Here is a 113748-nt window from a genome sequence, read left to right as displayed (position 1 = left end):
CGCCGACGACCTCACCGTGCGGATCAACGACGCGATCCTGCTCGACGACGTCAGCTTCGCCCTGACCGAGGGCAGCCTGCTGGCCGTCATCGGGCCCTCCGGCTGCGGCAAGTCGACCCTCGTCAAGGCCGTCGCCGGGCTGCGCCCCGCCAGCCAGGGCACGGTGCGTTACGACGGCCGCGACCTCTACGCCGACTATGCCGAGCTGCGCTACCGCATCGGCATGGTCCCGCAGGACGACGTGCTGCACCGCCAGCTCACCGTGCGCCGGGCACTGCGCTTCGCCGCCGCGCTGCGCTTCGCCGACGACGTGCCGCGCACGGAGCGCCGGGTCCGCGTCGCCGAGGTGCTGCGCACGCTCAACCTCACCGAGCGCGCCAAGATGCGCATCGACAAGCTGTCCGGCGGCCAGCGCAAGCGGGTCTCGGTCGCCCTGGAGCTGCTCACCGAGCCGTCGCTGCTGTTCCTCGACGAGCCGACCTCCGGGCTGGACCCCGCCCTGGACAAGGAGGTCATGGAGGAGCTGCGCGAGCTCGCCGACAAGGGCCGCACCGTGGCCGTCGTGACCCACAACGTGATGCACCTCGACCTGTGCGACCGGGTCCTCGTCCTCACCGTCGGCGGGCGGATGGGCTACTTCGGCCCGCCCGGCGAGCTGCTGTCCTTCTTCGGCGCCGAGGACTACGCCGAGGTGTTCCGCGAGGTGACCACCAACGCGGAGCACTGGCACCGGGCGTACCGCAGCTCGGAGCTGTACACGCGGTATGTGACGGCGCAGATCGCCGAGGCGCCGCTGCCGAAGCCGGCCGCGGTGGAGCGGGTCACGGTCCCGATGCCGCGCGACCCGGCCGCCCCCGCCCCCGCGGCTCCGGCGACCACGGTGCTGCCGGCGGGCGGTGCGGCGGTGCCGGAGTCCGACACCGCCGAGCAGTCGATGCCGGCGCGTCCGGCCGCGGCGGCCACACCGGCCTCCGCCGGCGCAGCGGCCCCGGCAGGCGCAGCGGCACCCGGCCCCGAGGGCGACGGCGGCGGCAGGCCGGCGCGTGCCGTCGGGCGGGCGCGGGTCAAGCTGGGCGGGGCGTCGCTGCGCAGCCGGGCGCTGCACCCGGCGGCGCCGATCCGGCAGTTCCTCACCCTGTGCCTGCGCATGTTCTGGGTCATCGGCGCCGACCGGGGGCTGGCCCTGTTCACCGTCGGCCTGCCGCTCGCCCTCGCCCTGCTCACCCGCACCGTCCCCGGCGAGAACGGCCTGGCGCCGGGACTGACGAAGTACAGCCTGGAGGCCCAGCGGCTGCTCGTCGTGCTCGCCGTCGGCGCCGCGTTCCTCGGCACCGCCGCCGCGATCCGCGAGATCGTCAACGAGGCCACCATCTACAAGCGCGAGCGCGCCGTCGGCCTGTCCGCCGGCGCCTACCTGGCCTCGAAGGTCTTCGTCTTCTCGATCATCATCCTGGCGCAGACGGCCCTGTTCACCTGGCTGGCCCTGCTGGGCAAGAACCCGCCGAAGAACCCCCTGATCTTCCAGGAGCACTGGCTGATCGAGATCAGCATCCCGGTGGCCCTGGTCGCCCTTGCCTCGATGGCCTTCGGCCTGCTCGTCAGCGCCCTGGCCAAGACCACCGAGCAGACCACCCCCGTCCTCGTCGTGGTCGTGATGGCCCAGCTCGTCCTGTCCGGCGGCCTGTTCGAGCTGGAGGGCCAGAAGGTCCTGCAGCAGATCGCCTGGCTCTTCCCGACCCGCTGGGGGCTGGCCGCCGGCGCCTCCACCGTCGACCTGCAGGCGATGATCCCGTTCAAGGACACCCTCTGGGAGCACACCACCGGCGCCTGGTGGCGCTCCGTGCTCATCCTGGTGCTGCAGATCGCCGTCCTGATCGGCCTCGCCCGCCTGGCCCTGCGCCGCCTGGAGCCGGGCCGCCAGTAACACCCCGCACGCACGGGACTTCCCGGCCGGCCCCCTCGGCCGGACTCTCAGCCCCGACGCCGCCCGGCTGGCTGTTCGGGTGGGTTGTTCGGGTGGGTTGTTCGGGTGGCGTGGCCGCCTGCGGTGTTCGCAGTGGCGTGGCTCGCTTGGGGTGTTCGGGTCGGGGCGGCGGGCCGGGGCGGCGGGTCGGGGCGGCGGGCCGGTCCCGCCCGGGCTGGGTTCTTCGGACTGGTCCCGTCCGGACCGGGTTTGTTCGGGGTGGCGTCCCGCGGCGCGGCTCGGCACGCCGACGGCTTACACGACATGCACTCCTGCTGTGACCACGAACGTTCACGGGGTCGTGGCCACAACGGCGCTGTTCTCCTTCGCGGTCGCCAGCTGCGACCTGCGCCCGTCCACGGGGTACGTGCCATGGTGGTAGCGGACCGGCAACCACCCACCGCCACCGCCACGGCGATCGCACCGACTCGTCACCCGCCGTACGGCGCTTCGCCGCCGCGAACCACGCATCGGCAGGCCGGCGTGGCACCCGCCGTTCCGCCGCCCGGTCCACCATGGCGCTCCAGGTCGCCGCCCGGTCCACCGTGGTGATCGAAGTCGCGTCGTGGCCGTCCAGGCGACCACGACACGACTTCGATCAACCGGGCAAGATCACACGTGAGCCGGCGGTCCCCGACATCCGTGCTGGTCGGCCCGGGGTGATCGGCGGGCGTGGGGGCGGCAGTAGCGTGGAGGTCATGTCTGATGCGATCCGCGCCGAAACGGTGTACGTCGGGGACGAGAAGATCCAGGCGTACCAGGCCCGGCCGCTGGACGCATGGCGGGACGGCGCGCTGCTTCCCGGGGTGGTCGTGATCCACCACCTGCCGGGGTACGACGACGCGACGAAGGAGATGGTGCGCCGGTTCGCGGTCAACGGCTACCTCGCGATCTGCCCGAACCTGTTCTGGCGGGAGGCGCCGGGCGCGTCCCCCGACGACGCGTCGGCGTTCGTGCGAGGGCAGGGTGGCATCCCCGACGAGCAGATCATCGGTGACGTGCGGATCGCCGCGGACGCGTTGCGGGCGCTGGACGGGCACAACGGCAAGGTGGGGGTCATCGGGTACTGCTCCGGCGGGCGGCAGGCGCTGCTCGTGGCGACCGCGCTGCCGCTGGACGCGGCCGTCGACTGTTACGGAGCCTTCGCGCTGGAGCCGCCGCCGGCGGCGAGCGGGCTGAAGATGACCTCGATCAAGGACCGGCTCGGTGATCTGGGGTGCCCGGTGCTGGGGCTGTTCGGCGACGACGACAAGAACCCGGCGCCCGCCGAGGTGGACCGGCTGGCGGCCATCCTCGCCGAGCACGGCAAGCAGTTCGAGCGGCACAGTTACGAGGGCGCCGGGCACGGCTTCTTCGCCACCGACCGGCCCGGGTACCGGCCCCAGGCGGCCGTCGACGGGTGGCGGCGCGTTTTCGCGTTCTTCGACCGGCACCTCGGCGGCAAGCGACTGGAGGTCTGAGCATGTGCACGTACGACACCGAGACCGTCGACATCGAGGGCAGCGCCAAGGGCCCGGCCGGCTGGTTCGCGGTGACCCGGGCCGCGGTCTACGTCGACCACCCGCATCACGCACCGTTCGGGCACACCCTGAACATCGACTTCGCCGACCCGGCGCAGGGGCCGGCGGCGCGGGTCGCGGTCGAGCTGACCGAGGAGGCGGCGCGGGCGCTCATGGCCGCGATCGAGGCCGCCCTGGACAATGCCCCGGCAGGCCTGGCCAGCGCGAGCGCCGCGGTGTAAGCATCGAGGGATGGGCGCATATCGCGACACGTACGAGCGCAGCCTCACCGACCCGGACCGGTTCTGGCGGGACGCCGCCGCCGCGGTCGACTGGACGCGCATGCCGATGCGGGTGCTGGACGGCGACCGCCCGCCGTTCTACCGCTGGTTCCCCGACGCGGAGCTCAACACCTGCCACAACGCCGTGGACCGGCACGTCGCCGCCGGGCGCGGGGAGGACACCGCGCTCATCTACGACAGCCCGGTGACGGGGACGCTGCGCACGTACACCTTCCGGCGGCTGCGTGACGAGGTCGCCCGGTGCGCGGGGGCGCTGCGCCGGCTCGGCGTCGAGCGGGGCGACCGGGTCGTCGTCTACATGGCGATGGTGCCGGAGGCGGTCATCACGATGCTCGCGTGCGCCAGGCTCGGCGCCGTGCACTCCGTCGTGTTCGGCGGCTTCGGGCCCAAGGAACTCGCCGCCCGCATCGACGACGCCCGGCCGAAGGTGGTCGTGGCGACGTCGTGCGGGATCGAGGGCAGCCGCGTCGTGGCGTACAAGCCGCTGCTGGACGCCGCGCTCGCCGAGGCCGCGCACCGGCCCGCGCACCGGGTGATCCTGCAGCGCGAGCAGGCACCCGGCGAGCTCAAGCCCGGCGACCTGACCTGGGACGACGCGCTGGACGGCGCTGCGGATGCCGCCTGTGTACCGGTGGCGGCCACCGACCCGCTGTACATCCTGTACACGTCCGGCACGACGGGCCGGCCGAAGGGCGTCGTGCGTGACAACGGTGGTCACGCGGTCGCACTGACCTGGTCCATGGCCAACGTGTACGCGACCGGGGCCGGCGACGTGTTCTGGGCGGCGTCCGACGTCGGGTGGGTCGTCGGCCACTCGTACATCGTCTACGGGCCGCTGCTGGCCGGCGCCACCACCGTGTTGTACGAGGGCAAGCCCGTCGGCACTCCGGACGCCGGGGCGTTCTTCCGGGTGGTCGAGCAGCACGGGGTGACCGCGCTGTTCACGGCGCCGACCGCGATCCGCGCGATCCGCAAGGAGGACCCGGAGGGCCGGCTCGCCGCGCGGTACGACACGCACACGCTCAGGACGCTGTTCCTCGCCGGTGAGCGGCTCGACCCGCAGACGTACGAGTGGGCCGGGCAGACCCTCGGTGTGCCGGTCGTGGACCACTGGTGGCAGACCGAGACCGGCTGGCCCGTCGCGGCGAACCTGCGCGGCCTGGAGCCGATGCCGACGAAGGCGGGCTCGCCGTCGGTGCCGGTGCCCGGGTTCGACGTGCGGGTCCTGCTGCCCGACGGCACGCCCGCCCCGCCCGGCGTCGACGGCGCGATCGTCATCGCCCTGCCGCTGCCGCCCGGCTGCCTGCCGACCCTGTGGCAGGACGACGAGCGGTTCGTCGCGTCGTACCTGTCGGCGTTCCCCGGCACGTACCTGACGGGTGACGGCGGACGGTTCGACGAGGACGGCTACCTGTACGTGATGGGCCGCACCGACGACGTCATCAACGTCGCCGGGCACCGGCTGTCCACGGGCGCCATGGAGGAGGTGCTCGCCGCCCACCCGGCCGTCGCCGAGTGCGCCGTGATCGGCGTCGACGACGAGCTCAAGGGGCAGGTGCCGCGCGGGTTCGTGGTGCTGAAGGCGGGTGTGGACACCGCCCCTGACGTCGTGGAGCAGGAGCTCGTCGCGCTGGTGCGGCAGCGCATCGGCGCCGTCGCGGCGCTGCGCACGGTACGGGTCGTGCCGGCGCTGCCGAAGACCCGCTCCGGCAAGATCCTGCGCGGCACCATGCGCGGCATCGCCGGCGGCGGCGACCCGGCGGTCCCGTCCACGATCGAGGACGCCTCGGTCCTGGACACCCTGCGACCGATCCTGCGGGCGGAGCCCTGACCGGCGCCGACCACGCTGTCAGCGAACACGCTCACAGCGAACCGGGGGTCCTTTTCCGGGGTGCGGCCAATACGGTCGGACAAAGCCCCGGAAAGGACGCCGCTCATGGACGACACGCAGATCCCCTTCGACAGCGCCGTCTTCGACCGACTGCTCGCCAAGCGCATCATCGTGCTCGGCAGCGAGGTCAACGACGAGAGCGCCAACCGCATCTGCGCGCAGCTGATCCTGCTCGCCGCCGAGGACCACGAGAAGGAAATCAGCTTCTGGATCAACTCCCCGGGCGGCGTCATCAGCGCCGGCCTGGCCATCTACGACACGATGCGGTTCGTGCCCAACGACGTGTCGACGGTCGTGATGGGCATGGCCGCGTCCATGGGGCAGTTCCTGCTCAGCGCCGGCACCCCCGGCAAGCGTTACGCCCTGCCGCACTCCCGGGTGATGATGCACCAGCCGTCCGGCGGCATCGGCGGCACCGCGTCGGACATCGCGATCCAGGCCGAGCAGATGCTGTTCACGAAGCAGACCATGCAGCGGCTCATCGCCGAGCACACCGGCCAGACGTATGAGCAGATCGAGGCCGACTCCGACCGGGACCGCTGGTTCACCGCGCAGGAGGCCGTCGACTACGGGTTCGTCGACCGGGTCGTCGCCGGCGCCGAGCAGCTGGCCGTCTCCTGACGCTTCCGCAAGCCTGAGCGCGCGTTAGGCTGCCGGGCGTGAGCATCGAACGTGAGGTCGCGCCCGAGCGGGTCGGTTTCGACGGCAAGCGCCTGGCCGGCCTGGACGCACACTTCGCCCGTTACGTCGAGGACGGCCGGCTCGCCGGCTGGCAGCTCGTCGTCAGCCGCGACGGCCGGGTCGCGCACGCCTCGACCTGCGGCATGCGCGACCTGGAGGCCGGTCTGCCGGTCGAGCCCGACACCCTGTGGCGGATCTACTCGATGACGAAGCCGGTGACCTCGGTCGCGGCGATGATGCTCTGGGAGGAGGGCCGGTTCGAGCTGACCGACCCGATCAGCCGGTGGCTGCCCGAGTTCGCCGCGCCGCAGGTGTACGACCGCGGCTCCGCCGGACAGCCGTTCACCGTGCCGGCGGCCGAGCCGATCAGGGTGTGGCACCTGCTCACGCACACATCGGGCCTCACGTACGGGTTCCTGCAGACCTCCGTCGTGGACGCGCTGTACCGCAAGGCCGGCTACGACATCTACCCGAAGGCGGGCGCCGACCTGGCCCAGGCGTGCCGTGACTGGGCGGCGCTGCCGCTGCTCTTCCAGCCCGGCCGCGGCTGGGGCTACGGGGTGTCCACCGACGTCCTCGGCCGGCTCGTCGAGGTGGTGTCCGGGCAGACGCTCGGCGAGTTCTTCCGCACCAGGATCTTCGAGCCGCTCGGCATGAGCGACACCCGCTGGTGGGTCGACCCGGCCGGCGACGAGGCGAAGCGGCTCGCCGCCCTCTACGTGCCGAGCCCCGCGGGCGGCGCGGCGACCCGGTTCGACCCGATCGGGCAGCACGCGCTGCAGGAGCCCGGGCTGCAGTCCGGCGGCGGCGGGCTCATCTCCACCGCCGCGGACTACCACCGGTTCACGGCGATGCTGCTGCGCGGCGGCACCACCGGCGACAGCGCGGGGGAGCGGCTGCTGAGCAGCCGGACGGTGCGCTTCATGACCCGCAACCACCTGCCCGGCGGCGTCGACCTGGACCGGCTGCAGACCGGCGGGTTCGCCGAGACCACGTTCGAGGGGGTCGGCTTCGGGCTCGGCTTCGCCGTGGTCCGCGACCCGGTGCCGGCCCGCACGCCGAGCACGCCCGGCACGTACTACTGGGGCGGCGCGGCCAGCACCGCCTTCTGGGTCGACCCCGCCGAGCGGCTCACCGTCGCGTTCTACACGCAGCTGCTGCCGTCCAGCACCCACCCGATCCGCCCGCAGCTGCGCCAGCTGATCTACTCGGCGCTGACCGACTGAACCCGCCGCCGGCCCGAGGCCGCCGGCCCGAGCCCGCCGGCTGATGCCTGTCCAGCGAGCCCGCCAGCCGGGCCCGTCAGCGGCTGAGCCGGGCTGCCGGCCTCACCCGCGCGCGGCCCCAGCGGTCACCGGCCCCGCCGACCGGACCACCATGAGATCGAAGTCGCGGCCCGCCGACGGCGGCCACGGCCCTGCTCACGCGACCCTGTGGTGATCGAAGTCGCGTCCCGGCCGTCCGGATGACCACCGCACGACTTCGATCAAGCGGGCAAGATTGCCGGTCGAGCCCGTTGCCGGTCGAGCCCGTTGCCGGTCGAGCCCGTTGCCGGCCGAGCCCGTTGCCGGCCGAGCCCGTTGCCGGTCGAGCCCGTTGCCGGTCGAGCCCGTTGCCGGTCGAGCCCGGCCGCGACGGCTCAGCGGCTCAGCGGCCGAAGGCCAAATTCCCGCCGCCGGTCACCACGTGCACCTTGTGCAGCGAGGCGGCCTCGGACTTCACGGTGCCGGACTGCTGGCCGCCGTCGAGCTCCACGTCGAGGGCGTAGCCGTCCGCGGTGAGCTTCAGCTGCACGTCGCCGCCGCCGCTGTCCAAGTCGATGCGGTCCGGGGCCTGCGTCACGGCGAGCTCGACGGTGCCGCCGCCGGTGCGGGCGGTCAGCTCCGGCGGGGCGAGGCCGTCGCCCTTCAGGGCGCCGCCGTCGGAGGACACGTCGATGATGCCGGTCAGCCCCGACAGCGTGATCGCGCCGCCGGCACTGTCCAGGCGCACGCTCAGCGTCGACGGGATCTCCACCGTGTACGCGATCGAGCAGTCGCCGCTCGCGCAGCCGGTCGAGGCCAGCAGCAGCTCGCCGCCCTCGACGCTCTGCTTGCGGCCCGGCTTGTCGGCCTTGAACGTGGAGACCTCGGTCACCTTGATCGTGGTGGTGGTGCCGGCCTTCAGGGTGATCGCGCCGCCGGCACTGTCGATGTCGACGACGCTGACGTCGTCCTTGACCTCGAACGTGTTGGTGGCGGTCTGTTCCGCGCCGGGCTTGCCGCCGGTGCCCGCGCCCGGCGAGGGGGTCGAGCCGCCGCAGCCGGCGAGGGCCGGCGGTGCCGCGAGGGCCAGCAGGGCGGCGAGCGTCATGATCCGCGGTGACTTCACGCAGGCCAGCTTCGCACGCCCCGCCGGTCACCCTCGGCGAGGGTGGTCACGGCGCTGTTTGCGCTGGTGGGGTGCGGGTACACAGTGCCTGTCAAGACCCGCCAGTGAGGAGACCCGATGTCCACTGACGCCATTGTCGTGCTGAAGGAAGACCACAAGAACGTCAAGCGGCTGTTCAAGGAGTTCCAGGCGGCCGAGGACGGCCCGGCGGCGAAGAAGGCGCGGATCGTCAAGCAGATCCTGTCGGAGCTGACCGTGCACACGTACCTCGAGAACGAGGTCATGTACCCGGAGGTCCGCCGCCTCCTGCCGGACCTCGACGACGACATCCTCGAGTCGTACGAGGAGCACCACGTCGCCGACGTGCTGTGCATGGAACTGGCCACGATGACCCCGGACGACGAGCACTTCGACGCGAAGGTCACCGTCCTCATCGAGAGTGTCACGCACCACATCGACGAGGAGGAGCAGGAGTGGTTCCCGAAGGTCCGCGAGAGCCTCGGTCGTAACCAGCTGCAGGAGATCGGCGCGCGGATGCAGCAGCTGCGTCCCGATGCCCCGACGACCCCCAGCGAGCCGAAGGCGCTGAAGAAGGCGCTCGACGCGATGCGTGCCTGAGACCCGCCGGCACACTCGGATGCCGTGCGGGCACCAATGGGCCGGGCGGGGTCGTCCGACCGAAGGAGACGCCGGGGGCGGGGTGTGCCGGTACCGTCGGAACCGATGAACGCCGTGGTGCTTGCTTTGCACGGGTTGCTCGTGGAAGGGACCGTCGAGACCGTCGAACCGGTCCTCGCCGGCTGTCTCGTCGCGGCGCAGCCGCGCCTGATCCTGGACGTCTCCCAGGTGACGGTGTGCGACACCGCCGGCGCGGCCCTGCTCGTGCGGGTCGCCGAACTGGCCTGGCAGCGGGGCGGGGAGCTGCGGCTCGCCGCCCCGTCGCCCGCCATCCGCTCGTGGGCGCAGGTCGCCGCCGGGATGGACGGCATCGCCGCCTTCGCCACCGTCGAGGGCGCGGTCGAGGCCGACCCGCGGGACCTGCTCACCGGCGCGGGCGCGGCAGGGCAGGGCGCGCCCGCGCCGGCGGCGGCGTGCGTCGAGGAGCCCGTTCACCCGCAGCGCCGCCGCCCGCGCTGGCGGGTCAACCCTTCGGCCCGCGGACGATCACGCCGAGGTCCCGCATCACCGCGTCGGTGAGGCCCGGCAGCTGCGCCGGCTCGATCGTCACGCCGCGCAGGCTGCTCACGCCGCTGACCTCCGACAGCTGGTTGCCGCGCAGGTCGGCGCCGCGCAGGTCGCAGCTCTCGAAGGACATCTGCCGCAGCCGGCACCCGGACATCGCCGCGTGCGGCAGGACACAGTCGCGGAAGACGGTGTTGACCAGGACACACCCGACGAATCCGGTCGGGCCGGTCGTGGTGATGTCGTCGAGGGCCGCGGCATCCAGCCGGCACCCCTCGAACAGCACGTCGCCGAGGCGGGATTCGGCCAGGTGGGCCCAGGTGAGCTTGCAGTTGACGAAGTGGACCCGCTCGAAGGTCAGCCCGGTCAGCCGGGCCGCGGTGAAGTCGACCTTCTCGAAGCGGCAGCCGGTGACCGTCACGTCCTCCCACACGACCCCGTTGAGGTCGAGGTTCTCCAGGTGGGAGCGGCGCAGCCGGGCGTCGATGAGCGTGGTGCGGATGGCGCGGCCGGTCTGCACATGCGCGTCGTTGAGGTTGCCGCCCCACGGCGCGCTGACCGGCTCGAGCTCCCCGGAGTCGATGAGAGGGAGATCGATGTCGAGTTCGTGCACGGTGCGCAGTGCCACGCTCCTCACCGTACACACGTAGGCTGATGCCCTATGAACGATGCGGCAGTCGGGCAGCGGCGAGTCGACGGGCGCACGCTGCGGGCCGAGCGGACCCGGCGGGCCATCGTCGACGCCCACCTGGCGCTGCTGGAGGAGGGCGACCTCAAACCGACGGCGGAGCGGATCGCCGAGCGCGCCGGGGTCTCGCTGCGCGCGCTGTGGACCAACTTCAAGGACATGGAGCGGCTCTTCGCCGCCGCCGGCGCCAGGCTGATGGAGCGCCAGCTCGCCGAGCACCGTCCCGTGCCGCCCGAGCTGCCCCTGCCGCAGCGCATCGAGGTGTACTGCGAGCAGCGGGCCCGACTGCTCGAGCTGATCGCGCCGGCGGCGCGGGCGGCCCGGCTGCGGGAGCCGTTCTCGGCGGCGCTGCGGCACAACCGGACCTGGTACGTCACGAACGCCCGCGAGGAGCTGGAGAGGCTCTTCGCCACCGAGCTGACCCGCACCGGCGGCGACCGCGAGGCGACGCTGCACGCGCTGACCGTGGCCACCACGTTCGCCGCCTGGTCGATGCTGCGCGACGAGCTGCACCTGGACGTCGCGGCGGCCACCGCGGTGCTGCGCCGGACCGTGACCGCGATGCTACCCGGGGAAACGCCCGGGGGCGGCACGGGGGCGGATGCATAAATTTCGCTTAGATCGTCGTGAAATCGGCGTCGTCCATCGGGTGCGCCGGGTGCCCGGCTCATAGGCTTCGGTGCGGTTTGAGTCATCTGCGCCTCAGGAGGCAACCGGTGTCCGCGTACGGCCCGTACGACGCGTATCACGAAGAGCCTGGCACCGAGGGGCACGAGCCCCGGCACCGCCGCGGCAACCGGCTCGCCGTGGTCGTCGGGGTCGGCGTCGCCGCCCTGCTCGTCGTCGGCGCGACCGCGGTCGGCGGGGTCGTGCTGCTCGGCCACGACGGCACGACCGGCGACGCGGCCCGCACGTCCGTCGCGGGCGACACCACCGGCGACCCGTCCGGCGCCGGCCCGTCCGGCAGCGACCCGGCCGGCGGCATCGCGGGCGCCGTCACCTCGGCGTCCCCGACCGAGGCCGCCCCGAGCAGCACCGCGCCGGCGAAGACGCAGACCACGCCGCCGGCGAAGCCGAAGACCACCGCCCCGGCCGGCAACCTGTCCTACGAGGAGCAGGTCCTCGCGATCACCAACGTGGAGCGGGCCAAGGCCGGCTGCAAGCCCCTGGCCTACAACGCGAAGCTCGCCACGGCGGCCCGCAAGCACTCGCAGGACATGGCCACCAACGACTACTTCTCGCACACCTCGCAGGACGGCACGAGCTTCGCCACCCGCATCACCAACGCCGGCTACAAGTGGTCCGGCGCGGCGGAGAACATCGCCAAGGGCCAGCGCACCCCGGCCGACGTGATGAAGGCCTGGATGAACAGTTCCGGGCACCGGGCCAACATCCTCAACTGCGGGCTGAAGGACCTCGGCGTCGGCCTCGCGTACCAGGGCAAGACCCCGATCTGGACGCAGGACTTCGGCAGCCCCCGGTGACCGGTCGGCGGCGGCCGTCGATCGGCAGGCGTTGATCGTTACTGCCCGGTAGTTGGAAAAAGACCGTCCAGTGGTTGCGCTTCGGCGCGCCGTTCGGCATCGTGCACATCGGTCAGTGCTTATGGTGCCCGGGCGGATTACTCAATTCCCTTCGCGCGGGTGCGTTCCATTACGCAACTCGAACCTGTCTCCCGGCGCCCGGCCGCACGTCGCGCGGGCCGCGCACTCGAGCAAGGGACCACCAACGTGATCGCTGCCTCCCTGCGCCGGCGGGCCCGGGTGGCCGCCGCGTCCGCCGCGGCGGTGCTGCTCGGCATCGGCACCGCCCTCGCCGGCGCGTCCCCGGCCACCGCGGCCGGGGTCGGCTACGTCCGGCTCGCGCACCTGTCTCCGGACACCCCGGCCGTCGACGTGTACCTGAGCGCCGTGAACGGCTCGATGGCGACGCAGAAGTTCGACGCGGTCGGCTACGGCGTGGTGTCCAAGTACCTGCCGCTGGCGCCCGGCACCTACGCGGTGGCGATGCGGCTGCCCGGCGCGGCCGCCGACAGCCCGCCCGTGTTGAGCACCCAGGCGACGGTCGTGGAGGGCAAGGCGTACACGGTCGCCGGCGTCGGCAAGTTCACCGACCTGGGCCTGCGGGTCATCCCCGACGACCTGGCGCTGCCCGACCAGAGCAAGGCCAAGGTCCGCGTGGTGCAGGCGTCGGTGAAGCAGCCGGTTCTCGACGTATCGATCGCCGGCGGCGCGAAGGTCGCGGGCAACGTCGAGTTCGCCACCACCACCGACTACCAGCTGGTCGACCCCGGCAAGTGGACGCTGCGGCTGAGCGCGCCGAGCGGCACCACCGCCGCGACCACGGTCACCGCGTCGCTGAAGGCCGGCAGCGTGTACTCGCTGATCGTGCTGGACGGCCGCAGCGGGCTCACCGCGCAGCTGCGCACCGACGCGACCGGCAACGGCGTGCCGGCCGGCGGGGTCGACACCGGTGGCGGCGGCACCGCCGGGCACCTCGCGGGCAGCCGCCTCGGCGGCTGGCAGGGGGCGGCGCTCGTCGCCGGGCCGCTGGCGCTGCTCGCCGCGGGTGGCGCGCTGCTGCTGCGCCGCCGCCGCGGTGCCCGTGGCGGTGTTCACGGCCGTGTTCGCGGTGGGGTCACGGCCCAGCAGTCGTAGCGGTCCGGTGCCCGGGCGCGTCTCGTAGGCTGGCCACATGGTGAGGTCCGCCGGGCGAGTCGTCAGGCACCGCGCGGTCCGCCTGAGCCCCGGCCGGCGGCGGACCCTGACGCTGATCGCCTGCGTGCTCGCCCTCGCCGCGCCGGTCTACGCCGGTGCGGCGGCGCTGGTCGGCCGCCAGCTCGACATCGACGCCGGCAGGTCCACCTGGATCGTGCCGCACCGCATCGAGCTGGCGCCGGATGACGGTCCCGGGGCCGGGGACGCGCCGCCGACCCGGCTGCGGATCGCGTCGCTGGGCGTCGACACCGGCCTGGAGCAGCTCGTCGTCGACGGCACCGGGCAGCTGCAGAGTCCGAAGGCGTACGAGGAGGCCGGCTGGTTCGCCGCCGGCACCGCACCCGGCGACCCGGGCCCGGCGGTGCTGGCCGGGCACGTCGACTCGCGCACCGGGCCGGCCGTGTTCTACAAGCTGCACGAGCTGAAGGCCGGCGACCGGGTCGAGGTGCAGCGCGGCGGGGCGTGGCTCACCTTCACGGTGACGGCCCGCGAGCACTACGCGAAGGCGAGGTTTCCCAGCGACCGGGTCTACGGCCCGACGCCGCTGCCGGAGCTGCGCCTGATCACCTGCGGCGGGGACTTCGACGCCGCCCGCCACTCCTACCGCGACAACGTGGTGGTCTACGCGGTGCTTGCCAACGTTTAGGGTCGGTGTGCCAGGTCGCCTCGCGGCGATAGGCGCATCACGGCTCCAGCCGAACGGTATTCCGTGAAGGCAGTGTGGTGAGGCCCGGGGACACACAGCACACCGACTCACTGAACAGTAGCGCGCCCGGCACGGGCCGTCCCGTGATCTGGATCTCCGAATTTCCGCGTTTCAGCGCTTGCGCACGCCGCGCAGGAACAGCACCGCCCCGATCACCGCGGCGACCGGGCCGATGACCGCCCAGATCGTGCTGCCGCTCATCGAACTGCCGCCGAGCACATCCAGCCCCTGCAGCGTCCAGACCACGCCGGAGAGGATGAGCAGCGCACCGACGACGATCAGGACCCATCTCATGGCGTTCACGGTAGTGCCGCCGCCGCGGCCCGCCTAGAGGAGCGCCGATGCCTTCCACAACCGGCGCGCCGGGCCCTCGACCAGGCCGAGCTCCTGCAGGTAGGAGGTGACCCGCTCGGCGGACCAGCGCAGCGTCTCCCGGAACGCCGGGTTGGCCCAGGCCGCGGCCCGGGCACGGGCGGGGTCGAGCCCGACCGCCGCGTAGGCCCCCGGGTGGATCAGCGAGTGGGTGACCGTCCAGGCGGCCCGGCCGATCATGAGCCGCGAGTACGCCAGGGAGACCCGCCCCGCCAAGCCGCGCCGGCTCGCCGCGACCTGCCGGGCGAGCTCGTCGCGGGCGAATCGGATGTGCCGGGCCTCCTCCACGACGTGGATCCGCGACACCATCCGGACCAGGGGCTGCAGGCTGTCGTCGGCCATCGCCTCGCGCTGCAGGGCGTCGAGGATCTCCTCGGCGATGAGCGCGGCGGCGAACGTCTGCACCCCGCCGGCGGTCGCGCCGAGGTAGCGGCCGAGGGCGCGTTCCACGGGCGCCGGCCGGTACGCGGGCGTGCCGAACGCCTCGATCATCCGGGCGAACATGATGGAGTGCCGGCACTCGTCGCCGACCTCGGTCAGCGCGTACTGCACGTGGCCGGTGCGCGGGTCCTGGTCGCTGACGTGGCGCAGCAGCAGCCGCATGAGCAGCATCTCGAACCAGATGCCGACGCTGGCGATGCTGGCCACCTCGTGCCTGGACAGCTCGATGCGCTGCCGCTCGTCCAGGCCGTCCCACAGGGGTGTGCCGTACAGCGACAACCGGTGCGCGGGGGCGAACATGCGCTGCGGGTCCAGCGGCGCCCGCCAGTCGATGTCGACGTCGGGGTCGTAGGAGTTGCCCGCAGAGATCTTCAGCAGCCGCGCGGCGGTGGCTTCGCGCTCGTCGGTTGTCGGCATCGCTGCTCCTTGACGGCTCCGGCGGGGCTTGGTACTCATCAGTACCATGCCTGAGGAACCACGGCCGGTCAAGGCCGAGCTGCTTGTCGACGGCGCCGCGCACGCCGTGGAACTGCACCTGAGCGGCCACTTCCAGCCGCTGGACGGGCGCTACCACTGGGGCGGGCGGATGAGCGGCGACCCGGCGGTGCCGGCGCTGGTGCGCGCGGGCCGCCGGGACGTGTTGCTGCGGTGCGGGCCGGCCGATCCGGTGCCGGCCCGGCTGCTGGAGATCGACCCGTGGGGCAACGTCCGTTTCGGTGGCACCGGCGCCCCGCCGGACGGCGTCGTGTAGCGGGGCGCCACGCGCGGGAAACGTCGGGCGCCACCCGCCGGCCGGGCCCTCGGCAGCTGGCGGGCTGCTCGCGGAGGGTGGTCGTCGGTGTGGCGCCCGGTATGACGCGGTCCCGGTGGTGCGGTTCGCGATCAGCGGCCGGCGAGGAGCCGGTTGACCGCGTTGTCGACGTCCAGGTGGTCGGTCTCGTGCCCGCGCGGCACGACGCTGTACGTGCGGCGCAGGAAGCGCACCAGCACGCTGCGCGGCACCTCGAACAGTGCGTTGCCGTCCGGGGACGACAGGGCCAGGGCGACGAAGTCGCCGCGCGGGCCGTTCCAGGGCCAGACCCGCACGTCGCCGATGCCGGCCGGCTCGTCCAGGCCGGTGAACAGCAGCTCACGCGCGAACGACCAGCTGACCGGCTCGCCCCCCGCCGACTCGGCGTGGAACAGCACGTGCACCGCGTACGGGTCGTTCGGGTCGTATCGCAAGCTGGCTCGCACCGGCAATGCAGTCGCGTCGGGCGCGACGAGTCGTAGGGATGTCTCGACCTCGACGGTCGATGGTCGGATAGCGCTCATGTCGTACTCCCCCCGGCACCGCTGCGGAGCATGCCGTGCCCCGCCTCTCTTATGTTGAGGCGATTCCCAGTGTTACGCGTAGTGATTCTACGATCTCACTCTGTAGTGTTTCTGGGCCCGATTTGCCGTCAACCGAACAACGTGCGCGTGATGTCCGGTTTTCAGGGCGTGACCGGGGTCCTTGACGTGACGTGTGGGCCGTACGTCAATTCATTCGGGTAACGTCCAGTGGTTCGTGGGAGTGACGGGTTATCCAGTGACGGGAACGGAAATTGCGCGACAGTGAGGCGGACGGGTCGGGCGTTACGCCTGATTCCGGACCGCTTGGGTCCCCTCGGGGTGACTTCCGGCGTGTCGCTGCGCCGGAGAGCCACCGGACGGCGGGTAAAGGAGCCGCCGACGGTGCCGCCGGCAGCCTTGACGCCGCCCCCGATGATGCCGCCGGCAGTCCTGACGCCGCCCCCGATGACGCCGCCCGTAGTCCTGACGGCGCCCCGGACGACAGTCCCGCCGCCGGCACCGCGCGCCGGGTGATCCGCCGGGTCGCCGACCGGCTGATGGGCTGGCGCGAGCGGCTCTACGCGACCCGGATCGGTCGCGCCGGCGTGAAGATCGTGGTGGCGCTGGTGGGGACGCTGGTGATCGCCGTCGGCGTGGTGCTGCTGCCGCTGCCCGGGCCCGGCTGGGTCATCATCCTGGGCGGCCTGGCGATCCTGGCCATGGAGTTCCACTGGGCGCGGCGGCTGCTGACCTTCACCCGCCGGCAGTTGCTGCGCTGGACCCGCCTGGTGCGCGACGGCTCCTGGCTGGTGCGGATCGTCTCCGTCGGCGGTCTGCTGCTTGTCGTCGGTGCGGCGTTGCTGCTCTCGCTGCGGATGCTCGCCTGACTTCACGACAGCGATCATGCTGCGGCGGGGGATGAGCCAAGGACATCCGTGCCGGGTGACTCGGCGACGGCGCCGCGACCGGTTGCCGCGGCATGCCGGCGATCGGTTCCTGCCTTAACCGATTGTGCGCGTTTCATCGTGTCTGCGTTTCGTGCGGCGCCGATTCCGCGCCGGGTGCGCGACAACGGTACGGTGGGAGTAATCTCGCCCGGTACCGGGGCGTAACATCCCGTTGAGTATCTTGTTCGTGTCCGAATGATGGCGGCACGCTCGTGTCGTGATGCGGTGCGCCGCGTCAGTGATGCGAAGACATTGGCAGCACCTGAGGAAAGGCCACTCATGGCAAAACGCGTCATCCACGAGCTGATCGACGACATCGACGGCAAGCCCGCCGCCGAGAGCATCGTGTTCGCACTCGACGGCGTGCAGTACGAGATCGACCTGTCCGAGGCGAACGCCGCGAAGCTGCGCGACGCCGTCGCCCCGTTCGTCGCCGCCGCGACGAAGATCGGGCGTGGTGGCGTGGTCAGCACCGTGCGCGGTCGCGACGTGCGCGGCCGGGGCGTCACCCGCGGTGACCGTGACCAGAACCGTGCCATTCGGGAATGGGCGCAGGCCAAGGGGATCGACGTTTCCGACCGGGGCCGGATCAAGCAGGACGTGGTCGACCGCTACCACGCCGAGGCCGGCCGCTAAACAGGGACGTCCCGCACCGAAATACCACGAGTTGAGAAACCGGTCGATGCGGTGAAGCATTCCGGTGAAAACGCGATCGAGCCGCTGCCCGGGTGGGCAGCGGCTCGATCACAATAGCGACGCTCCGGCTAAGGCGTGCCCCGCGGCGGCCCCAACGTGGTGCCGGCATGCACCGTGCACGGCAGCAACCGCTGCACCGCGGGCCCGGCACCGCCTTCGATGGCGGCGGTCAGTTGCTCGACCGCCTGCCAGCCCATCTCCCGGCGCGGGATCCGCAGCCTGGTGAGCGCCTCGTCCAGCGGCCCGGTGCCGCTGGGCTCACCGAGCGCCACCACCGACAGGTCCCCGGGCACCGACCATCCCCGCGCGCGGGCCGCCGCGACCAGGGCGGCCGCGTCGGCGTGCTCCTCGAGGAACACCGCCGTGAGCCGCTCCCGCTCGATCGCCGCCGGCCACCCGTCCGCCGGCGGCGGCAGGTGCAGGCGGCAACCCTCATCGTCGCCGGCGGTGCCGTCGTCGCCCTCGCCGGCGTCGCCGGTGGGCCGGAAGCCGCGGAGCCGGTCGGCGTGCGACTCGGCGGGGCCGCCGGTGCCGAGGTAGCCGATCCGGGTGTGCCCGAGCTCCCGGGCCCGCTCGACCAGCGCCGCGACCGCCGCCGGGTAGTCGGCGCCCACGTACGGCACCGGGCCGCCCGCGTCGTCGCGCCGCCCGACGGACACGAACGCGTGCCCCTCCCCGACGAGCCGGACCAGGTCGTCGCGGTCGACCCGCCGGCCGAGCAGGATGGTGCCGTCGGCGATGCCGATCCGGCTGTCGGCGTGGAAGATCCGCCGCCGGCCCGCCCCGCCCTCGCCGGCCAGCTGCGAGCTCGACGTGAACAGCAGCAGGTCGCAGCCGAGCTGCTCGGCCCGCTGCTCGATGCCGACGAGGAACGGATGGTAGAAGTCGGCCGCGGTGCTGGGGAACACCGGCTCGTACGTGAACACGCCCAGGATCCGGTTGCGCCCGGACACCAGCCGCCGGGCGACCGGGTCGGCGACGTAGCCGGTGGCGCGGATCGCGTCGAGGACCCGCTGCCGGGTCTCGGGCGCGATCCGCACGTCGTCACCGGTGCGGTTGTTGAGCACCAGCGACACGGTCGCCTGGCTGACCCCCGTCATCCGGGCGATGTCCCGCTGGGTAACCCGCCTGCTCATGCCGGCCCTCTCCGCTGCGTTCTGGTCCGCTCACGGTCGAAGGTGTATCACCCTTTGAGCCCGGTGTGCGCGAGGCCTTCGACGAACTGGCGCTGGGCGATCACGAACACGACGAGCACCGGCAGCGCCGTCAGCGACGCGGCGGACAGCTGCACGTCCCACATGGGGCCGCCGTACGCGTCCACGTACTGGGTCAGCGCCTGCGGCAGCGTGAACTTCTCCTTGCTCGACAGGTACACCACCGGCTCCAGGAACAGGTTCCAGCTGTTGAGGAACGTGAAGATGCCGACCGCCCCGAGCGCCGGGCGGGCCAGGGGCAGCGCGATGCGCCGGAACGTGGCGAACCGGCCGAGCCCGTCGACGCGGGCCGCCTCCTCCAGCTCCTTCGGCAGGGTCACGAAGAACTGCCGCATGATGAACGTGGCCAGCACGCTGGGCGCGCCGAAGATCGGCACCAGGATCAGCGGCCAGTGCGTGTCGATCATGCCGAAGCGGTTGAACAGCTGGAACAGCGGCACGATCGTCACCTCGCTCGGGATGAGCAGGCCGGTGAGCACGACCACGAACAGCACGTTCTGCCCGGGGAAGCGGATCCTGGCGAACGCGTAGCCGGCCAGGGACGCCACCGCCATCGTGCCCGCGGTGACGATCGCGGCGATGTACAGGCTGTTCCAGTACTGCTCCGCGAACGGCTGCAGCCGGAACACCTCCCGGTAGGCGCCGAAGTGCCATTCCGAGGGCAACAGGCGGGGCGGGTAGGCGAAGATCTCGCTCGTCGGCTTGAACGACGACGTCACCATCCACCAGGTCGGGAACACGAACGGCACGCACAGCACCGACAGCAGCCCGTAGACGAGCACCTTCGCCCTACTGCTCATGGACGACCCACTTCCGGCGCAGCCGCCACTGCACGAGCGTGAGGGCGAGCACGATGACGAACAGCAGGATGGCCAGCGTCGAGCCGTAGCCGAAGTGATGGAACTGGAACGCCTGCTGGTAGAGGTAGTAGACGAGCACGGTGGTGGACGTGCCGGGGCCGCCCTGGGTGAGCACCGCGATCTGCGCGAAGACCTGCAGCGAGCCGACCACGGTGATGATCGACGTGAGCAGGATGGTGGGGCTGATCATCGGTACGGTGATGCGCCGGAACCTGGTCCACGCCGACGCGCCGTCCAGCTGCGCGGCCTCGTACAGCTCGCCGGGCACGCCCTGCAGCGCGGCGAGGAACAGCACCATGTTGAGCCCGACGTTCTTGAACACCTGCACCGCGATCACCGACACCATCGCGGTGGGGCCGGTTCGCAGCCAGTTCGGCCCCTCGACGCCGACGGCCTGCAGCAGCCCGTTGACGCCGCCGTTGGACTGCAGCAGGAATCCCCACACGATCGTCCACGCGACCAGCGACACCACGACGGGGGAGAAGAACAGCGTCCGGTACACGGCCAGCCCGCGCAGCCGCTGGTTGAGCAGCACCGCGAGCAGCAGGGCCAGGCTCAGGTTGAACACCACCAGGCCGACGGAGAAGATGCCGGTCGCGCGCAGCACCGACGGCAGCGACGGGTCGGACAGCAGCACCTCGTAGTTGCCGGCGCCGACGAACTCGAAGCTGCCGGCCAGGACGTTCCACTCGTGCAGGCTGTACCAGAGCACCAGGCACAGCGGTGCGAAGACGAAGACGGCCGACCCGGCCAGCTGGGGGGCGACGAACAGCCACCCCGCCAGCCGGTCGGCGGTCCTGGACCGGAGCCTCACTGCTTCGCCAGTTGCGGGGCGATCTTGGCGCACACGCCGGACAGCACCGCCTTGACGTCGGCCTGCGGCTGCCACAGCGGGTCGAGGCCGGCGCGGACGGTCTGGGAGAGCTCGGCGAACCCGGCGTGGCTGGGGCCGACCGTGCCCTTGGCGATGCCGTCGACGACGACCTTCTGCAGCTGCTCGGGCTTGAGCAGCGGGTTGGTCTTGGCGAGGGTCTCCGCGGTCTGCTGCGAGGTGCGCGGCGGCGGGAAGTACGCGGCGAGCTTCGCCGAGTTCGCGGGGCTGGTCATGAACGCGAGGAACTCCTGCGCCGCGGCCGCGTGCTTACCCTTCTTGAACACGCCGATGCCGGCCTGGCCGAACACCGCGTAGGAGCCGACCCTGCCCTGCGGCAGCGGCACCAGGTCCCAGCCGAACTGGTTCTTCAGCAGCGACGCCCGGCTGATCTGGGTGATCGTCATCGCCGCGTCGCCGGCGAAGAAGTCGGCGCTGACGCCGGGGCCGGGCAGCGCCTTGTCGGTGAAGATCGCCTTGTGCAGGGTCGTCATCGCCTCGACCATCTCGGATTTGTCGAACCCGCAGGTCTTGCCGTCGGTGCTCCACGCCTGCGCGCCCCAGCCGCCCCAGAAGCTGGCCAGGTTCTGCCACGCCTTGTAGTCGAAGTCGCGGACCACGAGGCCGGCCTTGCCGGTGGCGGCATTGACGGCGGCGGCGGTCTGCAGCGCGGTGTCCCACGTCCAGTTCCCGGCCGCGATGAGCTCCGCCGGGGTGGGCCTGCCGGCCTTCTTCACCAGGTCATTGTTGACGAACACGCCGAACGGCGAGGTCGAGAACGGGTACGCGTACAGCTTGCCCTGGCTCTGCCAGAGCTTCATCGGGCTCGCGCCGAGGTCCTCGAACTGGTAGCCCGGCGTCTTCTTCAACGTGTCGTCGAGCGGGACGAGCGCGCCGGAGGAGACGAAGTCCGGCGCGGAGTTCTCCAGGATCCACGCGAGGTCGGGCTGGTTGCCGCCGGCGATCTGGGTGGTCAGCGCCGTGGTGTACGTGTCGAACGGCAGCGAGTCGAACTTGATCTCGGTCACGTCCGGGTGCGCCGCCCTGTACTCGGCGGCGATCTCGTTGAACAGCTTGAGGTGCGCCTCGTTGGCGGTCCAGATGGTCATCCGCAGCGAGACCGGGCCGGTGTCCTTCGGGGTGTCGTCCGCGCCGCACGCCGTGAGGCCGAGCAGCGCCGCGGTCGCGACGGCGAACGCTGTCTTCATTCGCATGGGGGTTCTCCTGATGGGGGTGTCAGTAGGCGGTGACGTCGGGCCAGGCGAGCTCGACGCCGTCGGAGGTCAGGCGGGACTGGAAGTCGGCGAGCCGGGCGGGGTCGGCCCGCACGGCGCGGGGCGTGGTGCCCCGGTCGAGGCAGAACGCGGCGAGGGCGCCGGCGGCCTCGCCGATGTTCCACTCGACGGGGTGCAGCCGGTAGCAGCCGTTGGTGATGTGGGTGGTGCCGAGGTTCTTCGCCGCCGGCAGGAGGTTCTCGACCCGGCGGGGCAGCAGCGCGCCGAGCGGGATCTGGAACGGGCTGGACGGCACGTCGATGTACGTGTCGCCGCCCGTGGACGGGTGCAGGTCGATGCGGTACATGCCGACGCCGACCGAGTCGGGGTAGTTGACGCTGCCCTTGTCGCCGCGCACCGCGTGGGACAGGTCCTGCTCCACGACGGTGTAGTCGGCGAGGATGCGCCGCGACTCGCGGATGTAGGGCGCCTGGGCGAGCCCGTCGGCCGAGCCCGTCACGTCGCCGCGCAGCCGCAGGCCGGGGAAGCCGGTGCCGCCGTCGGGGCGGGGCGCCTCCGTCTGCAGCCAGTACAGCACCGATTTGGACAGCTCCCGGGCCCGCGCCAGGTGGTCCTCGGCGTCGGGCACGTCGATGACCGGCGCCTCGAAGTAGTCGATCATCGGCCAGTTGACCAGGGTGATGTCGCTGGCATACGCGCCGGGCGTGAACAGCTTGCGGGCCGCGATGCGCCGGAACGTCCACAGGTTCGCGTCGCCCGGGTCGAGCCGCTGGTCGGCGACGACGCCGAGCGGGTCGTCGTCGGGGTTCGGGGTGAAGCTGCGCTCGGCGATCTCCAGCGTCCGCGGGTGCGGGGAGCGCCACGACAGCAGCGGCCCGCCCCAGAACGGCGGCGTGTACGCGCGCCAGAACCCGTACGCGCCGGGCCGGTCGATCGTGTGGTCGCCGTCGACGTGGTCGATCGCGAAGCACACCGAGACCGCCTGCATGTTCGCCGGCTGCGCCACCGCGGGCGCGCTCGGCTCGCCGGTGTCGTCCTGCGACTCGAAGCCCGTCACGTACTCGGTGCCGGTCAGCGGCAGCAGTTCGCCGGTCTCGGTCGCGTCCAGCACGTACCGCGCGGTGACGGTGGTGCGCTCGCCGCTGTCGCGGTGCCGCCCGGTGACCGCCGTGACCCGGTCGCCGTCGGTGTCGGCGCCGGTGGCCTTCCACGGCTGCAGCACCGTGAGGCGCCCGCCGCCGCGGTACGGCTGCAGCATCGCCTCCAGGACGGCCCGGGCGACGGCGGGCTCGTGGCACAGCCGGCTGACGCCGCCGGCGCCCGGGTTGAGGTGCGTCCAGCGCCGCGCCGCGTCGGTGAGCGGGTAGTAGCGCCGGTAGTAGTGCCGGATGCCGTCGCGCAGCGCCCGGTAGCTCGCGGTCACGCCGAACTGCTCGACCCAGCTGTGCTCGTCCGGCGGCACGGCCTGGCTGGTGAGCTGGCCCCCGAGCCAGTCGTACTCCTCGGTGAGCACGACCGACCGGCCGGCCCGCAGCGCCGCGAGGGCCGCCGCCACGCCGCCGAGTCCGCCGCCCACGACGAGGACGTCCGCCGCCAATTCCTTCACGTGCGCTCCTTGCTGCTTGCGGTTCTCAGGGTTTCACCGGGGACGAGCTCACAGGCGAGCAACGTCTGCTGTGCCGGTCCGCCACCGACGATCTCGGTGAGGTGGTCGACCGCCCGCCAGCCCATCTCGCGGCGCGGGGTGCGGAACCGGGTCACGTCGAACGGCGCGGGTGTGGCGCCGGCCCTGGTCGGCTCGCCGAGCACCACGACCGACACGTCGCCGGGCACGTCGCGGCCGTGCGCGCGCAGGACCGCTACGAGGTCGGCCGCGTCCGCGGGCTCCTCCAGGAACAGTGCGGTGACGCCGGCCGCGAGCAGCCGCGGCACCGCGCCGTCGAGGGCGCCGTCGCGGCGGGGCTCGTGGGTCGCGGACACCCCGGCGGCCAGGCACGCGCCGGCGAAGCCACGCAGCCGGTCCAGGTGCGACTCGGCGGGGCCGCCGGTGCCGACGTACGCGAGGCGGCGGTGGCCCAGCTCGACCGCCGCGGCGACCAGGGCGGCGGTCGCCGCGCCGTAGTCGGCGCCGACGTAGGGCACGTCGGGGGCGTCGCGGCGCCCGACGCTGACGAAGGGGTGGTGCTCGGCGACCAGCCGGGCCAGCTCGTCGCGGCCGATCGAGCGGCCGAGCACGATGCAGCCGTCGGCGAGGCGCATGCGGTGCGGGCCGGAGGTGAACAGCAGCAGGTCGCAGCCGAGCTGCTCGGCCCGCTGCTCGATGCCGACGAGGAAGGGGTGGTAGAAGTCGGCGGTCGCGCTGGGGAACACCGGCTCGTACGTGAACACGCCGAGGATCCGGTTGCTGCGGTCGGCGAGGCGCCGGCCGACCACGTCGGCGACGTAACCGGTGGCCCGGATCGCGTCGAGCACCCGCTGCCGGGTCTCCTGGGCGATGCGCACCGCGCCGCTGCCGTTGAGCACGAGCGAGACGGTCGCCTGGCTGACGCCGGTCATCCGCGCGATGTCGCGCTGCGTGACCCGACGTCCCATGACCGTACCTCTCCCTCGGCAAGCGCTGGAATCCAGCGCTAATGCGTATCAGCAAGCTCTGGGCACGAATCGTGCGCCGGATCTCGCCGGTCCGTCAAGCCGTGGGAGAGGTTTCGTTACCCGTTCGCGTCAGTGACTAATACGCATTAGTCCACCGTTTCATGATCGGTAGTGGGTGATCAGCCGGGCCAGGCCGATCGGCAGGTCCCGGACGCGGATGCCGGTCGCGTGGAACACGGCGTTGGCGACCGCGGCGGCCGTGCCGACGATGCCGATCTCGCCGATGCCCTTCACGCCCATCGGGTTGAGGTGCGGGTCGTGCTCGTCGAGCCACTCGACCTCGACCCGCGGCACGTCGGCGTTGACCGCCACGTGGTAGGCGGCCAGGTCGGCGGTCACGAAGTCGCCGGTGCGCGAGTCGAGCACCGACTGCTCCAGCAGCGCCCCCGACAGCCCCATCGTCATCCCGCCGATCAGCTGCGAGCGGGCCGTCGTCGGGTTCACGATCCGCCCGGCGGCGAACACGCCCAGCAGCCGGTCCACCCGGATCTCGCCGGTCACCGCCGACACGCGGACCTGGCAGAACTGGGCCCCGTACGCGTGCCGGGCGAACTCCGGCCGGTCGCGGATCTCCAGCGTCGTGTCGGCGCGCACGGCGACCCCGCCGGCCGGCACGCTGCCGCCGTGCTCCCGGTCGATGCGCTCGCGCAGCAGCCTGCACGCCTTCGTCACCGCCCAGCCCCACGACGCGGTCCCCATCGAGCCGCCCGCGACCGGCGCCGGGCCGATCGCCGAGTCGCCGACGGTGATCTCCACCTCGCACAGCGGCACGTCCAGGGCGTCCGCGGCGATCTGGCGCAGCACCGTGCGGGCGCCCGTGCCGATGTCGGCGGCGTTGACCTCCACGTCGAAGCGCTGGTCGGCGGTCGCCCGCGCCAGGGCCGTCGACGGCCACGTGAGCGCCGGGTACGTCGAGGCCGCCACGCCCGTGCCGATGAGCCACTCCCCGTCGCGGCGCACCGCGGGCCGCGGGTCGCGCCCGGCCCAGCCGAAGCGTTGCGCCCCCTGCTCCAGGCACTGCACCAGGTGCCGGCTGGAGAACGGGACATGCTCCTCCGGGTGCACCGGCGGCTCGTTGTCGATGCGCAGCCGCACCGGGTCCCAGTTGCCGGCGGCCGCCAGCTCGTCGATCGCGGACTCCAGGGCGAACGCCCCCGGGCACTCCCCGGGCGCCCGCATCCACCCCGGCGTCGGCACGTCCAGCGCCACCACCCGGTGCGTCGTGAGCCGGTGCGGGGCGGCGTACATGTGCCGGGACAGCACCGCGGTCTGCTCGACGAACTCGCTCAGCTGCGAGGTCTGGCTGACCGCGTCGTGCCCGATGGCCAGCAGCCGGCCGTCCGTGGACGCGCCCAGCCGGACCCGCTGGATCGTCGGCGTGCGGTAGCCGGCCAGCGCGAAGAGCTGCTGCCGGGTCAGCGCCAGCTTCACCGGCCGGCCGACCAGCCGCGCCGCCATCGCCGCCAGGACCGTGTTGGCCCTGGGCCCGCCCTTGCCGCCGAACCCGCCGCCGATGTGCTCGTTGACCACCCGCACCGACTGCGGCGGCAGCTCGAACAGCCCCGCCAGCGCCTCGTGCACCGCCGTGGAGGCCTGCGTCGCGTCGAAGACCGTGAGGCAGCCGCGCTCCCAGAACGCGGTCGCGGCGTGCGGCTCCATCGCGCAGTGGTGCTCCGGCGGCGTGCGGTACGTCGCGTCGACGCGGACCGTCGCGGCGGCCAGGCCGGCGTCGACGTCGCCGACCGCGGAGCGGGCCGGGTAGCCGGCGTTGACCTGCACCGGCTGGTACAGCGCGGGGTGGTCCAGCCGCAGGACCGTGTCCGCGATCGTGCCGTCCTCGCGGACCCGCACGAGCGCGGCGCCGGCCCGGGCCGCCTCCGGCGACGTGGCCACGACCACCGCGACGACCTGCCCCCGGTACGCGATCCGCGGCGACTGCAGCACCAGCAGCTCCGGGTCGCCGACCGGCTCCAGGTGCGGCGCGTTGCCGTGCCACAGCACCGCGAGGACCCCCTCCTCGGCGAGCGCCCGGGACGTGTCGACGTCCACGACGACCCCGCGGGCCACCGTCGACTGGACCACCCACGCGTACGCCGCGCCCGGCACCGGGTGGTCGACCGCGTACGGCGCCCGCCCGGTCACCTTGTCCCACGCCTCGACCCGCGGGCCGGCCACCCCGATGCTCCGCGACGCCTCCGTCCGCGGCGCTGCCTGCCGGGTCTGTGTGCTCGTCACCAGCTCGCCTCCGTCATCCCCCGCAGGACGCCGACCGTCAGGTTGCGGATCAGCGGCAGCTTGTACTCGTTGTCCCGCAACGGCCTCGCCGCGCCGAGCTCCTCGTCCGCGGCCCGTTCGAAGCTGTCGACCGTCGCCGGCGCGCCGCGCAGCGCCCGCTCCGCCGCGTACGCCCGCCACGGCCGGTGCGCGACCGCCCCGTACGCGAGCCGCACGTCGCGCACCGTGCCGTCGGCCACGTCGAGCGCGGCGGCGACCGAGCCGGCCGCGAACGCGAACGACGAGCGGTCCCGCACCTTGCGGTAGGTCGAGGTGCGCGCGATCGGCGACGGCGGCAGCACCACGGCGGTGATCAGCGCGCCCGGCGGCAGGTTCGTGTCCAGGTCGGGCCGGTCGCCGGGCAGCCGGAACAGCTCGTGCACGCTCATCTGCGCCGTCCCGTCCGGGGTCAGCAGCTCCACCCGCGCGTCGAGCAGCACGAGCGCGACCGCCAGGTCCGACGGGTTGGTCGCGACGCACGGCGCCGGGCCGCCACCCGGTGTCTGCGTGCCGAAGACGGCCAGGTCCCGGTGCTCGCCGTCGCGGGCGTCGCAGCCGTCGCCCGGCTGCCGCTTGTTGCACGCCTTCGTCACGTCGACGAAGTACCGGCAGCGGGTGCGCTGCAGCAGGTTCCCGCCGATCGTGGCCCGGTTGCGCAGCTGCGCCGACGCCCCCGACAGCAGCGCGAGCGCCACCGCCGGGAACCTGGTCCGCAGCACCGGGTCGGTGGCGAGGTCGCTGTTCGCGGTGAGCGCCCCGACCCGCATCCCGCCGTCCGGCAGCGGCTCGATCTGCCGCAGCGGCAGCCCGGTCACGTCGACGAGCAGGTCGGGGGCGGTGACGCCGAGCTTCATCAGGTCCACGAGGTTGGTCCCGCCGGCCAGGAACGCCGCGCCCGCGTGCGCGACGGTGGAGACCGCCGTGCCCGCCGCGTCGGGCCGCTGGTACGCGAACGGCTTCACCGCGCCCCCACCCCCTGCGCCGCGACGTCCTCGATCGCGGCGACGATGTTCACGTACGCGCCGCAGCGGCACAGGTTGCCCGACATCCGCTCGCGGATCTCGGGCTCGTCGAGGGTGGCGCCCTCGGCGGCGGCCTCCTCCAGCATGCCGACGGCCGAGCAGATCTGCCCCGGTGTGCAGAAGCCGCACTGCAGCGCGTCGTGCGCGACGAACGCCTCCTGCACCGGGTGCAGCGCCGGGCGCTCCTGCGGCGCCGCCAGCTGTGTCGAGGTGCGGCTGCTGAGCCCCTCCACCGTGGTGACCGCCGCGTCCTGGCAGGTGACCGCGAGGATCAGGCAGCTGTTCACCCGCCGGCCGTCGAGCAGGACGGTGCAAGCACCGCACTGGCCGTGATCGCAGCCGCGTTTCGTGCCCGGCAGCGACAGCTGCTCGCGGAGCATGTCGAGCAGGGTCGTGCGGTTGTCGACGCGCAGTTCGTTGGTGCGTCCGTTGACGCACAAGGTGATGTCGCTGGTGAGCTGTCGTTCCACCCGGCCGTCCTGCCCACGGCCGCCCCGGCCATGCGTGCCCGGCGCCGCCCACCCCGCGAAGTCACCCGGACTGTGGGACCGTGGTGCGGTGGACGGGGCAGCGCAGGCGGGTGCGGTCACCGCGGACGGCTGCCCGGTGCAGCTGTACGCGCTGCTGCCCGCGACCGGCGAGCCCGCGGTGATCCACGCGGCGGTGCCGCCCGGCGCGCACATCCTCGACCTCGGCTGCGGCGCCGGCCGGCTGACCCACCCGCTGACCGGCCTCGGCCACCCCGTCACCGCCGTCGACAACTCCGCGGAGATGCTCGCCCACGTGCGCGGCGCCACCACTGTCCTGGCCGACATCGAGGCCCTCGACCTGGATCGGCGGTTTCCGGTGGTACTGCTGGCGAGCCACCTCGTCAACACCCCCGACGACCGGGTGCGGGGCCGGCTGCTGGCCGCCTGCCGCCGGCACCTCGCGGCCGACGGGCGGGTCCTGATCCAGTGGCTGCCGCCCGCCTGGTTCGACCGGGTCTTCGCCGCCATGCGCCCCGTCACCGGCCGCATCGGCGACATCGAGGTGACCGACACGCCGCTGTCGCACGACGGCACCGTCCTGCAGGCGGTGTGCACGTACCGGGTGGCCGGGCCGGACGGCGGCACCTGGTCGCACCGGTTCGCCACCCGCCGGCTCAGCCGCGCCGACCTGCACGCCGCCCTGGCCGGCGCGGGTCTGCGCTTCGAGCGCCACCTCGACCCGGGCCGGCACTGGCTGACCGCCGTCGTGTGAGCCGGACGTCACGACGGTGTCAGCAGTCGCATGAGACCGCCCAGCGGGGCGCGGTGAGCTCGTCGGCCGGGCGGCGGTCCGGCCCGTCCGGCGACACGTACGTGAAGCCCTCCCGCACCCAGTACTCGTAGCCGCCGAGCATCTCCTTGACCTGGTACCCGAGCTTCGCGAACTCCAGCGCCGCCCGGGTCGCGCCGTTGCAGCCGGGGCCCCAGCAGTACGTGACGACCTGCGCGCCGGCCGGCACGAGCTCGGCGGCGCGCGCGGCGATCTGCGCGGTCGGCAGGTGCACCGCGCCCGGCAGGTGCCCCTGCGCCCACGCCTGCGCGCCGCGCGAGTCGACCACGACGTAGCCGGGGGTGCCCGCCTCAGTGCCGGCCTGCAGGGCCGCGTGCACGTCGCTGACGTCGGTCTCGAACCGCAGGCGTGCGGTGAAGTGCTCGATGGCGGCAGTGTTCGTCATGCGCTCATCGTGCTGCGCGAGGTCCGCCGCGCGACAGTGGCGTGAATGCCACGCTCCGCTAAGATACCGCCATGCTGGAGGTGTCGGTACTGCTGTACCCCGGCATGTCGGCGTTCGAGACCGGCATCGTCACCGAGGTGTTCGGGCTGCCCCGGCCCGAGTTCGAGCGCCCCTGGTACCGGCTGGCCGTCTGCGCCCCCAGCGACGCGCCCGTGCCGATGATCGGCGGCGCGACGCTCACCACACCGTTCGGGCTCGCGGAGTTCGCCGCCGCGGACACCGTCGTCGTGCCCGGCGTCGCCGACGTCCACCGCGACCCGCCGGCCGCGGTCCTCGACGCGCTGCGCACCGCCCACACCCGAGGCGCCCGCATCCTGTCCATCTGCTCCGGCGCGTTCGCCCTCGCCGCCGCCGGGCTGCTCGACGGCCGGCGCGCCACCACCCACTGGCGCTATGCGGAGCTGCTGCAGCGCCGGTTCCCGGCCGTGGACGTGGACCCGGGCGTGCTCTACCTCGCCGACGGCGACGTGTGGACCAGCGCCGGCAGCGCCGCCGGCCTCGACCTGTGCCTGCACGCGGTGCGCGCCGACCACGGCGCCGCGATCGCCAACGCCGTCGCCCGCCGGCTCGTCGTGCAGCCGCACCGCGACGGCGGCCAGGCCCAGTACATCGAGGCCCCGATGCCCATCCGCCCGGGCGCCGGCGACCCGGGCGCCGACGGACGGATCGCGCGCAGCGTCGACTGGGCGCTCGCGCACCTCGCCGAGCCGCTCACCGTCGACGCCCTGGCCCGGCAGGCGCACATGTCGCCGCGGACGTACCTGCGGCACTTCACCCGCACCACCGGCACCAGCCCGATCCGCTGGCTGATCCGGCAGCGGGTCCAGGCGAGCCTGGCGCTGCTGGAGTCCACCGACACCCCGATCGAGCAGATCGCGGCCGCCGTCGGATTCGACACGCCGGTCACGTACCGCCACCACTTCGCCAACACGATGCGCACCTCGCCGTCGGCGTACCGGCACGCCTTCCGCACCGGCGGCGCGTAGGCTCACCCGTCGTGCGCCTCTGGTTGACGCTCGCCGGCATCGGCTTCCGGCGATGGTCCACCTACCGCCTGGCGGCGTTCGCGGGCGCGTTCACCAACAGCGTGTTCGGGCTGATCCGGGCCGGCGTCATCACCGCCGCCGTCGCCGCGGCCGGGGGCACGCTCGGCGGCTGAGCCGGGGGAGACGACCGTCGCGGCGATCCTCGCCGCCGTCGCGCGGCGCTCGCACGTCGTGCACGACCTGACCATCGAGGAGCCCGACATCGAGGCGGTCGTGCGTCGCCTGTACGCCTCCTGAACCGATCTTGAACCGTGCACCCGGCAGGACATTTGTCACCGCCGGGGCGCGACACACGCATCTGCCGCCGCCGGGGTGCGGACCCTAGCGTCGAGGCATGACAACGGTCGAGCTGGAGCACGTGTCCTACGCCTACGGCAGCACAGAGCCCGCCGTGCGGGACGTGTCGCTGCGGATCGGCGCGGGCGAGGTCGTCGCGATGCTCGGGCCGAACGGCGCCGGCAAGTCCACGACGCTGCTCATGCTGCTGGGCATGCTGCCGCCGCGGACCGGCACGGTGCGGCTGTTCGGCGGGACGGTCGCCGCGGCCGTCGCCGCCGGCCGGGTCGGCGCGATGCCGCAGGCCGGTGGGGTGCCGCCCCGCTCGAGCGTCGGTGACCTGCTGGAGTTCCTGCACGCGGTGTACCCGCGGCCGATGCCGGTCGCCGAGGCCCTGGCCCTCGCCGGCCTCGGCGGGCTCACCCGGCGCACCGTGGAGCGGCTCTCCGGCGGGCAGCAGCAGCGGCTCCGCTTCGCGATGGCCGTCATCGGCCGGCCCGACCTGCTGATCCTCGACGAGCCGACGGCGGCGCTGGACGTGCAGTCCCGGCGGGAGTGCTGGGCGGCGATCCGCGGGTACGCCGCGCTGGGCCGCACCGTGCTGTTCTCCACCCACCACCTGGACGAGGCCGACGGCAACGCCGACCGGATCGTCGTGCTCGACCGGGGCACGGTCATCGCCGACGGCACCGCCGCCGAGGTGAAGCGCCGCGTCGGCGTGCACACCGTGACCGTCGCCGCGGCCGCGCCCGCCGGCGGTTACGCGGCCCTGCCGGGGGTCGTCGCGGTCGCCGGCCGGGGCAGGCGGGTCGCGCTCACCACCACCGACGCCGACGCGACGGTGCTCGCGCTCGCCGCCGCCGGCCTGGTCCGCGACATCGAGGTCGCCGGCGCCGGGCTGGAGGAGGCGTTCCTGTCCCTGACCGCAGCGCAACTGCTCACCGAAGGGGTCTGACGTGCGCGCATACATCCGGCTGGAGCTGCGGCGGCTGGCCCGCTCGCCCGGCATGCTCATCCTCACCGTGGTCATGCCGCTGCTGAGCTACCTGCTCTTCACCAACATCCCCGGGCTCACCGGGCAGGACCGTGACGTCGCCGCGACGTACGCGATGGTCAGCATGGCCGGGTACGGCGCGGTCGGCGCCCTGCTCAACTACGCCTCCGGCGTGGTCGTCGACCGGTCGATCGGCTGGATGCGACAGCTGCGGCTCACGCCGCTGTCGCCGGTGCGGGTCGTCGTCGGCAAGGGGCTCGCGGCGATGGCGACCGCGGTCGTGCCGGTGGCCGCGCTGTGCGCCGCCGCCGTGCTGGTCAACGGGGTGCGGCTGGACGCCGGGCAGTGGCTGGCGGTCGTGCCGCTGCTGTGGCTGGGCGCGGCGCCGTTCGCGCTGCTCGGCCTCGGCATGGGGTACCTGGCGACCGCGCAGACGGTGCAGCCGCTCAACCTGCTCGTGTACCTGGGGATGTCGGTGGCCGGCGGGCTGTGGCTGCCCCTGGAGGCGCTGCCCGGCTGGGTGGCGGCGGCCGGGCGGTGGCTGCCGACCCACGCGTACGCCGACATGTCGTGGCAGGTCGCCTTCGGCGGCTCGCCGACCGGCACGGACCTGGTGACGCTCGCCGCCTGGACGGCGGCGTTCGGGGTGCTGGCCGTCGCCGGGTTCCGCCGGTCGGTCCGCGGCACCGTGAGCCTGTAGGCAGAGGCAGGGGATTAGGGTGGGGCGCATGCCCGTGCAACGGTGGAGGCCGTCGGCCGGTGGGCTGCTCTGGGTCGGGGTGTGGACGTTCCCGCTGCTCGACCCGGCCAGCACGGTCACCGCGACGCCGGGCGGGATCGTCGCCGGGGCCGGGCTCGGGCTGTTCACGGTCGCGTACGCGCTGCTCAGCGTCCTGGGGTTCGACCACCGCGAGGACCTGGACCGGGTCGCGACCGCCGGGTTCGGGGTCGTGGCGGCGCTCGGGGTGGCCCTCGCCGCCGCGTACGGGGAACGCTGGCTGGTCGTGCTGCTGTTCGTGGGCACGTGCGGGACGGCGGTGTACGGCGGCCGGGAGCGGCTGACCGTGGCCGTGACGGTGCTCGCGGCGGTGCTGGTGCTGGAGGTGCTGCTCGGGCTGCTGCACCACGCGGACGCGGCACGCCTCATCAGCGTCATGATCGCGACCGTGCTCGCGTCGGGGCTCGTCGGTGCGGTCCGCCAGATGGGCCGGCTGATCCGCGAGCTGCAGCGCACCCGGGAGGCCCTGGCCACGGCCGCCGTCGCGGAGGAGCGGCTGCGCTTCTCCCGGGACCTGCACGACCTGCTCGGCCACACCCTGTCGGTGATCGTGGTGAAGGCGGAGGTGGTCCGGCGTATCGCCGAGCGCGACCCGTCCACCGCGGCCGCGCAGGCCGGCGACATCGAGGACATCGGGCGGCGGGCGCTCGTGGAGATCCGGGAGGCGGTCACCGGGTACCGGGAGGCCGGCCTGACCGCGGAGCTGACCCGGGCGAAGGGGATGCTGTCCAGCGCCGGGATCACCGCGTCGGTGCAGCGCACCGCGGACCCGCTGCCGGACGGCGCCGACCGGCTCCTCGCCTGGGCGCTGCGGGAGGCGACGACGAACGTGGTGCGGCACAGCGGCGCGCGCCGCTGCGACATCGAGATCGCCACCGTGGACGGCGCGGCGGCGCTCAGCGTCGTCGACGACGGCGCCGCCACCGCTGCGGGTGCCGCGGGCGCCGGGTTCGGCAACGGGCTGCGGGGGCTGACCGAGCGGCTCGGCGCGGCCGGCGGCACGCTGCGGGCGGGCGCTCGGGACGAGGGCGGGTTCGCGCTGGTCGCCAGGGTGCCGCTGTGACCGCGCCGCGGCGGGGTGCGGCGGGGTGCGGGCCGCGGCGGGGTGCGGCCGTCAGCGGCCCCGGCGGGGTGCGCCGGTGATCAGGGTGCTGCTGGCCGAGGACCAGGGCATGATGCGTGGCGCGCTCGCGCTGCTGCTCGGCCTGGAGCCCGACCTCGAGGTGGTCGCGCAGGTGGCGACCGGCGACCAGATCGTGCCGGTCGCGGTGCGGGAGCGGCCCGACGTGGCGCTGCTGGACATCGAGATGCCCGGCGGCGACGGGATCACCGCGACCGGGCAGCTGCGCCGGCGGCTGCCCGGGTGCCGGGTGCTGATCCTGACGACGTTCGGGCGGCCCGGGTACCTGCGGCGCGCGATGGAGGCGGGGGCGAGCGGCTTCCTGGTGAAGGACGGGCCGGTCGAGGAGCTGGCGGTGGCGGTGCGCCGGGTGCACGCCGGGGAGCGGGTCGTCGACCCGGCCCTCGCCGCGGCCGCCCTCGCCGCCGGGCCGGACCCGCTCACCGACCGGGAGCGCGACGTGCTGCGTGAGTCGGCGGGCGGGGCGACCGTCGCCGACATCGCCGCTCGGCTGCGGCTGTCGGAGAGCACGGTGCGCAACTACCTGTCGGCGGCGATCACGAAGACCGGCACCCGCAACCGCATCGAGGCGGTCGGCGTGGCGCAGTCCAACGGCTGGCTGTGACGCGGGTAGGCGCCGGTCAGGCCGCCGTTCTGGCCGCCGTTGTGCCGGTCGGGCCGTGGCGCTGCCAGTGCCGCAGCATCGGGGCGGCGTCCCAGCCGAGCTCGCGGGAGCGGTACTGCGCGTCCGCGCACCGCGCCGTCCAGCTGCGCGCCGCCGTGCTCCGCGGCTGGTCCCGGGGCAGCAGCTCGTCGCGCAGGTCCTGCAGGACGCGGATCGAGTGCTCGAACGCGGGCACCTCCCGGTCGCGGTCGCTGAGCGCGGCCATCCAGTCCACGTCGCGGCCGTCGCAGACGGTGCAGGCGCAGCCGAACAGCTCCGGGTCCCGGTGGCGGCGGTGCGCCCTGGCGATGGCGCCGATGCGGCGGTACGACAGCGCCGGGCGGAACACGGCCGACGGCGCCGCCGGGCGGAACCCGTGCGGGCCGGCGCCGGGGCGCGGCGGCGGGGTCCGGGGCGTGAGGTGGCGCAGGCCGGCCACGGTGCCGACGGCGGCGGCCACCGCGCCGTGGCACAGCGCGCCGAGCGCCGAGACGTCGCAGCGCAGCAGCAGCGTCGGCACGCCGCAGCCGAGCACCGCCAGGAGCCCTTCGACGACGCCGGGGAGGGCGAACGGGTCGCGGACGGCCTCCAGTACCAGCGCCACAGGCACCCCGGCGGCGCTGATGTGGCCGGTCAGGACGGTGCGGTGCAGCCGGTCCTGCAGCCAGGCCGGGTGCAGCGGCAGGACGGCGATCGTGCCGGGCAGCACGGCGGTGCGGCGCAGGATCCCGGCGAGGCCCGGCTCGTCGCCGCTGTCGACGTACCCGGAGTCGGTGAGCACCGGCAGCCCCAGCTCCCGCTGCCGGCGCAGCCAACGCGGGTTGAACGGCGCGCTCGCCGGCAGCCGCGCCTGCCCCGCGTAGCGGGCCGCGTCCAGCAGCAGCGGCGCCTCGAACCGGCGCTGGCGCAGCAGGTACGCGGCGGTGGCGAGCAGGCCCGCCTCGTCGCGCTGGTGCGGCGAGACGACCAGGCCCGCGCCGGGCCGCTCGGCGACCGGCGCGCAGCGCAGCGCCTGGTTGGCCGAGCAGTGCACCAGCAGGGTGCCGTCGGTGATCATGGCATTCGTCGATCCCGTCACTATTGGTACATCGAGGGTAACCAATAGTGCGGGATTCACGAACATTCACGTTCGTACGTGTGTGCCATCTGGAGAGCCGGCCGCCGCGGCGACGGCGGCCGGCTCTTCCGTCAGTGCAGGGCCGGGTAGCCGCCCAGCGGGGTGCTCTGCGCCTCGGCGCGGACCGCGGCGGCCGCGGCGGTCACCGAGCCGGCCGTCGCGACCCGGTCGACGATCGCGGCGACGACCTTCGGCGTGGCGAACGACGTGCCGCTCCACGCCGCCCAGCCGCTGCTGAACAGCGCGTGGTTGATGTACGTACTGACGACGTCGGCGCCGGGCGCGGCGACGGTGACCCACGGGCCGGTGTTGCTCCACTCGCAGACCGCGGTGCCGTCGTGCGCCGCGACGGCGAGGACCTGCCCGGCCCAGCCCGCGGTGCCCGCCGAGAACGCGGCCGGCCAGAACGGCCGGTCGGCGATGCCGTTGTTGCCGGCGGCGGCGACCACGACCCGCCCGCCGCCGGCCGTGCCGTCGGTGAGGAACGCCTGCAGCGCGGCGGACAGCGCCACGGGCGGCAGGTCACCGACGGAGTAGCCGCCGAGGGACAGGTTGAGCACGTCGGTGTCGGTGAGCCCGGTGATCGCGGCGGCGAGGTCGGCCTCGGTGCACACGCCGAAGCTGTTGAGGACCTTCACGATGCGCACCTGCGCGCCGGCGGTGTCCTGCGCGACGATCCCGGCGATGAAGTTCGCGTGGCCGACGTCGGAGTCGAGCATGCCGTCGGCGTCGTCGTCCAGCACCGTCTCGTGGTTCTCCGGCGTCGCGGTGTAGCAACCGGCCGGCAGCGGGCTGTCCAGCCAGATGCCGGTGTCCATGACGACCACGCGCACGGGGGCGGTGGTGTCCGTCGACGGGACCAGCTTCGCCGGCGGGGCGTCGACCGCGACCGGCGGGCCGAACGGGCCGCCGTGCTCGTGCGGGGTGGACATGAAGACGTGGTTGGCGCCGACGACCGACCCCTTCGGCAGCTCGCCGCGCAGCCGGCGCACGGCGGCGGAGACGTCCAGCCCGGACGTGCGCAGCCGGCGCAGCCCGGCCGACGGTTCGTCCTCGGTGATCTCGCTGGTGCGGTGGCCGAGGCCGGTCAGGGTGCGGTGCGCGAGCGCGGTGCCGGAGTCCTGGACCAGGATCTCGTCGGCGACGAACCGCACCGTGCGGCCGGCCTGCGTCTCCGTGCGCAGCCACGGCAGGGCGGCCAGGCGCTCGTCGCGGGCGTGCAGCCACCGTTCCAGACGTTCCCGTGCAGCGGACATGCTTGCTCCTCAGGCGATCACAACTTCGCGGTCAACTGGCGAATCGGTTCGTGCGCGCACCTATCAACAGACGGACCGCTGACATGAGTCGCCGCCGGCCGCCCGTGATACACCGGTACGCGGATCCTCGCGCGCCCCCCGCACCGTGGTACACATCGGGGGTGTCCTCCACCGCCGACGAGCTGGCCCAGCGGCTGTTGCCGGTCGTGATGGCCGACCCCGGCAAGGCCAGGGCCCTCGCGGACGCGGCGCTGCGCGACGCCCGGCGCGGCGGCGACCACGCCGCGCAGGCGGTGGCGCTGCGCACGCTGGGCCTGGCCGCCCGCGCCCGGCACGACGCGGCGGACGCCGCCCGGCACCTGCGCGCGTCGATCGCGGTCGCCCGCCGGCACCGGCTGACGCAGTACGAGGCGGAGGCCCGGATGAGCCACGCCCTCATCCTCGACGACCTCGGCCGTCCCACGGCGGCATTGCGCGAGATCGACCGGGCCATGGCGGACCTGCAGGGGCAGCGCCGGGCCCGGGCCACGATGCAGCGGGCCCTGATCCTGCGCCGGCTCGGCTTCGACCGGGAGGCGATGGAGCTGTACCGGGGGGCGCTGCGCGCGTTCCGCCAGTCCGGCGACGCGGTGTGGGAGGCCCGGACGCTGACCAACCGCGGGGTGCTGCACGGGTTCCGCGGCAACCTGCGCCTCGCCGAGGCCGACCTGCGGGCCGCGCAGGCGCTCTACAACCGGCTCGGCATGGCGACCGCCGCCGCGCAGGTCGAGCACAACCTGGGCTTCGTCGCCGCGCAGGCCGGTGACGTGCCGACCGCCCTGGCCCGCTACGACCGGGCCCACGACCGGCTGTGGAACACCGGCGTCGACGCGGTCAGCCTGCTCGACCGCGCGGACCTGCTGCTGTCGGTACGCCTGCTGCCGGAGGCCGACACCGCGATCCGCGCCGCCATCGCCGCCTGCACCGACGGGCACCTGGACTCGGTCCTCGGCCAGGCGCACCTGATGCTGGCCCGGCTCGCGCTCGCCGCGGGCGCCTCCCGGGCCGAGGAGTCCAAGGCCGCGGCCGCCGCCGCCCGCAAGGTGTTCACCCGCCAGAAGCGCGGCGTGTGGATCGCGCGGGCCAGGGTCGCCGAGCTTGCCGCCGTCGTCGCCGCGGGCCGCGCGCACCGCGGCACGCTGCGGGACCTGACCACCGCCGGGCGGGCCCTGGTCGCGGCCGGCTGGCCGCACCCCGGCTGGGAGGCGCTGCTGGACGCCGCGCAGCTCGCCGTCGACCTCGGCGCCCGGGACACCGCCGCGGAGCTGCTCACCGAGGCCGCCGCCGCGGCGAAGCTCGGGCCGGCGCCGCTGCGGGTGCGGTGGTCGCACGTGCGCGCCCGGCTCGCCCTCGCCCGCGGGGCCACCGCCGAGGCGGCCCGGGCCGCGACCGCCGGGCTGCGCATCGCCGACGAGTACCGCGCCAGCCTCGGCGCGACCGAGCTGCGGGTGCGCGGCAGCGTCGAGGCGGCGGCCCTCGCGGGGCTGCGGCTGCGGCTCGCCCTCGACCACGGCGGCCCCCGCGAGGCCCTCACCTGGGCGCAGCGCTGCCGGTCCGCGGCGCTGTCGCTGCCGCCCACCCACCCGTCCAGCGACCCGGTGGTGGCCCGGCACCTCAGCGAGCTGCGCCGCATCACCGGCGAGCTGGCCGCCGCGCCGGCCGGCCCGCAGCGCGCCGGGCGGCTGCTGCGCCGGCAGCGGTCCCTGGAGGCGGAGATCCGCCGCCGCTCGTGGCGCGTGCCGGGCTCCGGCCCCACCGCGCGGACGGACGTGCCGTTCGCCGACCTCGTCGCGGCGCTCGACGGGCGGGTCCTGCTGGAGCTGCTCGCCATCGACGGGGTCCTGCACGCGCTCGTGGTGTCCCCGCGGCCTGGTGCTGGTGTTTCTGCTTCTGGTGCTGCTTCTGGCGGGGCCCGGGTCGCGCCGCGCGTCACGCACCGGGTCGTCGGGCCGATCGCGCCGGTGGCGACCGAGCTGGAGCACCTGCGCATCGCGTTGCGCAGGCAGATCCTCGGCCAGGGCGGCGCCAGCGCCGGCCGGGTCGCCCGCGGCGTCGAGGCCCTGGACCGGCTGCTGCTCGACCCGGTCGCCGACCTCATCGGCGACACCGGCGCGATGGTGCTGGTGCCGACCGGGGCGCTGCACGCGATGCCGTGGGCGATGCTGCCCCGGCTGCGGGGGCGCTCGACGACCGTCGCCCCGTCCGCCGCGATCTGGTGGCGGGTCGCGACCCAGCCGCCGGCCGCCGGGCCCACCGTGCTCGTCGGCGCGCCGTCCGCGGCGCAGGCGGCCGACGAGGTCGAGCAGATCGCCGCCGACGAGCGCGCCGCCGGGCGGCCCGCGCCGGAGGTCCTCGCCGGTGAGCGGGCCCGGGTCGCGCCGGCGCTCGCCGCCCTCGACGGGGCCGCGATCGGGCACGTCGCCTCGCACGGCGAGTTTCGGGTGGACAACCCGCTGTTCTCGTTCCTCATGCTGGCCGACGGTCCGCTGACCGTCTACGACCTGTCGGTCCTGCGCCGGCCGCCGGCGCTGCTGGTGCTGTCCGGCTGCGACACCGGCCTGGCCGCCGTGCACCCGGGCGACGAGCTGATGGGCCTGGTCTCGGCGCTGCTGAACATGGGCACCGCGACCGTGGTGGCGAGCACCGGACCGGTCGACGACGGCGCGACGCGGCGGCTGATGCGCGACCTGTACGCCCACCTCGGCGCCGGGCACCGTCCGGCGGCGGCGCTGGCGATGGCCCAGGCGACCGCGCGGGCCCTCCCGCCGGCGCTGCGGGCGAGCACGGACAGCTTCGTGTGCTTCGGCGCGGGCTGACCGTTTACGAGTTTCTCTCTGGTTCGGCCGGCGGAATTGTCGGACCCCGGCTCTACGATGTGCCGCATGCGACGCCCGTGGACCCCGCTGAGCGCAGCCGTGCTGCTGCTGGCGCTGGGTGCGCTCGTCGCCTGGGGCGTCGGCGGCGCGCTCGGGCTGTCGTTCCGCCCGGCCGCGGTGCCGGCCGAGCGGGCGGCCGCCGCGCCGGTGACGCCCCTGGTCCCGCCGCCGCGCATCGGCGCGATCGTGCACGACCGGCCGGGCGACGCGCGGCTCGCCCTGGCCGCCGCGGCGGTCGCCGACGCGCTCGTCCAGCGCGGCCTGCCCCGCCCCGCGATCGGCGCCGCATCGGACGGTGAGGTGCTGCGCGTCGTCGTCGGCGGAGCGCCGCCTGGTCCGTCGCCGGAGGCCTACCGGCTGGTCGGTGACGCCTCAGGGATCACCGTCGAGGCCGCCGGGGTGAGCGGCGCGGTCGCCGGGCTGTATGCGGTCGCCGACCGGATCCGCTCCGGTGCGGCGGTGCTGCCCGCGCAGGGGCCGGCGGTGTTCGCGCCGCGGCTGGGGCTGCGGCTCACCGACGCCGGGTCCGTCGGCCGGGAGCCCGACCCGGCCGGGTTCGCCGCCGGCACCGACTATTCGCTCAACACCGACGTGGTCGGCGGGGCGCTGCTGCCGGCCGCGCCGTGGGTCGACCGGGCCGCCGCCGACCGGATCGCCGCGCAGTTCCGGCAGTTCGTCGAGCACTCCCTCGCCCAGGGCTACAACGGCGTGGTCGTCCCGGGCTTCCTGGAATACGTGACGTTCTCGGGTGTCGGCGACGGGCACGCCGTCTACCCGGCGGGCGACGCGCACATCGCCCGCGCCGAGGCGCTCGTCGCCGCGTTCGCCCCCGTCTTCCGCCACGCCGCCGACCTCGGCATGCGGGTCTACCTGCTCACCGACATGCTCGCCGTGTCGCCGCCGCTGGAGCGTTACCTGCAGCGGCAGTTCGGCGGGCACGCCGTCGAGGACCCGTGGTTCTGGCAGGTGTATCAGCTGGGCCTGGCCGAGCTGTTCACCTCGATGCCGTTCGTCGCCGGGCTCATGGTCCGCATCGGCGAGGGCGGCGAGGTCTACGCGCAGCCCGGCTGGGACTACGCCTCGAAGCTCGCGGTCACCAGCGCCGGCGCCGTGCGGGCCATGCTCCGGGCCCTGCTGCAGACCGCCGGCACCGCGGGCAAGGAGGTCATCTTCCGCACCTGGACCGTCGGCGTCGGCGCCGTCGGCGACCTGCACACCAACCCGGCGTCCTACGAGGAGGTCCTCGGCGGCATCGACGACCCGCACCTCATCGTGTCGACGAAGTACACGCTCGGCGACTTCTACAGCCACCTGCCGTTCAACGGCACGCTGGAGACCGGCACGCACCGGCGGATCGTGGAGTTCCAGGCACGGCGCGAGTTCGAGGGCTTCGGGGCGCTGCCCAACGACCTGACCGGGCTGCACCAGCAGGCGCTGCGCCGGTTCCTCGCGGCCAACCCGCACGTCGAGGGCGTCTGGACGTGGACGCAGGACGGCGGTCCGCTGCGCGCCGGGCCGATGTCGCTCTACCTGCACAACGGGTTCTGGCAGCTGTATGACCTCAATGCGTACACCCTCGGGCGGCTGGCGCGGGACCCGGACACGCCGGCGGAGCAGCTGACCGCCGACTGGGTGCGGCAGACGTTCTCGGCCGACCCGGCGACCGTGGCCGCGGTGTGCGAGATGCTGGCGCTGTCGCGGGAGGCGGTGACGAAGGGGCTCTACATCGGCGCGTACGCGGACCGGTCGGTGCGCGCCCTGGGCCTCGAGCCGCCACCCATGATGTGGATCTTCGAGTGGGACATCGTCACCGGCGACTCGGCGGCCCTCGCCAGCATCTACGCGGTGACCCGCGACGCCGGTGGCCCGGGTGCCGACCCGGTCGGTGCGGCCGTCGCCGAGGGGGAGCGGGCGGTGGAGCTGGCCGGGCGGATGCGGGCGCTGGTCGCGGACACCGATCCGGGCACCTGGCGCGACCCGGCGCTGCGGGCGAAGCTGGTCGACACGCTCACCTACGAGGCGGACCTGTTCACCACGCTCGGGGCGTACCGCGCCATGGTGCTGCGGCACGCGCAGTGGCTCGACACCGGCGACGGCTCCGCCCACGCCGCGTGGCGCGACGCTGAGCGCCGCTACCTTGCCGCCCGCGAGGCGCACGTGACGCGGTACGGCGGCGACGTGGACCTGCCCGCGTACAACTTCACCGCCGCCGACCTGGGCGCGGCCCGGGCCGACCGCGACCTGCCCATGGCCTGGCTGGCCAGGGCCCTGCTGGTCGCCGTGCTGGCGACCCTGGCCGCCGGCGCCCTGGTGGGCCGCCGCGGCCGGCGCTCCGGCCGTCCGGGTGGGGGAGGCAGTCTGGGTGGGGGAGGCAGTCTGGGTGGGGGAGGGCTGCGGGCGTTGTGGATCGGCGCGACGCGGCCGTGGCGGCTCGCCGACATCGTCCCCGCCGCGGTGCCGTCCTCGCTTCCTGTCGCGGCCCCCGCCGCGGTGCCTGCCGCGGCTTCCGGTGCGGGCGAGCCGGCGGGCGGCGGGGCGGGCCGGGTGGGTGTGCCGACGCGCGCCGACCGGGTCGTGGTGGTGGCCGTGCCCGCGCTGGCTCTGGTGGCGAGCCGTCTGGTGTTCACCTGGTTCGCGGCGTCCGCGCATCTGGTGGTGACGCTGGGCGCGTGGCTGCTGTTCGCGGTGACCGCCAGGCTGCTGCTCGGGCGGCGCGACCCGTTCCGCCTGTGGGCCGCGATCGGCGGGGTCGCACTGCTGCGGACCGTGCTGCTCCTCGCCGTCCTCGCGGTGCGCGGCCCGGGGCTCTACTGGCTGCGGTTCTGGACCGAGCCGGCGGCCAGGTCCGTCTACATCTGCGTGGCGTTCGCGGCGTTCGCCTGGCTGTTCGTGGCGACGGCCCTCGCCCTGCGCGACGGGCACCGGCTGCCCCGCCGCTGGGTCGCCGGCACCCTGCTGATCGCCGCCGGCGTGCCCCTCGCGCTGCTGGGCGGCCTGGTCGCCGCCATCGGCCTGGAGCGCGCCCTCACCGTCTGGAACGATCAGCTCGCCCTCCTGCCGTGGGGCCTGTCGCGGATCCTGGGCATCACCGTGTACCTCGGTATCCCGACCGGCCTGCCGGCCGCCGCCGCCGGATCCGGGCTGCTGCTCGCCGCCCTCGGCGGCGCCCTGTCGGCGAGCACCGCCCTCCACTTACGCCGCCGCCGTCCGGTGGGCACCCCCGCCGAGCCGTCCCCGGCCACCAGATAGGCGCGTGGCGAGCCGTCATGCCGTCGGCCCGCGCTTCGCGCGTCTCAGGCCACCCGGTGACCGCCCGGCCGCTGGGCTGTTTCCGGCGACCCGGTGGCGGATCGGTATGCCGTCGAGCCTTGCCCGGCCGCCTGGTGAACGCCCGCCGCGCCGCCGGGGTGTTCCGGCCGGTGAAAGGGCTCGGCCGGTCAGCTGGTGAGGGTGCGTAGCACCGTCGGGGCGTCGGGCATGGCGGCGAGCTCGGTGCGTACCGACGCCGCGGCGGCGCGGAACGTGGGCTCCTCCAGCAGGCGGGTGAGCCGGTCGGCGACCGAGGCGCCGGTGACCTCGGCCGGGTGCAGGGCCAGGCCGGCGCCGGAGAGCTCGATGGCTTCCGCGTTCATGAACTGGTCGCCGCCCTGAGGGAGGACCAGGTGCGGCAGGCCGTGCGTGAGCGTGCCGAGCATGACCCCGGCGCCGCCCTGGGAGACGACGGCGGTGCAGCGGGGCAGCAGCAGGGTGTGCGGCAGGTACGGGGCCAGCAGCACGTGCGCCGGCTGCCGGCCGAAGCCGGTGGGGTCGACGGCCGGGCCGACGGTGGCGACCACGTTCACCGGCAGCGCCGACAGCGCCGCGATCGCGGTGTGCAGCACGTTGCGGTTGTCGTGGAAGACGGTGCCGAGGGTGACGTGCACCGTCCGCTCGTACGGCAGCGCGTCCAGCTCCCTCGGCAGCCGCTCGCCGGGGGCCGGGGTGCCGGCGACGGGGCGCAGCGGCACCGCGTCCCGCCAGATCCGCTCATGCTCCGCCGACCCCGCCGACCCCGGTGAAGTACGCGAGCCAGTCCGCGCCGGGGCCGCCGCCGGCCTCGCGGTGCGTCGGGCCGGCGGTCCACGTGGTGACACCGCGGCCCCGCAGGTGGGCGACCACGTCGGCGCCCGTCGCGACGACGACGTCGTGCCCGGCGTCGCGGGCCGCGTCGATCAGCGGCAGCATCGGGTTGACGTGCCCGAACATCGGGCACGCGGTGAAGAGGACCCGCATACCCCGGTCCACGCACCCGGCGCCGCCCCGGTTCAGCGGGCACCGCCTCCAAGAATTCCGCGGAGGGCCGTCGAAATCATGGCGGGCCGTTCGACGCGTCAGTGAGCGCACGAACCGCGGCGCTCCCGACGTCACCGAAAGGGCCCGATCATGATTGACACCGCCACTCCCGGCCGGATCACCAGCACCGTCGCGCCCGCGCGAGGCTCCCGCGTGGCGCTGCTGGCCGGGGCCGGGGCCCTCGCCGCACCACTGTTCACCGTGGCGGCCGTCGTGCAGGCGGCGGTCCGCGACGGGTACGACATCACCCGCCACCCGGTCAGCATGCTCGCGCTCGGCGAGCCCGGCTGGGTGCAGTCCACGAGCTTCGTGGTGACCGGGCTGCTCAGCATCGCCGGCGCCGCAGGGGCCCGCCGGCTGCTGCGCGGCGGCCGGGGGCGCACCTGGGGGCCGGCGCTGTTCCTGCTGATCGGGGTGGGGCTGCTGGTCGCGGCAGTGTTCGAGATGGACGCGAGCGACGGGTTCCCGCTCGGTACCCCCGACGCCCCGCTGACCACGATGAGCGGGCACATGATCCTGCACAACGCCGGCGGCAGCCTGTCGTTCTTCTCGATGATCGCGCTGTGCTTCGTCCTCGCGTCCCGGTTCCGCGCCGAAGGGCGGCAGCGCTGGGCCGTGACCGGCCGGGTCGCCGGGGTGCTGTTCGCGCTCGGTCTCGGCTGGGCCATGACGGGCGGCGAGGCGGGCGCGCTCACCCTGTTCCTCGGTGTGGCCGTCGCCTGGAACTGGATCGCCGCCGCGATCGCGGGCCTGCCGCGGCGCTAGCTTCGGTGCAGCGCGGCGCGGTCGGCGGCGGCGCGGCCGGAGTCCCAGCCCTCGTCGCTGTCGACGCGGGTGCCGCGGCCGCGGACCGTACGCGGGAAGATCCGGTGCATCGTCTCCCGGACCTGCGCGTCCCGGGCGGCGAGCACCGGCAGCAGGTCGGGCGCCGCGCCCGGTGCCCCGCCCGGCGGGGGCTGGGCGGCGTCGGTGACGGCGGCCTCGCTCGCCTGGGCGAGCCGCTCGCCGATGCGGACCGCGAACCCGACCAGGAACGACTGCCGGAACGTCTTCAACCGGGCCCGGCCGGCCTTGCCGCCGGCCTGCCCGCCGGACGGCTCGGCCGCGGACATGGCCCGGTTCGCCTGTACCAGCAGCGACGTGTGCAGCAGGTCGACGGCGTCGATGTCGCTGTCGAACCCGAACACGGTCGCGAACCCGAGCTCCGGCGACCACACCGCATAGCAGCGGTTCGCGCCGGCGACGGCGTCGAGGAGGGCGGCCTTCTCGTTCTCGTACGGGTGGTCGACGCCGATGCGCCGGGCGAACGGCACGACGGCCGCCGAGCCGCCCCGGGCGACGAGCAGCGCCTCGTCGATGCTGTGCCGGGCGATCAGCTCCTGCGCCTTCGCGGTGTACGTCTCCGCCTCGGCCGGGTACGTGGTCGACTCCGCCTTCGCCAGCAGCGCCCGCACCCGGTCGAGCAGCCGGTCGTCGACCCGCGCGGTCCCGGCGGTACCAGAGACGGCGGTACCGAGGACACCGGCAGCGGGCGAGCCCGGCGGCGGGACGAGCACCTCGATCGGCGGCAGGGTCCGCAGGATGCCGAGCAGCACCAGCACCGTGTCGAGCACCTCGACCCGGTCGACCCGCCACCGGGCGGCGAGCCCGTCGACGTAACCGCCGTCGGCCGCCCACCAGACGGCGGCGCCGAGCGCGTCGGCCTGGGCCCGCCAGCGCGGGTCGACCGCCGCCGGCGGGAAGCCCCGCAGGTGCGCCGCGACCGCGTCGGTGACCAGCTGGGTGTGTGGCACGGCGCCGCGCCGCGCGACGACCCGGTGCAGCTCGCCGGGTTGCCAGCCGCGCTCGAACAGCCTCGCGCAGGCCGCCTGCACCGCGGCGAACAGCGCCGGGTCGACGTCGGCGGCGGGCGTGACGGTCAGCGTGTCGAGGCCGCGTTCATAGCCGACGCTGCCGTCGAGCACCGCCCTGATCTGTTCCGCCGCCGTCCGCACCGGGCAAGGCTACCCGTGCGCCGCGTGACGATCTGTGACCGCGCCGGGTGCCGCGACGCACATCCTCCACTGTGGATTTTCGGTGATAGGCTCCCGTCGCTGTTTCGCCAGGGACTCCAGTCAAGAAGGTGTTATGACTTCACGCGTCGTAGTCATCGGATCCGGCATCGGTGGTCTCACCGCGGCGATCGCGTTGCGGGCCGAGGGGCACGAGGTCGAGGTGTACGACCAGGCGGCCACGTTCGGAGCGATCGGCTCCGGGGTGTCGCTCGGGGCGAACGGCACCCGGCTGATGGACCGGCTCGGGCTCGGCCCGGCGCTGCGCGAGGTCGGCTCCGACCTGCAGCGCATCCAGTTCCACGAGTGGCGCACCGGTGAGCTGTTCTACGAGCACCCGATGGGCGACTGGTACACGGACCGCTTCGGTGCGCCGTTCCTCGGCCTGCACCGCGCCGACCTGCAGCAGGTGCTCCTGGACGCGTTCCGCGCCGGCGGCGGCGAGGTCCAGCTCGGCCGGCGCTGCGTCACGGTCGACGAGACGCCCGACGGGGTCGACGTCACGTTCGCCGACGGCAGCACCACCCACGCCGACCTCGTGATCGGCGCCGACGGGGTCCGCTCGACGGTCCGCCGGCACGTCGCCGGGCCCGACGAGCCCGTGTTCGCCGGCATGAGCTGCTTCCGCGGGCTCGTCCCGGTCGACCGGGTCCCGGGCGGCGACCGGATGGGCCTGACGTTCTTCCTCGGCCCCGTCAGTCACCTCGTGGTCTATCCGGTACGCCGCGGCGAGCTGATCAACTTCGTGGCGTACACGCGCGACGAGGCGTGGACCGACGAGTCGTGGTCGGCGAAGGGCGACGCGAGCCAGGCGGTCGCCGCGTTCGAGGGCTTCAACGACACGGTGCTGGCGATGCTCGGCGCGGTCGAGGACACCGGCCGCTGGGCGCTGTTCGACCGGGAGCCGCTGCGGCAGTGGAGCACCGGCCGGGTCACGCTGCTCGGCGACGCGGCGCACCCGATGCTGCCGCACGCCGGGCAGGGCAGCAACCAGGCCGTCGAGGACGTGGCGGTGCTCGCGCACTTCCTGGGGCAGCCGGACCTGACGGTCGCCCAGGCCCTCGCGGCGTACGAGGCGGTCCGCAAACCGCGGGCCCGGCAGCTGCAGCTCGGCTCGCGGGGCAACGCGAAGTGCTTCCAGGTGCCCGACGGGCCGGAGGCGCAGGCCCGCAACGAGCGCCTGGCCAACCTGCCCGACATGGTCAGCTGGATCCACTCCTACGACGTGCACGCGGAGCTTCGGGCGGCCGCGCCGGCGTAACTGGTGCGGTCCCGGCGCCGCGCCAGCGGCGCCGGGACCGGACGTTCAGCGCAGCGTGATCTCCGGGTACAGCGGGAACCCGGCGAGCAGCTCCGACGCCTGCCCGGACACCTTCGCCGCAACCGACGCGTCGAGGGTGTACTTCGCCTTGGAGTCCGCGGCGGGGCGGGTGGTGGTCAGCACGGTGGCGATGAGCTCCGCGATGGTGTCCATCTCGTTGACGCCGAGACCGCGGCTGGTCAGCGCCGGGGTGCCGATGCGCACGCCGGAGGTGTACCAGGCACCGTTGGGGTCGTGGGGGATCGCGTTGCGGTTGGTCACGATGCCGGCGTCCAGCAGCGCCGCCTCCGCCTGCCGGCCGGTGAGCCCGGTCGGCGCCCCGTTGAGCTGGGACGCGTCGATGAGCACCAGGTGGTTCTCGGTGCCGCCGGTGACGAGGTGCACGCCGCGGCGCAGCAGCCCGTCGGCGAGGGCGGCGGCGTTGTCCACGACCCGCTGGGCGTAGTCGCGGAACGGCGCGGTGCGCGCCTCGGCGAGCGCGACCGCCTTGGCGGCCATGACGTGCGGCAGCGGGCCGCCGAGCACCATCGGGCAGCCCCGGTCGACCTGGTCGGCGAGCTCCGGCTGGCACAGGACCATGCCGCCGCGCGGGCCGCGCAGCGTCTTGTGGGTCGTGGTGGTCACGATGTGCGCGTGCGGCACCGGGTCGAAGTCGCCGGTGAAGACCTTGCCGGCGACGAGCCCGGCGAAGTGCGCCATGTCGACCATGAGGGTGGCACCGACCTCGTCGGCGATCTCGCGCAGCGTCGCGAAGTTCACCTTCCGCGGGTACGCCGAGTAGCCGCCGACGATGATCATCGGGCGGAACTCGCGGGCGGTCTCGCGCAGCGCGTCGTAGTCCAGCAGGCCCGTCTGCGGGTTGGTGCCGTAGCTGCGCTGGTGGAACATCTTGCCGGAGATGTTCGGCCGGAAGCCGTGGGTCAGGTGCCCGCCCGCGTCCAGGGACATGCCGAGCATCCGCTGGTCGCCGAAGTCGTGCCGGAGCTTCGCCCAGTCACTCTCGGTGAGGTCGTTGACCTGCCGGACGCCGGCCTCCCGCAGGAACGGGGCCTCGACCCGCTGCGCCAGCACGGCCCAGAACGCCACCAGGTTGGCATCGATCCCAGAATGTGGTTGAACATAGGCGTGTGACGCGCCGAACAATTCCCGGGCGTGCTCCGCGGCAATGGACTCGACGGTGTCGACCTGCTGGCACCCGGCGTAGAAGCGCCGCCCGACAGTGCCTTCGGCGTACTTGTCGCTGAGCCAGTTGCCCATCGCCAGCAATGTGGCGGGGGAGGCGTAGTTCTCGCTGGCGATGAGCTTCAGCGACTCGCGCTGGGCGGTCAGTTCACCTGCGATGGCGTCCGCGATCCGCGGCTCGACGGCCCGAACCACGTCGAGGGCGGCATTGACCGCGATCGATTCGGAACTTTGCGCGCTCATGACGGGACCTCTCGACTGGGTAACGGCGAACCACGGTAACAGGCTAGAATCCGGTAGAATCAACGGCTCAGGACGAGAGGCGCTGCAACGGATCATCGACGATCCGCCACGCTCGACCTGGTTTCATCATTCGCAAGGGCGCCTTCCGTCTCACCCACGGAAGGTGGATCCATGGCGAGGACAACGGCGATCGGTGACCTGCGCGCGCTGCTCGACGAGCGGGTCGTCGTGCTCGACGGGGCGTGGGGCACCATGCTCCAGGCGGCCGGGCTCACCCCCGCCGACTACCGCGCCGATCTGATCGCCGCCGACCATACCCAGGATGTCACCGGAAACCCGGATCTGCTCAACATCACCCGGCCCGACGTGATCCTCGACGTCCACCGGCAGTACCTGGCGGCCGGCGCCGACATCACCACCACCAACACGTTCACCGCCACCAGCATCGCCCAGGCCGACTACGGCCTGGAGCGCCTGGTGCGCGACATGAACGTGCAGGGCGCGCGGCTGGCCCGGCAGGCCGCCGACGAGGCCGCCACCCCCGAGCGCCCCCGCTTCGTCGCCGGATCCGTCGGCCCGCTCAACGTCACCCTGTCGCTGTCGCCACGGGTCGACGACCCGTCGTACCGCGCGGTGACGTTCGACACCGTCCGCGCCGCGTACGCCGAGCAGATCAGCGCGCTCGCCGAGGGCGGCGTCGACCTGCTGCTCATCGAGACGATCTTCGACACGCTCAACGTGAAGGCCGCCATCGCCGCGGCCCGCGAGGTCGCCCCGCAACTGCCGCTGTGGATCTCGGTCACCATCGTCGACCTGAGCGGCCGGACGCTGTCCGGGCAGACCGTCGAGGCGTTCTGGCGCTCCGTCGAGCACGCCCACCCGCTCATCGTCGGCGTCAACTGCTCCCTCGGCGCGGCCGAGATGCGCCCGCACGTCGCCGACCTGGCCCGCCTCGCCGGCACGTACGTCGCGGCCCACCCCAACGCGGGCCTGCCCAACGCCTTCGGCGGCTACGACCAGACCCCCGCCGAGACCGGCAGCCTGCTGGCCGGGTTCGTGTCCGACCGCCTGGTCAACGTCGTCGGCGGCTGCTGCGGCACCACGCCCGCGCACATCGGCCGGATCGCCGAGTCGGTCCGGGGCATGGCGCCCCGGCAGGTCCCCACGCCGCCCCCGGCGACCCGGTTCAGCGGCCTCGAGCCGTTCGAGATCGGCCCCGACACCGGCTTCGTCATGATCGGCGAGCGGACCAACGTCACCGGCTCCAAGCGCTTCCGCCGGCTCATCGAGTCCGACGACCACCAGGGCGCGGTCGACGTCGCCCTCGAGCAGGTCCGCGGCGGCGCCAACCTCCTCGACGTCAACATGGACGCCGACCTGCTCGACAGCGAGCAGGCGATGACCACATTCCTCAACCTCATCGCCACCGAGCCCGAGGTCGCCCGCATCCCGATCATGATCGACAGCTCCCGCTGGAGCGTGCTCGAGGCCGGCCTCAAGTGCGTGCAGGGCAAGGGCGTCGTCAACTCGATCAGCCTCAAGGAGGGCGAGGAGCCGTTTCTGGAGCAGGCCAGGATCATCCGCTCCTACGGCGCCGGCGTCGTGGTGATGGCCTTCGACGAGATCGGCCAGGCCGACAGCGCCGAGCGCAAGGTCGAGATCTGCGGCCGGGCCTACGACCTGCTCGTGCACCGCGCCGGCTTCGCCCCCGAGGACATCATCTTCGACCCCAACGTCCTGGCCGTCGCCACCGGCATCGCCGAGCACAACGGCTACGCCAAGGCGTTCATCGACGCGCTGCCGCTGATCAAGCAGCGCTGCCCCGGTGCCCGTACCAGCGGCGGCATCTCGAACCTGTCGTTCTCCTTCCGCGGCAACGACGTGGTGCGCGAGGCCATGCACTCCGCGTTCCTGCTGCACGCCGTCCGGGCCGGTCTCGACATGGGCATCGTGAACGCCGGTCAGCTCGCCGTGTACGCCGACATCCCCGCCGACCTGCTCGAGCTCGTCGAGGACGTCCTGTTCGACCGGCGCGAGGACGCCACCGACCGGCTCGTCACGTTCGCCGGCACGGTCAGCGGCTCCGGCACCCAGCGGGTCGTGGACCTGTCGTGGCGCGAGGCGCCGGTCAACGAGCGGCTGTCCCACGCGCTCGTGCACGGCATCGTCGACTTCATCGAGGAGGACACCGAGGAGGCGCGCCAGCAGGCGGCCCGTCCCCTGGAGGTCATCGAGGGCCCGCTCATGGACGGCATGAAGGTCGTCGGCGACCTCTTCGGGTCCGGCAAGATGTTCCTGCCGCAGGTCGTCAAGAGCGCCCGCGTGATGAAGCGCTCCGTCGCGTACCTCGAGCCGTTCATGGAGGCGGAGAAGGAGGCCGCGCGCGAGGCCGCCCGCAACGAGGGCCGCGCCGAGACCGCCCGCACCCCCACCCGCAGCGGCCAGGGCAAGGTCGTCATGGCCACCGTCAAGGGCGACGTCCACGACATCGGCAAGAACATCGTCGGCGTCGTGCTCGGCTGCAACAACTACGAGGTCATCGACCTCGGCGTCATGGTTCCCGCCGCGAAGATCCTCGACACCGCGGTCGCCGAGGGCGCCGACGCGATCGGCCTGTCCGGGCTCATCACCCCGTCGCTGGACGAGATGGTCGCGGTCGCCACCGAGATGCAGCGCCGCGGCCTGAAGCTGCCGCTGCTCATCGGCGGCGCCACCACGTCGCGGCAGCACACGGCGGTGCGGGTGGCACCGGCGTACGACGGCAACACCGTCCACGTGCAGGACGCCTCCCGCGTCGTCGGGGTGGTCGCCGGCCTGCTGGACTCCGCGCGGGTCGAGCAGCTCACCGCCGACAACCGCGAGGAGCAGGAGCGCCTGCGCCGCCAGCACGCCGAGCGCCGGCACACCGCGATGCTCACCCTCGAGCAGGCCCGCGCCAACGCCTCCGACGTGTCCTTCGCCGAGCTCCCCACGCCGGACTTCACCGGTGTACGGATCGTCGAGCCTCCCCTGCAGGCGCTCCGCGAGATGATCGACTGGCAGTTCTTCTTCCTCGCCTGGGAGCTGAAGGGCAAGTACCCGGCCATCCTGGACCAGCCGGTCGCCGCCGAGCTGTTCGCCGAGGGCAACACCCTGCTCGACGAGATCATCGCCAACGGCTCCCTCACCGCCCGCGGCGCCTACGGCTTCTGGCCCGCCGCCGCCGTTGGCGACGACATCGTCCTGGACGTGCCGGGGGGCGGGTCACGGGTCACGTTCCCGATGCTGCGCCAGCAGACCGAGAAGCCCGACGGCCGGTCCAACCGCTGCCTCGCCGACTACATCGCCCCCGCCGGTGACGCCGCCGCCTTCCCCGACCACCTCGGCGGTTTCGCGGTCGCCATCCACGGCGCCGAGGAGCTCGCCGCCCGGTACGAGGCCGACAACGACGACTACCGCGCCATCCTCGTCAAGGCCCTGGCCGACCGGCTCGCCGAGGCGTTCGCCGAGTACATCCACCTCGAGGCCCGCCGCGCCTGGTTCGAGCCCGGCGCCACCCCGGCCCTGGAGGACCTGCACGCGGAGCGCTTCCGCGGCATCCGGCCCGCCCTCGGCTACCCGGCCAGCCCCGACCACTCCCTGAAGCAGGCCCTCTTCGACCTCCTCGAGGCCGACAAGCTGGGCCTGGCCCTCACCGAGTCCTTCGCGATGACCCCGGCCGCCGCGGTCAGCGGCCTCATCTTCGCCCACCCCGACTCGCGCTACTTCACGGTCGGCCGCATCGGCCGCGACCAGGTCGAGGACTACGCGACCCGGCGCGGCCTGCCGGTCGCCGAGATCGAGCGCTGGCTGCGCCCCAACCTCGCCTACGACCCGTCCTGACGTTGCCCGTGGCCCGGCGATCAGGTGCCGGGCCACGCCCGGCCGGCACGGTGGCGTCCGGTTGTCGCCGTCGCGCCGACCGGATGCACCGTGGTTGATCGAAGTCGCGTCCTGGCCGCCCTGGATGGCCACGGCGCGACTTCGATCAACCGGGCAAGATCACCAGTGCGCCGGCTGCTGGGTTTCACTGCCCGGGTGGCCGCCGTCGCGCCGGCTGGACCGCCAGCCGGACCGCCGTGATGATCCAAGTCGCGTCCCGGTCGTCCGGACGACCACCACCCGACTTCGATCAACCAGGCGAGATCACAAGTGGGCCGGTCGCGACCGCGACGGGGATCGGCCCGTGGCGGGGCGCTGGCACGATGAGGGCGTGACGCTGACGATCGACATCACGGGCATGCCGGCGCAGCGGTGCGGGTCCGCCCCGTCACCCCTCGCCGAGCCGGCGCGCCACCCGGCGGCGCGGGCGTGGGCGGCCGCCACGGCGGCGCTCGGCGTCGACCTGCTCGCGGCGCTGCGGTGACGTCCTTGACAGCGGGACAGTGGAGGGCATCAATTAACAGGAAACTTTACAATGAGTTTCGCTGGAGGACGCCGTGCACCGTCCCGCCCTGCTCGCCGCCGCCCTCGCCCTCGCCACCGCCGGCGTCGGGGTCGCCTGGACCGTCGCGGCCACGCCGGCCGCCGCCGCCGTGGTGAACCTGCAGGACGTGGTGCCCGCGCCCGCGTCCGTCCAGCCCGCGGGCGGGGTCACGTTCACCCTGGGGTCCGGGACCGGCATCCAGACCGAGTCGCTCGACGCCGGCAACGCCCTGGCCGCCCTGCTGCGCCCGGCGACCGGCTACCCGCTGCCGGTGACCACGGGCAGCGGCACGCCTTCCAGCGGCATCGCGCTGCTGCTGTCCGGCGCCGACGCCAGCGTCGGGGCCGAGGGCTACCAGCTCGACGTCACCGCCTCGCTGCTCACCATCCGCGCGCAGACCCCGGCCGGGCTCTACCACGGCGTGCAGACCCTCCGGCAGCTGCTGCCCCCGACGATCGAGGCGAGGACCGTGCAGAGCGGCCCCTGGACCGTCGCCGGTGGACGCATCGTCGACCGGCCCCGGTACGCGTACCGCGGCGCCATGCTTGACGTGTCCCGCCACTTCTTCAGCGTGGACACCGTCAAGCGGTACATCGACGAGATCGCCCAGTACAAGCTCAACGTGCTGCACCTGCACCTCAGCGACGACCAGGGCTGGCGCATCGTGGTCGACGCGTGGCCCCGCCTGACCAGCGTCGGCGGCAGCACCCAGGTCGGCGGCGGCGCCGGCGGGTACTACACCAAGGCCCAGTACACCGACCTCGTCGCGTACGCCGCCGCCCGCCACATCACGATCGTCCCCGAGATCGACATGCCGGGGCACACCAACGCGGCGCTCGCCTCGTACGCCGAGCTCAACTGCAACGGGGTCGCGCCCGCGCTGTACACCGGCACCGACGTCGGCTTCAGCTCGCTGTGCGTGAACAAGGAGGTCACGTACACCTTCGTGCAGCAGGTCCTCAACGAGCTGGCCGCTCTGACCCCCGGCGCCTACCTGCACGTCGGCGGCGACGAGGCGCACTCGACCAGCGACGCGGACTACCGCACCTTCATGAACCGCGTGCAGCCGTACGTCGGTGCCACCGGCAGGACCGTCATGGGCTGGCACCAGATCGGCCAGGCCGACCACACCGCGGGCCGGGTCGCGCAGTACTGGGGCACCACCACCTCCGACGCCGACCTCAGCTCCGCCGTCGCCAAGGGCGACAGGATCCTGCTGTCCCCGGCGAACAAGACGTACCTCGACATGAAGTACACCAACGCCACCCCGCTCGGGCTCACCTGGGCCGGCCTGATCGAGGTGCAGACCGCGTACAACTGGGACCCGGGCACCTACCTGCCGGGCGTACCGGCCGCCTCGATCCTCGGCGTCGAAGCTCCCCTGTGGAGCGAGACCATCCGCACCCTCGCCGACATCGAGTTCATGGCGTTCCCGCGCATGCCCGCCCTGGCGGAGCTGGCGTGGTCGCCGCAGTCCGCGCGAAACTGGGACACGTTCAAGGTCCGGCTGGGGGCGCAGGGGCCGCGCTGGACGGTGCAGGGAATCAACTACTACCGGTCGCCGCAGGTGCCGTGGGGGACGCTGCCGTCGCCTTCTGCCTCTGTGTCGCCGTCGCGCTCCGTCTCGCCGTCTGCTTCCCCGTCTGCCTCGCCGTCGCGTTCGGTCTCGCCGTCTGCCTCGCCGTCCTCCTCGGCGCCTGCCGGGGTGCTCGTCAACGGTGGGTTCGAGAGCGGGTCGCTCGCCCCGTGGACCGGCAGCCGCTGCTCGGTCGTGTCGTCGCCGGTCCGCTCCGGCACGAAGGCCCTGGCCGGCGCGGTCACCGCCGCCGACACCGCGCAGTGCCAGCAGACCGTCGCCGTCCAGCCGAACCGCACGTACCGGCTCACCGGGTACGTCCAGGGCAGCTACGTCTACATCGGCGCCACCGGTACCGGCGTCACCGCCAGCACCTGGACGCCCGGCACCGGCAACGCGTATGCCCCGCTCACCGTCACGTTCACCACGGGCGCCTCCACCACCTCCGTGACGGTCTACGTGCACGGCTGGTACGGCCAGCCCTCCTACTACGCCGACGACTTCACCCTCACGTTGGTGTAGCCAGGCTCAGTGTGTGGCGACGGCCCGGCCGGGGTAACCAGACCGATATGCGCACCAACGAGACATCACCGGTCCTGGGTATCCCGCCGGCCTCCCTCACCGACGAGGAACTGCTGCGCGAGCTGTCCAGCCTGCACGGCACCCGCCACGCCACGTTCCGCCACGGCTCCGAGGACGCCCTGACGAACCACTCCAGGCGCACCGACGAGCTGGAACGCGAGTACCTGCGCCGCTTCCCCGACCGCGAGGTCGACCCCGCCCGGGTCCGCTGACGCACCCGCCACCTCGCTCCCCGTCCCCCCGAGGTGCGGGGAGCGGGGTGGATCGGGTAGAGTACACAGACGTCACGGGCGATTGGCGCAGCGGGAGCGCGCTTCGTTCACACCGAAGAGGTCACTGGTTCGATCCCAGTATCGCCCACGTGCCTGAACGCCCCCTGCTCACGCAGGGGGCGTTCGCCGTTTGGCACGTGGATTCCTCGCGCAGGCTTCGCCTGCTCCCCAGCGGGGGGTTCCCACCCCGCGCCCCCCATGCTCCGCTGCGCTGCGCATGCGAGTCGCCCAGCCTGCTGATGCGCAATGGCTCGCTGGTCCGTGGTCGGCCCCGGGTACGTCATTCGACTTGCCTGCCCGCCTGGCTGATCGCCTGAGCGGTGGCATTCGGCCAGGAGGCGAAGGCCGCACGACCTGGAGCCCCGGCGTGTTGATCACTGCAACGCCTCGATACGGTCCGGCCCGGTGCCCCCGCTCCCTGTCACACCGGACGACAGTAGACCGGCGGCGTTACACGGTGGTGAGGACCTCCTCGACCAGGTCGCGCGGGATGCCGTGGGTGTCGTGCAGGTAGAGGAAGTCGTCCTCCGTCAATGGCCCCCGCAGCAGCAGCCGCTCGATCAGCGGGCGGCCGCGGCGCAGCAGGGACGCGAAGCGGCGCTCCTCGTACACCAGGACGTCGTGCACGTACAGGGGGTCGATGCGCAGGCCGTGGTGGTCCACAGTGGACGCGATCGGGTCCGCGGGAAGGTCCTGCAGGGTGCGGGACGGGTCGTCGCGCCAGAGGGTGGTCAGGACGCGGCGGACGAGGCGGCGCAGGACGTAGCCGCGGCCGGTGTTCGACGGGTGGACGCCGTCGCCGATGACGACGACGGACGCGCGGAGGTGGTCGTACACCAGCCGCGACGGTGACCAGAGCGACGACACGGTGCGTGTCCACGGCTCGAACAGGTCGATGTCGAACACGCTGGAGCGGCCCTGCAGGACCATCGCCATGCGCTCCAGGCCCATGCCGGTGTCAACGGAGGGCTGGTCGAGGTCGGTGAGGGAGCCGTCGGCGTGGCGCCGGTGGCGCATCATGACGTGGTTCCAGACCTCGACCCAGTTGTTGTCGGTGGAAGGTGTACCGGTGGGAGGGCCGTCGCCGGTCCAGATGAAGATCTCCGAGTCGGGGCCGCAGGGGCCGGTGGGGCCGTTGGACCACCAGTTGTCCTCGCCGAGGGTCTCGACGGGCACGCCGAGGTGCTGCCAGGTGTCCAGGGAGTCCGGGTCGCCGTGGTACACGGTGGCGTGCAGCGACCCGGGGTCGACGCCGAACCCGTCGCGCAGCAGCTCGAAGCCCCAGCGCAGGCTCTGCCCGCCGGGATAGTCGCCGAGCGACCAGGAGCCGAGCATCTGGAACATGGTCAGATGCGTGTCGTCGCCGACCTCGTCGAGGTCCGTGGTGCGCAGGCAGCGCTGTGAGCCGGTGAGGCGGCGGCCCAGCGGGTGCGGCCGGCCCTCGAGGTACGGCGTGAGCGGGTGCATGCCCGCGCTGGTGAACAGGACCGGGTCGCCCGGCGGCGGGACGAGGGTGGCGTCGCCGACGAGCTGGTGGCCGCGCTCGCGGTAGAAGTCGAGGAACGTGCCGACGATCTGGCGGGTGGTGAGGGTGGTCGTCTCCATCGCGGGGTCCTTCTCGGGATGGACCGGGTCGACGGATCCCGCCGCGCACACAGCACAGCCGGCGAACCGTCTCCGGTCGCCGGCTGAACTGGGAAGAAGATCAGGCAGCAGCGTCCGGCGAGCGGTGAGCTCGCGCGGCCGCGGCGAAGTCGTGCCTGATACGCATACGGCGAGTGTACCGGCTCAGAACCGCGACGAGTACTCCACGGTGAACCCGCTGTTCACGGGGGCGCCGGCGTTGGTGAAGCAGTTGATCCGGGCGCCGAGCGCGCCGACGCCCGGGGTCCACGGCTGGTGCAGGCCGCAGAAGTCCGGCGTGGTGCCGAACGCGGTGACCTGGACGTTGCCGGGCGGGGAGCCGATCGCGGCGAACGACACCGTCCAGACGGGCGGCCCGCCGGCGAGGACTCCGGCGGGGCCGCCGGAGTTGAAGTTCGTCAGCGCCGGTCCGAGCGGCGGGGCGTTCCAGAGGTAGCCGAACTTGTACGGCGGGGCGGCGCCACCGTACAGCGCGCGCTGGTACTGCCAGGTGAGCGTGAACCTGGTGTTCGCCAGGGCGCCGGCGGGGTTGAAACAGAAGACCCGGAAGAACTGGCCGTTGGCGGAGGACTGCCAGCTGGCGACCTTGCACCTGGCGCCGGCGCCGGGGTTGACGGCGGTGACCTGGACGCCACCGGCCTGCGGGCCGGCGGTGCCGAGCGCGGGCAGCGCAACGGAGTAGAGGCCCGCGCCGACGTTGGTGACGGTGTTGGCGGCACCGGTCGTGTTGTACTGCGTGATCGTGCCGCCGGCGGGGGCGGCGTCGACGTACCCGAAGCGCTGGGCGGCGAACACGCCCGAGCTGCGGGCGAACTGCACGGAGAAGCCGGGCTGCGGGTCGAGGATGCCGCCGGGGCGGTAGCAGCTGACCCGGACGATCTCGTCGGGGCCGGCGACGCCCCACGAGTCGGCCTGGCACCAGCGGCCGGGCGGGTTGGTGACGGCGTCGTGGACGGCGGTCACGTGCACGACGCCGCCGGGGACGCCGATGCCGGGGAACCTGACCGTCCACCGGCCGGGCACGCCTGGACTGACGGTGGTCGCGGCGGGCCACTGCTGCGACACCACCCCGCCCGACCACAGCGCGAAACCGAACGTGTCGGGCAGCAGCGCGGCGGCCGGCCGGGCGGCGGCGAGGGTGCCGGTGAGCACCGTGGCGAGCGTGACGGCGACTAGCCCTGCCAGTCGTCTGAGCCTCATACGGATGCCTCCATCCTTGGAAGGGGGAGGCAGCGTATCGACAAGCGTGGATGTTGATGGGTCGGATCAAGGACTCGCGGCCGGGCGCCGCACAAAGCGTCGTTTGGGGCGAAAGCGAGCGCTGCCGCTCAGCGGGCGCGCTGCTGCGGGCGGCGCTGCAGCTGCGGCGGCAGCAGCGACCCGCCCTGCTGCTGGCGCTCGCGGGCCTTCGAGGCCAGGCGGGTCAGGTAGAACAGGGCCGCGCCGAGGACGCCGACGTCGTCGAGGTAGATCGGGTCGGGCAGCAGGTCGACCGGGGAGATCGTGTAGATGATCGCGCCCCAGAACGCGAACTTGCCGCCGGCGCCCATCGCCTGCAGGTACTTGCCGGTCTTCCACACGCGGGTGGCCAGGACGATCGCGACCACCAGCACCGCGACCAGCAGCAGGCCGCCGATCACGATGAGCGCGTAGAACACGGTGTCGTCCATGGCGCCGAGTCTACGGGCGATACTGCCACCATGCCCGCTGACGCACCCGTGCCCGTCCTGCCGCCGCGGATCCGCAGCGACGACCCGGCGTCGTTCCCCGCATCCGTGTTGCGGGACCGCCACCCGGCCATCGTCGCCCGGGTGCTCGCCGACGTCCCGTTCGCGGCACCGGTACGCCACAGCCTTGCAAGCCTCTTGCAGGACCCGACGGTCACCCCGCTGCCGCGCGACGCGCACGACTGCGAGGACTGGGACCGGTGGGGCGAGCCGTACTTCGGCCGGTCGATGTTCGAGGTGCCGTTCCTGTGGGCGGAGAACTACTTCTACCGGCGCCTGCTGTACGCGACCGGCTACCACGAGCCGGGGCCGTGGCGGGGGATCGACCCGTTCGGCCCGCAGAAGGCCGCCGACGTGCCGGGGGAGCAGGAGCTGCGCGCCCTCGACGCGCTGCAGGTCCTCCCCGAGGACGAGCAGGCCTCGGCGCTGGTCGCCGCGTCGCTGTGGGGCAACCGTGCCGACCTCGGCTTCCAGCTGGCGCAGCGGGCGGCCGGCGAGGTCCACGAGCGGGTGGACGACCTCATCGCCGACGACACCGACCTGCTGTGGAAGCACCTCAACGGCGGCACGGTGTGCCTGGTGGCGGACAACGCCGGGCGGGAGCTGCTGCCCGACCTGGTGCTCATCGACTTCCTGCTGCGCACCGGGCGGGCTGCGCGGGTCGAGCTGCACGTCAAGCCGGCGCCGTACTTCGTCTCCGACGCGCTGACCGCCGACGTGCTCAGCGAGCTGCGGCGCTTCCCCGCGGACGGCGCCGTCGGGCGGCGGCTGTGGGCGGCGCTGCAGGACGGGACGCTGGAGCTCGTCACCGACGCGTTCTACTGCGCGCCGCTGGAGTTCCCCCAGATGCCGGCGAGCCTCGCCGCGCGGTTCGGGGCGGCGAGGCTCACCATCCTCAAGGGCGACCTCAACTACCGGCGGCTGGTGGGGGATCGCAGCTGGCCGGCGGAGACGTCGTTCCCGGGTATCACCGGATACTTTCCCGGGCCGGTCGCGGCCCTGCGGACGGTGAAGTCGGACGTGGTCGTCGGGTTGGCCGCGGGTGCCGCAGCGGGGCTACCCGCGTCATGGCGCACCAGCGGCGCTTTTGCCATGGTCCAAGTGCGACCCTGAGGCGGCGGCGGTGCCGCCGGCGGTGACCGTGGTCGTCGCCGCGGTGGTCGTCGTGGTGAAGGTCGGTCCGGCCCAGATGCGCTTCGTCATGGTGAGCACTCTGCCGGGCGGTACTTGGCGGCCACTTGCGGTCGGCTTGCGGAACCCCTCAAGGGTGGCGCGGGTCACGCATCGACGGCGCTCACCACCCGACATGTCCGACATGTACCGGCAAGCTTCAGCCAGACTTGAGCACCCCTTCGTTGACGATCACCGCCGGCGGCCGGCACCGCCCGCCCGGCCGCGGCGGCGTCGACCTGGAGGTGCAGAGCCTCGACGGATCCGGCAACAACCGGGCACACCCGCGCTGGGGACGCGCCGGGCAGGCGTACCGCCGGGTCGCGCCCGCGCGGTACGCCGACGGCTGCGGCGCCAGAACGACCCCGGCCTGGAGATGATCCGGAGGGTGTACGGGGTGGATTTCCGCCGGAACCCGGGTGACATCATCGCCCTCAACACCGACGTCCCCCGGTCACAGCTCACCCCGGACGTGTTCCTGGCACCCGCGGCGTAGGCGCGGGTTTTGTTCCGTAAACCTGGGTAGGACCGCGCAATGCAACCTGAAGCCGACGAGTCGGTGCCGGAGCTGGCGACTCAGCCTGACGACGAGCCGCCGGCGCCCGGGCCACCGTTGTCCGCACAGCCCGGCGGAGCCCAGACCGGCGCCGCGCAGGACAGCGCGACGCCGCCCAGCGCGGCCCAGAACAGCGCAGCCCAGAACAGCGCGCCCCAGAGCAGTGCGGCGCAGAGCAGCGCGGCGCAGAGCAGCGCGGCGCCGATGAACGCGCCGGGCAGCAGCTCGGGGCAGGTCAACGCCGCGCCGTACCGCGCGAACGTCGGCGGCACGTCCGCCGCGAACCTCGCGTCCCTGTGGAACGACACCGACCGGCAGCGCATCCGCGGCCGGTGGCAGGAACTGCAATCGAAGTTCCTCGACGACCCGCACCTGGTCGCCGGGGAGGCCGAACGGCTCGTCCAGGAGGCGGTCGCGTCCCTGACCACCTCCCTCGACTCGCGGCGCACCCAGCTGCACCAGCAGCGGGCCAGCCGCGGCCTCGACACCGAGAACCTGCGCGCCTCGCTGCGCGACTACCGCGAGTTCCTCGACCGCATTCTCGGCCTGTAACCGTTCACGGGAGTAGGGAGTTCACCATGAACTCGACGACGATCACGATCGGCCTGGTCGTACTGGCCCTGGCCGTCGGCGGCTGGATCCTGCTGCGCGGTGGCAAGGAGGAGGAAGAGGAGGAGGCGGCCACCCCGTCGGGCCCGCCCACCCCCCGCCCCCCGGCGCCGGCGACCCCCAACGGCATGTCGCCCAATGGCGTGTCCCCGAACGGGATGGCGGCCGGCGGCGTGCCGGTCAACGGGATGGCACCCAATGGCATGGCCCCCAACGCGATGGCCCCCAACGGGATGCCCAGCGGGATGCCCGCCGGGATGCCGGGTGCGATGGCCCCCACCGGCATGGCGGCACCGGCGACGTACGGCGCCGCGTACGGTGCGGCCGCCGCCCCGGCGATGCCCGCGCCGATGTCGTCGGTGCCGGCGGCCGGGACGTACTTCGCCTCGGCGTCCTCGTCGCTGACGTCGGAGGGGCACGCGTACGAGGTGCGCGCCCGCTGGCAGGAGCTGCAGCTGCGGTTCGTCGACGACCCGCAGACCGCCGCCGGTGAGGCCGAACGCCTCGTCGACGACGCGCTCGCGGGGGTCACCGCGTCGCTGAACGCCCGCAAGGACCAGCTCAGCTCGTGGCGGGCCAGCGGCCGCGACGACACCGAACAGCTGCGGGCGGCGGTGCACGGGTACCGCGACTTCCTGACCCACCTCGTCGGCCCGTAGTGACCGGGCTCGTTTGATACGTCATGTCATGCGGGCATACCTCCTGTGAAGGAGGACCGCCATGACAACCACCCAAGTTCTCATCACGATCGTCGTGCTCCTGGTGATCGCGGCGATCGGTTACGGCATCTGGTTCGTCACCCGGCGGCGGGCGCTGCAGCACCGGTTCGGCCCCGAGTACGACCGGGCCGTCGCCGAGGGTGACAGCCGCGTCGCCGTCGAACGTGAGCTCCGCGAGCGCGAACGGCGCCACGCCGAGCTCGAGCTGCGCGACCTGACCCCCGAGGCGCGCGCCCGGTACACCGCCGCCTGGGAGGAGATCCAGGCCCGGTTCCTGGACGACCCGGCGGGCGCCGTCCGCGACGCCGACGCCCTCGTCACCGACCTGGTCGCCGAGCGCGGGTACCCGAGCGGCGAGTACGAGGAGCAGGTCGCGCACCTGTCGGTCGAGCACGCCCGGACCCTCGGCCACTACCGCGACGCGCACGAGATCAGCCAGCTCAGCGACCGTGGTGAGGCCACCACCGAGCAGCTGCGCCAGGCCGTCGTGCACTACCGCACGCTCTTCTCCGACCTGCTCGGCACCGACGTCACCCCCGGCGCCGCGGCCACCACCCACACCGACACCCACACCGACCCGCACGACGCCGGGGACGAGCCGCCCGCCGCCGTGCCGGCGCAGCGTGACCCCGAAGACGTCGCCCACGACAGCCGCCGGTCGTAGGGCCGGGAAAGGACACCTCGATGCAGGACCAACGCGACACTGTGAACGAGGGGCACGTCCCCGCGCCCCGCGACCCGGCCGACGACAGCGACAGGACCGACGTCGCCGTGGGCACCGCCCACCCCCATGACACCGAACTGCGCGACGGCGACGTCCGGGAGGGGGAGCCGTACCCGGCGGGCACGTACGCGTCAGGCACCGCCCTCGCCGGCACCGACCACGACGGCGTCGCCGGCCGTGACGACGTCGAGGTCGTCGACCGCGACGAGGCCCTGGAGGAGGAGCGCGCCGAGACCCGGGACGAGGCCCAGGAAGAGGCCCGGGAAGAGGCCCGGGACGAGGCCTGGGACGAGGCTCAAGAAGACGCCCGGGAGGAGGCCGAGGCGCGCGGCGACACCGACTTCGTCCCCGCCGACGTGGACGCCCGGACCGACGACGAGCGCTCGGACGAGCGCACCAGCGTGTGGACCGCCGAGCAGACCGGCGACCAGGTGGACTCGCCGGCGGACGAGCGCGACGAGGCGGCGGCCGCCGCCGCGGAGGACGCCGAGGACCGTGCCTGGGCCGCCGAGCACGCGACCCAGCTGCGGGCCGGCTCCCTCCCCGAGGACCACGCGGACACCCGCACCGGCACCCTCCTGGAGGACCGCACCGACCCGGCCACGGACCACGACGCGACCGCCGGCAACGACACGGACGGCACCGTTGACTCGGACGCCGACGCCGACGCCGACGCCGACGCTGACGCCGCCGACGCTGACGCCGACGTGGCCGACGACACCGACGCTGACGTCGCCCGCGACGACGACGCCGACACCGCCGTGACCCATGACGCCGGCACCGACCTCGACCCCGGTGACGTGGTCGCGGTCCCCGTTCCCGTGAACGCCGAGTACGACGGGCACGCCGAGCACGACGGGCAACAGGAGCTGCGGCCCGGGGCGGTCGATGCCGCGCCGGTCGGGGCGATCTGGGCCGACGGCGCCGCCGACGGGTTGCGGGAGCGGTGGCGTGAGCTGCAGCTGCGGTTCATCGACGACCCGCGGTCCGTGGCCGGCGAGGCCGACCAGCTGGTCGGCGAGGCCGTCGCGACTGTCACCGGCGCCCTGGAGTCGCAGCGGGCCCGGCTGAGCGGCTGGCAGGGCGAGGGCGGCGACGACACGGAGCGGCTGCGCGCGGCCGTGCGCCAGTACCGCGACTTCCTGGACCGCCTGCTCGGCCTCTGACGCGAGGACGCGAGGTAGCTTCCACCACAAGCTACCCGGTGGTAGCCTCCCTGGTACCAGTCGGTACCAGGGAGGCTGCATGCATGTCCGGATCGCCATCATCGGGGCGGGGTTCGGTGGGCTGGGCGCCGCGATCCGGCTCAAGCGGCGCGGCCACGACGACTTCGTCATCCTCGAACGGGCCGGGGACCTCGGCGGGACGTGGCGGGACAACGTATACCCGGGCTGCGCCTGCGACGTGCCCTCGCACGTGTACTCGTTCTCGTTCGCGCTGAACCCGGACTGGAGCAGCACCTACTCACCGCAGCCGGAGATCTGGGACTACCTGCGCCGCTGCGCGAACCGGTTCGGGCTGCGGCCCAGCATCCGGTTCGGCACCGAGGTACGGCAGGCGTCCTGGGACGGGGCCGCCGGGCACTGGCGGATCGAGACGTCCCGCGGCGACTGGACCGCCGACGTGCTCATCAGCGCCGGCGGCCCGCTCAACGAACCGGTGATCCCGAAGCTGCCCGGCCTGGAGACGTTCCGCGGCGAGACGTTCCACTCCTCCAGGTGGGACCACGACCTCGACCTGACCGGCCGGCGCGTCGCCGTGATCGGCACCGGTGCGTCCGCGATCCAGTTCGTGCCGGCGATCCAGCCGGTCGTCGGGCGGCTGACCCTCTTCCAGCGGACCGCCGCGTGGGTCATGCCGCGCAACGAGCGGCCCCTGCGCCGCTGGGAGCACACGGTGTACCGGCGGATCCCCGGCGCCCAGCGGCTGATGCGCACGCTCGTGTACTGGGGCATCGAGTCCACCGTGATCGGCTTCCTCCGCCCGCGCGTGATGCGGCTGGCGCAGCGGATCGCGCTGCGCAACCTGCGCGCGGCCGTCGCCGACCCGGTGCTGCGCGCCCGGCTCACCCCGTCCTACGCGATGGGCTGCAAGCGGGTGCTGAAGTCCAACACCTACTACCCGGCGCTCACCAGGGACAACGTCGACGTGGTGACCGAGGCGATCGCCGAGGTCCGTCCACATGGGATCGTCACCCGCGACGGCGCCGAGCACGAGGCCGACACGATCATCTTCGGTACGGGCTTCCGCGTCACCGACCTGCCGATCGCCGAGCGGGTCCGCGGGCGGGACGGGCGCAGCCTCGCCGAGGTGTGGCAGGGCAGCCCGCGGGCGTACCGCGGCACCACCGTCGCCGGCTTCCCCAACCTGTTCCTGCTGCTGGGCCCGAACACCGGCCTCGGGCACAACTCCGTGGTCCTGATGATCGAGGCGCAGCTCAACTACGTGCTCGGCGCGCTGGAGCACCTGCGCCGCACCGGCGCCCGCAGCGTGGAGCCGCGCGAGGCGGCGCAGCGGGCGTTCGTGCACGCCGTGGACCGCCGGATGGCCGGGACGGTCTGGGCGACCGGCGGCTGCAGCAGCTGGTACATCGACGCCACCGGCCGCAACTCGACCCTGTGGCCGGGGTCCACCTGGCGCTTCCGCCAGCGCATGAAGCGCTTCGACGTCAACGCATACGAGGTGACCGCATGAGCAGGCCGGAGCGCAGCGGAGGGCTGCGAATCATGGGCTCAGGGTGGAGGTCAGGCCGGCGCCGGAGCGCAGCGGAGGTGACGGCATGACCGTGACCAGCGGCAGCGGCAGCATCCACAGCGTCCGCCGGGGCGCCGGTGAGCCGCTCGTGCTCATCCACGGCATCGGCCACCACTGGCGGGCCTGGGAGCCCGTCATCGACCTGCTCGCCGAGCACCACGACGTGATCGCGATCGACCTGCCGGGCTTCGGCCGCTCGCCGGCCCGGGCCGGGGACCTCGGCATGCCCAGCGCCGTCGAGGCGCTCGCCGGGTGGTTCGCCGAGACGGGGCTGGACCGGCCGCACGTCGCCGGCAACAGCCTCGGCGGCGCGATCGCCCTGGAGCTCGCCGCGGCCGGGCACGCCAGCTCCGTGACCGCACTGTCGCCCGCCGGCTTCTGCACCCCGGCCCAGGTGCGCCGGGCGCTGAGCATCCTGCGCGGGCACCGCATCGGCGCCTTCACCCCCACGCCGGTGCTGAAGGCCTTCTACCGCACCGGTTTCGGCAAGGCGTTCTCCTTCGGCTGGCTGGTGCGCAACCCCGGCGTGCTCACCGCCGAGCGCGCCCTCGCCGACACCCTGGCGCTGCGCGGCGGCAAGGGCTTCGCGGCGGTCGCCCGGCACGGCCGCGCGTACACGTACACCGGCCGTCCCGACGGCGTGCCGGTCACCATCGCGTGGGGCTCCCGGGACCGGATCTTCCTGCCGGTCCAGGCCGGCGTCGCCCGGGAGCGGCTCCCGTGGGCGCAGCACGTCGCGCTCGACGGCTGCGGCCACGTCCCGATGAGCGACGACCCGGCCGGCGTCGCCGCCGTCATCCTGCGGACCACCGCCGCCGCCCGCGCCCACGACGGCGAGCCGGCCCAGAGCTGAGCACCACGCAGAAGTCCGGCGCCGCTCAGAAGTGCACGAGCGTGCGGGCGCCGACGCCGTTGCGCATGCGGTCGAAGGCGTCGCCCACCTCGGCCAGGGAGACGTGGTCGGTGACCAGGGCGGCCAGGTCCAGCTCGCCCGCCCGGTAGTGCGACAGCAGCACCGGTACGTCCACCGCCGGGTCGGTGCTGCCGTACATGCAGCCGGTCAGCGTCCGGGCGAAGTACGCCACCTCCAGCGCGCTGAACGTGACCTCGTCGCTGCCGGAGCCGAGGCCGAGGACCGTGGCGCGCCCGCCGCGGCGGGTGACGGACCAGGCGGCGCGGATCGTCGCGGCCCGCCCGACGCACTCGACGGCGTGGTCGGCGCCGCGGCCGGAGGTCAGCGCGCGGATCTCCTTGGCCAGGGACGGGCCGGGCGCGAGGAAGTGGGTCGCGCCGAGGGACAGGGCCAGGTCCGCCTTCGCCGGTGCCGGGTCGACGGCGATGATCGTGGTGGCGCCGGCGATGCGGGCGCCCTGCAGGGCGGCGAGGCCGACGCCGCCGAGGCCGATCACGGCCACGGACTCGCCGGGGCGCACCCGGGCGGAGTTCAGGATCGCCCCGACGCCGGTGAGGACGGCGCAGCCGAGCAGGGCCGCCTCCTCCAGGGGGATGTCGGCGGGCACCGGGATGCAGGCGTTGGCGCCGATGACGGTCTCGGTGGCGAACGCGCCGGTGCCGAGGCCCGCGTAGACGTCCTCGCCGCCGGCGGTGCGGGCGAACGGCACCCCGCGGGCGTCGTCGGCGTGCGCGCACAGGTACGGCTCGCCGGCCTCGCAGAACCAGCAGGACCGGCACGGCGGCGACCAGTTGAGCACCACGTGGTCGCCGACCGCGAGACCGGTCACGGCCGAGCCGACCTCGGCGACGACGCCGGCGCCCTCGTGGCCGAGGACGACCGGGAACGGCTGGCGCAGCGTGCCGTTGGCCAGGGACAGGTCGGAGTGGCAGACGCCGGCGGCGGCCAGGCGCACCCGCACCTGCGCGGGCCCGACCGGGTTCAGGTCGACCTCCTCCACGGCGGCGGGGCCGTCCACGGCCCGCAGGACCAGGGCGCGGGTCACAGCTGGACCGCCTTCACCGACGTGAACTCCTCGTATCCGTGGACGCCGAGCTCCCGGCCGTAGCCGGAGTCGCCGATCCCGCCGAAGGGGGCGAGGGGGTTGAACGACGCGCCGTTGACGTCGACCTGGCCGGTGCGCAGCCGCCGCGCGACCGCGAGCGCCCGCTCGGGTGAGCCGGACCAGACGCTGCCGGCCAGCCCGTACCGGGTGCCGTTGGCGATGCGTACGGCGTCGTCCTCGTCGCGGTACCGGATGATCGACAGCACCGGGCCGAAGATCTCCTCCTGCGCGATCACGGACTCGGGGTCGACGTCGGCGAAGACGACCGGCGCGACGTAGTAACCGACGTCCGGCACGGATCCGGGCTCGTTCGCGAGCTTCGCGCCCGCGGCCCGGCCACGCTCCACATAGGACAGCACCCGGTCGCGCTGGGCCGCCGACGCCAGGGGGCCCAGGCGGGTGGCCGGGTCGGTGGGGTCGCCGACGGTGTAGCGGGACGCGGCCGCCACGGCGAGGCCGACCGCCTCGTCGTGCTGCGACTCGTGCACGAGCAGCCGGGTCCAGGCGGTGCACGTCTGGCCGGAGTTGAGCAGGCAGTTGCCGACGCCGACCTTCACCGCGGCGGCCAGGTCCGCGTCGGGCAGGACCACGTTCGCGGACTTGCCGCCCAGCTCCAGCGACACCCGCGTGAGGTTCTTCGCCGCCAGTGCCGCCACGGTGCGCCCGGCGCCCGTCGACCCGGTGAACGACACGAGGTCGACGCCGGGGTGCCCGGCGAGGGCCGCGCCGGTCGGGTCGCCGTACCCGGTGACGAGGTTGTAGACGCCGTCGGGCAGCCCGGCCTCGCGGACCAGCTCATGCAGGCGCAGCGCCGACAGGGGCGCGACCTCGCTCGGCTTGTGCACGACGGTGTTGCCGGCGGCGAGCGCGGGGGCGAGCTTCGCGACCGTCTGGTGCAGCGGGTAGTTCCACGGAGTGATCGCCGCGACGACCCCGACCGGGTCCCGCACGACCAGGCTGTTGCCGATGCGCTCCTGCGGCTCGTCGCCGGCGAGGAGGTCGACCATCGAGGACAGCACCGCGATCGGCAGCCCGACCTGGACCTTGCGCGAGATCGCAAGGGGCGCGCCCATCTCGGCGGTGATCAGCGCGGCGAGCTCCTCGGCGTGGGCGGCGAGCAGGTCGCGCAGCGCGGCGAGGTGCGCGGCGCGGGCGGCGCGCGGCAGCGCCGACCAGGGTCCGAGCGCGGCCCGGGCGGCGGCGACGGCCGGGTCCACGTCGGCGGTCTCGGGCACGGCCCCGATGACCTGCTCGGTCGCCGGGTTGTAGACGTCGATCATGACAGCGGCCCTCTCAGACGAACGCGTTCACGCCGGTGAGGGCGCGACCGATGATGAGCTTCTGGATCTGGCTCGTCCCCTCGTACACGGTAGTGACCCGCGCGTCGCGCAGGTATTTGCCCACCGGGTACTCGTCGATGTAGCCGTAGCCGCCGAACACCTGCAGCGCGGCGTTCGCCGAGCGGACCGCGGCCTCGGAGGCGTAGAGCTTCGCGGTGGAGGACTCGGTGGCGAACGGCAGGCCCCGGTCGATGAGGTCCGCGACCCGCCAGGTCAGCAGCCGGGCCGCGTCGGCCTCGACGGAGATGTCGGCGATGAGCTGCTGCACGAGTTGGAACGAGGCGATCGGCCGGCCGAACTGCTCGCGCTGCTTCGCGTAGTCCACGGCCGCCTCCAGGCAGCCCTGGATGATCCCGACGCAGCCGGCGGCCAGGGACATGCGCCCCTTCGCCAGGGCCGACATCGCGATCCTGAACCCTTCGCCCTCGGCGCCGAGCATCGCGTCGTCGCCGACGGTGACGCCGTCGAACGTCAGCGCCGCGGTCGCCTGGCCGCGCAGCCCGAGCTTGCCGTGGATCTCCTCGATGCGCAGGCCGGGCGTGCCGGTGGGGACGAGGAACGCCGAGACGCCCTTCGGGCCCGGGCCGCCGGTGCGGGCGAAGACCACTGCGACCTGCGCCCAGGTGCCGTTGGTGATGAACATCTTCGACCCGTCGAGGCGCCAGCCGCCGTCGACGCGGGTGGCGCGGGTGGCCAGGGCGCCGGCGTCGGAGCCGGTGTCGGGCTCGGTCAGGGCGAAGCAGCCGAGGGCGTCGCCGGCGCACAGCCGCGGCAGCCAGGCGGCCTTCTGCGCGGGGGTGCCGTAGCCGTTGATGCTCTTCGCGACGAGCCCGAGGGACACCGACACGATGCCGCGCACCGACGAGTCGCCCTTGCCGAGCTCCTCCAGCACCAGGCAGTAGGTGGTGTGGTCGCCGCCGCTGCCGCCGTGCTCCTCGGGGATCGTGATGCCGAGGATGCCCAGGCCGGCGAGCTTCTTGACGATGCCCAGGTCGACGTGCTCGGCGCGGTCCCAGGCGGCGGCGTGCGGGGTGATCTCGCGGCCGACGAACCCGGCGGTCACCTCGCGGATCGCGCGCTGTTCGTCGTTGAGCGTGAAGTCCATGGGCAGTCCTTCAGCGGCTGGGTCACTTAACTAACGCCGTTAGTTTCTAAGATCGTAGCCATGGTCCGCCCCAGAACGCCACTCCTCAGCCGTGACCGCATCGTCGAGGTGGCCACCGCGATCGTCGACGCCGACGGGCTCGACGCGCTGTCCACCCGGCGGCTGGCCCGTGAGCTGGGCGTCCAGGCGCCCTCGCTGTACAACCACTTCGCCACCAAGGAGCAGATCGTCGACGCGATCGGCGACAGCATCGTCGCCGGCGTCGACCTGTCCATGCTGGGGCGCGACCCGTGGCCGGAGGCGCTGAAGGCGTGGGCCCGGGCGTACCGGGCGGCGTTCCGCGCGCACCCGAACGTGGTGCCGTTCCTGGCCCGCGGCCCGGCCCGGCGCCCGGCGTCGCTGCGCCTGGCCGACGCGGTCTACGGCGCGCTCGTCAGCGCCGGCTGGCCGCCGGGGCACGCCACCCGCATCGGCGCGACCATGCGGTTCTTCGTCGCGGGGTCGGCCCTGGGCTCGTTCGCGCTCGGCTTCGTCGACGACCCCGACCTGTACGCGCGCGACTACCCGCACCTGCGCGACGCGCACCGCCTGGCCGGCCAGCACGCGCACGTCGACGACAGCGCGTTCGAGCTGGGCCTGGAGGCGCTGGTGGACGGCCTGGAGCGCAAATTCGAGCAGCTGCCGGGCTGACCCCCGCGCGACCGCCTCAGGCGACCGCCTCCTGCGGCATGACGAGCAGGATCTGCCCACCGGGGCGGGTGCTCATGCGCACCGGCATGCTCAACATCCGGCCGGCGCGGATCAGCACCGTGGCCGTGTCCAGGTCGGCGACGCGCAGGCCGGGGGAGCCGGAGCGGGACGGCCCCGACACCAGCAGCACGCCCCGCCACGCCGACTCGGCCAGCTGGCGGGCGTGGCGGATCTGGCGGGCCGAGCGCGGCAGCGCGGGGGCGCCGCACAGGTCGGCGTAGCCCTGCTGCCAGGCGCGGTCGAGGAAGGCCGCGGTCGACGGGGCGGTGACCACCCGGAAGATCTCGTACCGGTGGCGCGTGCCCGCGGTGTAGCGGTGCACGCTCGCCGAGTGGCCGGCTGCCCCCAGCAGCTCGACCAGCCAGTCCGCGGCGACGGACCGGTTGAACTCGGCGAGCACCCCCGCTGGTGCGTGCGCGAAGGCGGTGCGGACCCGGGCGCCACCCAGCGTCCGGGACCGCCCTCCTCCACCGCACACCCCTGTACATCGCACCAGCACGGCCGCCTCGAACGCGGCGACGGTCGAGGCCCTGTAGCGCTCGCCGGTTGACACGATGTTCACCCGTTCACCGTGGCGGGTCGCCCCGGGCGGGCGGAATCGCGGGCGTCGTTCCTTGAGCAAACCTTGACGCTGCGAAACGCCCGGAAAATCCGCCGGCCGGACCGTTCGCGTGGATCATGCGGCGGGCATCAGGACCTGCGTGCAACGGCTGGCCGCGAGGGTGGTGCCGGCGGTGTCGTACAGCTCCGCGGCGCAGAACACGACCTTGCGGGTGCGGCGCAGGACGGTGCCGACGGCGCGCAGCGTCCCCGGCCGGGTCGGGCGGAAGAAGTCGACCCGCAGGTCCGCGGTCAGGAACAACTCGCCGCGGTCGAGGGTGGTGAAGCAGGCGCCGCCCATCGCGGAGTCGAGGATCGCGGTGACCAGGCCTCCCTGGATCACCGGCCCGCCGGGGGTGGTGAAGCCGTACTCGACGGTCGCGTCCCACTCCACGGTCGACCCGCCGGGCTGCCAGCCGGTGCGCCGGAACCCCAGGGTCCGCCACAGGTTCGGCCCGTCGCCCCGGCTGCCGTTCCAGTCGCCGGCGTCGGCGTAACGCTCACCGGCGGTGATCGGGCGGTCCGTCATCGTGCGGCTCCTCACGGTAAGGGTTGACACTCCCGGACTATCGGCATAGTCAGTGTAGAAACTCTGGGACAGGAGGACGTCGATGTCCAATCTCGCCCGGCTCGCGGAGGCGTCGCTCGACCGCCACGGCGACTACCCCTCGCTCTGCTTCGAAGGCACCTGGCACACCTCCGGCGAGGCGCACGACCGCGCCACCCGCATCGCCGGCGGGCTGCGCGGGCTCGGGGTGCGCCCCGGCGACCGGGTCGCCGTCGTCATGGCCAACTGCCCGGAGGTCACGCAGGTGTACCAGGCGGTGTGGCGGGCCGGCGCGGTCGTCACCCCGGTCGTCTTCCTGGTCACCGCCGACGAGCTGCGCCACGTCCTGCGCGACTCCGGCGCCGTCGCCGTGGTCACCTCCGCCGAGCTGCTGCCGAAATTCGGCGCCCTGCTCGGCGAGCTCGGCGTGCCGGCGGCCGTCGTGGGCACCCCGTCGTTCGACGCGCTGCTGGACGCCGGCCCGCTGCCGATCGCCGACCGCGGCGCCGGGGAGCTGGCAGCCCTGCTGTACACCGGCGGCACCACCGGACGCAGCAAGGGCGTCGCGCTGACCCACGCCAACCTCGCCCACGCCGGGCGGGCCTCCCGCGAGGCGGCGCACGTGCCGGGGCTGACCGTCGGCATCACCGCCCTGCCCCTGTCGCACTCCTACGGCCTGCTCGTCACCGTCGGCGCGATGCAGGCCACCGAGCCACCGGTCGCGGTGCTGCAGCGCTGGTTCGAGCCGGCCGGCTGGCTGCGCCTGGCCGAGCGGGAGCGGGCGCAGACCGCCGCCGTGGTCCCGTCGATGCTGGTCATGCTGCTCGCCCAGCCGCTCGCCGGGCACGACCTCAGCGCGCTGCGGTTCGTGCACTCCGGCGCCGCGCCGCTGCCGCCCGCAGCGGCCGAGGCGTTCGAGCGGCTCGTGCCGTCCGCGCGGGTCCTGGAGGGGTACGGCTGCACCGAGACCGGCGGCATCGTCAGCGCCAGCCCGCCCGGGGCGCCCCGGCGCGGCACCGTCGGCCGGCCCGTCGAGGGCGTCGAGGTCCGCCTCGCCGACGACGGCGAGATCCTCGTGCGCGGCCCGAACGTCATGCGCGGCTACTGGGGCGCCGAACGCGGCGCGGGGCTCGCCGACGGCTGGTTCGCCACCGGCGACATCGGCACGCTGGACGCCGACGGGTACCTCAGCATCGTCGACCGCAAGAAGGACCTCATCATCCGGGGCGGGTTCAACGTGTACCCGCGCGACGTCGAGGACGTGCTCGCCGCCCACCCGGCGGTCGCCATGGCGGCCGTGGTTGGGCGGCCCGACGAGCGCCTCGGCGAGGAGGTGGTCGCGTTCGTCTCGCTCACGGCGCCGGCCACCGCCGAGGAGCTCGACGCCTACGCCCGCGAGCACCTCGCCCCGACGAAACGGCCCCGGGAGATCCGGGTGCTCGAGCAGATCCCGCTGACGTCCGTCGGCAAGCTCAACCGCAAGGCGCTGCGAGCCCTCATCTGAGCACGCGCTCCTCTACCATGGGCGCACGATGCGAGTGATGCTGGTCGAAGACGACGCACGGGTGGCGGCCGCACTGGCCACCGCCCTCCGTCGGCGCGGGCACGACGTCGCGCACTGCCCGACCGCGCAGACCGCCCTCGACACCTTCGCCGGTGAGCCGTTCGACCTGGTCCTGCTCGACCTCAACCTGCCCGACGGCGACGGCATCGAGGTGTGCCGCACCCTGCGCCGCAAGGACGAGTCGGTCGCGATCATCGCCGTCACCGCCCGCGGCGAGGAGCGCGACCGGGTCATCGGCCTGCAGACCGGCGCCGACGACTACGTCGTGAAGCCCTACTCGATGGCCGAGCTCAACGCCCGCATCGAGGCGGTCCTGCGCCGCGCGTCGCGGGCCCCGCAGAGCGCCGTCGAGGTGCTCGCCGCCGGCCCGGTCCGCGTCGACGTCGCCGCCCGGCAGGTCGCCGTCGCCGGCCGGGACGTCGCGCTCACCCGCAAGGAATTCGAGATCCTCACCGTGCTCGTGCGCACGCCCGGGGTCGTCGTCTCCTACGACCGGCTGATCCTCGCGGTGTGGCAGACCAGCTTCGTCGGCCGGCACACCCTCGACGTGCACGTCGGCTCGCTGCGGGCGAAGCTCGACGTGCCCGGGCTCGTACAGACCGTCCGCGGCGTCGGATACCGCCTCGCGCCGGGGCTCTGAGCCGTGCGGGTCCGCCTCGTCACCACCTACCTGCTGCTGCTGTTGCTGGTGCTGGCCGCGCTGGAGGTGCCGCTCGCGCTGAGCATCGCCGGGCGCGACACCCAGCGGCTCGTCGCGGACCGACTCGCCGACGTGACCCGCTTCGCGACGCTCGCCGAGCCGGCGCTGCGGGCCGGCGAGACCGGTCCGCTGCAGGCCGAGCTGCAACGCTACGACGAGGTGTACGGCATCGCCGCGTTCGTCGTGGACCAGGACGCCAACCCGATGGTCAGCTCCCGCGACGGGCTCACCGTCGGGTCCGCCGACAGTGCCGTGCGGCGCCAGGTGCTGCGCGCCCTGGAGGGCGGCGAGGCCAGCGACGACGGCACCATCTGGCCGTGGCGGCTCGACCCGTTCGTCGTCGCCGTCCCCGTCGGCCGCGGCGGCGAGGTCATCGGCGCCGTCGTCACCATCTCACCGATCGGCCGGCGCGTCGCCAGCGTCCGCACGGCGTGGAGCGTCCTGGCCGGCGGCGGGCTGGTCGTGCTCTTCGCCGGCATCGTCGCGGCCTGGTCCCTGGCCCGCTGGACGCTGCGCCCGGTCGCCGAGCTCGACGCGGCCGCCCACGAGCTCGGCGCCGGCGACTACGCGGCCCGGGTCCCCGCCGCCGACGGCCCGCCGGAGCTGCGCCGCCTCGGCTCCGCGTTCAACGACATGGCGGCCACCGTCGCGGACTCCCTGGAGCGGCAGCGCGCGTTCGTGTCCCACGCCAGCCACCAGCTGCGCAACCCGCTGACCGCGCTGCGGCTGCGGGTCGAGGACCTCGGCGTCGACCTCACCGAGCCGCAGGCCGTCGAGGGGCACCGCCTCGCGCTGGAGGAGGCCGAGCGCCTCGGCGACGTCCTGGACAGCCTGCTGACCCTGGCCCGCGCCGAGCGCGGCAGCTACGACCTCGCCGACGTCGACGCCGGGGAGGTCGCCTGGGCGCGGGTCGTGGCGTGGCAGCCGGTCGCGGCGAAGCGGGACATCACCCTGCGCTACGTGCGCCCGCCCCACCCGCTGCGAGTCCGGGCCGTCACCACCGCGCTCGACCAGGCCCTGGACGCCCTCATCGACAACGCGGTGAAGTTCTCCGGCGCCGGCGGCACCGTGACGGTCCGGCCCGCCGCCGACGCCGGCGGGGTGGCCGTGCACGTGCTGGACACCGGCCCCGGCCTCACCGCGCAGCAGCGGGAGCTGGCCACCGAGCGGTTCTGGCGGGCCCCCGACGCGCAGAACGTCGACGGCAGCGGCCTCGGCCTGCCCATCGTCGCCGTCCTCGTCGAGGCGTCCGCCGGCCGCCTGGACCTGCTGCCCAACGAGCCGACCGGCCTGCACGCCAAGGTGTGGCTGCCGAGCCCCTGACGGCCCCACCGCGGGATCCGCTGGCGGTCAGGCTTTCTGCGAGCGGTAGTAGCGGGCGGCGCCGCGGTGCAGGGGCAGCGGCGGGGTGCTGATCGCGGAGCGGATGTTGAGCCGGCCCGCGGCCTGGTGCGCCTTCGCCAGCTCGTCGCGGCGCTCGAACAGCAGCCGGGTCACGTCGTGCGCGAGCGGCTCCGGCATCGACACCCGCACCACCAGGTAGTTGGCGATGCCGATGGTGACGGTCGGGCTGATGCCCCGGTACGTGGAGGCCGGCACCACCCGCTCCGCGTAGTAGTCGCCGTGCACCCGCAGCTGCGGGATGTGCCCGTCGAGGGCGACCAGCGCGATCGGGAACCGCTCGGCGAGCTGCTTGATCGCGCCGACCGGCAGGCCGCCGGAGAAGAAGAACCCGTCGACCTGGCCGCGCTCCAGGGCCGCCGCCGAGTCCTCCACGTTGAGCTCGCGCCGGTCGACGCGGGCCTTGAAGCCGGCGCCGAGGGTGTCGAGGATGCGGTTGGCGGTGATGCCGGTGCCGGAGCCCTGCGCGCCGACCGACACCCGCCGGCCCTGCAGGTCGGCGACCGACGCGATCGGCCCGCCCCGGCGCACCACCAGGTGTACGTAGTCGTCGTAGATGCGGGCCAGGGCGGCGAGCTGGTTGGGCGAGGTCGTGGCGGCGGAGCCGGTGATGTCGGCCTGCGTGAACGCGAGCTCCGCGGTGCCGACCAGGACCCGGTGCACGTTGTCGTCGGAGGCGGCGGTCTCCAGGACGCTGGCCTGCACGCCCGGCAGGTACTGCCCGGCGAGCCGGGAGATCGCCGAACCGTACGCGTAGTAGACCGCGGCCTTGCTGCCGGTCGCGATCCGCAGCATGCCGCTGGCCTCGCCCCCGTCGCCGTCGCACGCGGCGAGCAGCGCCAGCCCGGCCCCGCCCGCCAGCAGCGCCCGCCGCCTCACACCCGCCGCCGCGCGGTCGCAGCCTCACGTCGCCGCCGCACGGTCGCCGCCGTGGGCGGAGCCGGCCGCCGCCGCGCGTGAGGGCGGCTCATGCCGTCACCTCCGCTGCGCTGCGGCGCCGGCCTGAGCTCCACCCTGAGCCAATGATTCGCAGCCCTCCGCTGCGCTGCGGCCTGCTCATGCCGTCACCTCCGCTGCGCTGCGGCGCCGGCCTGAGCTCCACCCTGAGCCCATGATTCGCAGCCCTCCGCTGCGCTGCGGCCTGCTCATGCCGTCACCTCCGCTGCGCTGCGGCGCCGGCCTGAGCTCCACCCTGCGCCCATGATTCGCAGCCCTCCGCTACGCTCCGGGCCGCTCATGCGGCGGCGCCGTCCAGGCACGCCTCGAGGATCTGCAGCGTCTCGTCCGGGGTGCGGTGCCGCACCGTGGTCATCCCGAGCTCGCGCGCCGGCTTCAGGTTGCCGGGCAGGTCGTCGACGTAGACGCACTCCTGCGGCGGCAGGCCGATCGCGGCGGCACCCAGCATGTAGATCGCCGGGTCCGGCTTGCGGACCCCGACGTCACCGGAGATCACGATCCCGTCGAACAGCTCGTCGAGCAGGATCCGGTCGTACCGCTGCGAACCCCACGAATTGGAGATCAGCCCGGTGCGGATGCCGCGCCCGCGGGCGGCCCGCACGAAGTCGAGCATCGCGACGTCGGCGGTGGTGGCGCCGAGCAGGCGCTCGATCAGTCCCTCCGGCGCGACCCCGAGCAGCGCCGCGAACCCGGCCTCGAACTCGGCGTCGGGCAGCGTGCCGTCCTCCAGCCCGCCGAGCAGCGCGCGGGCCTGCGGGTCGCTGCGGAACAGGTCCCGGACCGTGCCCGCCGGCAGCCCCTCGCGTGCGCAGAACGCGTCGAACGAGGCGAACACGTCGGTGGTCAGGACCCCGCCGTAGTCGACCAGCAGCCCGCGCAGCGTCACGAGATCCCCATCCCCTCAGCCGTCTCCTTCGCCAGTGACTGTACGACCTCCCGCGCCTGCCCGGCCGCCCGCTGCCGGGTCGCCGACGTGCCCCGGGCCCGCAGGTCCTCGAGCAGGTCGACGGCGACCTCCCATTCGCCGCGGGCCTCCAGGGCCGGGCGGACGTGCGCCATCAGCGCGTCAACGCGGGCCCCGGCGGGCAGCGCGGAGCGGGTCGACGGGTCGACGAGGTGCCCGCTGAGACCGGACCTGGCGGCCCGCCAGGTGGCGGCGCGCAGCAGCACCTGCGGCGCCTCCGGCAGCGGCCGCCCGGCGGCGTCCTCCTCGGCGGCGACGGTGACCAGGCCCCGGGCCAGCGCGGCGAGCAGCACCGCGTCGTCGACCCGCGGGCAGGAGTCGGCGACCCGCACCTCGACGGTCGGGTACCGCGCCGACGGCCGGGCGTCGAAGTAGATCATCCCGGCGTCGCTGATCACGCCGCTGTCCACGAGCGTGTCGACGACCCGCTGGTACTCCGCGGCCGAGCCGAGGTCCGGCGGCGGGCCGACGGTCGGCCAGCGGGACGTGACCACGGTGCGGTAGGAGGCGTACCCGGTGTCGTGCCCGGCGAAGTACGGCGAGCTGACGCTGAGCGCGAGCAGCGCCGGCAGCCACTCGCGGATCCGCCGGGTGATGCGTACCGCCAGGTCCTTGTCCGGCACCCCGACCTGCACCTGGCAGGCGGCGACCTGCTGCTCGTCGACGAGTTGCCGGTACTCCTGGGCCATGCGCTCGTACCGCTTGTCCGGGTAGACCCGGCTGGGGCCGCTGCCGGAGCCGGGGACCGTGCCGGCCGCGACGATCGCCAGGCCGAGCCGCCCGGCGACCTCCACCAGGGACCGGCGCTTCTCGATCAGGTCGGCGCGCAGCGCGGTGAGGTCGGTGTGCACACCGGTGGCCGTCTCGACCATCGAGCGGTGCAGCTCCGGCTCGGCGTCGGCGCCGCGCAGGACCCGCCGCGCGGCCGGCTCGAGCTCGCCGGTGTCGGCGTTGACGACGTGGAACTCCTCCTCCACGCCGATCGTGTCGCCGGTGCCTACCATCGGCTGTGCACCGACGCGCGGACCAGCTCGTCGTACACCGCGCGGACCGCGTCGTGGATGGCGGCGGGCAGTGGCTCGGCGGCCCCGGCGGCGGCGTTGGCGCGGGCCTGCCCGGCATTGCGGGCACCGGGGATGACCACCGACACGGCCGGGTGGTCGATGATCCAGCGCAGCGCGAACTGGGTCATCGTCAGGTGCTCGGGCTTGAGCGGCGCGAGCCGGCGCACCGCGGCCAGGCCGGTGCCGTAGTCGACGCCGGAGAACGTCTCGCCCTGGTCGAACGCCTCGCCGTGCCGGTTGTACGTGCGGTGGTCGTCGGCGCCGAACGTGGTGTGCTCGTCGTAGCGGCCGGACAGCAGGCCACTGGCCAGCGGCACCCGCGCGATGATCCCGACGCCCATCTTCTCCGCCGCCGGCAGCACGTCGTCGAGGGGCTTGAGCCGCAGCATGTTGAAGATGATCTGCACGGTCGCGACGCCGGGCCGGGCGATCGCGGTCAGCGCCTCCGCGGTCGTCTCCACGCTGACGCCGTACGCCTTCATCCGGCCCTCGGCGACCATCAGGTCCAGCGCGTCGAACACCTCGTCGGTGGAGTACACCTCCGACGGCGGGCAGTGCAGCTGCACCAGGTCGAGGGTGTCGACGCCGAGGTTCTCCCGGGACCGGTCGTTCCACGCGCGGAAGTTGTCGAGGTTGTACCGGCTCGCCTCCTGCGGCACCCGCCGGCCCATCTTCGTGGCGACGGTAACGCCGTGCCCGGCCGGCAGGCCGCGCAGGAACTGCCCGACGAGGCGTTCGCTGCGGCCGTCGCCGTACACGTCGGCCGTGTCGATGAACGTCACGCCTGCCTCGTGCGCGGCGGTGAGGGTGGCGAGGGCCTGCTCCTCGTCGACCTCGCCCCAGTCGGCGCCGAGCTGCCATGCGCCGAGCCCTACCACGCCGACCGGGGCACCGGTCCGTCCTAAGATCCGTTCCTGCATCCGCCAAGCCTATGGCGTCACGGGAAGACCGGCACGTCCTGCCGCACGAGACGCCAGTTCGGCGTGAAGAAGTCGGCCGGGTCGATGACGCCCTTCGCCTGGGCCCAGTCGATGAGCAGCTGCCGGATCTCCTGCTGCGCGTTGTACACCTGCGGCTTCACGATGCCGGGGAAGTTGCCGCCGCCGGAGCGCCGGTAGTTGTTCACCGCGACCACGAACTCCTCGGTGTCGCCGACGGGCGTCGTGGTGCCGGGGTGCACCAGCCGGGTGATGCGCTGCCCGACGGGCCTGCTGATGTCGATGTCGTACTCGACGCCGGAGATCGTGTCGTAGTTGTAGTCCGGCACGGCCGGGTCGCTGATCGTCGCCGGGTCGGCGGTCGCGCCCACCGGGAGGGTCACGAAGTACTTGGCCGAGTACTCCAGGTAGGCGCGGACCTCGGCGCCGGTGAGCACGACGGCCTCGAGGGTGTTGTCGTAGATGTACAGCCCGGCGACGTCCTTGATCTTGACCTGGCCGGCCGGGAACACGGCGGTGCGCGAGAACGGCGCGGCGATCGACAGGATCGGCCGGGCCGTGCCGAGGGCGGCGGCGACCGTGTCGGTCTGCACCTTGTTGATGTAGTCCAGGATCGGCGTGTCCCGGTACCGCGACTCCGCCGCCGACAGCGTCTGCGTGGACGTCGCGACGACCTGGTTGACGTAGGCGACGGTCTTGGCGTGCTGGGCGCGCACCGCGGCGAGGACCTTCGGGTCGGCCTCGACCGTGTTGGTGTTCAGCGTCGTGGCCGCCTTCGAGGTGATCGTCCAGCGGTTGCGCTCGCGGCTGAGCTGGAAGTCCATGCGGGTCAGCCGCTGGCCCCACTTCGACGGCTCCGACAGCAGCACCTGCGCGCCGGTGGCGGCGTTGGTGACGAACCGCTGCGGGACGTCGTTGTGCGCGTGGCCGAAGAGGATCGCGTCGATGCCGGGGACCTGCTCGGCGATGAGCGCCGACGGGTTCTCGTTCGGCAGCTCCGGGCCGTAGCTGGACGTGCCGCTGTCGCCGCCGTGCGCGGAGATCAGCACGATGTCGGCGCCGCGGCGGCGCATCTCCGGCACGTACTTCGCGGCCGTGGCGACCAGGTCCTCGAAGCGCAGCCTGCCCTCGACGTTGGCGCGGTCCCAGATGGCGACGCCGGGGTTGGTGAGGCCGAGGATGCCGACGCGCAGGTTCGGCGCGCCGTGGCCCAGGTCGACCTTCTTGATGACGTACGGCACGAACGCCGGCCGGCCGGTCTTGACGTTGACCGCGTTGGCGGCCAGCGCCGGGAAGCCCAGCTGCCGGATCCACAGGTCGAGCAGCGGCAGGCCGTAGTTGAACTCGTGGTTGCCGAGGGTGACGGCGTCGTAGTCGATGACGTTCATGGCCCGCGCCATCGGGTGCCGCTCGCCGGTGCTGGTGATCGGCTCCTGCTTGGCGTAGTACGTGGCCAGCGGCGTGCCCTGGATGGTGTCGCCGGCGTCGAGCACGAGGGTCGCCTTGCCGCGCCGCTCGGCCCGGATCCGGTTGACCAGCGTGGCGACCTTGGCCAGGCCGACGTCGTTGTGGGCGCTGTCGTCGTACTCGGCGTCCTTGTAGTAGTCCCAGTTGTAGACGTTGCCGTGGGTGTCGGACGTGCCCAGCAGCGTGAGGTCCCAGGTCTTGGGGGAGCCGGGACGGTGCTCGGGTGCCGCACCGGCCTCGCCGCCGGCGACGAAGGGTGCCGCCGCCGCGGCCGCCGCGGCGGCCAGGACGGCCCGCCGGGAGGTGCCTGAAGGGTTGTTCATTCCCGGCACCCTATGGAAGCCGGCCCGCCCGGTCCACCCGCCAGCCGGTCCCGGGGGCGTGCGGATCAGCCGGTCCTGGTCCCGCCCGCCGGGGCGCCGGCGCCCAGCAGCGCGCCGACGCCGGTCAGGTACATCTCGCGGTCGACCCGGCCGACGAGGACCCGCTGCAGGATGTACCCCTGGATGAGCCCGAAGATCGCCGCGCCGATCGCGCTGGTGTCCACGCCGGCCGGCAGCTCGCCCGTCTCCTGGGCGCGGCGGGCGAGGTCGGTGGCGCTGAGCCGGATGCGCGCGTAGACGTCGGACACGAACGCGGCCAGCTCCGGGTCGTGCACCGCCTCGCCCCAGACCTGCACGGCGATGCGGATCGTGCCCTCGTCGGTCAGGTTGACGTCGATCTGACGCAGCAGGTCGTCGAGCACCGTGAGCAGCGGCGGCGCCGGCTCCCGGCGCAGCAGGCTGTCCGCCGTCTCGCGCACCACGCTGATCTTCTCGCTGGCGATCGCGGTGATCAGGGCGGCCTTGCTGTCGAAGTAGCGGTAGAACGCACCGACCGACAGCCCGGCCTCCTTGATGACATCCTGCATGGAGGTCTGGTGGAAGCCGTTGCGCAGGAAGCAGCGGGTGGCCGCCTCGATGATCTGCTCCCGGCGGGCGGCGAGGTGGGCTTCGGAGACACGGGGCACTCCCTCATTGTAAAGCGAATGCTCGCTTTCCAAAGCCGGCCCGCGACTGCGCGGGGCGGGCGCTGCGGGGTCAGACGCGGGTCGCGTTGAAGATCATGGCGGTCATGACGACGCCGCCGGTGGCCGCGTTGGCCAGCATGAGCCGGGGCGACAGCCGGGTCACCGGGTTGGTCCTGTCGACCGCGGTGGCCTTGCGGTTGCCGGTGGAGAAGGCGGTCAGCTCGATCCCGCCGTCGGCGGTCGGCTTGCAGGTCACCTGCAGCGGGGTCGACGCGGTCGTCGGCGGGCCGGCGTTCTTCGGCTTCGCCGACGCGCCGAGCTTCGCCGGCTGCCCGCCGACCAGCTTGAAGATCTCGATGACGCCGTCGGCGCCGACCTCGAACGTGTAGCCGTTGCCGAGGTCCGCCCCGTCGAGGCAGGCCGCGCCGATCTTGGCGCCGCCGGCGGCCTTGCCGATCGCGGCGAACTCCAGGTCCATGGCGAAGCCGCCGCCCGGCACCGTGAGGCGCTGCTCCGGGCCGGGCGCGACGCAGCGGGTGTTGGGCTGCTCCGCGGTGACCCGCAGCGCGTCGGGCACCTCGACCTTGCAGCCGCCCGCGGCGCCCCACGGCACCTTCTGCTGCAGCGCGGCGACCGTCCGGCTGCCCTTGAGCGTCCACGGGCCGACCGAGCCGACCGAGCACGCGATGATCGGCCGCGGCGTCCAGCCCGGCGGCAGCATCGGCTTGTCCAGGGGCAGGAACGACTGGCCGTACGGCACGCCGAGGTACGCGCCGTAGGACTGCTCGCAGACCGCCTTCGCGGCCGCGTCAACGGCGTCGCGCCCCGGGTCCTCGAGGAACGGCAGGTGCCCCACGTAGGTGACCTCGCCGATGTGCGCGGCGTTGCACGGCGTGACGTACCGCAGCTGCGACGACCCGCCGATCCAGTCGAAGCACTCGCCGGCCTTGAGCTCGAACTGGTCGCCGACGTAGATGTCGGCGGCCGCCTTCGACGGGTCGGCGAGGGCCCGTGCGATCCGGTCGCCGTCGTCGTTGCCGGTGACCTGCAACCCCTTGTCCAGCAGCGCGAGCAGCGACGGCGACAGCCCGTCGGCGGCGACGGCGGTGTCGTGCACCGCCTGCCGGTGCGACGGGGACAGCCCCGCCACGACCACGACCCGGCCCTGCTCGGTGCGCAGGTAGTACTCGAAGCCCAGCCAGTGCCCGGCACCGGTGCCGAGCAGCGGCACGGCGACCGCGACGGCGAGCACGGCGTAGCCGGCGACGGTGCCCCAGGCCCGGCCGACCGACGCGGCGATGACGGCGCCGGCGCCGACGAGGATCCCGCCGAGGAGCCCGATCGCTCCGCCGGTGGCCAGCAGCAGCCGCAGCGGCTCGGCGAGCAGCCAGCCGACCAGCCCGCCGGCCCGCGACGTGCCGCCGTCGAACAGGCTCGGGTTGCCGCGCACCAGGTGCAGCAGCCCGAGCGTGGCCAGGGCGATGCCGGTGGTGCGGGTCAGCACCCGCTCGCGCAGGTACTGCAGCGTGGCGACGGCCAGGTCGCGCAGCTCGGCGCCGGTCCACAGCCGCCGGTCCACGAACGGCACCAGGGGCAGCTGCCACGGCCAGGTGGCGCGCGGCAGCCGCGGCAGCGGCCAGAGCAGCAGCAGGGGCAGCACGGGCAGGACATAGGCGGCGTAGCCGAACACGAACGTGAACACCGCGGCCGCGACGCCGTGGACCGGCACCTGCGGCACCCACAGCAGGGCGACGAGCGCGGCGACGACCAGCGCGATGATCCCGATCCGGGACCACGAGGGGCGCTCCGGCCGCGGCGGGCGGGGCTTCTCCAGCGGCGGCTCGTCCAGCACGGCCACCGCGGCCGCCGTCCCGGTGCCCGGCAGGTCGGCCGCCCCGGCGCCGGGCTGTGCGGCGGCGCGGCGGGTGCGGCGGTGCGAGCCGGCCTCGGCGGCGGCCGCGCCCTGCCAGTCGGTGAGCGCGGCGCGGACCTGGTCGGTGGCGGCGACGCCGAGCAGCAGCCCGGCCACGAGGGTCAGCGCGATCTGCCACACCGGCGGGGCGGGCGCGATCCCGGTGAGGGTGGCCAGGCCGAGGACGGCCGCGGTGGCGAGGGTCAGCAGCGCGACCGCGGGTAATGCGGCGCGGGCGCGCTCACCGACCTCGGACATGGCTCTGGAGCATGGCACCCGCGGTACCCCATCGCAACTGGCCTAAGTCTGGCTTAAAACTCGGCCCGTCACATCTGCGTGTAGCCGGCCGCGCAGGCGTCGATGACCGGCTTGAACGCGTCACGCTCCGCATCGGTGATCTTCAGCTCCGTGTACAGCGGCGGGCCGCCGTCGAGGCTGAGCCAGGCGGGGAACACGTACGGTTTCTTGATCTCGGCGAGCGCGTGCGGGGTGCAGCGCTCCCCGTCGACCACGACCGGGACACTGACCTCCTGCTGCCCCGGCTGGAGCACGGCGTAGGGCTTCGGCGTCTGCTCCCGGGCCGGTAGCGGCAGCACTTCGAGCAGGATGCTGCCGACGAACTCCTGCAGCGTGACCGTGCCCGGCCAGCCGACCCGCTTGAGGATCACGGTGCCGTTGAGCCAGCCGCTGGGCAGGCGCGTCCACGGGCCGAAGGTGAGCGTCACCTGCCGGTCCAGGTATGCCTGCTGGCAGTCGATGGCCAGCAGCTTGTCGAGCATCGGGTCGGGGTCGGGCAGCGGCAGCCGCACGTCGTGCAGCTTGCCGTCCTCGGTCCGCACGCCGAACGCGACGTGCGAGGCGGCGCTGCGCGGCTTGAGCTCGTCGCCGGGGCAGATGCCGGTGCCGTAGGAGACCGGCACGTCGACCCGCAGGCCGCCGACGGGCAGCGGGGCGTCCACGGTGACCGGCCCGACGCCCTTGAACGACGGCGCCTGCAGCTCGACCCGCTCGACGGTGACCTTCGTGGGCCCGTCGTTGTGCATGGAGATCTGCACCGTGTGCCGGACCTCGTCGACCCGGCCCTGGGTCAGCTCGACCCGCAGCTTGACCGGCTGGGCCTGCTTGGTGTCGTCACCGGCGCCGCCGGAGCAGCCGGTGAGCAGGGCGAGCACCGCGACGAGCGCCAACCGCTTCATAGCTGCCTATGTTGGCACGATCCAGTGCAGCAGCGCACGTGCCGCCTCCAGGACGAGGTCGCGGTCGTAGGTGAGGGCGTAGGTGAAGCGCCGGTCGGCGTCGGGGCCGCCGTCGGCGAGGTCGCGCGCGACGAGGGCGCCGGCGAAGTGCGGGCCGACCACCACCACGTTCCACTCGCCGCGCAGCGGGTCGTCGCCGGCGATCGCGGCGCCCCTGACGCCCGGCACCGGCGCGCTCGGGATCTGCGTGCCGAGCGCGGCGACCAGGGCCGCGGTCTGCGCGGCGGTCGCGAACCGGCGGGCGGTCGCCGGGGTCAGGAACCGCGCCTCCTGGAAGCAGCCGAGCAGGATCGGCGGCTCGCCCGGGTCGAGGGCCTTCTCCTCCAGGTACCGGCTCAGCGGCATGAGCATGCGTTTGGTCGCCTCGGCCGTCGGGCGGCGGGCGGCGACGATCTCGTACGGCGTGCGCGTGCCGGTGCCGGCGGGCGGGGCGACGAACGGCACCGGCAGGGTGGCGCTGCGCCCGGCGACGTCCGGCGGCAGCGGCCCCGGCCGCCCGAACAGCCAGCCCTGGCCGAGTGTCGCGCCCATGCCGAGGGCGGCGGCGACGTGCTCGCGGGTCTCGATCCCCTCGGCGAGCACGGCGGCGCCGCTGCGCTCGGCGTAGGCGACGATCGCGTTGACGACCCGGGCGGCGTACGCGCCGTCGGGCTGCTGCGTCAGGTGCCGGTCGACCTTGACCACGTCGGGGTGCACGAACGGCATGACCGACAGCGACGCCGGCTCGGCACCGACGTCGTCGAGCGCGACGCCCCAGCCGGAGCCGCGGCACGCCTCGGCGGCGCTGATCAGGGCCGCCGGGTCGCCGGCGATGGCCCGCTCGGTCATCTCGACCACGACCCGCAGCCGCAGCTGCGCGTCGAGGATCGTCGGGGCGAGGTCCGGCGGGCACGGCACGCCGAGCGCCGCGGGCTCGGCGTTCACGAACAAGGTCAGGCCCAGCGGCAGCCCGGCGTCGATCGCGGCGCGGTACGCGGCGGCGCGGCACACCCAGTCCAGCTCGGCGAGGCGCCCGGCGCCGGCGGCGGCCTCGAACAGCTCCAGCGGCGCCTCCCACGGGGTGCCGGCCGGGCCGCGGGTCAGCGCCTCGTAACCGACGACCTCGGGGCGGTGCCGGTGCCAGGAGTCCAGGCGCACGATCGGCTGGAACACGGTGGTGACGGCCCTGGCATCGATGACGTCGCCGACGCTGCGGATGATGGTGGTGCCGTCCATGTCCATTGTTTCGACCCGGACGTCCGGGAACTGAGGGTAATCGCCGGTTTGGCGGCGGGTGGGGTCACTCCGGTACCTTGGGCGGCGATGCGACGTGTACTGATGGTGACGCTGCTGCTCGCGCTGACGGCCTGCTCCGAGGCCGGTCCGTCGTCCTCCGCCTCGCCGGGCGCCTCGGGCGGCTCCGGCGTCGCCGTGCGCACGGCGGGCTGCGGCGCGTCGCCGTCCGGCGACCCCGTGGACGTGGCCGCGCAGATCGGGTCCCGGGGTGAGGCCGACTTCGCCGCCTCGTTCGCCGGTGCCCGCGTCGGCGAGGAGGGCGTCGAGGTGTACCGCAAGCCCTCCGCCGAGCTCGACGCGTGGATCACCACGACGTTCGCCACGACGTGCGTGCTCGTGCGCGACGCGCGGTTCTCCGCCGCCGAGCTGGCGAAGCGCTACCAGCAGGTCAACGACGACAACGTGTACTGGAGCGAGCAGGGCGTGCACGTCAACAGCGTGTCCTCGGACTTCGTGCGCGGCGTCGTGGTCGTCGGCACCCAGGAGGTCGACAAGGCCAGGCCGCTGTTCGCCGCCCGCTACGCCGACGGGCCGCCGGTGGAGCTGGTGGACGAGGCGCCCGCCTGATGCCGGCGGTGGCCTGAATGGGCTCGTGGCGGGAGATCGTCGACGGGATCGGCGAGCGCACCGAGTTCGGCAACGCCCGGCTGGTGCGCGACCCCCGCCGTAAGGGCGGCTGGACGCTGCTGTTCGAGGAGGTCCAGCAGTCCTACGTCGACGTCACGGACCCGACGCACCTGAGCTTCGAGTACACCCGCCGCATCGGCGCCGTCGTGGACACCATGGCGCGCACCGGGGCGCCCCTGCGGGTGCTGCACCTCGGCGGCGGCGCCTTCACGATGCCCCGCTACGTGGCCGCGACCCGGCCCGGCTCGACCCAGGTGGTCGTCGAGCGGGACCGGCGGCTGGCCGACTTCGTGCGGCGGGTGCTGCCGCTGCCCGACGACAGCGGCGTCACCTTCGAGTTCGGTGACGCGCGGGAGGTCGTGTCCGACATTCCGGCTTCCTCCTACGATCTGGCCATCGGCGACGTGTACGACGCCGCGCAGATGCCGCAGAGCGTGTCGGACGTCACGTTCGCCGCGGAGGTGGCCCGGGTCCTGCGCCCGGACGGGGTCTACGCGGTCAACGTCGCCGATGTCGCACCCCTGGCCTTCTCCCGGGGGCAGGCGGCCACCCTGCGCACCGCCTTCGAGGACGTATGCCTGCTGGTGCGCCCGGAACTCCTGCGGGGGCGGCGCTTCGGCAACGTGGTTTTTGCGGCGGCCAAGACCCCGGACCGGCTGCCTGTCGCCCGGCTGGCCTCGATCCTCGGCCGGGACCGGCAGCCGGCGCAGGTCGTCAGCGGCGCCGGACTGGACCTGCTGACCGCCGGGACGGACCCCGTGGTGCTGCCCTGACGGGCGGACCGTGCGTGCCCCGGGTGGGATTCGAACCCACACTGTCGGAGGTTTGAGCTCCGTTCCTCTGCCGATTGGGATACCGGGACGGGTACGCCGCACCAGGGTACCCACTAGTCTGATCGCGGCGGTAACCGCCGTCAGTATGTCAGTCAGGTTTGTTGAGTCGGATCGGGAGTTGGCGTGGCCGAGGCACAGAGCCGTCGGGTGCTCATCGCGGAAGACGAGGCGCTCATCCGCCTCGACCTGCGGGAGATGCTCGTCGAGGAGGGCTACGACGTGGTCGGCGAGGCCGGCGACGGCGAGACCGCCGTCCGTCTCGCTGAGGAGCTCAAGCCCGACCTGGTCATCATGGACATCAAGATGCCGATCATGGACGGGCTGGCCGCCGCGGAGAAGATCGCCGGTGCCCGCCTCGCGCCGGTCGTCATCCTGACCGCGTTCAGCCAGCGTGACCTGGTCGAGCGGGCCCGCGCCGCGGGCGCCATGGCGTATCTGGTGAAGCCCTTCCAGAAGAGCGACCTGGTGCCGGCAGTGGAGATCGCCGTGTCACGGTTCGCGGAGCTGGCGGTGCTCGAGGAGGAGGTCGCCACGCTGACCGACCGGCTCGAGACCCGCAAGGTCGTCGAGCGGGCCAAGGGGCAGCTGATGGCGACCTACGCGATGAACGAGCCGCAGGCGTTCAAATGGATTCAGCGCACCGCGATGGACCACCGAATGACCATGCGGGAAGTGGCCGATCGGATCATCGCGGAAACGGCCGGCGGTAACAGCACCGTAACCCCTGAGTCCTGACCTTTTACCTGACCACGGCACGTCTGGGCACGTGGCGCCCAGGGTCGAATAACGGCTTGGTAACGGTGCTCAATCGGCTTGTGGCGCGGGCTATGATCCGCCAGTCCCGAGGGTCGGGACGGATAGTCGCCATCAGTTATTCGAGGAGCACCATTGCGTAGAGCCGTGATCATGCTCACGGCCTTCCTGGCCTGCGTGATGCTCTCCTTCGGTCTCGGCGCCACGAGCGCATGGGCCGAAGGGGAAGCACTGCAGGGGACGTTGACGAACAACGGCGCTCCGGTCGCCGGTGTCAAGATCAAAGCGTTCACCCAGGACGGCGCGCCCGCCGGTGAGGACACTTCCGACGAGCAGGGCAAGTGGAGTATTCCGGTGACCGGTCCGGGCACCTACCGGGTGGACCTCGATCTGACATCGTTGCCCTCGGGGGTCGGTCTCACCAACAACCGGCCCAGCCTGACCCCGACCGTGGCCGACGGGCAGGCGCGTAACGTGCTGTTCCCGCTGGGTCCGGCCGGCACGACGATCGGCGGCAACCAGCCGGGCTCGAACGACTCCGGTCCCTCGTCGTTCGACCGCTTCGCGGACCTGCTGTACTCCGGTCTGCACTTCTCGCTGATCATCGCGCTCGCGGCGCTCGGCATCTCGCTCATTTTCGGCACGACCGGCCTGACCAACTTCGCCCACGGCGAGATGGTCACCTTCGGCGGGCTCATCACCTTCCTGTTCAACGTGACGATCGGGATGCCGCTGGTGCTGGCCGGCATCATCTCGGTGGCCATCGGCGCCGCCATGGGCTACTTCCAGGACCGCGCGTTCTGGGGCTGGCTGCGCAAGCGCCGCACCAACCTGGTGACCATGATGATCATCTCGATCGGTCTGTCGCTGCTGATCCGCTACGTCTTCCTGTACTTCTTCGGCGGTGAGTCGCGCAACTTCGCCGACTACAACGCCCAGGCGGGCGTGCAGTACGGACCGTTCCTGATCGCGCCGAAGAACCTGATCGCCGACGCCGTCGCCCTCGTCGTGCTCGCGGCGGTGTCCTTCGCGCTGGTCGGCACCCGGCTGGGCAAGGCCACCCGCGCGGTCGCCGACAACCCGGCCCTGGCCGCCGCGTCCGGCATCAACGTCGACCGCATCATCCGGCTGGTGTGGACGATCGGTGGCGGCCTGGCCGCGCTCAGCGGCGTGATCCTCGGTGCCTTCCAGGGCGTCGGGTTCCAGATGGGCTTCCAGATCCTGCTGCTCATCTTCGCCGCGGTGACCCTCGGCGGCTTCGGCACGGCGTGGGGCGCGCTGCTCGGCAGCCTCGTCATCGGGCTGTTCATCCAGATCTCCACGCTGTGGATCCCGACCGAGTTGAAATCCGTGGGCGCCCTCGCGGTGCTGATCGTGATCCTGCTCTTCCGGCCGCAGGGCATCCTCGGCCGCCGGGCCCGGATCGGCTGAGGGGACGATCATGAACTGGGAAAGCATCTTCAGCGTGTCGTTGGAAGCGATCATCGGTTCCACCGCTATTGCGTACGCCCTCGCGGCCATCGGTCTCAACGTCCACTTCGGCTACACTGGCCTGCTCAACTTCGGCCAGTCCGCCTTCCTCGGCGTCGGCGCCTACGGCATCGCGATCACGGTGGCCACCTTCGGGCTGCCGCTGTGGCTCGGCGTCGGTATCGGCCTGCTGGCCGCGGTCATCCTCGCGCTGCTGCTCGGTATCCCGACGCTGCGCCTGCGCGCCGACTACCTGGCGATCGTCACCATCGCCGCGGCCGAGATCATCCGGCTCTTCTACCGCGCCACCGACCTGCGCAAGTGGACGGGCGCCTCCGACGGCCTGCAGAGCTTCTCGCAGGACTTCTACGCGCTCAACCCGTTCGCCGGCAGCAAGGGTATCGACCTCGGACTGCTCACGTTCACCGACCGTGAGCTGTGGATCCTGGTCGTCGGCTGGACGCTGGTGCTGCTCAGCTGCCTCGTGGTCTGGCTGCTCATGAGCAGCCCGTGGGGCCGCGTGCTGAAGGCCATCCGGGAGGACGAGGACGCCGTGCGCAGCCTCGGCAAGAACGTCTTCTCGTACAAGATGCAGTCGCTGGTCCTCGGCGGCGTCATCGGTGCCCTCGGCGGTTTCGTGTTCGCCCTCGACCGGGCGGCCGTCCAGCCGGACACCTACGGCACGGAGTTCACCTTCTTCGCGTACACCATCGTGATCCTCGGTGGCGCGGCCCGGGTCTTCGGCCCGGTCGTCGGCTCCATGATCTTCTGGGTTCTGCTGGTATTCGTCGACTCGGCGCTGAGCGAGGCCTCCAACAACAAGGTCTTCCCCGAGTGGTTCATGACCACCTCGCAGGCCGGCTCCGTCCGGTACATCCTGGTCGGGCTCGGCCTCATCCTGCTGCTGATCTACCGGCCGCAGGGCATCTTCGGCGACAAGAGGGAGGTCATGCTCGATGGACGTTGAGAAGAAGCCCGACCGGGCCGCGCGGGCGCGCGCCGTGCAGGCCCTCGCGGGCCTGCCGTGCGAGCCGGGCGTACCGAAGCCGGACCCGATCCTCGTCGCCGACAACGTGGTCCGCCGCTTCGGCGGCCTCACCGCGGTCGACGTCAAGCACGTGGAGATCCAGCGCGGCTCGATCACGGCGCTGATCGGTCCCAACGGTGCCGGCAAGACGACCTTCTTCAACCTGCTCACCGGCTTCGACGCGCCCGACGAGGGCAGCTGGACGTTCAACGGCAAGTCGCTGTCCGGGGTGGCGGCGCACAAGGTCGCGCGGGCCGGCATGGTCCGCACCTTCCAGCTCACCAAGGCGCTGTCCAAGCTCAAGGTCATCGACAACATGCGGCTCGGCGCCACCGGGCAGCGCGGCGAGACCTTCTGGCGCGCGCTGCTGCCCGGCACCTGGAAGCAGCAGGAGGCCGAGATCACGGCGCGCGCCGAGGACCTGCTGACCCGGTTCAAGCTCATCGCCAAGAAGGACGACTTCGCCGGCAGCCTCTCCGGCGGCCAGCGCAAGCTTCTGGAGATGGCCCGCGCCCTCATGGTGCAGCCGGAGATGGTCATGCTCGACGAGCCGATGGCCGGGGTCAACCCGGCGCTGACGCAGTCGCTGCTCGGCCACGTCAAGCAGCTGCGCGAGGACGGCATGACCGTGCTGTTCGTCGAGCACGACATGGACATGGTCCACGACATCAGCGACTGGATCATCGTCATGGGGCAGGGCGGCGTCATCGCCGAGGGCACCCCTGACAAGGTCATGGCCGACCCGCGGGTGATCGACGCCTACCTCGGCGCGCACCACGACGGCGCGGTCAAGACCGTCGGCGGCGAGGAGGTCGACGCCTCCGCGCTGGACGAATCCAACGGCGAGGTGACGTTGATCGGGGCCGTCGACGAGCTCGCCGCTGGTCCTGAGGACGACCCGAAGAGGGGGACGGCATGACCGATCCGATCGAGGACGATGTTGCGGTCAGCAACGAGGTCGTCGACCGCGGCGACCACCTGGCGCACGCCGACGGGGCGGTGCTGCGCGCCGACGACGTCGTCGCGGGCTACCTGCCCGGCGTCAACATCCTCAACGGCGCCGACCTGTACGTGCACGACGGCGAGCTCGTGGGCATCATCGGCCCCAACGGCGCCGGCAAGTCGACCCTCCTGAAGGCCATGTTCGGCCTGGTGAACATCCGCTCCGGCGCGGTCACGCTGCGCGGGGAGCACATCACCAACTTCAAGGCGCACGCGTTGGTGGAGCGGGGCATCGGCTTCGTGCCCCAGACCAACAACGTGTTCGCGGCGCTGACCATCGAAGAGAACCTGCAGATGGGCACGTTCCTGAAGCCGAAGCGCTTCAAGGAGCGCTTCGACTTCGTGACCCAGCTGTTCCCGACCCTGGCCGAGCGGCGCAAGCAGCGGGCCGGGCTCATGTCCGGCGGTGAGCGGCAGATGGTCGCGATGGCCCGGGCGCTCATGATGGAGCCGACCGTGCTGCTGCTGGACGAGCCCTCAGCGGGTCTCTCGCCGGCGCTGCAGGACGAGGTGTTCTTCCGTACCAAGCAGATCAACTCGACCGGTGTGACGGTCGTGATGGTCGAGCAGAACGCCCGCCGGTGCCTGCAGATCTGCGACCGGGGTTACGTGCTCGACCAAGGGCGCAACGCCTACACCGCATCGGGACAGGACCTCATCAACGACCCGCGGGTGATCGAGTTGTATCTGGGCACGCTCGCGCGCGCCTGAACCATCGTTATTGCTTATCGGAAATCCCCGCGTCCCCCATCCGGGGGCGCGGGGATTTCTTTTTGTATGCGGGAAGCGCATTTGCTCCTTTCCCGCTTGCCGCGGTCACGAAAAGGGCCCCACCGCCGTGGCGGTGGGGCCCTGCTCGGTGCTTGCGGATCAGATCTTGCCGGTCTGGTACTTCACGTCCGACGTGAGCTTGTTGTTCTCGTCGTAGGTGTAGACACCGATGGTGGCCTCGGCCGGGTCACCGGCGTCGTTGAAGGAGATCGGGCCGCTCAGGCCGTCGAAGTCGATGTCCTTCTTGGCCTTGATCAGGTCGGCGCAGGACTTGAAGTCCGTGCACTTCTCGCCGCCCTTGGACACGGTGATCAGGTGCTTGGCGATCTCGGCCGGGTTGTCGCTGCCGGCCTCGAGGGCCGCGAGGGCCGCGAGGATGGTGGCGTCGTAGGACTCGACGGCGTAGTTCCAGTCCTTCAGGTCCTTGTTGATCTCAAGGGCGCGCTTCTTGAAGTCGTCCTTGGTCGCCGCGCCGGGCTGGGTGCCCTTGAAGCCCTTCAGCGTGCCGGGGGCGAAGTCCTTCGAGTAGTCGGCGATGTTGCCGTCGACGAAGTACCACTTCTTGGTCTTGAGGCCGGCCTCGATCAGCTTGGGGACGATCTTCTTGGTCTCGTCGAAGCCGATGATCGCGATCGCGTCCGGGTTGGCGGCCTTGATCTTCGCCACGTCGGCCGAGAAGTCCGCGGCCTTCGGGTCGTAGGTCACCGACACGGCGACCTTGCCGCCGCCGCTCTCGATCTCCGCCTTGGCGTTCTCGGCGAGGCCGGTGCCGTAGGAGTCGTTGAGGACCAGCATGCCGGTGGTGGCGTTGCCGTCCTGGACGATCAGGTCACCGAGGACGCGGCCCTGCAGCGTGTCCGGCGGGGCCGTCCGGAAGTAGAGGCCCTTGTCGTTGTACGTGGTCAGCGCCGTCGACGTGTTGGCCGGCGAGATCTGGACCACGCCCGCGCCGGTGATCTTGTCGATCACGGACAGCGAGACGGACGACGACGCGGCACCGATGATGACATCGGTCTTGTCGGTGAGCAGCTTGTTGACCGACTGGGTGGCGATGTCCGTGGAGGTGTCGCCCGAGTCCATGTGCTGGATCGTGACGGGCTTGCCCAGGACGCCACCGTTGGCGTTGATCTCCTTGATCGCGACGTCGACGCCGGCGAACTCCGGTGGGCCGAGGAAGGCCAGCGAGCCGGTCTGCGGCAGGATCGTGCCGATCTTGAGCACGCCGTCGCCCGGAGCGGCGCCACCACCGGTGGTCGCGCTCGTGCTCGGGCTATCTGCGTCGTCACCACATGCACTGAGTGCCAGGACGGCAGCGCTCAGCACGGCGACCGAGCGCCATGCGAGGTTGGGGCGGATCATCACCTGTCTCCTTTTTACAGCGCGGTAGGCGTGGTTGCGCCTAGATGCCAAGACGCTGATGAAGGCAGAACCTAATGAAACTCCAGGGCTGGCACTAGGCCTTCGGGGCAACACGCCACAGGAAGTTGCGCAGTCGTAATCTTCCTGTTCGCAACCGTCGCGGGAATCGCTTTGTCGCGTCACAGCGCGGGGTCTCGGCGGGGAAGTTGTCATACCCTGCGACTAGGCTCGCAGGTGTGACGGGTTCAACAGACACCAGGCTCCTGCTGCTCGACGGGCACTCCCTCGCCTACCGGGCGTTCTTCGCGCTCCCGGTGGAGAACTTCTCGACCAAGACGGGGCAGGTGACCAACGCCGTCTTCGGCTTCACGTCGATGCTGATCAACATGTTGCGGGACGAGAAGCCCACGCACGTGGCGGTCGCCTTCGATGTGTCCCGCCAGACCTTCCGCCTGGAGAAGTATGCGGAATACAAGGCCAACCGCTCCACCACCAGGCCGGAGTTCTCCGGCCAGCTCGACCTGATCAAGGAGGTCCTCAACGCGCTGCGGATCCCCTTCATCGAGAAGGCGGGCTACGAGGCGGACGACGTCATCGCCACGCTGGCCCGCCAGGCCGTGGAGCATGGCATCCCGACCTCGATCATCACCGGTGACCGTGACGCGTTTCAGCTGGTCACCGACCTGGTCACGGTGCTGTATCTCAAGCGCGGGGTGTCCGAGCTCGACCGCATGACGCCCGCCAAGGTCGAGGAGCGCTACGGCATCCCCCCGTCGCTCTACCGGGCGAAGGCCGCCCTCGTCGGCGAGGACAGCGACAACCTCTCCGGCGTCCCCGGCGTGGGCGACAAGACCGCCGCGAAGTGGATCCTGCAGTTCGGCGACCTGGACGGGATCATCGCCCGGGTCGACGAGATCAAGGGCAAGGCCGGCGAAAACGTGCGCGCCCACCTCGCCGACGTCATGCGCAACTATGAGCTCAACGGTCTCGTCGACGACCTGGAGCTGCCGGTCACCCCCGAGGAGCTGCAGTGGCGCGGCTGGGACCGCGAGGCGGTCCACCAGGTCTTCGACGCCCTGGAGTTCCGCATCCTGCGCGACCGGCTCTACCAGTATCTCGACGCCGTGGAGCCGGAGGCCGAGAGCGGCTTCGACCTGGCCGGCAGCGTCCTGCGCGAGGGCGTCGGCGCCTGGCTCGCCGAGCACGCCCCGGCCGGCACCCGGGTCGGCGTCGCCGTCGCCGGCAAGTTCGGCCGCGGCACCGGCGAGGTCACCGGCATCGGCCTGGCCGTCGCGGACGGGCCGGCCGCCTGGTTCGACCCGACCGAGCTCGACGCCGCCGACGACGCCGCCGTGGGGGAGTGGCTCGCCGCCACCGACCGGCTCAAGGTGCTGCACGACGTGAAGCCGGCGCTGCTCGCGTTCGGTGCCCGCGGCTGGCAACTGCGCGGCGTCGCCAGCGACACCGCCCTGGAGGCCTATCTGGCCCGCCCCGACCAGCGCTCGTATGAGCTCACCGACCTGGCCCTGCGCTATCTGAAGCGGGAGCTGCGGGTCGACGCCCCGGACAACGGCCAGCTCACGCTGGACGGCCTCGGCGGCAACACGGGGGAGGCGGAGGAGAATCTCATGCTCCGCGCCCGGGCCACCCTCGACCTCGCCGAGGCGATCGCCGAGGAGCTGCGCCGCGACGGCGACTCCTCCGCCAGGCTGCTCGCCGAGGTCGAGCTGCCACTGGTCTCCGTCCTGGCGGAGATGGAGCGGGTCGGCATCGCCGCGGACACCGAATACCTCAGCGAGCTGGAGTCGCGGTTCGCCAGCAACGTCAAGGCCGCCGCCCAAGGCGCCTATGAGGTGATCGGCCGGGAGTTCAACCTCGGCTCGCCCAAGCAGCTGCAGGAGATCCTGTTCAACGAGCTGGGCCTGCCGAAGACCAAGCGGATCAAGACCGGCTACACCACCGACGCCGAGGCGCTGCAGAGCCTGCACAAGCAGACCGAGCACCCGCTGCTGGCGCACCTGCTGAGCCACCGCGACTGGGCCAAGCTCAAGACCACCGTCGACGGGCTGCTGAAGTCGATCAGCGACGACGGCCGCATCCACACGACGTATTACCAGACCGTCGCGGCCACCGGCCGGCTGTCCAGCACCGACCCCAACCTGCAGAACATCCCGATCCGCACCGAGGACGGCCGGCAGATCCGCCGGGCGTTCGTCGTCGGCGAGGGCTACGAGACGCTCCTCACCGCCGACTACAGCCAGATCGAGATGCGGATCATGGCCCACCTGTCCAAGGACGAGGCGCTGATCGAGGCGTTCAACTCCGGCTTCGACTTCCACGCCGCGACCGCGTCGTCGGTCTTCGCGATCCCCGCCGAGGAGGTCGTGCCCGACCAGCGCCGCAAGATCAAGGCGATGAACTACGGCCTGGCCTACGGCCTGTCCTCCTACGGGCTGGCCAGCCAGCTGGGCATCACCCCCGCCGAGGCGACGGTGCTCATGGAGGAGTATTTCGCCACGTTCGGCGGGGTCCGGGACTATCTGCGCCAGATCGTCGTGCAGGCCCGCCGCGACGGCTACACCGAGACGGTGCTCGGCCGCCGCCGCTACCTGCCGGACCTCAACAGCGACAACCGGCAGCGCCGCGAGATGGCCGAGCGGATGGCGCTCAACGCGCCGATCCAGGGCTCCGCCGCCGACATCATCAAGGTCGCCATGCTGCACGTCGACACCGCGCTGCGCGCCGCCGGGCTGCGCTCCCGCATGCTCCTGCAGGTCCACGACGAGCTGGTCTTCGAGATCGCCCCCGGCGAGCACGCCCAGGTGGAGGAGCTGGTGCGCGAGCAGATGGGCGCCGCGTACCCGCTCGACGTCCCGCTCGGCGTGTCGGTCGGCTCCGGCCGCGACTGGAACGCCGCCGACCACTGAGCCGTCCGCGCCGCCCGTGCCACGTGCCGCCCGTGCCACGTGCCGCCCGTGCCACGTGCCGCCCGTGCCACGTGCCGCCCGTGCCACGTGCCGCCCGTGCCACGTGCCGCCGCCCGGATGCATTCCCGGGCGGCGGCACGAGGGCTCGGCAGGTCAGGCGGGCCTGGTCGCCACGAAGATCGCGGTGCCGGGGAAGATCCGGCCGCGCAGAGGGCTCCACTGGCCCCAGGTCTCCTTGTGCTCCTCCGGCCACTCCGGCTCGACCAGGTCGTCGAGCACGAAGCCGGCGGCGACCAGCTCCCGGATGCGGTCGCCGAGCGTGCGGTGCTGCTCGACGTAGGTCGGCACGTGCTCCTCGTCCTGCTCGACGTAGGCGCGCCGGTCGAAGTAGGAGTGCACCGCCACCAGACCGCCCTCGCCCGGGTCGTCGAGGAACACCCAGCGCATTGGATGGGTGATCGAGAAGGCCCAGCGGCCGCCCGGGCGCAGCACGCGGTACACCTCCCGCATGACGCGCCCCGAGTCGGCGACGAACGGCACCGCCCCGAACGCGGTGCACACGACGTCGAATACGCCCTCGGCGAACGGCAGGGCGGTCGCGTCCGCCTGCAGCAGTGGCACGCTGACACCCGATCGGGTGATCCCGGCCCGGGCGTGGCGCAGCATCCCGGCCGACAGGTCGCTGGCGACCACCCGCGCGCCCTGGGTGCGCAGCCACCGGGCGCACGAGGCGGCGCCGCAGCCGATCTCCAGCACGTCCTTGCCCGCGACGTCGCCGAGGAGGTGCGCGTCGGCCTCGCGCAGGCCCTCCGGGCACCAGACGAAGTCGACGTCACCGAGGAACGCGCCGTGTTCGGCCTGGTAGGCGTCGGCGTCGGCGTCCCACCAGCCCCGGCTCGCACGGCGGCTCTCGGCGGGGTTCACTGCGCGTCGTGTGACGCCTGCGTCTGGTGACGTTTCCATGGACTGCAACGGTAGGCCCCGCAAATGTCGGCGGATCGGGTCTGGGGGAGGGTTGGACCATGTGGTATTGCGCAGGGTAGGCTGATCGGTGCACTCGTGGGTTGTGCGCCTCGGCATGGAGCAGGCTCACGGTCGTCCGACACATCCTGAGCTTCCAATGCACTGATCCTGCACTGCGACAGGCGAGTTGTGCCCGACGATGGTCCGCGGGAGCGCAGGTCCACCGAAGACACCCACCGACCGGAGCAACAACCCACATGACGAGCAGCATCGAGGCCACCTCGAGCGCCAGCAGCAACAAGGTCGTCGACGAACTCGCGTCCGATGAGGCGTTCCTCGCCGCGATCGACGAGACCATCAAGTACTTCAACGACGGCGACATCGTCGAAGGCACCGTCGTCAAGGTCGACCGGGACGAGGTCCTGCTCGACATCGGCTACAAGACCGAGGGTGTCATCCCCTCGCGCGAGTTGTCGATCAAGCATGATGTCGACCCTGCTGAGGTCGTGTCGGTCGGTGACCACATCGAAGCCCTGGTCCTGCAGAAGGAGGACAAGGAAGGGCGCCTGATCCTCTCGAAGAAGCGCGCGCAGTACGAGCGGGCGTGGGGCACGATCGAGAAGATCAAGGAAGATGACGGCATCGTCCGTGGCTCCGTCATCGAGGTGGTCAAGGGTGGTCTCATCCTCGACATCGGGCTCCGCGGCTTCCTGCCGGCGTCCCTGGTCGAGATGCGCCGGGTCCGCGACCTGCAGCCCTACGTGGGCCGCGAGCTCGAGGCGAAGATCATCGAGCTGGACAAGAACCGCAACAACGTGGTCCTGTCCCGCCGGGCCTACCTCGAGCAGACCCAGTCCGAGGTGCGCACCGAGTTCCTGCACAAGCTGCAGAAGGGCCAGGTCCGCAAGGGCGTCGTGTCCTCGATCGTCAACTTCGGTGCGTTCGTCGACCTCGGTGGCGTCGACGGCCTGGTGCACGTGTCCGAGCTGTCCTGGAAGCACATCGACCACCCGTCCGAGGTCGTCGAGGTCGGCCAGGAGGTCGAGGTCGAGGTGCTCGACGTCGACCTGGACCGCGAGCGCGTCTCCCTGTCGCTGAAGGCGACCCAGGAAGACCCGTGGCGCCAGTTCGCCCGCACCCACGCGATCCAGCAGATCGTCCCGGGCAAGGTCACCAAGCTCGTCCCGTTCGGTGCGTTCGTCCGCGTCGACGACGGCATCGAGGGCTTGGTGCACATCTCCGAGCTGGCCGAGCGCCACGTGGAGATCCCCGAGCAGGTCGTGCAGGTCGGCTCCGACGTCATGGTCAAGGTCATCGACATCGACCTGGAGCGCCGCCGGATCTCGCTGTCGCTCAAGCAGGCCAACGAGGGCTTCGTCGAGGGCGAGGAGCACTTCGACCCGACCCTCTACGGCATGTCGGCCACCTACGACGAGCAGGGCAACTACATCTACCCGGAGGGCTTCGACCCGGAGACCGCCGAGTGGATGCCCGGCTTCGAGAAGCAGCGCGAGGCGTGGGAGCAGCAGTACGCTGAGGCCCGCCAGCGCTGGGAAGCCCACACCAAGCAGGTGCAGACGGCCCGCCAGGCCGACGCCGCCGAGCCCGCCGCCGCTGCCGCGGCCGGTGGCTCGACGAGCAGCGGCCCGGTGACCTCGTCGACCCCGACCGCGGCCCGCGCCCCGGAGGAGCCGGCAGGCACCCTCGCCACGGACGAGGCCCTGGCCGCCCTGCGCGAGAAGCTGGCCGGCGGCAAGAGCTGACGGCTCGCACAACATAGGAGAGGCCCCGCAGCCACCTCGGCTGCGGGGCCTCTTCCCGTTTCCCCCGAGTCCCTCTCCGCCGGGACCTCTCTGCCGGTACCTCCCCGTCAGGACCTCTCCGCCAGGGTCTCTCCGCTCGGGCGCTCCGCCGGGGGCTCCACCGTCAGGGTCTCTCCGCTCGGGCGCTCCGCCACGGCCTCTTGGCCACGGCGTCTTCGTGTGCCTCGCCGGTTTGCTCTCCGCCATGCCCATGCCCCTCGGCCGCAGGCTCGCCGGCCAGATGGTGGCGGCGGGCGTTTGCCCACGGGATTGGCCGCGGACTCCCCGCCATGGCCACCGGCCGTGGCCTACCAGCCACGAAGCTGAGCCGCTGGTTCTTCGCCGAGACCACTCAGCCCGAGATTTCCCGCCGCAGCCTCGGCATGTCCGGCGAGCCCAGCGCATTCGGAGGCCGCCGGTTTGGCCTTGTTCGCGAGTTCGGCGCCACCTTCGACGGCAACGCCAGACCTCCCGCCGAACCGGCGCTCCCTCACGCACCGTGATGAGCGCTGCGAAGCCGACGCGCGTCGTCTGCGGCATGTACGCCACCGGACAGCACTACCCGGTGGATCCCTGTGCGCCGGCAAACAGGGATCCACCGGGTTCCAGGGATCCACCGGGTTGTTCCCGTGCTCCAGACAGAGTGCACGCGCATCGGCATGCGTGCGTAGGGGGAGCCACCATTCGTGATGACGGTCGGCGTCCACGGAGAGTGACGCAACGTCGCTGTGCGGCTCGGTCTGCGCCTCAAGTGGTGATCAACGAGTGGCGCTCGTTCTCACCGATACCGACGCCGCACGTGCCGGCGAAGTGGGCAGCAATGAACCACATGTAGCACCCGTCCTCGCGAACGAGGTCACCGGTTCAAGCGGTCCGGAGCCGGCCCAGCAGCCCGAGCGAGTCCCGAGCCTCTCGGTTGGGCAGGCTGAGCGGGGGTCGATGGCCGGGCCGGCCCGGCAAGCCCAGCGACCCAGCACGCAGCGACCCAGCACGCCCGGCGGCCCGGCGAGTTCAGCGGCTGAGCACACCCGGCGAGCCCGGCGACTGGGCAGGCTAATGCGCCAGCGACCCAGCACGCCCGGCGAGCCCGGCGGCCGAGCACGCCCGGCTGGCTGGCGGCCGGGCCCAGCGGGCCGAGACAATGCAAGACGCCAGGTGACTCGACGGCCGGTCCCGGCGGCTGTGCGGTCCGGCGGCCCGTGTCAGGCTGAGCGGGTTTGGCGAGGAAGCGAGCCAGCACATGAGCGGGCAGAACGGCCGGGTCGGGTAGGCCGGCCCGGGACGGGGGCAACCCGCTGGCCGCCCGGCCCTGCTCCGATCTGGCTACTTGACGCCGGCCACGTCCATGGCGCGGAGTTCCTTCTTCAGTTCGGCGACCTCGTCGCGGAGCCGGGCGGCGAGCTCGAACTGCAGCTCGCGGGCGGCGTTGAGCATCTGGTCGTTGAGGTCCTGGATGAGGGTGGCGAGCTCGGCCCTCGCCATGCCGGCGCGGGCGGGGATGGCGGCGCCGGCGGAGCCCTTGGTGCCGCCGCCCTTCTGGCGGCCGCGGGTGTTCTCGGGGGACTTGCCGCGGCTCATCTGGCGGCCGCCGCCGACGCTGATGGCGCCGCCCGGGCCGTGGCCGCCGACCGCGCCGGCGGTGTCCTCGGCCTCGCGGTAGATGTCGTCGAGGATGTCGCCGAGCTTCTTGCGCAGCGGCTGCGGGTCGATGCCGTTGGCGAGGTTGTACGCGGTCTGCTTCTCGCGCCGGCGGTTGGTCTCGTCGATCGCGTGGGCCATCGACGGGGTCATCTTGTCCGCATACATGTGGACCTGGCCGGACACGTTACGGGCGGCGCGGCCGATGGTCTGGATGAGGCTGGTGCCGGAGCGCAGGAAGCCCTCCTTGTCGGCGTCGAGGATCGCCACCAGGCTCACCTCGGGCAGGTCGAGGCCCTCGCGGAGCAGGTTGATGCCGACGAGCACGTCGAACTCGCCGCGGCGCAGCTCGCGCAGCAGCTCGACCCGGCGCAGGGTGTCGACCTCGGAGTGCAGGTAACGCACGCGGATGCCGTGCTCCAGCAGGTAGTCGGTGAGGTCCTCGGCCATCTTCTTGGTCAGGGTCGTGACGAGGACCCGCTCGTCGAGCTCGACCCGCTGGTTGATCTCGTGCATGAGGTCGTCGATCTGGCCCTTGGTCGGCTTGATCACGACCTGTGGGTCGACGAGGCCGGTCGGGCGGATCACCTGCTCGACGAACTCGCCCTGGGTGCGGCCCAGCTCCCACGGGCCCGGGGTCGCCGACAGGTAGACGGTCTGGCCGACCCGCTCCTCGAACTCGTCGAAGCGCAGCGGCCGGTTGTCCTGGGCGCTGGGCAGCCGGAACCCGTGCTCGACCAGAGTGCGCTTGCGGGAGGCGTCGCCCTCATACATGCCGCCGATCTGCGGGACCGTGGCGTGGGACTCGTCGATGACGGTGAGGAAGTCGTCGGGGAAGTAGTCGAGCAGGCAGTGCGGCGGGCTGCCCGCCTCGCGGCCGTCGATGTGGCGGGAGTAGTTCTCGATGCCGTTGCAGAAGCCGACCTGGCGCATCATCTCGATGTCGTAGGTGGTGCGCATGCGCAGCCGCTGCGCCTCCAGCAGCTTGCCCTCGCGGTCGAGCTCGGCGAGCCGCTCCTCCAGCTCGGCCTCGATCTGCGTGATCGCCCGCTCCATGCGCTCGGGGCCACCGCCGTAGTGCGTCGCCGGGAAGATCATCAGCTGGTCGACCTGACGGATCTCGTCGCCGGTCAGCGGGTGCAGGTAGGACAGGCGCTCGATCTCGTCGCCGAAGAACTCGATGCGGATCGCGAGCTCCTCGTAAGCGGGGATGATCTCGAGCGTGTCGCCGCGGACCCGGAAGGTGCCGCGGTTGAACGCGAGATCATTGCGCGTGTACTGGATGTCGACCAGCCTGCGCAGCAGCTTGTCCCGGTCGAGCTCCTCGCCGACGGTCACCTTCGCCGCGCGGTCCAGATACTCCTCGGGCGTGCCCAGGCCGTAGATCGCGGAAACGGTCGCGACCACGATGACGTCGCGGCGGGTCAGCAGGCTCATCGTCGCGGAGTGCCGCAGCCGCTCGACCTCCTCGTTGACCGACGAGTCCTTCTCGATGTAGGTGTCGGTCTGCGGGATGTAGGCCTCGGGCTGGTAGTAGTCGTAGTAGCTGACGAAATACTCGACCGCGTTGTTGGGCATGAGGTCGCGGAACTCCTTGGCCAGCTGTGCGGCCAGGGTCTTGTTGTGCGCGAGCACGAGCGTCGGGCGCTGCAGCCGCTCGACCAGCCACGCGGTCGTCGCGCTCTTGCCGGTGCCCGTCGCGCCCAGCAGCACGGTGTGCCGGTTTCCGGCCCGGACCCGGCGCGCCAGCTCCTCGATGGCGGCGGGCTGGTCACCGGACGGAACGTACTCGCTGACCACCTCGAAGCGGTTGTCCAAGCGGGGGATGTCGAGCGCCATGACCCAACCGTACGCGGGGGGTATGACAACTTTCGGGTTCCTCGCCCTCAGTGGTTGACCGTATTCAACATGACGATTGTGTGGGGAAGATCACCGGACTACCGTAGAGCCGTAGGCCGCTCGCGGCGGCCGACCGGAGAGCAGGCCGGCCACCACACGGTCGGCCCTCCCGGCGCCAGGTTGCTGCCCCGGCCCGTCACGGCCGGCGAGCGCACCGTGGCGGGATCGCGCGACACGCGCGACCGGCCGCCGCGAGCGCCCCTGCGTCAGGCGTGCCCGGCGATCGCCGGCCACGCCGCCGCCACCGCCGCATCCAGGTCCTCGGGCGTGCCGTCGTTGACGATCGCGACGTCGGCGACCTCGCGCCGCTGCTCGTCGGTGGCCTGCGCGGCGATGCGCGCCTGCGCCTCCTGCGCCGACATCCCGCGCAGCCGCGCGAGCCGGTCCAGCCGGGTCGGGAGGGAGGCGAAGACGACGACCACGGTGTCGTACAGGCGCGACATCTGCTTCTCGACGAGCAGCGGCACGTCGTTGACCACGACGGAGTCCTCGGGCGCGGCCGCGACGATCTCGGCCGTCCGGGCCCGCACCAGGGGGTGCACGATGCCCTCGAGGGTCGCACGGGCGTCGTCGTCGCCGAAGATCCGCTGCGCCATCGCGGCGCGGTCGAGCGCACCGTCGGCGGTGAGCACGCCGTCGCCGAACGCCTCGACCACCGCGGCCAGGCCGGGCGTGCCCGGCTCCACGACCTCCCGGGCCAGCCGGTCCGCGTCGATGACCACAGCGCCGAGCGCGGCCAGCCGGGCCGCCACGGCACTCTTGCCGGCACCGATGCCGCCGGTCAGCCCCACCATCCTCATCGCGTCATCACACCATTGCCGCCGCGGCGGCGCGGAGGCGGACACCGGAAAGGTGACTCCCGGCGTGTGATCACAAAAACCGACGATTGCAGAGATAACGTCCGTATCGGGGAAGATTCTCCGGGGGCGAACATAACGGGGCGAACATGACACGAGGGCGACACTGCATCGGCCGGCCGGGCCTCGGGCGCCGCGACATCACCATGATCGTGGCTGCCGCCGACGTCGCCGGGCGCCGGGCACGGCACCGCCGCGGACGTCCGGCACGCCGGCCGGGGACCGGGGCGGCGGGGATCTTCGCCGCCGCCGCAGTGCTCACGATGCTGGCGGTCAGCGGCTGGTACACCGCATCCGGGGCCACCGCCGTCGCGCAGATGCTGGCCCGGTGACCAGGCAGGCACCCAAAGGCTGAGCCATCAGCCGTGGTGCGAGGTGCGGGCTGTCAGCGATACTCTGCCCGGCGAGCGCACGATTGCCGTGCGCAGGTGCACGAACTGCACAGACGCCAGGACCAGAAGGACGCGCTGCATGGAGCCGGGACACCCCCCACGGCAGGATCCGCCGACGGAGCCGAGCCACGACCAGGTCAACGGGTCGCCGCCGCGGCCCCGCAGCCGGCGCGGCTGGATGTCGGACTCGCCGCTCGACGGCGGCTCCGGCTGGCCGACGTCGGCCTACGCGATCGTGCCGCGCCAGGCGACCCCGCAGACCCAGCAGGTCCCCGCGCAGCCCTCAGCGAACACCACGGCGCAGCAGCCGGCCGTCGACCCGGCGCCGCACGTCCCGCCGCAGCCTCCGCACACCGCAGCGCCGGAGGCGGCCGAGGCACCGCACCGTCGCCGGCGCCTCGCCGCGCTCGTCATCGGCCTGATCGTGGTCATCGTCGCGGTCGTCGGCGGCGTCCTGGCGACCCGCGACGCCGGCGGCACCGGCGAGTCCCCGGGCGGGAACCGTGCCGTCACCGGCCCGGTCGTGCCGACCGGCGCCGCCTCCGTCACGACCGCCGCGGGCGTGGCCGGCGGGCCGAGCGCGGACGCCAGTGGATCGCCGGTGCCCGGCACCAGCGGCACCCCCGACCCGAGCAGCGTGGCGAGCAGCCCGGCCTCGCAGGCTCCGGTCACCGACGTGCTGCGAGCCGGCACCGTCCGCCTGGCCGTCCTGGCCGGGCAGTCCGACGAGACCTTCGACTTCGACAGCGGCATCAAGCAGGCCGCCGGCGCCGACGTGGCCGCGGGCACGCTCGGCCTGACCGCCGTCGGCGGCGCCGCCTTCGCCCCGATCCTGCAGGAGCCGACGCCCGCCGGCTGCGGTGCGATCCCGGCCGCGCAGTGGAGCGACCGCATCCTGCTCTCGGCGCTGCTGCCCACCGCGAAGGTCTGCGTCCGCACGGGCGAGCAGCGCTTCGGCTGGTTCAGCCCCCGCTCCGGCGAGGCCGTGGTCGGCGGTCAGCTCTACGCCACGTACCTCGACTTCACGGTGTGGAAGAAGACGGGCGACTGACCGGTCAGGCGGGCACGTCGGTGAAGTGCTCGACCCTCGGCGCGCCGTCGAAGAACGGCCCGAGCAGCGCCCGCCACTGCGTGAAACGGTCGGTCGCGCGGAAGTTGTCCAGGTGCGCGTCGACCGAGTCCCACTCCACCAGCAGCACGAACCGGCTCGCCGACTCGACGCCGCGGGTCATGCGCACCGAGCGGCAGCCGGGGGTGGACGCGAGGAGCGGGCGTGCTTCACGGTACGCGGCGGCGAACGCCTCCTCGCGACCTTCGAGCACGTCGATGAGCGCAACTTCCAAGACCATCCGGAAAGGGTAGAGGACATCGTGCTGGACTGGCTCACGTCCGCCGCCTTCCATGCTTTCGGTGCCCCGACCACGTGGGCGGAGCTGCTGGGTTTCCTGACCGGGCTGGTCACGGTCTGGCTCGTCGTGCGGCAGCACATCGCGAACTGGCCGGTCGGCATTGCCAACGTGCTGCTGCTCATGGTCGTGTTCCAGCACGTCGGCCTCTACGGCGACGCCTGGCTGCAGGTGGTCTACGTGATCCTCGGCGCCTACGGCTGGTGGCGGTGGCGTCCCGGTGCCACGACCGTAGTGCGTCGCACGACCCGCGTCGAGTGGGGTGCGCTCACGGTTGCCGGTGTGTTGCTCACCGTGACGCTGTGGTGGTACTTGGTCCGGTTCACCGAGTCGACCGTGCCGTGGCCGGACGCCGCGACCACCGCCTTGTCACTGCTCGCGACCTACGGCCAGACCCGCCGCCTCGTGGAGAGCTGGTGGCTGTGGATCGCCGTCGACATCGTGTACGTGCCGTTGTACGCGTACAAGGACCTCTGGCTCACCGCGATCCTCTACCTGGCCTTCCTCGCCCTCTGTGTCCTCGGGCTGCGCGCCTGGCAGCAGGCGTTGCGCACCCGGCCACAGCCGGTGCCGGCATGACGCACGGGCTGGTCGTCGGCAAGTTCTACCCGCCGCACGCCGGGCACCACCACCTCATCGACACCGCCGCGCGCGCCTGCGACCGGGTCACCGTCGTCGTCGCGCCGTCCAGCGCCGAGTCGATCCCGCTGCGGGCCCGCCTCGGCTGGCTGCGCGAGGTGCACGCGGGCAGCCCGCACGTGCGGTTCGCCGGCGTGTACTGCGATCTGCCGATCGACTACGACGACCCCGACATCTGGCAGGCGCACGTCGACGTCTTCCGCGGGGCCGTCGGTCCCTCCACAGTGGACGTGGTGTTTTCGTCCGAGGTGTACGGCGAAGAGCTGGCCCGACGGTTCGGCGCCCGGCACGTGGCCGTCGATCCGGACCGCCGGGGTGTGCCGGTCTCGGGGACGGCCGTGCGGGCCGACCCCGTGGCGAACTGGGCGTTCCTGTCCCCGCCGGTGCGTGGCTGGCTGGCCCGCCGGGTGGTCGTCGTCGGCGCCGAGTCGACCGGCACCACCACCCTGGCGCGGGCCCTCGCCGCCCAGCTCAGACTGCGCGGCGGAGCGTTCGCCGGCACGCGGTGGGTCCCGGAGTACGGCCGTACCCTCACCGAACTGAAAATGGCCGGCGGCGTCAAGGTCGAGGACCTCGTCTGGGACCGCGAGGACTTCCTGACCGTGGTACGCGAGCAGAACACCGCCGAGGACGCCGCCGCCCGGGCCGGCGGGCCGCTGCTGATCTGCGACACCGACGCGTTCGCCACCGCGATCTGGGAGGAGCGCTACCTCGGCTCGTCCTCGCCGCAGGTGCGCGCCGCCTCCCGCGAGCCGGCCCTGTACCTGCTGACCCCGCACGACGACGTGCCGTTCGAGGACGACGGGATGCGCGACGGCGAACATCTGCGCGCGTGGATGACCGACCGGTTCCGAGCCGAGCTCGCCGCCAGTCCGGTGCCGTGGATCGAGCTGACCGGGACGTACCGGACGAGGCTGCGTACCGCGCTCGCAGCATGTGACGATCTGCTTGCTCAGGGTTGGCGATTTGCCGCACCGCAGCTGCCGCGGCAGGCGCCGGGAAATGTCGGTGGGTCCTGTTAGGGTCCGGCGCATGAGGCACATCACGACGTTCGCCGGGCTTCCGGTGATCCAGTTCCAGCCCGGCGTCGTCGACAAGCTGGACGCCGAGGGCACCCCGCGCAGCGCCGTCGCATGGCGGATCGAGACGGACTACGAAGACGACGAGGAGGCGTTCCGCGCCGCCCTCGACCGGTGCCTCGACGTCGTCGGCGGCGGGTCCGTGCACGCCCTGGTCATCGGCCAGTGGGGCGAGGCGTATGACACCGCGCCGCCGCTGCACCTGCTCATCGCAGCCCGCGCGCGGCTGCCGCACCTGCGGGCGCTGTTCCTCGGCGAGATGACCTCCGAGGAGTGCGAGATCTCCTGGATCAACCACACCGACGTGGCGCCGCTGCTGGCCGCGTTCCCGGGCCTGGAGATCCTGCGCATCCGCGGCGCCGAGGGGCTGCAGCTGTCCCCGGTGCGGCACATGCGGCTGCGCGAGCTGGCGGTTGAGAGCGGTGGGCTGCCCGCGGTGTTCCTGCGCGGCCTCCTCGACTCGCACCTGCCGGCCCTGACCGACCTGGAGCTGTGGCTCGGCGTCAGCCAATACGGCGGCGACATCACCGTCGACGACCTGGCCCCCGTGCTCAGCGGCGCCGGCATGCCCCGGCTGCGCCGTCTCGCCCTGCGCAACGCCGAGATCGCCGACCAGGTCGCGGCCGCGCTCGCCGGCGCGCCGGTCGTGCCGCGCCTCGAGGAGCTCGACCTGTCCCTGGGCATCCTGTCCGACCGGGGCGCCGAGGCGCTGCTGCTCGGCCAGCCGCTGACCCATCTGCGGCGGCTCGACCTGTCCCACCACTTCATCTCGGCCGACCTGGCCGACCGGCTGCGGGCCGAGCTGCCCGGCGTCGACCTCGACCTGTCCGATGTGCAGGAGGAGGACGACGGCGAGCGATACACGGCAGTGTCGGAATGACCACCATCACCGTCGTCGGCGTGCCCGGGCACCGGCGTGTCCGGCTGTTCCGGGACGCCGCGGTCGCCGCGGGCCTGCCTGAGCCGGCTGTCGTGAGCTGGCGCGACGTGTGCGCCGGCGCGTTCACGCTGGGCGCTTCCGGGGACGCTGTGGGAGGCGCTCTCGGGGATGTTTCCGGGGGCGTTCACGGCGGTGCTTTCGAGGATGCGTCCGGGGGCGTCTTCGTCGGCGGGGCAGTGGGTGAGGGCGGCGCTGTGAGCGGGCATTGGGTGCGGCTGGAGTCGCCGGGTGAGGACGCGGAGATCGACCGGCTGCTGCGGGGCGCGGCGGCGCCGGCCGCGCACGGTGAGATCGTCGGGCTCGCCGCCTGGCACCGGGGTCTCGTCGCGGCGGCCCGCCGGGTCGAGGCCCGCGGGGTGCCGCTGCTGACGGCGGTGGACGAGCTCGACGTCATGTTCGACAAGCGCCGCTGCCACGCCCTGCTGCACTCCCGCGGGGTCGCGGTGCCCGAGGCGTTCACCGCCGGTGGTTACGAGGAGATCCGCGACCGGGGGCGGCAGCAGGGCTGGCGCCGGGTGTTCGTCAAGCCGCCGCACGGGTCGTCGGCGTCGGGGGTCGTCGCGCTCGCGTTCGGCGGTGACCGGCGGAGGATCAGCGCGTACACGTCCGCGGTCCTCGACGGGGGGCGGCTGTTCAACGAGCTGCGGGTGCGGCACTACACCGACGAGCGGATCATCGCCGCGATCATCGACCGGCTCGCCGCCGAAGGCCGACCGGCCGCCGAGGGCCCGCCTGCCACTGCGGGCCCGCCTGCCACTGCGGGTCCGGCTGCCACTGCGGGTCTGGTCGCCGCTTCGGGTCGGGCTGCCGCTGAGGGCGTGGCTGCCGCCGAGGGTCCGGCCGCCGCCGAGGGTCCGGCCGCCGGCGAGGGTGTGGGCGCCCATGTCGCTGGTGGGCTGCACGTGGAGCGGTGGTTGTCGAAGGCGTCGCACGACGGGCTCGTGCTCGACCTGCGGGTGCTCGTCGTCGCGGGCCGGGTCAGCCACGTCGTCGTGCGCACCGGCCGGTCACCGATGACCAACCTGCACCTCGGCAACGCCCGCGGTGACCTGGCGGGGGTCCGCGCCGCCGCGGGCGAGGAGCACTGGGCCGCGGCGATGCGCACCTGCGAGGCGGCTGCCGCCTGCTTCCCGCGCAGCCTGCACGTCGGCGTGGACCTCATGTTCGGCCGCGACTACGGCACGCACGCGGTCGCCGAGGTCAACGCGTTCGGCGACCTGCTGCCGGGCCTGCTCGTCGGCGGGCGCGACACGTACGCGGCAGAGATCGACGCCCTCCTGTCGGGCCGCTTCACCCCCGCCGGCGTCACGGTGTCCGCTGGCGTTCCTGGGCCCGCCGGCGGCGATGTGGCGAGCCGAGCGCTGGCAGGTGTGCGGTGAAGTCGCTGATCGGCAGCCACGACCTGCTCTTCGTCACGCTCGACACGCTGCGTCACGACGTCGCGGTGGGGCAGCTCGAGGCCGGGCGCACGCCGAACCTCGCCAGGGTGCTGCCCGGCGGGGAGTGGCAGCGGCGGCACACGCCGGCGTCGTTCACGTATGCGGCGCACCACGCGTTCTTCGGGGGGTTCCTGCCCACGCCGGTGACGCCGGGTCCGCATGAGCGGCCGTTCGCGGCACGGTTCCCCGGCAGCACCACGGTCGGGCAGGACACGTGGGAGTTCGACGCCGCCGACGTGGTCACCGGGCTGCGGACCGCCGGGTACCACACGATCTGCATCGGCGGGGTCGGCTTCTTCGCGATGACGTCGGCGCAGGGCGGGGTCCTGCCGGGGCTGTTCGACGAGGCGCACTGGACCCGCGAGTTCGGCGTCACCAACCCCGCCTGCTTCGAGGCGCAGCTCGACCGGCTCAAGACGGTGCTGCCCGCCGACGGGCCGCTGTTCACGTTCGTCAACGTCGCCGCCATGCACCAGCCCAACCGGCACTACCTGCCCGGCGCCACGCAGGACACGGTCGCGTCGCACGGGGCGGCGCTCGCGTACGTCGACCGGCACCTGCCGGTGCTGTTCGGGCTGGTCACGTCCCGGGGGCGGCCCTGCCACGTGATCATGTGCAGCGACCACGGCACGGCGTACGGCGAGGACGGGCACATCGGGCACCGCGTCGCGCACGAGGTGGTGTGGACCGTGCCGTACGCCGAGTTCACGTTCGAGCCGGGGGAGTGGTGATGCTGGGCTCGCCGTACCAGGGATATCTGTACGCGTACCCGCACAAGACCGCGTACCGGCCGCTGCGACCGCGACCCAGGCTCGCCGACGTGTGGGCGGGCGAGGCGACGGATGCGCTGTTCCTGTACGTCCACGTGCCGTTCTGCGAGATGCGGTGCGGGTTCTGCAACCTGTTCACCCGGGCCAACCCGCCCGCGGCGCAGGTCACCGCGTACCTCGACCAGCTGCGGCGGCAGGCGGACCGGGTCGCCGCCGCGGTGCCCGCCGCGACCTACGCCCGCGCGGCGATCGGCGGCGGCACCCCGACGTACCTGACGGCGGCCGAACTGGAGCGGCTCTTCGACACCGTCGAGCGGGCCACCGGCGCCGACCTGCGGGCTGTGCCGACGTCGGTGGAGACGTCACCGGCCACCGCGACCGCCGACCGGCTCGCGGTCCTGCTCGACCGCGGCACGACCAGGGTCAGCATCGGCGTGCAGAGCTTCCTCGACGCGGAAGCGCACGCCGCCGGCCGACCGCAGCACCGCGCCGAGGTCGACCGGGCCCTCGACACGATCCGCGCCGCCGGGCCGGCCGAGCTCAACATCGATCTCATCTACGGCATCCCAGGGCAGACCGCCGGCACATGGACCGGTTCGCTGCGCACCGCGCTGACGTGGCGGCCCGAGGAGCTGTACCTCTACCCGCTGTACGTGCGCCCGATGACCGGCCTGAGCAGGCGGGCCCCTGGCACCCCCGACCCCGAGTGGGATGCGCAACGCCTCCAGCTGTACCGGCACGCCGTGGAGCTGCTCGGCGCCGAGGGCTATGAGCAGCAGTCCATGCGCGCCTTCCGACGGCGGGACGCGCCGCCGGTCGACGGCCCCGGGTACTGCTGCCAGGACGACGGCATGGTCGGGCTCGGGTGCGGGGCGAGGTCGTACACCTCGAGGCTGCACTACTCGTTCGACTACGCGGTGAGCGTCCGGCAGGTGCGGGGCATCCTGGAGGACTACCTGGCGCGGCCCGCGGCGGACTTCGACGTCGCCGAGGTCGGCTTCGCGCTCGACGGCTTCGAGCAGCGCCGGCGCTGGCTGCTCAAGTCGCTGCTGCGGGCGTCCGGCCTGGATCCCGGCGGGTACCTGGCGCGGTTCGGCACCGGCGTCGACGACGACTTCCCGGCGCTGCGCCTGTTGCGCGAGACCGGCCACCTCGACGGGCACCGGCTCACCGCCGAAGGGCTCGCGCACTCCGACGCGATCGGGCCGTGGCTCACCTCCGACGGCGTCCGCGCCGCCATGGCCGGGCACGTGCCACGATGAGGATCCTGTACCGCGGCCCGCTCGCGAGCTGCAACTACGACTGCCCGTACTGCCCGTTCGCGAAGCGCCGCGACCCGCCCGAGGTGCTGCGCGCCGACCGGGCCGCGCTGGAACGGTTCGTCGGCTGGATCGAGGCGCATCCCGGTGAGCCGACCGAGGTGTTGTTCACGCCGTGGGGCGAAGGGCTGACCCGGTCCTGGTACCGCACGGCGCTGACCCGCCTGTCGCACCTGCCGCACGTCGGGCGGGCGGCGATCCAGACCAACCTCGCCGGCCGGCTCGGCTGGGTCACCGACGCCGACCCCGGCACCCTGGCGCTGTGGTGCACGTTCCACCCCGGGCAGGTCAGCCTGGAGCGGTTCCTGCGGCAGGCGGCGACCCTGCACCGGCACGGCATCAGGCACTCGGTCGGCGTGGTCGGCCTGCCGGGGCACCACGCCGACGCCGTCGCGCTGCGGTCCGCGCTGCCCAGCGACGTGTACGTGTGGATCAACGCCGCCGACGGCCACACGTACACGCCGCAGGAGGAAGCGGCGTGGACCGCGATCGACCCGCTGTTCGGCTACAGCGTCCGGCCGCACCGATCCCTCGGGCGTTCCTGCCGCACCGGCGACGAGGTGATCTCCGTCCTCGGCGACGGCACCGTCCGGCGCTGCCACTTCGTGCCCGAGCCCCTCGGCAACCTGTACGACGGCACCTGGCGCCCGACCACCGCGCCCTGCCCGAAGCAGGAGTGCGACTGCCACATCGGCTACGTCCACCTGCGGACCCTGCCGCTGTACGAGGTGTTCGCCGGCGGCGTCCTGGAGCGGGTGCCGCACGACCTGCCGCTGTGGTCCGTTCCGCAGGCGGTGCTCGGGGAGGAACCGGTCCGGCGGCGGGTGGAGGAGGCGTCGCTCGCGGACGGGGCGCCGGTGACGGAGGTGGTATCGCTTTTGTGAGGTGAACTCGCCCTGGCGGCCCTGGCGGCCCTGGCGGCCCTGGCGGCCCTGGCGGCTCGTTGTCGGGTGAGTTGTCGGGGTGAGTTGTCGGGGTTATCTGACCCCGCACGGCCCGCCATCGCGCTCCGGCGCCGCGCACCCGGTCACCGCACCCGGTCACCGCACCTGACCACCGCGCCCCACCGCCGACCACCCGGCCACGGCACCCCGGCACGACGCGTTCGTCCGTCCGGGCGCCGTGTCACCGCCTGGGCTCCGCCTGGGCTCCGCCTGGGCTCCGCCTGGGCTCCGCCTGGGCTCCGCCTGGGCTCCGCCTGGGCTCCGCCTGGGCTCCGCCTGGGCTCCGCCTGG

General features: G+C 73.0%; 102 protein-coding genes, 2 tRNA genes, 1 pseudogene and 1 riboswitch (1 of these 106 running past the window's edge). Of the genes and pseudogenes, 61 read left to right on the top strand and 44 right to left on the bottom strand.

Features of this window, described 5'->3' with window-relative positions; all coding sequences use genetic code 11:
• The 6 genes from AB0H83_RS07840 to AB0H83_RS07815 form a co-directional block, all read left to right on the top strand.
• Positions 1-1924, top strand: partial view of an FHA domain-containing protein gene (locus AB0H83_RS07840; protein ID WP_360088609.1) — the 3' portion only. The gene continues 689 nt to the left of window position 1, outside the view; 1924 of the gene's 2613 nt are visible here — the last part of the coding sequence; its start codon lies off the left edge, out of view; its stop codon occupies positions 1922-1924.
• Between the two features lie 737 nt (positions 1925-2661).
• Positions 2662-3423: a dienelactone hydrolase family protein gene (locus tag AB0H83_RS07835; protein WP_360088606.1), complete on the top strand. Its 762-nt coding sequence runs from the start codon at positions 2662-2664 to the stop codon at positions 3421-3423.
• A 2-nt stretch (positions 3424-3425) separates the two neighbouring features.
• Positions 3426-3704, top strand: coding sequence for a DUF6295 family protein (locus tag AB0H83_RS07830; protein ID WP_360088603.1), 279 nt, complete (start codon positions 3426-3428; stop codon positions 3702-3704).
• A 10-nt stretch (positions 3705-3714) separates the two neighbouring features.
• Complete coding sequence (locus AB0H83_RS07825) at positions 3715-5595, top strand: propionyl-CoA synthetase (RefSeq protein WP_360088600.1); 1881 nt, start codon at positions 3715-3717, stop codon at positions 5593-5595.
• Between the two features lie 105 nt (positions 5596-5700).
• Complete coding sequence (locus AB0H83_RS07820; RefSeq protein WP_360088597.1) at positions 5701-6276, top strand: ATP-dependent Clp protease proteolytic subunit; 576 nt, start codon at positions 5701-5703, stop codon at positions 6274-6276.
• 38 nt (positions 6277-6314) lie between these two features.
• Positions 6315-7562 (top strand): serine hydrolase domain-containing protein, encoded by a 1248-nt coding sequence (locus AB0H83_RS07815; RefSeq protein ID WP_360088594.1) that lies wholly within the window; start codon positions 6315-6317, stop codon positions 7560-7562.
• A 421-nt stretch (positions 7563-7983) separates the two neighbouring features.
• On the opposite strand, the gene AB0H83_RS07810 is transcribed toward AB0H83_RS07815, so the two are convergent.
• Positions 7984-8706: a hypothetical protein gene (locus AB0H83_RS07810; protein WP_360088591.1), complete on the bottom strand. Its 723-nt coding sequence runs from the start codon at positions 8704-8706 to the stop codon at positions 7984-7986.
• 117 nt (positions 8707-8823) lie between these two features.
• Here AB0H83_RS07810 and AB0H83_RS07805 point away from each other — a divergent pair, with 117 nt between their 5' ends.
• Both AB0H83_RS07805 and AB0H83_RS07800 read left to right on the top strand, forming a co-directional pair.
• Positions 8824-9324, top strand: a complete 501-nt coding sequence (locus AB0H83_RS07805) for a hemerythrin domain-containing protein (protein WP_360088588.1) — start codon at positions 8824-8826, stop codon at positions 9322-9324.
• 105 nt (positions 9325-9429) lie between these two features.
• Positions 9430-9903: an STAS domain-containing protein gene (locus tag AB0H83_RS07800; RefSeq protein ID WP_360088585.1), complete on the top strand. Its 474-nt coding sequence runs from the start codon at positions 9430-9432 to the stop codon at positions 9901-9903.
• Here AB0H83_RS07800 and AB0H83_RS07795 read toward each other — a convergent pair.
• The gene (locus tag AB0H83_RS07795) at positions 9848-10516 is read right to left on the bottom strand and encodes a pentapeptide repeat-containing protein (RefSeq protein ID WP_360088582.1); all 669 of its coding nucleotides are present in this window, start codon (positions 10514-10516) and stop codon (positions 9848-9850) included. The genes AB0H83_RS07800 and AB0H83_RS07795 overlap by 56 nt on opposite strands.
• Before the next feature lie 33 nt (positions 10517-10549).
• On the opposite strand from AB0H83_RS07795, the gene AB0H83_RS07790 reads away from it, so the two are divergent.
• The 4 genes from AB0H83_RS07790 to AB0H83_RS07775 all read left to right on the top strand — a co-directional run bounded on the left by AB0H83_RS07790 (position 10550) and on the right by AB0H83_RS07775 (position 13939).
• Positions 10550-11185, top strand: a complete 636-nt coding sequence (locus tag AB0H83_RS07790) for a TetR/AcrR family transcriptional regulator (RefSeq protein ID WP_360088579.1) — start codon at positions 10550-10552, stop codon at positions 11183-11185.
• A gap of 107 nt (positions 11186-11292) precedes the next feature.
• On the top strand, positions 11293-12060 hold the full coding sequence (locus AB0H83_RS07785; protein WP_360088576.1) for a CAP domain-containing protein: 768 nt from the start codon (positions 11293-11295) through the stop codon (positions 12058-12060).
• A gap of 246 nt (positions 12061-12306) precedes the next feature.
• Positions 12307-13233: a DUF4397 domain-containing protein gene (locus AB0H83_RS07780; RefSeq protein WP_360088573.1), complete on the top strand. Its 927-nt coding sequence runs from the start codon at positions 12307-12309 to the stop codon at positions 13231-13233.
• Between the two features lie 37 nt (positions 13234-13270).
• Complete coding sequence (locus AB0H83_RS07775; protein WP_360088571.1) at positions 13271-13939, top strand: class F sortase; 669 nt, start codon at positions 13271-13273, stop codon at positions 13937-13939.
• Positions 13940-14110: 171 nt separating this feature from the next.
• Here AB0H83_RS07775 and AB0H83_RS07770 read toward each other — a convergent pair whose 3' ends face one another.
• Together AB0H83_RS07770 and AB0H83_RS07765 are read right to left on the bottom strand one after the other, a co-directional pair.
• Positions 14111-14293 (bottom strand): hypothetical protein, encoded by a 183-nt coding sequence (locus tag AB0H83_RS07770; protein ID WP_360088567.1) that lies wholly within the window; start codon positions 14291-14293, stop codon positions 14111-14113.
• A 33-nt stretch (positions 14294-14326) separates the two neighbouring features.
• Positions 14327-15229, bottom strand: coding sequence for a diiron oxygenase (locus AB0H83_RS07765; protein WP_360088564.1), 903 nt, complete (start codon positions 15227-15229; stop codon positions 14327-14329).
• Between the two features lie 46 nt (positions 15230-15275).
• Here AB0H83_RS07765 and AB0H83_RS07760 point away from each other — a divergent pair, with 46 nt between their 5' ends.
• A complete protein-coding gene (locus AB0H83_RS07760) occupies positions 15276-15563 on the top strand; it encodes a DUF4873 domain-containing protein (protein ID WP_360088561.1) in 288 nt (95 codons plus the stop codon).
• A gap of 131 nt (positions 15564-15694) precedes the next feature.
• Here the strand turns inward: AB0H83_RS07760 and AB0H83_RS07755 are convergent, their stop codons facing one another.
• Positions 15695-16126, bottom strand: coding sequence for an SsgA family sporulation/cell division regulator (locus tag AB0H83_RS07755; protein ID WP_033356715.1), 432 nt, complete (start codon positions 16124-16126; stop codon positions 15695-15697).
• A gap of 530 nt (positions 16127-16656) precedes the next feature.
• On the opposite strand from AB0H83_RS07755, the gene AB0H83_RS07750 reads away from it, so the two are divergent.
• Positions 16657-17013, top strand: coding sequence for a TIGR02611 family protein (locus AB0H83_RS07750; protein ID WP_360088557.1), 357 nt, complete (start codon positions 16657-16659; stop codon positions 17011-17013).
• A gap of 339 nt (positions 17014-17352) precedes the next feature.
• Positions 17353-17709 carry an Lsr2 family protein gene (locus tag AB0H83_RS07745; RefSeq protein WP_360088554.1) on the top strand — a complete coding sequence of 119 codons (357 nt, stop codon included), beginning with the start codon at positions 17353-17355 and terminating at the stop codon, positions 17707-17709.
• A 128-nt stretch (positions 17710-17837) separates the two neighbouring features.
• On the opposite strand, the gene AB0H83_RS07740 is transcribed toward AB0H83_RS07745, so the two are convergent.
• The 9 genes from AB0H83_RS07740 to AB0H83_RS07700 all read right to left on the bottom strand — a co-directional run bounded on the left by AB0H83_RS07740 (position 17838) and on the right by AB0H83_RS07700 (position 28367).
• Positions 17838-18905 carry a LacI family DNA-binding transcriptional regulator gene (locus AB0H83_RS07740; RefSeq protein ID WP_360088551.1) on the bottom strand — a complete coding sequence of 356 codons (1068 nt, stop codon included), beginning with the start codon at positions 18903-18905 and terminating at the stop codon, positions 17838-17840.
• 47 nt (positions 18906-18952) lie between these two features.
• A complete protein-coding gene (locus tag AB0H83_RS07735) occupies positions 18953-19783 on the bottom strand; it encodes a carbohydrate ABC transporter permease (RefSeq protein ID WP_360088548.1) in 831 nt (276 codons plus the stop codon).
• The gene (locus AB0H83_RS07730; RefSeq protein ID WP_360088545.1) at positions 19773-20657 is read right to left on the bottom strand and encodes a sugar ABC transporter permease; all 885 of its coding nucleotides are present in this window, start codon (positions 20655-20657) and stop codon (positions 19773-19775) included. Before AB0H83_RS07730 ends, AB0H83_RS07735 begins: the two co-directional genes overlap by 11 nt.
• Positions 20654-21928 carry a sugar ABC transporter substrate-binding protein gene (locus tag AB0H83_RS07725; RefSeq protein ID WP_360088542.1) on the bottom strand — a complete coding sequence of 425 codons (1275 nt, stop codon included), beginning with the start codon at positions 21926-21928 and terminating at the stop codon, positions 20654-20656. The genes AB0H83_RS07730 and AB0H83_RS07725 overlap by 4 nt, the downstream gene beginning before the upstream one ends.
• 22 nt (positions 21929-21950) lie before the next feature.
• Positions 21951-23555 carry an FAD-dependent oxidoreductase gene (locus tag AB0H83_RS07720; protein WP_360088539.1) on the bottom strand — a complete coding sequence of 535 codons (1605 nt, stop codon included), beginning with the start codon at positions 23553-23555 and terminating at the stop codon, positions 21951-21953.
• Positions 23552-24541 (bottom strand): LacI family DNA-binding transcriptional regulator, encoded by a 990-nt coding sequence (locus tag AB0H83_RS07715; protein WP_360088536.1) that lies wholly within the window; start codon positions 24539-24541, stop codon positions 23552-23554. Before AB0H83_RS07715 ends, AB0H83_RS07720 begins: the two co-directional genes overlap by 4 nt.
• 159 nt (positions 24542-24700) lie before the next feature.
• A complete protein-coding gene (locus AB0H83_RS07710; protein ID WP_360088533.1) occupies positions 24701-26836 on the bottom strand; it encodes a xanthine dehydrogenase family protein molybdopterin-binding subunit in 2136 nt (711 codons plus the stop codon).
• Positions 26833-27837 (bottom strand): xanthine dehydrogenase family protein subunit M, encoded by a 1005-nt coding sequence (locus tag AB0H83_RS07705; protein ID WP_360088530.1) that lies wholly within the window; start codon positions 27835-27837, stop codon positions 26833-26835. Before AB0H83_RS07705 ends, AB0H83_RS07710 begins: the two co-directional genes overlap by 4 nt.
• Complete coding sequence (locus tag AB0H83_RS07700; protein ID WP_360088527.1) at positions 27834-28367, bottom strand: 2Fe-2S iron-sulfur cluster-binding protein; 534 nt, start codon at positions 28365-28367, stop codon at positions 27834-27836. The genes AB0H83_RS07705 and AB0H83_RS07700 overlap by 4 nt, the downstream gene beginning before the upstream one ends.
• A gap of 88 nt (positions 28368-28455) precedes the next feature.
• On the opposite strand from AB0H83_RS07700, the gene AB0H83_RS07695 reads away from it, so the two are divergent.
• Positions 28456-29139 (top strand): class I SAM-dependent methyltransferase, encoded by a 684-nt coding sequence (locus tag AB0H83_RS07695; protein WP_360088524.1) that lies wholly within the window; start codon positions 28456-28458, stop codon positions 29137-29139.
• A 19-nt stretch (positions 29140-29158) separates the two neighbouring features.
• Here AB0H83_RS07695 and AB0H83_RS07690 read toward each other — a convergent pair whose 3' ends face one another.
• Positions 29159-29602 (bottom strand): rhodanese-like domain-containing protein, encoded by a 444-nt coding sequence (locus AB0H83_RS07690; RefSeq protein WP_360088521.1) that lies wholly within the window; start codon positions 29600-29602, stop codon positions 29159-29161.
• Positions 29603-29673: 71 nt separating this feature from the next.
• On the opposite strand from AB0H83_RS07690, the gene AB0H83_RS07685 reads away from it, so the two are divergent.
• The 6 genes from AB0H83_RS07685 (at position 29674) to AB0H83_RS07660 (ending at position 34501) form a co-directional block, all read left to right on the top strand.
• Positions 29674-30648: a helix-turn-helix domain-containing protein gene (locus AB0H83_RS07685; protein WP_360088518.1), complete on the top strand. Its 975-nt coding sequence runs from the start codon at positions 29674-29676 to the stop codon at positions 30646-30648.
• Between the two features lie 11 nt (positions 30649-30659).
• Entirely contained in the window at positions 30660-30821 is a 162-nt protein-coding gene (locus tag AB0H83_RS07680; RefSeq protein WP_360088515.1) for a hypothetical protein, read from the top strand.
• Positions 30822-31042: 221 nt separating this feature from the next.
• Positions 31043-31939, top strand: a complete 897-nt coding sequence (locus tag AB0H83_RS07675) for an ABC transporter ATP-binding protein (RefSeq protein WP_360088512.1) — start codon at positions 31043-31045, stop codon at positions 31937-31939.
• A gap of 1 nt (position 31940) precedes the next feature.
• On the top strand, positions 31941-32678 hold the full coding sequence (locus AB0H83_RS07670) for an ABC transporter permease (protein ID WP_360088509.1): 738 nt from the start codon (positions 31941-31943) through the stop codon (positions 32676-32678).
• A gap of 28 nt (positions 32679-32706) precedes the next feature.
• Positions 32707-33819: a histidine kinase gene (locus AB0H83_RS07665; protein ID WP_360088506.1), complete on the top strand. Its 1113-nt coding sequence runs from the start codon at positions 32707-32709 to the stop codon at positions 33817-33819.
• Positions 33820-33895: 76 nt separating this feature from the next.
• Complete coding sequence (locus tag AB0H83_RS07660; protein ID WP_360088503.1) at positions 33896-34501, top strand: response regulator transcription factor; 606 nt, start codon at positions 33896-33898, stop codon at positions 34499-34501.
• A 16-nt stretch (positions 34502-34517) separates the two neighbouring features.
• Here the strand turns inward: AB0H83_RS07660 and AB0H83_RS07655 are convergent, their stop codons facing one another.
• Together AB0H83_RS07655 and AB0H83_RS07650 are read right to left on the bottom strand one after the other, a co-directional pair.
• Positions 34518-35618: a hypothetical protein gene (locus tag AB0H83_RS07655; RefSeq protein WP_360088500.1), complete on the bottom strand. Its 1101-nt coding sequence runs from the start codon at positions 35616-35618 to the stop codon at positions 34518-34520.
• A gap of 110 nt (positions 35619-35728) precedes the next feature.
• The gene (locus tag AB0H83_RS07650) at positions 35729-36913 is read right to left on the bottom strand and encodes a S8/S53 family peptidase (protein ID WP_360088497.1); all 1185 of its coding nucleotides are present in this window, start codon (positions 36911-36913) and stop codon (positions 35729-35731) included.
• A gap of 161 nt (positions 36914-37074) precedes the next feature.
• Here AB0H83_RS07650 and AB0H83_RS07645 point away from each other — a divergent pair, with 161 nt between their 5' ends.
• Both AB0H83_RS07645 and AB0H83_RS07640 read left to right on the top strand, forming a co-directional pair.
• Positions 37075-39768, top strand: coding sequence for a CHAT domain-containing tetratricopeptide repeat protein (locus AB0H83_RS07645; protein ID WP_360088494.1), 2694 nt, complete (start codon positions 37075-37077; stop codon positions 39766-39768).
• A 66-nt stretch (positions 39769-39834) separates the two neighbouring features.
• On the top strand, positions 39835-43077 hold the full coding sequence (locus tag AB0H83_RS07640; protein ID WP_360088491.1) for a hypothetical protein: 3243 nt from the start codon (positions 39835-39837) through the stop codon (positions 43075-43077).
• Between the two features lie 188 nt (positions 43078-43265).
• On the opposite strand, the gene AB0H83_RS07635 is transcribed toward AB0H83_RS07640, so the two are convergent.
• Both AB0H83_RS07635 and AB0H83_RS07630 read right to left on the bottom strand, forming a co-directional pair.
• Positions 43266-43835: a nucleotide disphospho-sugar-binding domain-containing protein gene (locus AB0H83_RS07635; RefSeq protein ID WP_360088488.1), complete on the bottom strand. Its 570-nt coding sequence runs from the start codon at positions 43833-43835 to the stop codon at positions 43266-43268.
• A gap of 19 nt (positions 43836-43854) precedes the next feature.
• Positions 43855-44100 (bottom strand): hypothetical protein, encoded by a 246-nt coding sequence (locus AB0H83_RS07630; protein ID WP_360088485.1) that lies wholly within the window; start codon positions 44098-44100, stop codon positions 43855-43857.
• A gap of 150 nt (positions 44101-44250) precedes the next feature.
• Between AB0H83_RS07630 and AB0H83_RS07625 the strand changes: the two genes are divergently transcribed.
• The gene (locus AB0H83_RS07625) at positions 44251-44925 is read left to right on the top strand and encodes a DUF998 domain-containing protein (RefSeq protein WP_360088482.1); all 675 of its coding nucleotides are present in this window, start codon (positions 44251-44253) and stop codon (positions 44923-44925) included.
• Here AB0H83_RS07625 and AB0H83_RS07620 read toward each other — a convergent pair.
• Positions 44922-46154: a DUF2786 domain-containing protein gene (locus tag AB0H83_RS07620; RefSeq protein WP_360088479.1), complete on the bottom strand. Its 1233-nt coding sequence runs from the start codon at positions 46152-46154 to the stop codon at positions 44922-44924. The genes AB0H83_RS07625 and AB0H83_RS07620 overlap by 4 nt on opposite strands.
• Before the next feature lie 133 nt (positions 46155-46287).
• Here AB0H83_RS07620 and AB0H83_RS07615 point away from each other — a divergent pair, with 133 nt between their 5' ends.
• Positions 46288-47472, top strand: coding sequence for an FAD-dependent monooxygenase (locus AB0H83_RS07615; protein WP_360088476.1), 1185 nt, complete (start codon positions 46288-46290; stop codon positions 47470-47472).
• Positions 47473-47517: 45 nt separating this feature from the next.
• Here AB0H83_RS07615 and AB0H83_RS07610 read toward each other — a convergent pair whose 3' ends face one another.
• Entirely contained in the window at positions 47518-48957 is a 1440-nt protein-coding gene (locus tag AB0H83_RS07610) for a glycine hydroxymethyltransferase (protein WP_360088473.1), read from the bottom strand.
• 68 nt (positions 48958-49025) lie between these two features.
• Positions 49026-49108: riboswitch (S-adenosyl-L-homocysteine riboswitch) on the top strand.
• Positions 49109-49128: 20 nt separating this feature from the next.
• Here AB0H83_RS07610 and metH point away from each other — a divergent pair.
• From metH to AB0H83_RS07585, 5 genes are all read left to right on the top strand, one after another.
• The gene (gene metH, locus AB0H83_RS07605) at positions 49129-52818 is read left to right on the top strand and encodes a methionine synthase (protein WP_360088470.1); all 3690 of its coding nucleotides are present in this window, start codon (positions 49129-49131) and stop codon (positions 52816-52818) included.
• A 370-nt stretch (positions 52819-53188) separates the two neighbouring features.
• The gene (locus AB0H83_RS07600; protein ID WP_360088467.1) at positions 53189-53341 is read left to right on the top strand and encodes a DUF5937 family protein; all 153 of its coding nucleotides are present in this window, start codon (positions 53189-53191) and stop codon (positions 53339-53341) included.
• Between the two features lie 73 nt (positions 53342-53414).
• Positions 53415-55499 carry a family 20 glycosylhydrolase gene (locus AB0H83_RS07595; RefSeq protein ID WP_360088464.1) on the top strand — a complete coding sequence of 695 codons (2085 nt, stop codon included), beginning with the start codon at positions 53415-53417 and terminating at the stop codon, positions 55497-55499.
• Between the two features lie 47 nt (positions 55500-55546).
• Positions 55547-55771: a DUF6158 family protein gene (locus AB0H83_RS07590; protein WP_360088461.1), complete on the top strand. Its 225-nt coding sequence runs from the start codon at positions 55547-55549 to the stop codon at positions 55769-55771.
• Between the two features lie 76 nt (positions 55772-55847).
• A tRNA-Val gene (locus AB0H83_RS07585) sits at positions 55848-55919 on the top strand.
• A 362-nt stretch (positions 55920-56281) separates the two neighbouring features.
• Here the strand turns inward: AB0H83_RS07585 and AB0H83_RS07580 are convergent.
• From AB0H83_RS07580 to AB0H83_RS07570, 3 genes are all read right to left on the bottom strand, one after another.
• Positions 56282-57436 carry an alanine--tRNA ligase-related protein gene (locus AB0H83_RS07580; protein WP_360088458.1) on the bottom strand — a complete coding sequence of 385 codons (1155 nt, stop codon included), beginning with the start codon at positions 57434-57436 and terminating at the stop codon, positions 56282-56284.
• A gap of 183 nt (positions 57437-57619) precedes the next feature.
• The gene (locus AB0H83_RS07575) at positions 57620-58675 is read right to left on the bottom strand and encodes a hypothetical protein (RefSeq protein WP_360088455.1); all 1056 of its coding nucleotides are present in this window, start codon (positions 58673-58675) and stop codon (positions 57620-57622) included.
• 128 nt (positions 58676-58803) lie between these two features.
• Positions 58804-59145 (bottom strand): YkvA family protein, encoded by a 342-nt coding sequence (locus AB0H83_RS07570; protein WP_360088452.1) that lies wholly within the window; start codon positions 59143-59145, stop codon positions 58804-58806.
• Between the two features lie 30 nt (positions 59146-59175).
• Here AB0H83_RS07570 and AB0H83_RS07565 point away from each other — a divergent pair, with 30 nt between their 5' ends.
• The 8 genes from AB0H83_RS07565 to AB0H83_RS07530 all read left to right on the top strand — a co-directional run bounded on the left by AB0H83_RS07565 (position 59176) and on the right by AB0H83_RS07530 (position 66587).
• The gene (locus AB0H83_RS07565; RefSeq protein ID WP_360088449.1) at positions 59176-60315 is read left to right on the top strand and encodes a damage-control phosphatase ARMT1 family protein; all 1140 of its coding nucleotides are present in this window, start codon (positions 59176-59178) and stop codon (positions 60313-60315) included.
• A gap of 227 nt (positions 60316-60542) precedes the next feature.
• Positions 60543-60752, top strand: a complete 210-nt coding sequence (locus tag AB0H83_RS07560) for a peroxidase family protein (RefSeq protein ID WP_360088446.1) — start codon at positions 60543-60545, stop codon at positions 60750-60752.
• 155 nt (positions 60753-60907) lie between these two features.
• Positions 60908-61480, top strand: coding sequence for a hypothetical protein (locus AB0H83_RS07555; RefSeq protein ID WP_360088443.1), 573 nt, complete (start codon positions 60908-60910; stop codon positions 61478-61480).
• A gap of 26 nt (positions 61481-61506) precedes the next feature.
• A complete protein-coding gene (locus AB0H83_RS07550) occupies positions 61507-62196 on the top strand; it encodes a hypothetical protein (protein ID WP_360088440.1) in 690 nt (229 codons plus the stop codon).
• Between the two features lie 61 nt (positions 62197-62257).
• Positions 62258-62920 (top strand): hypothetical protein, encoded by a 663-nt coding sequence (locus tag AB0H83_RS07545; RefSeq protein ID WP_360088437.1) that lies wholly within the window; start codon positions 62258-62260, stop codon positions 62918-62920.
• Between the two features lie 20 nt (positions 62921-62940).
• Entirely contained in the window at positions 62941-64146 is a 1206-nt protein-coding gene (locus AB0H83_RS07540; RefSeq protein WP_360088434.1) for a hypothetical protein, read from the top strand.
• 79 nt (positions 64147-64225) lie between these two features.
• Entirely contained in the window at positions 64226-65674 is a 1449-nt protein-coding gene (locus AB0H83_RS07535; RefSeq protein WP_360088431.1) for an NAD(P)/FAD-dependent oxidoreductase, read from the top strand.
• Positions 65675-65759: 85 nt separating this feature from the next.
• Positions 65760-66587, top strand: a complete 828-nt coding sequence (locus tag AB0H83_RS07530) for an alpha/beta fold hydrolase (protein ID WP_360088428.1) — start codon at positions 65760-65762, stop codon at positions 66585-66587.
• Positions 66588-66612: 25 nt separating this feature from the next.
• On the opposite strand, the gene AB0H83_RS07525 is transcribed toward AB0H83_RS07530, so the two are convergent.
• The 3 genes from AB0H83_RS07525 to AB0H83_RS07515 are packed head-to-tail and all read right to left on the bottom strand — an operon-like array spanning position 66613 to position 70197.
• Complete coding sequence (locus AB0H83_RS07525) at positions 66613-67692, bottom strand: Zn-dependent alcohol dehydrogenase (protein WP_360088425.1); 1080 nt, start codon at positions 67690-67692, stop codon at positions 66613-66615.
• Entirely contained in the window at positions 67689-69032 is a 1344-nt protein-coding gene (locus tag AB0H83_RS07520) for an aldehyde dehydrogenase family protein (protein ID WP_360088422.1), read from the bottom strand. Before AB0H83_RS07520 ends, AB0H83_RS07525 begins: the two co-directional genes overlap by 4 nt.
• A 13-nt stretch (positions 69033-69045) precedes the next feature.
• A complete protein-coding gene (locus AB0H83_RS07515; protein ID WP_360088419.1) occupies positions 69046-70197 on the bottom strand; it encodes an acyl-CoA dehydrogenase family protein in 1152 nt (383 codons plus the stop codon).
• Positions 70198-70257: 60 nt separating this feature from the next.
• Between AB0H83_RS07515 and AB0H83_RS07510 the strand changes: the two genes are divergently transcribed.
• Positions 70258-70887 (top strand): TetR/AcrR family transcriptional regulator, encoded by a 630-nt coding sequence (locus AB0H83_RS07510; RefSeq protein WP_360088416.1) that lies wholly within the window; start codon positions 70258-70260, stop codon positions 70885-70887.
• A gap of 16 nt (positions 70888-70903) precedes the next feature.
• On the opposite strand, the gene AB0H83_RS07505 is transcribed toward AB0H83_RS07510, so the two are convergent.
• Positions 70904-71509: a hypothetical protein gene (locus AB0H83_RS07505; RefSeq protein WP_360088413.1), complete on the bottom strand. Its 606-nt coding sequence runs from the start codon at positions 71507-71509 to the stop codon at positions 70904-70906.
• A gap of 114 nt (positions 71510-71623) precedes the next feature.
• Complete coding sequence (locus AB0H83_RS07500; protein WP_360088410.1) at positions 71624-72076, bottom strand: PaaI family thioesterase; 453 nt, start codon at positions 72074-72076, stop codon at positions 71624-71626.
• An 82-nt stretch (positions 72077-72158) separates the two neighbouring features.
• Between AB0H83_RS07500 and AB0H83_RS07495 the strand changes: the two genes are divergently transcribed.
• Genes AB0H83_RS07495 through AB0H83_RS07485 form a run of 3 tightly spaced genes read left to right on the top strand, consistent with a single transcriptional unit; the run spans position 72159 to position 75681 of the window.
• The gene (locus tag AB0H83_RS07495; RefSeq protein ID WP_360088407.1) at positions 72159-73598 is read left to right on the top strand and encodes an AMP-binding protein; all 1440 of its coding nucleotides are present in this window, start codon (positions 72159-72161) and stop codon (positions 73596-73598) included.
• Between the two features lie 28 nt (positions 73599-73626).
• Positions 73627-74298, top strand: a complete 672-nt coding sequence (locus AB0H83_RS07490; RefSeq protein ID WP_360088404.1) for a response regulator transcription factor — start codon at positions 73627-73629, stop codon at positions 74296-74298.
• A 3-nt stretch (positions 74299-74301) separates the two neighbouring features.
• The gene (locus AB0H83_RS07485; protein ID WP_360088401.1) at positions 74302-75681 is read left to right on the top strand and encodes a HAMP domain-containing sensor histidine kinase; all 1380 of its coding nucleotides are present in this window, start codon (positions 74302-74304) and stop codon (positions 75679-75681) included.
• A 27-nt stretch (positions 75682-75708) separates the two neighbouring features.
• On the opposite strand, the gene AB0H83_RS07480 is transcribed toward AB0H83_RS07485, so the two are convergent.
• The 9 genes from AB0H83_RS07480 to AB0H83_RS07440 form a co-directional block, all read right to left on the bottom strand.
• Positions 75709-76638 (bottom strand): TAXI family TRAP transporter solute-binding subunit, encoded by a 930-nt coding sequence (locus tag AB0H83_RS07480; protein WP_360088398.1) that lies wholly within the window; start codon positions 76636-76638, stop codon positions 75709-75711.
• Between the two features lie 355 nt (positions 76639-76993).
• A complete protein-coding gene (locus AB0H83_RS07475) occupies positions 76994-77602 on the bottom strand; it encodes an HAD family phosphatase (RefSeq protein WP_360088395.1) in 609 nt (202 codons plus the stop codon).
• Positions 77599-78684 carry a glutamate--cysteine ligase gene (locus AB0H83_RS07470; RefSeq protein WP_360088392.1) on the bottom strand — a complete coding sequence of 362 codons (1086 nt, stop codon included), beginning with the start codon at positions 78682-78684 and terminating at the stop codon, positions 77599-77601. The genes AB0H83_RS07475 and AB0H83_RS07470 overlap by 4 nt, the downstream gene beginning before the upstream one ends.
• The gene (locus tag AB0H83_RS07465) at positions 78678-79664 is read right to left on the bottom strand and encodes an aldo/keto reductase (protein WP_360088389.1); all 987 of its coding nucleotides are present in this window, start codon (positions 79662-79664) and stop codon (positions 78678-78680) included. Before AB0H83_RS07465 ends, AB0H83_RS07470 begins: the two co-directional genes overlap by 7 nt.
• Positions 79665-79681: 17 nt before the next feature.
• Positions 79682-81472, bottom strand: a complete 1791-nt coding sequence (locus AB0H83_RS07460; protein WP_360088386.1) for a 5'-nucleotidase C-terminal domain-containing protein — start codon at positions 81470-81472, stop codon at positions 79682-79684.
• Positions 81473-81537: 65 nt separating this feature from the next.
• A complete protein-coding gene (locus AB0H83_RS07455; protein WP_360088383.1) occupies positions 81538-82158 on the bottom strand; it encodes a TetR/AcrR family transcriptional regulator in 621 nt (206 codons plus the stop codon).
• Between the two features lie 70 nt (positions 82159-82228).
• Positions 82229-84328, bottom strand: a complete 2100-nt coding sequence (locus tag AB0H83_RS07450; RefSeq protein ID WP_360088380.1) for a hypothetical protein — start codon at positions 84326-84328, stop codon at positions 82229-82231.
• A 68-nt stretch (positions 84329-84396) separates the two neighbouring features.
• Positions 84397-85266 carry a hypothetical protein gene (locus tag AB0H83_RS07445; RefSeq protein ID WP_360088377.1) on the bottom strand — a complete coding sequence of 290 codons (870 nt, stop codon included), beginning with the start codon at positions 85264-85266 and terminating at the stop codon, positions 84397-84399.
• Between the two features lie 6 nt (positions 85267-85272).
• Complete coding sequence (locus AB0H83_RS07440; RefSeq protein WP_360088374.1) at positions 85273-86541, bottom strand: EAL domain-containing protein; 1269 nt, start codon at positions 86539-86541, stop codon at positions 85273-85275.
• An 87-nt stretch (positions 86542-86628) separates the two neighbouring features.
• Here AB0H83_RS07440 and AB0H83_RS07435 point away from each other — a divergent pair, with 87 nt between their 5' ends.
• Positions 86629-87168: a hypothetical protein gene (locus AB0H83_RS07435; protein WP_360088371.1), complete on the top strand. Its 540-nt coding sequence runs from the start codon at positions 86629-86631 to the stop codon at positions 87166-87168.
• Between the two features lie 17 nt (positions 87169-87185).
• Positions 87186-88001 (top strand): fused MFS/spermidine synthase, encoded by an 816-nt coding sequence (locus tag AB0H83_RS07430; RefSeq protein WP_360088368.1) that lies wholly within the window; start codon positions 87186-87188, stop codon positions 87999-88001.
• Between the two features lie 15 nt (positions 88002-88016).
• On the opposite strand, the gene AB0H83_RS07425 is transcribed toward AB0H83_RS07430, so the two are convergent.
• A tRNA-Leu gene (locus AB0H83_RS07425) sits at positions 88017-88090 on the bottom strand.
• Between the two features lie 94 nt (positions 88091-88184).
• Between AB0H83_RS07425 and AB0H83_RS07420 the strand changes: the two genes are divergently transcribed.
• The 5 genes from AB0H83_RS07420 to AB0H83_RS07400 all read left to right on the top strand — a co-directional run bounded on the left by AB0H83_RS07420 (position 88185) and on the right by AB0H83_RS07400 (position 93024).
• A complete protein-coding gene (locus AB0H83_RS07420; RefSeq protein WP_033356760.1) occupies positions 88185-88796 on the top strand; it encodes a response regulator in 612 nt (203 codons plus the stop codon).
• 153 nt (positions 88797-88949) lie between these two features.
• On the top strand, positions 88950-90245 hold the full coding sequence (locus AB0H83_RS07415; RefSeq protein WP_360088363.1) for a branched-chain amino acid ABC transporter permease: 1296 nt from the start codon (positions 88950-88952) through the stop codon (positions 90243-90245).
• 10 nt (positions 90246-90255) lie between these two features.
• Positions 90256-91251 carry a branched-chain amino acid ABC transporter permease gene (locus AB0H83_RS07410; protein WP_360088360.1) on the top strand — a complete coding sequence of 332 codons (996 nt, stop codon included), beginning with the start codon at positions 90256-90258 and terminating at the stop codon, positions 91249-91251.
• Complete coding sequence (locus tag AB0H83_RS07405; protein ID WP_360088357.1) at positions 91241-92230, top strand: ABC transporter ATP-binding protein; 990 nt, start codon at positions 91241-91243, stop codon at positions 92228-92230. The genes AB0H83_RS07410 and AB0H83_RS07405 overlap by 11 nt, the downstream gene beginning before the upstream one ends.
• Entirely contained in the window at positions 92227-93024 is a 798-nt protein-coding gene (locus AB0H83_RS07400) for an ABC transporter ATP-binding protein (RefSeq protein WP_360088354.1), read from the top strand. Before AB0H83_RS07405 ends, AB0H83_RS07400 begins: the two co-directional genes overlap by 4 nt.
• A 159-nt stretch (positions 93025-93183) precedes the next feature.
• On the opposite strand, the gene AB0H83_RS07395 is transcribed toward AB0H83_RS07400, so the two are convergent.
• Positions 93184-94443, bottom strand: a complete 1260-nt coding sequence (locus AB0H83_RS07395) for an ABC transporter substrate-binding protein (RefSeq protein ID WP_360088351.1) — start codon at positions 94441-94443, stop codon at positions 93184-93186.
• Positions 94444-94679: 236 nt separating this feature from the next.
• Between AB0H83_RS07395 and polA the strand changes: the two genes are divergently transcribed.
• Positions 94680-97370 carry a DNA polymerase I gene (gene polA / locus AB0H83_RS07390; RefSeq protein WP_360088348.1) on the top strand — a complete coding sequence of 897 codons (2691 nt, stop codon included), beginning with the start codon at positions 94680-94682 and terminating at the stop codon, positions 97368-97370.
• A 153-nt stretch (positions 97371-97523) separates the two neighbouring features.
• Here the strand turns inward: polA and AB0H83_RS07385 are convergent, their stop codons facing one another.
• Positions 97524-98333 carry a class I SAM-dependent methyltransferase gene (locus AB0H83_RS07385; RefSeq protein ID WP_360088345.1) on the bottom strand — a complete coding sequence of 270 codons (810 nt, stop codon included), beginning with the start codon at positions 98331-98333 and terminating at the stop codon, positions 97524-97526.
• A 257-nt stretch (positions 98334-98590) separates the two neighbouring features.
• On the opposite strand from AB0H83_RS07385, the gene rpsA reads away from it, so the two are divergent.
• Positions 98591-100096, top strand: coding sequence for a 30S ribosomal protein S1 (rpsA, locus tag AB0H83_RS07380; RefSeq protein WP_033356766.1), 1506 nt, complete (start codon positions 98591-98593; stop codon positions 100094-100096).
• Between the two features lie 1362 nt (positions 100097-101458).
• On the opposite strand, the gene uvrB is transcribed toward rpsA, so the two are convergent.
• Together uvrB and coaE are read right to left on the bottom strand one after the other, a co-directional pair.
• Positions 101459-103612: an excinuclease ABC subunit UvrB gene (gene uvrB / locus AB0H83_RS07375; RefSeq protein ID WP_360088341.1), complete on the bottom strand. Its 2154-nt coding sequence runs from the start codon at positions 103610-103612 to the stop codon at positions 101459-101461.
• 290 nt (positions 103613-103902) lie between these two features.
• A pseudogene (coaE, locus tag AB0H83_RS07370) lies at positions 103903-104472 on the bottom strand (dephospho-CoA kinase); the annotation flags it as partial.
• Positions 104473-104618: 146 nt separating this feature from the next.
• Between coaE and AB0H83_RS07365 the strand changes: the two are divergent.
• The gene (locus AB0H83_RS07365) at positions 104619-104861 is read left to right on the top strand and encodes a hypothetical protein (protein ID WP_360088338.1); all 243 of its coding nucleotides are present in this window, start codon (positions 104619-104621) and stop codon (positions 104859-104861) included.
• A gap of 139 nt (positions 104862-105000) precedes the next feature.
• On the top strand, positions 105001-105972 hold the full coding sequence (locus AB0H83_RS07360; RefSeq protein WP_360088335.1) for a hypothetical protein: 972 nt from the start codon (positions 105001-105003) through the stop codon (positions 105970-105972).
• 4 nt (positions 105973-105976) lie between these two features.
• On the opposite strand, the gene AB0H83_RS07355 is transcribed toward AB0H83_RS07360, so the two are convergent.
• Positions 105977-106270: an antibiotic biosynthesis monooxygenase family protein gene (locus AB0H83_RS07355; RefSeq protein WP_360088332.1), complete on the bottom strand. Its 294-nt coding sequence runs from the start codon at positions 106268-106270 to the stop codon at positions 105977-105979.
• 21 nt (positions 106271-106291) lie between these two features.
• Between AB0H83_RS07355 and pnuC the strand changes: the two genes are divergently transcribed.
• Genes pnuC through AB0H83_RS07320 form a run of 7 tightly spaced genes read left to right on the top strand, consistent with a single transcriptional unit; the run spans position 106292 to position 113397 of the window.
• The gene (gene pnuC / locus AB0H83_RS07350) at positions 106292-106906 is read left to right on the top strand and encodes a nicotinamide riboside transporter PnuC (protein ID WP_360088329.1); all 615 of its coding nucleotides are present in this window, start codon (positions 106292-106294) and stop codon (positions 106904-106906) included.
• Positions 106903-107988, top strand: coding sequence for an AAA family ATPase (locus AB0H83_RS07345; RefSeq protein ID WP_360088326.1), 1086 nt, complete (start codon positions 106903-106905; stop codon positions 107986-107988). Before pnuC ends, AB0H83_RS07345 begins: the two co-directional genes overlap by 4 nt.
• 10 nt (positions 107989-107998) lie before the next feature.
• Positions 107999-108925: an STM4015 family protein gene (locus AB0H83_RS07340; RefSeq protein WP_360088323.1), complete on the top strand. Its 927-nt coding sequence runs from the start codon at positions 107999-108001 to the stop codon at positions 108923-108925.
• A complete protein-coding gene (locus tag AB0H83_RS07335) occupies positions 108922-110364 on the top strand; it encodes an STM4014 family protein (RefSeq protein ID WP_360088320.1) in 1443 nt (480 codons plus the stop codon). The genes AB0H83_RS07340 and AB0H83_RS07335 overlap by 4 nt, the downstream gene beginning before the upstream one ends.
• Positions 110361-111155, top strand: coding sequence for an STM4013/SEN3800 family hydrolase (locus tag AB0H83_RS07330; protein WP_360088317.1), 795 nt, complete (start codon positions 110361-110363; stop codon positions 111153-111155). The genes AB0H83_RS07335 and AB0H83_RS07330 overlap by 4 nt, the downstream gene beginning before the upstream one ends.
• Entirely contained in the window at positions 111155-112456 is a 1302-nt protein-coding gene (locus AB0H83_RS07325) for an STM4012 family radical SAM protein (protein ID WP_360088314.1), read from the top strand. Before AB0H83_RS07330 ends, AB0H83_RS07325 begins: the two co-directional genes overlap by 1 nt.
• A complete protein-coding gene (locus tag AB0H83_RS07320) occupies positions 112453-113397 on the top strand; it encodes an STM4011 family radical SAM protein (RefSeq protein ID WP_360088311.1) in 945 nt (314 codons plus the stop codon). Before AB0H83_RS07325 ends, AB0H83_RS07320 begins: the two co-directional genes overlap by 4 nt.
• The last annotated feature ends 351 nt before the right edge of the window (positions 113398-113748 follow it).

This window comes from Dactylosporangium sp. NPDC050688 (assembly GCF_040654515.1).
In the GTDB taxonomy this organism is placed as follows: domain Bacteria; phylum Actinomycetota; class Actinomycetes; order Mycobacteriales; family Micromonosporaceae; genus Dactylosporangium.
The sequence above is the reverse complement of the archived record's forward strand: the minus strand, read 5'-3'. Positions and strand labels throughout refer to the sequence as shown.

Bases quoted from the DNA above. Each gene is read 5' to 3' on its own strand.
- AB0H83_RS07395 (WP_360088351.1), bottom strand. From the start codon at position 94,443: ATGATCCGCCCCAACCTCGCATGGCGCTCGGTCGCCGTGCTGAGCGCT.
- AB0H83_RS07510 (WP_360088416.1), top strand. From the start codon at position 70,258: ATGGTCCGCCCCAGAACGCCACTCCTCAGCCGTGACCGCATCGTCGAG.
- AB0H83_RS07740 (WP_360088551.1), bottom strand. From the start codon at position 18,905: ATGAGCAGGCGGGTTACCCAGCGGGACATCGCCCGGATGACGGGGGTC.
- uvrB (WP_360088341.1), bottom strand. From the start codon at position 103,612: ATGGCGCTCGACATCCCCCGCTTGGACAACCGCTTCGAGGTGGTCAGC.
- AB0H83_RS07465 (WP_360088389.1), bottom strand. From the start codon at position 79,664: ATGCAGGAACGGATCTTAGGACGGACCGGTGCCCCGGTCGGCGTGGTA.
- AB0H83_RS07735 (WP_360088548.1), bottom strand. From the start codon at position 19,783: ATGAGCAGTAGGGCGAAGGTGCTCGTCTACGGGCTGCTGTCGGTGCTG.
- AB0H83_RS07360 (WP_360088335.1), top strand. From the start codon at position 105,001: ATGGAGCCGGGACACCCCCCACGGCAGGATCCGCCGACGGAGCCGAGC.
- AB0H83_RS07325 (WP_360088314.1), top strand. From the start codon at position 111,155: ATGCTGGGCTCGCCGTACCAGGGATATCTGTACGCGTACCCGCACAAG.
- AB0H83_RS07575 (WP_360088455.1), bottom strand. From the start codon at position 58,675: ATGAGGCTCAGACGACTGGCAGGGCTAGTCGCCGTCACGCTCGCCACG.
- AB0H83_RS07535 (WP_360088431.1), top strand. From the start codon at position 64,226: ATGCATGTCCGGATCGCCATCATCGGGGCGGGGTTCGGTGGGCTGGGC.
- AB0H83_RS07590 (WP_360088461.1), top strand. From the start codon at position 55,547: ATGCGCACCAACGAGACATCACCGGTCCTGGGTATCCCGCCGGCCTCC.
- AB0H83_RS07760 (WP_360088561.1), top strand. From the start codon at position 15,276: ATGCCTGAGGAACCACGGCCGGTCAAGGCCGAGCTGCTTGTCGACGGC.
- AB0H83_RS07650 (WP_360088497.1), bottom strand. From the start codon at position 36,913: ATGTCCGCTGCACGGGAACGTCTGGAACGGTGGCTGCACGCCCGCGAC.
- AB0H83_RS07435 (WP_360088371.1), top strand. From the start codon at position 86,629: ATGCGACGTGTACTGATGGTGACGCTGCTGCTCGCGCTGACGGCCTGC.
- AB0H83_RS07520 (WP_360088422.1), bottom strand. From the start codon at position 69,032: ATGATCGACGTCTACAACCCGGCGACCGAGCAGGTCATCGGGGCCGTG.
- AB0H83_RS07355 (WP_360088332.1), bottom strand. From the start codon at position 106,270: ATGGTCTTGGAAGTTGCGCTCATCGACGTGCTCGAAGGTCGCGAGGAG.
- AB0H83_RS07615 (WP_360088476.1), top strand. From the start codon at position 46,288: ATGACTTCACGCGTCGTAGTCATCGGATCCGGCATCGGTGGTCTCACC.
- AB0H83_RS07555 (WP_360088443.1), top strand. From the start codon at position 60,908: ATGCAACCTGAAGCCGACGAGTCGGTGCCGGAGCTGGCGACTCAGCCT.
- AB0H83_RS07470 (WP_360088392.1), bottom strand. From the start codon at position 78,684: ATGGTAGGCACCGGCGACACGATCGGCGTGGAGGAGGAGTTCCACGTC.
- AB0H83_RS07430 (WP_360088368.1), top strand. From the start codon at position 87,186: ATGGGCTCGTGGCGGGAGATCGTCGACGGGATCGGCGAGCGCACCGAG.
- AB0H83_RS07770 (WP_360088567.1), bottom strand. From the start codon at position 14,293: ATGAGATGGGTCCTGATCGTCGTCGGTGCGCTGCTCATCCTCTCCGGC.
- AB0H83_RS07765 (WP_360088564.1), bottom strand. From the start codon at position 15,229: ATGCCGACAACCGACGAGCGCGAAGCCACCGCCGCGCGGCTGCTGAAG.
- AB0H83_RS07830 (WP_360088603.1), top strand. From the start codon at position 3,426: ATGTGCACGTACGACACCGAGACCGTCGACATCGAGGGCAGCGCCAAG.
- AB0H83_RS07805 (WP_360088588.1), top strand. From the start codon at position 8,824: ATGTCCACTGACGCCATTGTCGTGCTGAAGGAAGACCACAAGAACGTC.
- AB0H83_RS07345 (WP_360088326.1), top strand. From the start codon at position 106,903: ATGACGCACGGGCTGGTCGTCGGCAAGTTCTACCCGCCGCACGCCGGG.
- AB0H83_RS07690 (WP_360088521.1), bottom strand. From the start codon at position 29,602: ATGACGAACACTGCCGCCATCGAGCACTTCACCGCACGCCTGCGGTTC.
- AB0H83_RS07460 (WP_360088386.1), bottom strand. From the start codon at position 81,472: ATGAACAACCCTTCAGGCACCTCCCGGCGGGCCGTCCTGGCCGCCGCG.
- AB0H83_RS07565 (WP_360088449.1), top strand. From the start codon at position 59,176: ATGCCCGCTGACGCACCCGTGCCCGTCCTGCCGCCGCGGATCCGCAGC.
- AB0H83_RS07400 (WP_360088354.1), top strand. From the start codon at position 92,227: ATGACCGATCCGATCGAGGACGATGTTGCGGTCAGCAACGAGGTCGTC.
- AB0H83_RS07515 (WP_360088419.1), bottom strand. From the start codon at position 70,197: ATGGACTTCACGCTCAACGACGAACAGCGCGCGATCCGCGAGGTGACC.
- AB0H83_RS07405 (WP_360088357.1), top strand. From the start codon at position 91,241: ATGGACGTTGAGAAGAAGCCCGACCGGGCCGCGCGGGCGCGCGCCGTG.
- AB0H83_RS07530 (WP_360088428.1), top strand. From the start codon at position 65,760: ATGACCGTGACCAGCGGCAGCGGCAGCATCCACAGCGTCCGCCGGGGC.
- AB0H83_RS07540 (WP_360088434.1), top strand. From the start codon at position 62,941: ATGCAGGACCAACGCGACACTGTGAACGAGGGGCACGTCCCCGCGCCC.
- AB0H83_RS07745 (WP_360088554.1), top strand. From the start codon at position 17,353: ATGGCAAAACGCGTCATCCACGAGCTGATCGACGACATCGACGGCAAG.
- AB0H83_RS07440 (WP_360088374.1), bottom strand. From the start codon at position 86,541: ATGGACGGCACCACCATCATCCGCAGCGTCGGCGACGTCATCGATGCC.
- AB0H83_RS07675 (WP_360088512.1), top strand. From the start codon at position 31,043: ATGACAACGGTCGAGCTGGAGCACGTGTCCTACGCCTACGGCAGCACA.
- AB0H83_RS07665 (WP_360088506.1), top strand. From the start codon at position 32,707: ATGCCCGTGCAACGGTGGAGGCCGTCGGCCGGTGGGCTGCTCTGGGTC.
- AB0H83_RS07340 (WP_360088323.1), top strand. From the start codon at position 107,999: ATGAGGCACATCACGACGTTCGCCGGGCTTCCGGTGATCCAGTTCCAG.
- AB0H83_RS07835 (WP_360088606.1), top strand. From the start codon at position 2,662: ATGTCTGATGCGATCCGCGCCGAAACGGTGTACGTCGGGGACGAGAAG.
- AB0H83_RS07385 (WP_360088345.1), bottom strand. From the start codon at position 98,333: ATGGAAACGTCACCAGACGCAGGCGTCACACGACGCGCAGTGAACCCC.
- metH (WP_360088470.1), top strand. From the start codon at position 49,129: ATGGCGAGGACAACGGCGATCGGTGACCTGCGCGCGCTGCTCGACGAG.
- AB0H83_RS07580 (WP_360088458.1), bottom strand. From the start codon at position 57,436: ATGGAGACGACCACCCTCACCACCCGCCAGATCGTCGGCACGTTCCTC.
- AB0H83_RS07755 (WP_033356715.1), bottom strand. From the start codon at position 16,126: ATGAGCGCTATCCGACCATCGACCGTCGAGGTCGAGACATCCCTACGA.
- AB0H83_RS07495 (WP_360088407.1), top strand. From the start codon at position 72,159: ATGTCCAATCTCGCCCGGCTCGCGGAGGCGTCGCTCGACCGCCACGGC.
- rpsA (WP_033356766.1), top strand. From the start codon at position 98,591: ATGACGAGCAGCATCGAGGCCACCTCGAGCGCCAGCAGCAACAAGGTC.
- AB0H83_RS07685 (WP_360088518.1), top strand. From the start codon at position 29,674: ATGCTGGAGGTGTCGGTACTGCTGTACCCCGGCATGTCGGCGTTCGAG.
- AB0H83_RS07500 (WP_360088410.1), bottom strand. From the start codon at position 72,076: ATGACGGACCGCCCGATCACCGCCGGTGAGCGTTACGCCGACGCCGGC.
- AB0H83_RS07410 (WP_360088360.1), top strand. From the start codon at position 90,256: ATGAACTGGGAAAGCATCTTCAGCGTGTCGTTGGAAGCGATCATCGGT.
- AB0H83_RS07570 (WP_360088452.1), bottom strand. From the start codon at position 59,145: ATGGACGACACCGTGTTCTACGCGCTCATCGTGATCGGCGGCCTGCTG.
- AB0H83_RS07320 (WP_360088311.1), top strand. From the start codon at position 112,453: ATGAGGATCCTGTACCGCGGCCCGCTCGCGAGCTGCAACTACGACTGC.
- AB0H83_RS07825 (WP_360088600.1), top strand. From the start codon at position 3,715: ATGGGCGCATATCGCGACACGTACGAGCGCAGCCTCACCGACCCGGAC.
- AB0H83_RS07715 (WP_360088536.1), bottom strand. From the start codon at position 24,541: ATGGGACGTCGGGTCACGCAGCGCGACATCGCGCGGATGACCGGCGTC.
- AB0H83_RS07820 (WP_360088597.1), top strand. From the start codon at position 5,701: ATGGACGACACGCAGATCCCCTTCGACAGCGCCGTCTTCGACCGACTG.
- AB0H83_RS07775 (WP_360088571.1), top strand. From the start codon at position 13,271: ATGGTGAGGTCCGCCGGGCGAGTCGTCAGGCACCGCGCGGTCCGCCTG.
- AB0H83_RS07450 (WP_360088380.1), bottom strand. From the start codon at position 84,328: ATGTCCGAGGTCGGTGAGCGCGCCCGCGCCGCATTACCCGCGGTCGCG.
- AB0H83_RS07550 (WP_360088440.1), top strand. From the start codon at position 61,507: ATGAACTCGACGACGATCACGATCGGCCTGGTCGTACTGGCCCTGGCC.
- AB0H83_RS07445 (WP_360088377.1), bottom strand. From the start codon at position 85,266: ATGAAGCGGTTGGCGCTCGTCGCGGTGCTCGCCCTGCTCACCGGCTGC.
- AB0H83_RS07800 (WP_360088585.1), top strand. From the start codon at position 9,430: ATGAACGCCGTGGTGCTTGCTTTGCACGGGTTGCTCGTGGAAGGGACC.
- AB0H83_RS07545 (WP_360088437.1), top strand. From the start codon at position 62,258: ATGACAACCACCCAAGTTCTCATCACGATCGTCGTGCTCCTGGTGATC.
- AB0H83_RS07625 (WP_360088482.1), top strand. From the start codon at position 44,251: ATGATTGACACCGCCACTCCCGGCCGGATCACCAGCACCGTCGCGCCC.
- AB0H83_RS07725 (WP_360088542.1), bottom strand. From the start codon at position 21,928: ATGCGAATGAAGACAGCGTTCGCCGTCGCGACCGCGGCGCTGCTCGGC.
- AB0H83_RS07640 (WP_360088491.1), top strand. From the start codon at position 39,835: ATGCGACGCCCGTGGACCCCGCTGAGCGCAGCCGTGCTGCTGCTGGCG.
- AB0H83_RS07335 (WP_360088320.1), top strand. From the start codon at position 108,922: ATGACCACCATCACCGTCGTCGGCGTGCCCGGGCACCGGCGTGTCCGG.
- AB0H83_RS07490 (WP_360088404.1), top strand. From the start codon at position 73,627: ATGCGAGTGATGCTGGTCGAAGACGACGCACGGGTGGCGGCCGCACTG.
- AB0H83_RS07790 (WP_360088579.1), top strand. From the start codon at position 10,550: ATGAACGATGCGGCAGTCGGGCAGCGGCGAGTCGACGGGCGCACGCTG.
- AB0H83_RS07365 (WP_360088338.1), top strand. From the start codon at position 104,619: ATGACACGAGGGCGACACTGCATCGGCCGGCCGGGCCTCGGGCGCCGC.
- AB0H83_RS07630 (WP_360088485.1), bottom strand. From the start codon at position 44,100: ATGCGGGTCCTCTTCACCGCGTGCCCGATGTTCGGGCACGTCAACCCG.
- AB0H83_RS07610 (WP_360088473.1), bottom strand. From the start codon at position 48,957: ATGAGCGCGCAAAGTTCCGAATCGATCGCGGTCAATGCCGCCCTCGAC.